The 113,579-nt window shown below is 65.8% G+C and carries 104 protein-coding genes and 1 tRNA gene (2 of these 105 running past the window's edge); 42 read left to right on the top strand and 63 right to left on the bottom strand.

From position 1 onward, the window contains the following. Window positions 1–808 carry the 5' portion of a hypothetical protein gene (locus ACIOU8_RS09240; protein ID WP_400788387.1) on the bottom strand. 314 nt of this gene lie to the left of the window's left edge, so the window shows 808 of its 1,122 coding nt (coding positions 1–808); its start codon is at window positions 806–808; the stop codon falls past the left edge of the window. 157 nt (window positions 809–965) lie between these two features. Next, a complete protein-coding gene (locus tag ACIOU8_RS09235) occupies window positions 966–2,060 on the bottom strand; it encodes a DUF4238 domain-containing protein (protein WP_400788385.1) in 1,095 nt (364 codons plus the stop codon). A gap of 191 nt (window positions 2,061–2,251) precedes the next feature. Here ACIOU8_RS09235 and ACIOU8_RS09230 point away from each other — a divergent pair, with 191 nt between their 5' ends. The 7 genes from ACIOU8_RS09230 to ACIOU8_RS09200 all read left to right on the top strand — a co-directional run bounded on the left by ACIOU8_RS09230 (window position 2,252) and on the right by ACIOU8_RS09200 (window position 11,472). After that, entirely contained in the window at window positions 2,252–2,578 is a 327-nt protein-coding gene (locus tag ACIOU8_RS09230) for a hypothetical protein (protein WP_400788383.1), read from the top strand. 178 nt (window positions 2,579–2,756) lie between these two features. Further along, complete coding sequence (locus ACIOU8_RS09225; protein WP_400788381.1) at window positions 2,757–3,113, top strand: hypothetical protein; 357 nt, start codon at window positions 2,757–2,759, stop codon at window positions 3,111–3,113. Window positions 3,114–3,176: 63 nt separating this feature from the next. Next, window positions 3,177–5,339 carry a P-loop NTPase fold protein gene (locus ACIOU8_RS09220; protein WP_400788379.1) on the top strand — a complete coding sequence of 721 codons (2,163 nt, stop codon included), beginning with the start codon at window positions 3,177–3,179 and terminating at the stop codon, window positions 5,337–5,339. A 265-nt stretch (window positions 5,340–5,604) separates the two neighbouring features. Then, a complete protein-coding gene (locus ACIOU8_RS09215) occupies window positions 5,605–5,892 on the top strand; it encodes a type II toxin-antitoxin system Phd/YefM family antitoxin (protein ID WP_400788377.1) in 288 nt (95 codons plus the stop codon). 308 nt (window positions 5,893–6,200) lie between these two features. Beyond that, window positions 6,201–6,401 (top strand): hypothetical protein, encoded by a 201-nt coding sequence (locus ACIOU8_RS09210; protein ID WP_400788375.1) that lies wholly within the window; start codon window positions 6,201–6,203, stop codon window positions 6,399–6,401. Between the two features lie 722 nt (window positions 6,402–7,123). Next, window positions 7,124–7,651 carry a hypothetical protein gene (locus ACIOU8_RS09205; protein WP_400788372.1) on the top strand — a complete coding sequence of 176 codons (528 nt, stop codon included), beginning with the start codon at window positions 7,124–7,126 and terminating at the stop codon, window positions 7,649–7,651. Between the two features lie 113 nt (window positions 7,652–7,764). Next, window positions 7,765–11,472: a DUF4365 domain-containing protein gene (locus ACIOU8_RS09200; RefSeq protein WP_400788370.1), complete on the top strand. Its 3,708-nt coding sequence runs from the start codon at window positions 7,765–7,767 to the stop codon at window positions 11,470–11,472. A 242-nt stretch (window positions 11,473–11,714) separates the two neighbouring features. On the opposite strand, the gene ACIOU8_RS09195 is transcribed toward ACIOU8_RS09200, so the two are convergent. The 4 genes from ACIOU8_RS09195 to ACIOU8_RS09180 all read right to left on the bottom strand — a co-directional run bounded on the left by ACIOU8_RS09195 (window position 11,715) and on the right by ACIOU8_RS09180 (window position 16,691). Next, on the bottom strand, window positions 11,715–12,230 hold the full coding sequence (locus tag ACIOU8_RS09195; protein ID WP_400788369.1) for a hypothetical protein: 516 nt from the start codon (window positions 12,228–12,230) through the stop codon (window positions 11,715–11,717). Window positions 12,231–12,347: 117 nt separating this feature from the next. Beyond that, the gene (locus ACIOU8_RS09190) at window positions 12,348–13,523 is read right to left on the bottom strand and encodes a hypothetical protein (RefSeq protein ID WP_400788367.1); all 1,176 of its coding nucleotides are present in this window, start codon (window positions 13,521–13,523) and stop codon (window positions 12,348–12,350) included. A gap of 79 nt (window positions 13,524–13,602) precedes the next feature. Next, a complete protein-coding gene (locus ACIOU8_RS09185; protein WP_400788366.1) occupies window positions 13,603–14,697 on the bottom strand; it encodes a hypothetical protein in 1,095 nt (364 codons plus the stop codon). An 806-nt stretch (window positions 14,698–15,503) separates the two neighbouring features. Next, window positions 15,504–16,691 (bottom strand): ATP-binding protein, encoded by a 1,188-nt coding sequence (locus ACIOU8_RS09180; protein ID WP_400788364.1) that lies wholly within the window; start codon window positions 16,689–16,691, stop codon window positions 15,504–15,506. 646 nt (window positions 16,692–17,337) lie between these two features. Between ACIOU8_RS09180 and ACIOU8_RS09175 the strand changes: the two genes are divergently transcribed. Further along, window positions 17,338–18,210 (top strand): hypothetical protein, encoded by an 873-nt coding sequence (locus tag ACIOU8_RS09175; RefSeq protein WP_400788362.1) that lies wholly within the window; start codon window positions 17,338–17,340, stop codon window positions 18,208–18,210. A gap of 4 nt (window positions 18,211–18,214) precedes the next feature. After that, window positions 18,215–19,348, top strand: coding sequence for a hypothetical protein (locus ACIOU8_RS09170; protein ID WP_400788360.1), 1,134 nt, complete (start codon window positions 18,215–18,217; stop codon window positions 19,346–19,348). Window positions 19,349–19,768: 420 nt separating this feature from the next. Here ACIOU8_RS09170 and ACIOU8_RS09165 read toward each other — a convergent pair whose 3' ends face one another. Continuing rightward, the gene (locus ACIOU8_RS09165) at window positions 19,769–21,949 is read right to left on the bottom strand and encodes an RHS repeat-associated core domain-containing protein (protein WP_400788357.1); all 2,181 of its coding nucleotides are present in this window, start codon (window positions 21,947–21,949) and stop codon (window positions 19,769–19,771) included. Here ACIOU8_RS09165 and ACIOU8_RS09160 point away from each other — a divergent pair. After that, entirely contained in the window at window positions 21,918–22,442 is a 525-nt protein-coding gene (locus tag ACIOU8_RS09160; protein ID WP_400788355.1) for a hypothetical protein, read from the top strand. The two genes, ACIOU8_RS09165 and ACIOU8_RS09160, sit on opposite strands and share 32 nt — an antisense overlap. A gap of 1,598 nt (window positions 22,443–24,040) precedes the next feature. Here the strand turns inward: ACIOU8_RS09160 and ACIOU8_RS09155 are convergent. Next, window positions 24,041–24,520: a helix-turn-helix domain-containing protein gene (locus tag ACIOU8_RS09155; RefSeq protein ID WP_400788354.1), complete on the bottom strand. Its 480-nt coding sequence runs from the start codon at window positions 24,518–24,520 to the stop codon at window positions 24,041–24,043. A gap of 90 nt (window positions 24,521–24,610) precedes the next feature. Between ACIOU8_RS09155 and ACIOU8_RS09150 the strand changes: the two genes are divergently transcribed. Further along, complete coding sequence (locus ACIOU8_RS09150) at window positions 24,611–25,510, top strand: hypothetical protein (protein ID WP_400788352.1); 900 nt, start codon at window positions 24,611–24,613, stop codon at window positions 25,508–25,510. Continuing rightward, a complete protein-coding gene (locus ACIOU8_RS09145) occupies window positions 25,507–27,351 on the top strand; it encodes a hypothetical protein (RefSeq protein WP_400788349.1) in 1,845 nt (614 codons plus the stop codon). Before ACIOU8_RS09150 ends, ACIOU8_RS09145 begins: the two co-directional genes overlap by 4 nt. Window positions 27,352–27,444: 93 nt before the next feature. Here ACIOU8_RS09145 and ACIOU8_RS09140 read toward each other — a convergent pair whose 3' ends face one another. The 8 genes from ACIOU8_RS09140 to ACIOU8_RS09105 form a co-directional block, all read right to left on the bottom strand. Continuing rightward, complete coding sequence (locus tag ACIOU8_RS09140; protein WP_400788347.1) at window positions 27,445–27,816, bottom strand: hypothetical protein; 372 nt, start codon at window positions 27,814–27,816, stop codon at window positions 27,445–27,447. Between the two features lie 79 nt (window positions 27,817–27,895). Beyond that, window positions 27,896–28,453, bottom strand: coding sequence for a hypothetical protein (locus ACIOU8_RS09135; protein ID WP_400788344.1), 558 nt, complete (start codon window positions 28,451–28,453; stop codon window positions 27,896–27,898). 20 nt (window positions 28,454–28,473) lie between these two features. Beyond that, a complete protein-coding gene (locus ACIOU8_RS09130) occupies window positions 28,474–29,127 on the bottom strand; it encodes a DUF2599 domain-containing protein (protein WP_400788342.1) in 654 nt (217 codons plus the stop codon). Between the two features lie 799 nt (window positions 29,128–29,926). Next, window positions 29,927–30,970, bottom strand: a complete 1,044-nt coding sequence (locus ACIOU8_RS09125; protein WP_400788339.1) for an ImmA/IrrE family metallo-endopeptidase — start codon at window positions 30,968–30,970, stop codon at window positions 29,927–29,929. Beyond that, complete coding sequence (locus tag ACIOU8_RS09120) at window positions 30,960–31,778, bottom strand: hypothetical protein (protein ID WP_400788337.1); 819 nt, start codon at window positions 31,776–31,778, stop codon at window positions 30,960–30,962. Before ACIOU8_RS09120 ends, ACIOU8_RS09125 begins: the two co-directional genes overlap by 11 nt. Window positions 31,779–31,844: 66 nt before the next feature. Further along, a complete protein-coding gene (locus ACIOU8_RS09115) occupies window positions 31,845–32,195 on the bottom strand; it encodes a hypothetical protein (protein ID WP_400788335.1) in 351 nt (116 codons plus the stop codon). Between the two features lie 109 nt (window positions 32,196–32,304). Beyond that, complete coding sequence (locus tag ACIOU8_RS09110; RefSeq protein ID WP_400788332.1) at window positions 32,305–33,030, bottom strand: hypothetical protein; 726 nt, start codon at window positions 33,028–33,030, stop codon at window positions 32,305–32,307. 79 nt (window positions 33,031–33,109) lie between these two features. Next, on the bottom strand, window positions 33,110–33,283 hold the full coding sequence (locus tag ACIOU8_RS09105; RefSeq protein ID WP_400788331.1) for a hypothetical protein: 174 nt from the start codon (window positions 33,281–33,283) through the stop codon (window positions 33,110–33,112). Window positions 33,284–33,328: 45 nt separating this feature from the next. On the opposite strand from ACIOU8_RS09105, the gene ACIOU8_RS09100 reads away from it, so the two are divergent. Both ACIOU8_RS09100 and ACIOU8_RS09095 read left to right on the top strand, forming a co-directional pair. Further along, on the top strand, window positions 33,329–34,423 hold the full coding sequence (locus ACIOU8_RS09100; protein ID WP_400788329.1) for a hypothetical protein: 1,095 nt from the start codon (window positions 33,329–33,331) through the stop codon (window positions 34,421–34,423). Window positions 34,424–34,452: 29 nt separating this feature from the next. Beyond that, window positions 34,453–35,337 carry a hypothetical protein gene (locus ACIOU8_RS09095; RefSeq protein WP_400788327.1) on the top strand — a complete coding sequence of 295 codons (885 nt, stop codon included), beginning with the start codon at window positions 34,453–34,455 and terminating at the stop codon, window positions 35,335–35,337. Between the two features lie 19 nt (window positions 35,338–35,356). Here the strand turns inward: ACIOU8_RS09095 and ACIOU8_RS09090 are convergent, their stop codons facing one another. Further along, window positions 35,357–36,295 carry a sce7725 family protein gene (locus ACIOU8_RS09090; RefSeq protein ID WP_400788326.1) on the bottom strand — a complete coding sequence of 313 codons (939 nt, stop codon included), beginning with the start codon at window positions 36,293–36,295 and terminating at the stop codon, window positions 35,357–35,359. Window positions 36,296–36,298: 3 nt separating this feature from the next. After that, window positions 36,299–37,186, bottom strand: a complete 888-nt coding sequence (locus ACIOU8_RS09085) for a sce7726 family protein (protein WP_400788324.1) — start codon at window positions 37,184–37,186, stop codon at window positions 36,299–36,301. 258 nt (window positions 37,187–37,444) lie between these two features. Here ACIOU8_RS09085 and ACIOU8_RS09080 point away from each other — a divergent pair, with 258 nt between their 5' ends. From ACIOU8_RS09080 to ACIOU8_RS09065, 4 genes are all read left to right on the top strand, one after another. Next, a complete protein-coding gene (locus ACIOU8_RS09080; protein WP_400788322.1) occupies window positions 37,445–38,527 on the top strand; it encodes a hypothetical protein in 1,083 nt (360 codons plus the stop codon). A gap of 476 nt (window positions 38,528–39,003) precedes the next feature. Continuing rightward, window positions 39,004–40,188 (top strand): hypothetical protein, encoded by a 1,185-nt coding sequence (locus ACIOU8_RS09075; RefSeq protein WP_400788320.1) that lies wholly within the window; start codon window positions 39,004–39,006, stop codon window positions 40,186–40,188. 34 nt (window positions 40,189–40,222) lie between these two features. Then, window positions 40,223–40,981 (top strand): TIR domain-containing protein, encoded by a 759-nt coding sequence (locus ACIOU8_RS09070; RefSeq protein ID WP_400788319.1) that lies wholly within the window; start codon window positions 40,223–40,225, stop codon window positions 40,979–40,981. A gap of 382 nt (window positions 40,982–41,363) precedes the next feature. After that, window positions 41,364–42,251 (top strand): AbaSI family restriction endonuclease, encoded by an 888-nt coding sequence (locus ACIOU8_RS09065; RefSeq protein ID WP_400788317.1) that lies wholly within the window; start codon window positions 41,364–41,366, stop codon window positions 42,249–42,251. On the opposite strand, the gene ACIOU8_RS09060 is transcribed toward ACIOU8_RS09065, so the two are convergent. Both ACIOU8_RS09060 and ACIOU8_RS09055 read right to left on the bottom strand, forming a co-directional pair. After that, window positions 42,242–42,928 carry a hypothetical protein gene (locus tag ACIOU8_RS09060; protein WP_400788315.1) on the bottom strand — a complete coding sequence of 229 codons (687 nt, stop codon included), beginning with the start codon at window positions 42,926–42,928 and terminating at the stop codon, window positions 42,242–42,244. The two genes, ACIOU8_RS09065 and ACIOU8_RS09060, sit on opposite strands and share 10 nt — an antisense overlap. Window positions 42,929–43,105: 177 nt before the next feature. After that, on the bottom strand, window positions 43,106–44,365 hold the full coding sequence (locus ACIOU8_RS09055) for a helix-turn-helix domain-containing protein (RefSeq protein ID WP_400788314.1): 1,260 nt from the start codon (window positions 44,363–44,365) through the stop codon (window positions 43,106–43,108). 411 nt (window positions 44,366–44,776) lie between these two features. Between ACIOU8_RS09055 and ACIOU8_RS09050 the strand changes: the two genes are divergently transcribed. Beyond that, on the top strand, window positions 44,777–45,115 hold the full coding sequence (locus ACIOU8_RS09050; protein ID WP_400788311.1) for an Lsr2 family protein: 339 nt from the start codon (window positions 44,777–44,779) through the stop codon (window positions 45,113–45,115). 311 nt (window positions 45,116–45,426) lie between these two features. On the opposite strand, the gene ACIOU8_RS09045 is transcribed toward ACIOU8_RS09050, so the two are convergent. Next, window positions 45,427–45,975, bottom strand: coding sequence for a hypothetical protein (locus ACIOU8_RS09045; protein WP_400788309.1), 549 nt, complete (start codon window positions 45,973–45,975; stop codon window positions 45,427–45,429). Window position 45,976: 1 nt separating this feature from the next. Beyond that, window positions 45,977–46,231, bottom strand: a complete 255-nt coding sequence (locus ACIOU8_RS09040) for a DUF3892 domain-containing protein (protein ID WP_400788307.1) — start codon at window positions 46,229–46,231, stop codon at window positions 45,977–45,979. A 340-nt stretch (window positions 46,232–46,571) separates the two neighbouring features. Here ACIOU8_RS09040 and ACIOU8_RS09035 point away from each other — a divergent pair, with 340 nt between their 5' ends. Next, window positions 46,572–47,105, top strand: a complete 534-nt coding sequence (locus ACIOU8_RS09035) for a hypothetical protein (RefSeq protein WP_400788306.1) — start codon at window positions 46,572–46,574, stop codon at window positions 47,103–47,105. Window positions 47,106–47,116: 11 nt separating this feature from the next. Here the strand turns inward: ACIOU8_RS09035 and ACIOU8_RS09030 are convergent, their stop codons facing one another. The 5 genes from ACIOU8_RS09030 to ACIOU8_RS09010 form a co-directional block, all read right to left on the bottom strand. Further along, window positions 47,117–47,611 carry a hypothetical protein gene (locus tag ACIOU8_RS09030; RefSeq protein WP_400788304.1) on the bottom strand — a complete coding sequence of 165 codons (495 nt, stop codon included), beginning with the start codon at window positions 47,609–47,611 and terminating at the stop codon, window positions 47,117–47,119. Then, entirely contained in the window at window positions 47,608–48,120 is a 513-nt protein-coding gene (locus ACIOU8_RS09025) for an RNA polymerase sigma factor (protein WP_400788301.1), read from the bottom strand. Before ACIOU8_RS09025 ends, ACIOU8_RS09030 begins: the two co-directional genes overlap by 4 nt. 174 nt (window positions 48,121–48,294) lie before the next feature. Continuing rightward, on the bottom strand, window positions 48,295–48,660 hold the full coding sequence (locus ACIOU8_RS09020) for a helix-turn-helix domain-containing protein (protein WP_400788299.1): 366 nt from the start codon (window positions 48,658–48,660) through the stop codon (window positions 48,295–48,297). 126 nt (window positions 48,661–48,786) lie between these two features. Further along, entirely contained in the window at window positions 48,787–49,191 is a 405-nt protein-coding gene (locus ACIOU8_RS09015) for a hypothetical protein (RefSeq protein ID WP_400788297.1), read from the bottom strand. A 23-nt stretch (window positions 49,192–49,214) separates the two neighbouring features. After that, window positions 49,215–49,469 carry a helix-turn-helix domain-containing protein gene (locus tag ACIOU8_RS09010; protein ID WP_400788295.1) on the bottom strand — a complete coding sequence of 85 codons (255 nt, stop codon included), beginning with the start codon at window positions 49,467–49,469 and terminating at the stop codon, window positions 49,215–49,217. A 194-nt stretch (window positions 49,470–49,663) separates the two neighbouring features. Here ACIOU8_RS09010 and ACIOU8_RS09005 point away from each other — a divergent pair, with 194 nt between their 5' ends. Beyond that, window positions 49,664–50,065 (top strand): hypothetical protein, encoded by a 402-nt coding sequence (locus tag ACIOU8_RS09005; RefSeq protein WP_400788293.1) that lies wholly within the window; start codon window positions 49,664–49,666, stop codon window positions 50,063–50,065. 3 nt (window positions 50,066–50,068) lie between these two features. On the opposite strand, the gene ACIOU8_RS09000 is transcribed toward ACIOU8_RS09005, so the two are convergent. Further along, the gene (locus ACIOU8_RS09000) at window positions 50,069–50,458 is read right to left on the bottom strand and encodes a hypothetical protein (RefSeq protein ID WP_400788291.1); all 390 of its coding nucleotides are present in this window, start codon (window positions 50,456–50,458) and stop codon (window positions 50,069–50,071) included. A 225-nt stretch (window positions 50,459–50,683) separates the two neighbouring features. Between ACIOU8_RS09000 and ACIOU8_RS08995 the strand changes: the two genes are divergently transcribed. Continuing rightward, a complete protein-coding gene (locus ACIOU8_RS08995; RefSeq protein ID WP_400788289.1) occupies window positions 50,684–51,514 on the top strand; it encodes a metallophosphoesterase in 831 nt (276 codons plus the stop codon). Further along, window positions 51,511–51,894, top strand: coding sequence for a hypothetical protein (locus tag ACIOU8_RS08990; protein ID WP_400788287.1), 384 nt, complete (start codon window positions 51,511–51,513; stop codon window positions 51,892–51,894). Before ACIOU8_RS08995 ends, ACIOU8_RS08990 begins: the two co-directional genes overlap by 4 nt. Window positions 51,895–52,178: 284 nt before the next feature. On the opposite strand, the gene ACIOU8_RS08985 is transcribed toward ACIOU8_RS08990, so the two are convergent. The 3 genes from ACIOU8_RS08985 to ACIOU8_RS08975 form a co-directional block, all read right to left on the bottom strand. Beyond that, entirely contained in the window at window positions 52,179–52,439 is a 261-nt protein-coding gene (locus ACIOU8_RS08985; RefSeq protein ID WP_400788285.1) for a hypothetical protein, read from the bottom strand. Window positions 52,440–53,035: 596 nt separating this feature from the next. Beyond that, a tRNA-Tyr gene (locus tag ACIOU8_RS08980) sits at window positions 53,036–53,120 on the bottom strand. Window positions 53,121–53,206: 86 nt separating this feature from the next. After that, the gene (locus ACIOU8_RS08975) at window positions 53,207–54,136 is read right to left on the bottom strand and encodes a PfkB family carbohydrate kinase (protein WP_400788283.1); all 930 of its coding nucleotides are present in this window, start codon (window positions 54,134–54,136) and stop codon (window positions 53,207–53,209) included. 85 nt (window positions 54,137–54,221) lie between these two features. Between ACIOU8_RS08975 and ACIOU8_RS08970 the strand changes: the two genes are divergently transcribed. Next, a complete protein-coding gene (locus ACIOU8_RS08970; RefSeq protein WP_400788281.1) occupies window positions 54,222–54,815 on the top strand; it encodes a hypothetical protein in 594 nt (197 codons plus the stop codon). Window positions 54,816–54,878: 63 nt separating this feature from the next. On the opposite strand, the gene rpoC is transcribed toward ACIOU8_RS08970, so the two are convergent. The 6 genes from rpoC to ACIOU8_RS08940 form a co-directional block, all read right to left on the bottom strand. Next, window positions 54,879–58,754 carry a DNA-directed RNA polymerase subunit beta' gene (rpoC, locus tag ACIOU8_RS08965; RefSeq protein ID WP_400788279.1) on the bottom strand — a complete coding sequence of 1,292 codons (3,876 nt, stop codon included), beginning with the start codon at window positions 58,752–58,754 and terminating at the stop codon, window positions 54,879–54,881. An 87-nt stretch (window positions 58,755–58,841) separates the two neighbouring features. Next, window positions 58,842–62,345: a DNA-directed RNA polymerase subunit beta gene (locus tag ACIOU8_RS08960; RefSeq protein WP_400788277.1), complete on the bottom strand. Its 3,504-nt coding sequence runs from the start codon at window positions 62,343–62,345 to the stop codon at window positions 58,842–58,844. A 230-nt stretch (window positions 62,346–62,575) separates the two neighbouring features. After that, window positions 62,576–64,282, bottom strand: a complete 1,707-nt coding sequence (locus ACIOU8_RS08955; RefSeq protein ID WP_400788275.1) for an ABC transporter ATP-binding protein — start codon at window positions 64,280–64,282, stop codon at window positions 62,576–62,578. Beyond that, window positions 64,279–65,244 (bottom strand): ABC transporter permease, encoded by a 966-nt coding sequence (locus tag ACIOU8_RS08950; RefSeq protein ID WP_400788272.1) that lies wholly within the window; start codon window positions 65,242–65,244, stop codon window positions 64,279–64,281. The genes ACIOU8_RS08955 and ACIOU8_RS08950 overlap by 4 nt, the downstream gene beginning before the upstream one ends. 34 nt (window positions 65,245–65,278) lie before the next feature. After that, window positions 65,279–66,283, bottom strand: a complete 1,005-nt coding sequence (locus tag ACIOU8_RS08945) for an ABC transporter permease (RefSeq protein WP_400788270.1) — start codon at window positions 66,281–66,283, stop codon at window positions 65,279–65,281. Window positions 66,284–66,369: 86 nt separating this feature from the next. Beyond that, window positions 66,370–68,043 carry an ABC transporter substrate-binding protein gene (locus ACIOU8_RS08940; protein ID WP_400788268.1) on the bottom strand — a complete coding sequence of 558 codons (1,674 nt, stop codon included), beginning with the start codon at window positions 68,041–68,043 and terminating at the stop codon, window positions 66,370–66,372. Window positions 68,044–68,210: 167 nt separating this feature from the next. On the opposite strand from ACIOU8_RS08940, the gene ACIOU8_RS08935 reads away from it, so the two are divergent. Next, on the top strand, window positions 68,211–69,131 hold the full coding sequence (locus ACIOU8_RS08935) for a sugar kinase (RefSeq protein WP_400788266.1): 921 nt from the start codon (window positions 68,211–68,213) through the stop codon (window positions 69,129–69,131). A 74-nt stretch (window positions 69,132–69,205) separates the two neighbouring features. Here the strand turns inward: ACIOU8_RS08935 and ACIOU8_RS08930 are convergent, their stop codons facing one another. Genes ACIOU8_RS08930 through ACIOU8_RS08910 form a run of 5 tightly spaced genes read right to left on the bottom strand, consistent with a single transcriptional unit; the run spans window position 69,206 to window position 74,709 of the window. Then, window positions 69,206–70,072 (bottom strand): MurR/RpiR family transcriptional regulator, encoded by an 867-nt coding sequence (locus ACIOU8_RS08930; protein WP_400788264.1) that lies wholly within the window; start codon window positions 70,070–70,072, stop codon window positions 69,206–69,208. Between the two features lie 14 nt (window positions 70,073–70,086). After that, complete coding sequence (locus tag ACIOU8_RS08925; protein ID WP_400788262.1) at window positions 70,087–71,598, bottom strand: glycoside hydrolase family 3 N-terminal domain-containing protein; 1,512 nt, start codon at window positions 71,596–71,598, stop codon at window positions 70,087–70,089. Then, window positions 71,595–72,428, bottom strand: a complete 834-nt coding sequence (locus ACIOU8_RS08920) for a carbohydrate ABC transporter permease (protein WP_400788260.1) — start codon at window positions 72,426–72,428, stop codon at window positions 71,595–71,597. The genes ACIOU8_RS08925 and ACIOU8_RS08920 overlap by 4 nt, the downstream gene beginning before the upstream one ends. Next, a complete protein-coding gene (locus ACIOU8_RS08915) occupies window positions 72,425–73,402 on the bottom strand; it encodes a carbohydrate ABC transporter permease (RefSeq protein ID WP_400788258.1) in 978 nt (325 codons plus the stop codon). The genes ACIOU8_RS08920 and ACIOU8_RS08915 overlap by 4 nt, the downstream gene beginning before the upstream one ends. A 14-nt stretch (window positions 73,403–73,416) precedes the next feature. Continuing rightward, window positions 73,417–74,709: a sugar ABC transporter substrate-binding protein gene (locus ACIOU8_RS08910; protein ID WP_400788256.1), complete on the bottom strand. Its 1,293-nt coding sequence runs from the start codon at window positions 74,707–74,709 to the stop codon at window positions 73,417–73,419. A 200-nt stretch (window positions 74,710–74,909) separates the two neighbouring features. On the opposite strand from ACIOU8_RS08910, the gene ACIOU8_RS08905 reads away from it, so the two are divergent. The 3 genes from ACIOU8_RS08905 to ACIOU8_RS08895 all read left to right on the top strand — a co-directional run bounded on the left by ACIOU8_RS08905 (window position 74,910) and on the right by ACIOU8_RS08895 (window position 76,945). Next, window positions 74,910–75,770, top strand: a complete 861-nt coding sequence (locus ACIOU8_RS08905; RefSeq protein WP_400788254.1) for a spermidine synthase — start codon at window positions 74,910–74,912, stop codon at window positions 75,768–75,770. A gap of 112 nt (window positions 75,771–75,882) precedes the next feature. Further along, a complete protein-coding gene (locus ACIOU8_RS08900) occupies window positions 75,883–76,410 on the top strand; it encodes a hypothetical protein (RefSeq protein WP_400788252.1) in 528 nt (175 codons plus the stop codon). A gap of 46 nt (window positions 76,411–76,456) precedes the next feature. Next, window positions 76,457–76,945, top strand: a complete 489-nt coding sequence (locus tag ACIOU8_RS08895; protein WP_140036311.1) for a SprT-like domain-containing protein — start codon at window positions 76,457–76,459, stop codon at window positions 76,943–76,945. A gap of 23 nt (window positions 76,946–76,968) precedes the next feature. On the opposite strand, the gene ACIOU8_RS08890 is transcribed toward ACIOU8_RS08895, so the two are convergent. The 9 genes from ACIOU8_RS08890 to ACIOU8_RS08850 form a co-directional block, all read right to left on the bottom strand. After that, complete coding sequence (locus ACIOU8_RS08890) at window positions 76,969–77,475, bottom strand: DUF3054 domain-containing protein (protein WP_400788249.1); 507 nt, start codon at window positions 77,473–77,475, stop codon at window positions 76,969–76,971. Between the two features lie 116 nt (window positions 77,476–77,591). After that, on the bottom strand, window positions 77,592–78,248 hold the full coding sequence (locus ACIOU8_RS08885; RefSeq protein WP_400788247.1) for a 2-phosphosulfolactate phosphatase: 657 nt from the start codon (window positions 78,246–78,248) through the stop codon (window positions 77,592–77,594). An 83-nt stretch (window positions 78,249–78,331) separates the two neighbouring features. Then, window positions 78,332–79,804 carry an FtsX-like permease family protein gene (locus tag ACIOU8_RS08880; RefSeq protein ID WP_400788245.1) on the bottom strand — a complete coding sequence of 491 codons (1,473 nt, stop codon included), beginning with the start codon at window positions 79,802–79,804 and terminating at the stop codon, window positions 78,332–78,334. Beyond that, the gene (locus ACIOU8_RS08875; protein WP_140036307.1) at window positions 79,801–80,562 is read right to left on the bottom strand and encodes an ABC transporter ATP-binding protein; all 762 of its coding nucleotides are present in this window, start codon (window positions 80,560–80,562) and stop codon (window positions 79,801–79,803) included. Before ACIOU8_RS08875 ends, ACIOU8_RS08880 begins: the two co-directional genes overlap by 4 nt. Before the next feature lie 94 nt (window positions 80,563–80,656). After that, on the bottom strand, window positions 80,657–81,292 hold the full coding sequence (locus ACIOU8_RS08870) for a response regulator (RefSeq protein WP_400788242.1): 636 nt from the start codon (window positions 81,290–81,292) through the stop codon (window positions 80,657–80,659). Beyond that, window positions 81,289–82,464, bottom strand: coding sequence for a sensor histidine kinase (locus tag ACIOU8_RS08865; RefSeq protein ID WP_400788240.1), 1,176 nt, complete (start codon window positions 82,462–82,464; stop codon window positions 81,289–81,291). The genes ACIOU8_RS08870 and ACIOU8_RS08865 overlap by 4 nt, the downstream gene beginning before the upstream one ends. A 64-nt stretch (window positions 82,465–82,528) precedes the next feature. Further along, entirely contained in the window at window positions 82,529–83,320 is a 792-nt protein-coding gene (locus tag ACIOU8_RS08860; protein WP_400788238.1) for a class I SAM-dependent methyltransferase, read from the bottom strand. A gap of 43 nt (window positions 83,321–83,363) precedes the next feature. Then, window positions 83,364–84,524 carry an AMP-binding protein gene (locus tag ACIOU8_RS08855; RefSeq protein WP_400788236.1) on the bottom strand — a complete coding sequence of 387 codons (1,161 nt, stop codon included), beginning with the start codon at window positions 84,522–84,524 and terminating at the stop codon, window positions 83,364–83,366. Between the two features lie 16 nt (window positions 84,525–84,540). Continuing rightward, a complete protein-coding gene (locus ACIOU8_RS08850) occupies window positions 84,541–85,482 on the bottom strand; it encodes a 1,4-dihydroxy-2-naphthoyl-CoA synthase (RefSeq protein ID WP_400788234.1) in 942 nt (313 codons plus the stop codon). A 112-nt stretch (window positions 85,483–85,594) separates the two neighbouring features. On the opposite strand from ACIOU8_RS08850, the gene ACIOU8_RS08845 reads away from it, so the two are divergent. Both ACIOU8_RS08845 and ACIOU8_RS08840 read left to right on the top strand, forming a co-directional pair. Beyond that, a complete protein-coding gene (locus ACIOU8_RS08845; RefSeq protein ID WP_400788232.1) occupies window positions 85,595–86,614 on the top strand; it encodes a GNAT family N-acetyltransferase in 1,020 nt (339 codons plus the stop codon). A gap of 58 nt (window positions 86,615–86,672) precedes the next feature. Continuing rightward, entirely contained in the window at window positions 86,673–87,650 is a 978-nt protein-coding gene (locus tag ACIOU8_RS08840) for an o-succinylbenzoate synthase (protein ID WP_400788230.1), read from the top strand. Between the two features lie 31 nt (window positions 87,651–87,681). Here the strand turns inward: ACIOU8_RS08840 and ACIOU8_RS08835 are convergent, their stop codons facing one another. Beyond that, window positions 87,682–88,305, bottom strand: coding sequence for a TetR/AcrR family transcriptional regulator (locus tag ACIOU8_RS08835; protein ID WP_400788228.1), 624 nt, complete (start codon window positions 88,303–88,305; stop codon window positions 87,682–87,684). A gap of 141 nt (window positions 88,306–88,446) precedes the next feature. Between ACIOU8_RS08835 and ACIOU8_RS08830 the strand changes: the two genes are divergently transcribed. From ACIOU8_RS08830 to ACIOU8_RS08820, 3 genes are all read left to right on the top strand, one after another. After that, window positions 88,447–91,266, top strand: a complete 2,820-nt coding sequence (locus tag ACIOU8_RS08830; RefSeq protein ID WP_400788226.1) for an MMPL family transporter — start codon at window positions 88,447–88,449, stop codon at window positions 91,264–91,266. Further along, a complete protein-coding gene (locus tag ACIOU8_RS08825; RefSeq protein WP_400788224.1) occupies window positions 91,263–93,227 on the top strand; it encodes a YhgE/Pip domain-containing protein in 1,965 nt (654 codons plus the stop codon). Before ACIOU8_RS08830 ends, ACIOU8_RS08825 begins: the two co-directional genes overlap by 4 nt. Before the next feature lie 162 nt (window positions 93,228–93,389). Continuing rightward, window positions 93,390–93,986 (top strand): 2'-5' RNA ligase family protein, encoded by a 597-nt coding sequence (locus ACIOU8_RS08820; RefSeq protein ID WP_400788221.1) that lies wholly within the window; start codon window positions 93,390–93,392, stop codon window positions 93,984–93,986. 15 nt (window positions 93,987–94,001) lie between these two features. Here ACIOU8_RS08820 and ccsB read toward each other — a convergent pair whose 3' ends face one another. The 5 genes from ccsB to ACIOU8_RS08795 form a co-directional block, all read right to left on the bottom strand. After that, complete coding sequence (ccsB, locus tag ACIOU8_RS08815; RefSeq protein ID WP_400788219.1) at window positions 94,002–94,988, bottom strand: c-type cytochrome biogenesis protein CcsB; 987 nt, start codon at window positions 94,986–94,988, stop codon at window positions 94,002–94,004. A gap of 4 nt (window positions 94,989–94,992) precedes the next feature. After that, a complete protein-coding gene (locus ACIOU8_RS08810; RefSeq protein WP_400788217.1) occupies window positions 94,993–96,765 on the bottom strand; it encodes a cytochrome c biogenesis protein ResB in 1,773 nt (590 codons plus the stop codon). Window positions 96,766–96,793: 28 nt separating this feature from the next. Further along, window positions 96,794–97,573: a cytochrome c biogenesis CcdA family protein gene (locus ACIOU8_RS08805; protein WP_400788215.1), complete on the bottom strand. Its 780-nt coding sequence runs from the start codon at window positions 97,571–97,573 to the stop codon at window positions 96,794–96,796. 16 nt (window positions 97,574–97,589) lie between these two features. Next, window positions 97,590–98,243 (bottom strand): TlpA family protein disulfide reductase, encoded by a 654-nt coding sequence (locus tag ACIOU8_RS08800; RefSeq protein ID WP_400788213.1) that lies wholly within the window; start codon window positions 98,241–98,243, stop codon window positions 97,590–97,592. A gap of 114 nt (window positions 98,244–98,357) precedes the next feature. After that, window positions 98,358–98,942 carry a helix-turn-helix domain-containing protein gene (locus ACIOU8_RS08795; protein ID WP_400788211.1) on the bottom strand — a complete coding sequence of 195 codons (585 nt, stop codon included), beginning with the start codon at window positions 98,940–98,942 and terminating at the stop codon, window positions 98,358–98,360. 68 nt (window positions 98,943–99,010) lie between these two features. On the opposite strand from ACIOU8_RS08795, the gene ACIOU8_RS08790 reads away from it, so the two are divergent. Together ACIOU8_RS08790 and ACIOU8_RS08785 are read left to right on the top strand one after the other, a co-directional pair. Continuing rightward, the gene (locus tag ACIOU8_RS08790; RefSeq protein ID WP_400788210.1) at window positions 99,011–100,024 is read left to right on the top strand and encodes an NAD(P)/FAD-dependent oxidoreductase; all 1,014 of its coding nucleotides are present in this window, start codon (window positions 99,011–99,013) and stop codon (window positions 100,022–100,024) included. Next, on the top strand, window positions 100,021–100,689 hold the full coding sequence (locus tag ACIOU8_RS08785) for an SAM-dependent methyltransferase (RefSeq protein WP_400788208.1): 669 nt from the start codon (window positions 100,021–100,023) through the stop codon (window positions 100,687–100,689). The genes ACIOU8_RS08790 and ACIOU8_RS08785 overlap by 4 nt, the downstream gene beginning before the upstream one ends. A 22-nt stretch (window positions 100,690–100,711) precedes the next feature. Here the strand turns inward: ACIOU8_RS08785 and ACIOU8_RS08780 are convergent, their stop codons facing one another. Together ACIOU8_RS08780 and ACIOU8_RS08775 are read right to left on the bottom strand one after the other, a co-directional pair. Continuing rightward, the gene (locus ACIOU8_RS08780; protein ID WP_400788206.1) at window positions 100,712–101,341 is read right to left on the bottom strand and encodes a histidine phosphatase family protein; all 630 of its coding nucleotides are present in this window, start codon (window positions 101,339–101,341) and stop codon (window positions 100,712–100,714) included. A 1-nt stretch (window position 101,342) separates the two neighbouring features. Continuing rightward, a complete protein-coding gene (locus ACIOU8_RS08775) occupies window positions 101,343–101,717 on the bottom strand; it encodes a DUF5684 domain-containing protein (protein WP_400788203.1) in 375 nt (124 codons plus the stop codon). Window positions 101,718–101,846: 129 nt separating this feature from the next. Between ACIOU8_RS08775 and aspS the strand changes: the two genes are divergently transcribed. Further along, window positions 101,847–103,628: an aspartate--tRNA ligase gene (aspS, locus tag ACIOU8_RS08770; RefSeq protein ID WP_400788201.1), complete on the top strand. Its 1,782-nt coding sequence runs from the start codon at window positions 101,847–101,849 to the stop codon at window positions 103,626–103,628. A gap of 174 nt (window positions 103,629–103,802) precedes the next feature. Here the strand turns inward: aspS and ACIOU8_RS08765 are convergent, their stop codons facing one another. Beyond that, complete coding sequence (locus ACIOU8_RS08765) at window positions 103,803–104,630, bottom strand: sulfite exporter TauE/SafE family protein (protein ID WP_400788199.1); 828 nt, start codon at window positions 104,628–104,630, stop codon at window positions 103,803–103,805. A 169-nt stretch (window positions 104,631–104,799) separates the two neighbouring features. Here ACIOU8_RS08765 and ACIOU8_RS08760 point away from each other — a divergent pair, with 169 nt between their 5' ends. Genes ACIOU8_RS08760 through ACIOU8_RS08745 form a run of 4 tightly spaced genes read left to right on the top strand, consistent with a single transcriptional unit; the run spans window position 104,800 to window position 108,750 of the window. Further along, a complete protein-coding gene (locus ACIOU8_RS08760; protein ID WP_400788197.1) occupies window positions 104,800–105,939 on the top strand; it encodes an ABC transporter substrate-binding protein in 1,140 nt (379 codons plus the stop codon). Continuing rightward, window positions 105,936–106,883 carry an ABC transporter permease gene (locus ACIOU8_RS08755; RefSeq protein ID WP_400788195.1) on the top strand — a complete coding sequence of 316 codons (948 nt, stop codon included), beginning with the start codon at window positions 105,936–105,938 and terminating at the stop codon, window positions 106,881–106,883. The genes ACIOU8_RS08760 and ACIOU8_RS08755 overlap by 4 nt, the downstream gene beginning before the upstream one ends. After that, on the top strand, window positions 106,880–107,674 hold the full coding sequence (locus tag ACIOU8_RS08750; RefSeq protein ID WP_400788192.1) for an ABC transporter permease: 795 nt from the start codon (window positions 106,880–106,882) through the stop codon (window positions 107,672–107,674). Before ACIOU8_RS08755 ends, ACIOU8_RS08750 begins: the two co-directional genes overlap by 4 nt. Then, window positions 107,671–108,750, top strand: coding sequence for an ABC transporter ATP-binding protein (locus ACIOU8_RS08745; RefSeq protein ID WP_400788190.1), 1,080 nt, complete (start codon window positions 107,671–107,673; stop codon window positions 108,748–108,750). The genes ACIOU8_RS08750 and ACIOU8_RS08745 overlap by 4 nt, the downstream gene beginning before the upstream one ends. A gap of 81 nt (window positions 108,751–108,831) precedes the next feature. Here ACIOU8_RS08745 and ACIOU8_RS08740 read toward each other — a convergent pair whose 3' ends face one another. From ACIOU8_RS08740 to ACIOU8_RS08730, 3 genes are read right to left on the bottom strand one after another with little or no spacing between them, the layout of a single operon-like run. After that, window positions 108,832–109,587: an amino acid ABC transporter ATP-binding protein gene (locus ACIOU8_RS08740; RefSeq protein ID WP_400788188.1), complete on the bottom strand. Its 756-nt coding sequence runs from the start codon at window positions 109,585–109,587 to the stop codon at window positions 108,832–108,834. Continuing rightward, complete coding sequence (locus tag ACIOU8_RS08735; RefSeq protein WP_400788185.1) at window positions 109,584–110,381, bottom strand: amino acid ABC transporter permease; 798 nt, start codon at window positions 110,379–110,381, stop codon at window positions 109,584–109,586. The genes ACIOU8_RS08740 and ACIOU8_RS08735 overlap by 4 nt, the downstream gene beginning before the upstream one ends. A 34-nt stretch (window positions 110,382–110,415) precedes the next feature. Then, window positions 110,416–111,231: a transporter substrate-binding domain-containing protein gene (locus tag ACIOU8_RS08730; RefSeq protein WP_400788183.1), complete on the bottom strand. Its 816-nt coding sequence runs from the start codon at window positions 111,229–111,231 to the stop codon at window positions 110,416–110,418. Between the two features lie 232 nt (window positions 111,232–111,463). On the opposite strand from ACIOU8_RS08730, the gene ACIOU8_RS08725 reads away from it, so the two are divergent. After that, entirely contained in the window at window positions 111,464–111,949 is a 486-nt protein-coding gene (locus tag ACIOU8_RS08725; protein WP_400788181.1) for a hypothetical protein, read from the top strand. 1 nt (window position 111,950) lies between these two features. Beyond that, window positions 111,951–113,579, top strand: partial view of a Pls/PosA family non-ribosomal peptide synthetase gene (locus ACIOU8_RS08720; protein ID WP_400788179.1) — the 5' portion only. It continues 2,289 nt past the right edge of the window; 1,629 of the gene's 3,918 nt are visible here — the first part of the coding sequence; the start codon lies at window positions 111,951–111,953; its stop codon lies off the right edge, out of view.

The raw sequence follows: 113,579 nt of genomic DNA, 5'->3' as shown, positions 1-113,579 counted from the left end.
GGGGCGCGAAACTGTACGAGGGCGTGAAGTCTCTCACCGCATACCGCCAGAAACCCGGCGTGAGCATGCGGAGAGTGTACGTCGCGAATCGTTGCCGAAGTCTGACGTGCTTATCGATGAGGAGCTCTTCCCGTATCGCCTGGGATTGTGAAGCGTCAAGGCCGAGTCGGTCGAACACCGCGTCCCAGTGCGCTGCATCGTTATACGTTTCCCATGTGGGAGGTTGCGCCTCGAAATGCCCAGCGAGAGTCTCCAGGCCAGCTACAACCAGTGTGAATGCAGTGTGCAGGTCGACATCGAAGAGCTGCGTGGCTGCGTAGTGCAGCTCACTGGCGGCGAGGATCGGAGTAGCGTCATCGTCGCTGAGTCCAGCGATACGGGTGAGCATTGTTTCAACGAGTCGTTTCGGATTGCCGCTAATCGGGCCGTAGAGGTCACGGCCGTTCACGCCCGATGGGATGAAGTTCACGTGGTCCGCACCATCCAGGCGGGCCACAATCTCATCCGAGGCGACGCGGACGCGTCGCCCGAGGGCGAGAGTAATCACGGCGCCGATCTGTGTTGCAAGAGCTTGGCTACGGCGTACGTTCGTGGCATCTCCCCCATCGAGGAAATGCATCACGCTCATCCGCGCGGGCATCGAACCGAACGACTCCGCCAGGCGATCTGTGGGATCGACTCGAATGATGGATCCATTGATGTCGAGCGCCGAGGTAGCGAGAACACGGAACGTAAACTCGTGGACTGCGTCCTCACGGCTCTCTTCTAGCTCGTTGAGACGTCGGAACCATTCCTGAGTATGCGTCATGGCTGCCCTGATGACTTATGCATGCTGCATTTCTATCGTGAGAGTCACACGTGGACCTCCACGGACGGCCAACCAACGTATGTCGAGCTCGGCGACCAAGTTCCAGTAAGACCTAGAGCACAGACTGAGAGCGGAACTGCCCGCCGCAGCCATACGCTCACATCCAACCGTCGATGATTGCCTGCTCTTGAGCGGTCGGGGGCGACGCTGGCGGAACGTGAGACGGCCACCATCTGGAGACGACACGGCGGGGCGCATCGTCTCGCCCCTCCCATCGGCTCGGCGCCCAGAAGCGGAACAGCACGTTCCCGGACTTTGGGTCTGTGAAGTGCTCCGACCCGTAACCCGGAGGCTCTTCCGGCAGTAGCAGCTTTTCCGCGAGCTTGTCACCCGGCTTCGACACGGCGAAAGCATGCGCGTTCGCAAGAATCGCGGCGTTGAGGTCAATTGTCTCTTGCGTGTCCAGCGTCGAGCCGACGTCGCGCGGTTCGATGTCCCACCTATACAAGGCCAAGACGTTGTGAGGATCAATGGGGAAGGCAAAGATTGGTGCGCCCCACACGCCCCCATACAACGCTGGCCTCGCCATGCTTTCGTGCAGCTCCACGACAGGCTCGTCCGACGTGATGAGGGCCCGACGCGTTCGGTACAGCGCGAGGTGACGAGTCGTCAAAAGGCCGGCTGCGTGAGTAGCCAACGTCGCCAACGCTTCGAGATCGTTCTCGCGGGTGATGGGGAGTAGCTCTGGGTCGGCGAGCACTCGGTCGACCTCAGCCATGATGGTTGGGACATCGTCTGCGTCTGTGAAGTTGAAAATGCTGCCCTTGCGCAGTTCTTCCGCGAGGCTTTCATCGCCGTTCGCGGCCCGCACCTGAGCGAGCTCCGCGGCGAGCAGGGCGCGGTGTCCGCGACGTGCCTTCCGCCCCCGCATCATCTGTGTCGCAAGGAAGAGGCACAACCACTCCTGTGACTCTTCGCTGAGCTTCCTCTCGGCATCGATCTCTCTGAACGCAGTCGCGGCATGGCCCTCAACCTCTGACAGCCACGCTTCCCAGTACACCGGTGAGATTCCGTTTGCTTCTTGAAGTCGGTAGAAGTCGGTCTCGAGTGCCGCATTTCTCGGCGCCGTCTCGTATGCGTTCCGGTTGCGCAGGAGGTCGGTCACCCGGACTCGGTCGCCGTCTGCCCATCGATCCAGATAGAACGCCGGCAGGAGATGGTGTCTCCTGGGTTCTATTCCGGCAGCCGTCATGGCATCCGCCTTGCGGCGCGCTTCATCCCACAGGTTGTAAGACGAGTCCCCGGTCATCCCTTGAGCGTATCGGCTGCCCTCTGGCGTCTGCGGGCCGCGTGAAACGCGGCAGAGCAGGCAAAGTTCTCCGAGCTCATTTCCGATTCGTCCAGGACCACCGCTTTCCGTGGCTGGGCGGGCGCGGGGCGCGATTGGGCAGCAAGCCACACCTCGGCCACGCTGGAACGTCGCGCCCGGTCGGCCGCCCACCAGATTGCAACGATGGTGAGGAAGACAAGGGTCAGGAGCGCGAACGGCATCGCTTCGGCGAGACCAAAGCTGAGGTCAAGCGACTCGACCGCGAGTTAGCGCGCTTCGAGCGCCAGCTCGCTCTGCCCACGCTCATCGGCGAGATCGGCAAGTTCCACGGCGGAGCTCCGCTGCATCGCAACGCTCTGGGCTTGCCCCAGCGCAGTTGCATACGCACCAACGAGGCCGACTCCTGCCACAATCAGGAGCGCCGCGATTGTCGCTGCTGAAGTACCGGAGTGCTGCGCCTGACGCCTAGTGAGCTCTGCGATGGCACCAAGTTTCTCTGACTCAGAGGCTCTACGGAAGACAACGGTCGTGGACCGTTCAAGATCGGAGGCCACGACTTCCATCACCTCGGATGCCTCCGCCCCGAACATGCGACGCGTTTCGCGCCAGCGAGTCTACGTGGACCCCCTCAGACCCATCGCCAGCTGCACGGTCGGGACAAGCGGCGGCACGTGCACCATCTCATCCGGCAAAACCGTCACCCGAATTGTGGGGGCAACGTTCGGGGTCGACGTCTGTTTCGTGAAGGCACAGCTGTCCATCAGCCGCGCCGATTCCGAAGTGACGTCCGTGAGTCGCACGTCCCCTGTGCTGTCAGCCGGTCAGACCTGGGCCGCGTGGGGCATGGGAAACAAGTTCGAATACAAATCAAAGCGGTGGTACGCAACGCCCATCGGCGAAACCATCCCCAAGATCAGCACCGAACAGCGCGCGTTCGATCCCGACGGCACCCAGATCCAGTGCGGCCTGCTCTAGTCCGACCCGGGCGCGAGTGAGACATTGCCGCTCGCGCCCCTCTGATGCACCATGCTGAGACACATGACCCAGGAGACGGCCGCGGACAAGACCCCTACACCTGACCCCAAGGCCCAGTCTGGGCGGCCATCGTGGATGACGGACGAGTCGAACGCCACCGTCGCGCCCCGGTTCGGTCGAGCCGACTTCCTCCTCCGCGCCTGGGAGATCATCGACGAAGCACGGACCGAGGAAGACTCCTCGGTCTTCGGCCTCGTTGGCCCCTGGGGATCCGGCAAGACCTCCATGCTCGACTGGTTGCGAGCCAAGGCTGACACAGAACCCGCCCGGGCGGGCGTCTCTCCGTGGACCGTCCTGACGTTCAACCCGTGGGACTACCCGGATGCCAGCACTCTGCAACTTGGATTCTTCGCCTCGCTTAACACGAGTTTCGGTTCCTCCAAGGTCACGAACGTGCGCGACTTCATCAGCGATCTCGGCGTCGCCGTCGCTCCGCTCACTGCTGTCGCCTCCGCATGGGGGATCTTTGATGCCAGCAAAGTCGTGGAGGGTGCCGCGAAGCTCCTCGGCAGCAATCGCAGCGCCGACGCTGCGCGTCGCAAACTCGTGAAAATACTCCAGGAAGCAAAGACGCCCGTCCTCATCGTCATCGACGACCTCGACCGAATCTCCGCCGATGAGCTTCTCCTCACTCTGAAGCTCGTCCGCCAGTTGGGCCGGCTCCCCTACGTTCACTACCTCCTGTCATACGACGAGTCCACAATCCTCGATGTCCTCACCCGCACCAACCTCATCGGCGACGGCCACATCGCTCGTGCGCGGGACTACATGGAGAAGGTCGTACAGATCCGGTTCGACGTGCCTCAGCTTCGCCCGAGCGACGTCTTCGAACTCACGAACGAAGCCCTGCGGGACTTGGAGGAGGACACCGGTCACGTCATCGACGATCTCGCCCGCCCACGGTTCCAGGAAGCATACGAGCGCTTCATCTCCAAGCGATTAGTCACCCCTCGAGCTCTCCGGCGCTACTTCGCTCAGGCACGCATCCTCAGTCCCCGCTTCGTAGGCGAAGTCGACCTTGTCGACTTCCTCATCGTCACGTGGATTCGGACCTTCGAGCCAGGGGTGTACGCGCTGCTGCAGACTCGGCGGGATCATCTCATCGGTAGCGTGCCGGGGAACGCCGACCCGCAAGACACTCGAAGCCCCGAAACGATCCGAAACGACTGGGCGAAAGCATTCGTAGACGCCGGTACAAGACCGTCCGAAACCCCGAGCTTGGTCTTTGCCGTCGCATCGTTGTTCCCCCGCTTCGCCCACGCAACCGGCATGCCAAGCGGCGGCAGCTCTCACCTTGGCCCGCACATCGCGTCGGAGGACTACTTCGACCGCTACTTCACTGCCGGAGTGCCCGACGGCGACCTCCGCGACTCCGTTGTTCGTCATGCGATTCAAGACCTTGAGAGCGGCGTCGGGGCCACGTCTGATGCCGCTGAGCGTTGCCTCAAGATCCTCCAGGAGAACCCGGGTCGGACTGCACCGAAGGTCGCCATGGCGGCCGGAGACGCGAAGATCACGGCACCTGACACCTTCGCGTGGCTGGCAGACATCGTCATCCAAGACTTCGACCGTGTCCACACTCTGGATTGGACCCTTCAAATTCAGCGCGAGATCGCCCGGCGACTGCGAGAGCTCCCGCGAGACAGCATCGAAACCGTCCTTCGCAGGATGTCTGGTGGACGTCGGGGCGCTGTTGTCGCAACCAGCGCGTGGTGGGCCACGGAATCAGGAGCCGACGGCACCCTACCTCTCGAACTCACCCTCGGAGCGAAACAGGCAGTCACTGAGGCGCTTCGCGACTTGCTGGCCATAGAAGGTGCGACGGTCGTGAACATGCGTTGGCGCATTCGGGAGGCTCTGAACGGATGGGACGAGATCCACCCGAAGGGGTTCGCGGCCTGGATCGACGAGGAGAAGAAACTTCGCGGCGAACTGGAGACCTTGTCCTGGTTTGTACGGCTATCGGCGTCATTCGAGCATGGCGTGGAGCACACACGCATCGAGGGATTTCAGACCGAAAAGGCGCGCAAGTTCTTCGACCTTGAGGACATCGCAAACAAGTACGCCGACGAACTGCCAGACAGCTACATGCGCATGACTGACACACCTGAGAACCGGCGTACCGCGGCGCTCGGCGCGGTTGCGGAAGCCACGTCGACGAACTAACTCCGCTAGTTATCGCTGCATCGCTCGCCTGCCGACAGCAGTTTGAGTGGCGGTGTCCGGGACGCTCCGTTCCTACACTCAGGACAGGGACGCTGACACAGTGCAGCATCCTGCGCACTGATATGCGAGCGAGGCCTGATTCGCGTTCGTATCCTCAATGAGTGGCGACGGCTGGTCGGTTGCGTCGTACACCTGGTCGTACGTCACAGACGCTGCCAGCACAGCTCGCGAGCCGTCGTCCTTCCCCTCGCTACACAGGAGCATCGTGGACCCCAACACACTCGATTGGCCTGACCTCCCAGAGATCAGCCTGCGTGACGCCGCCGGTCGGCTGTCATCTATCGCGGAGCAATCCCAGGCACGCGCGACCTACCTCACCCGTCGCGGTCGCCCTGTCGCTGCTTTGGTCAGCCCACAGGTTCTCGCGCGACAGGTCGCAGACGCCGAGGAACTTGCCGACATGCGTGCCGCGGACACTGCGACGGAGGACGCCCTCTGGACCACTCTCGTCAGCTGGGAGGACGCGAGAGCGACCCTCGGCCTGCCCGCATGAAGCCCGTCAAGCTGGCCCCGACGCCGGCCGCGGCGCTCACACGGTCCCCCGCCGACATCGTCAGTGGACTCGACGACCTTGCTGCCGGCCGTCAGCCGATCCCAGCCGAGAAGGTACCTGGACGCCCGATCCATCGCGCCTACGTGAATGGCCATCGGATCCTCTACCGGGAGACCAAGCGAGAGATCACAGTCCTCTGCGTGAGACCGACTGTGAGACGGCGGTGGGAAGCACTGTTGTAGTGACGGTCCGGCGTATGTGCGCTGGTACATGACCGCGTGACCTACACTCCGCGAATCATGGGTTGAATGACACGACGCACTTGGCCCCTCGCTCTTGCACTCGCCGGGCTCCTCGCAGTCGGATCCATCAGCGGGTGTGCAGCACCGGAAGCCGACCAGCGAGCCGTGGGCCCCACGCTCAGTGGCGTCGCCGAAAGCTCCGACGCAGTGAACTTCGACGACGGCTATATCGCCTTTGGATCCGGGGAGCACACGGCCGATCTGTAGATCGACCCCCTATGCCCGTACACAGCAGCCGTAACACCAGCAGCAGTGTATTGATCCCCGAAAGCACGAAACGCCCGCGGCGAGGAGTTCTGAGGCATCTTGGGTGTCTCGGTCATGGGTCGTCTATGCGCGGTCGCGATGACCTCATCGTTCAGCCTTACGAAACAAGCCGGATCCTTGCGCGGCGACGCGGTGGATGCGACGCTGAACGCGGCGAACGCGGAAGGGCCTCGTGGCGGTCGCTGGGGCTGGCGCCACCTTCAGCGTCCGACTGGTTGCCCTCGCGTTCTCCCCCGCCGAGGGCAACCAGCAGGGTCCATCAGATGGCGGCTTCAATGTCTGCGACATGCGCCAGGATGAGGCCATGTCGGAGGACGATGACGCACGGTTTCAACAGGCCGGATACGCGATGCGGCGGCTCGTATCGCAGTGCACTGCTCACGTGCGCACGGCCGGGGCGAAGGTTCCCGAGCGCATAACCAAGGCGCCGCCTGCAACCGACTACGCGACCGACTACGCCGCTGCCCTCTCCGGAACCCACGACATCGCGTACGGGCATCGTCTGAAGCAGGTCGAGTCGTCGTGCAACGCGCTTCTCTCACACCCTGGAAGGCCTTCGCGGGCTCGTTCACCTCGAGACGCTTCATACGCTGCCTGCTATCACCATCGCTCGGTCCATCGCCGAGCTTTCTGCGTCGAGCTGCTGGCTAATTCGATCCGGGTTGAGCGCCGACGAACGCGCGGCACGTGCTTATGCGGCGCTGTTCCGGTCATTCGACTCCAACAGGGCCTCCTTTGACGATTCCAGTCGACAGTTTCGGAGCCGGCTGATTGCGCAGCTCGAGGAGTCGCACGTTCGAGTCACGATGGCTCTCGACAAGAAGAATCGGCCGACCGATGATGTGGCTCAGGTGTTCGTGGGCCGCTCACACGCCAAGACTCGGTTCAATTACTCGCAGAGAATCGCGGAAGAGATTCCGTCGATGGGCACCTTGTACAGCGGCCTGTCCGGCGTTGCCCACGGAGAGCATCTTCACGTGTCCACGTCGTGGGCAACTCCCGACACCTACGTGCGGCTCATCGGGATTGTGGCCTACCGATCCATCGAAGCGTGGTCCCGGAGCCTCCATGCGTGGGTGGACGTGACAGCCGCACCTTTCCTCAATCCGAACGACGTCGAGGACCTCATCCAATCGATCCCCGCGGACCTCATCGCGGAGTTTGATGCGGAGGCGGCCAGCGCTCCATAGCTCCTCGTCCGCGCAGCCGCACAACGATCCTCCCCACCAGTCGCTCAGAGCTGTACGCTGTCCACTCTGGCGACACGAGCTCGCGCGATGTCCCGTCATGGTGGAATGTCTTCGTGACAGTCAAGAACTCTGAGCGCGAGCGAGTTGGACGGCTCGCTGTCTCCTTCGTCGAGCAACAGGTCATCGGGTCGCTGAAGTGGCTGTTTCGCGCTCAGGAAGTGAGCGACCACGGGATTGACGCGCACATCGAAACGATGGATGCCGACGACAAGCCCACTGGCAAACTCGTCGCCGCTCAGATCAAGGGCGGAGACTCTGCGTTCAAATCCCCGACTTCCGGTGGATGGCATTTCCCTGTGAAGCCTCGTCACGCCAAGTACTGGTTGGCGAGCTCCCTTCCCGTCGTCCTCATCCTCGTGGACGTGAGAACAGGGTCGTGCTACTGGCAGATCGTCAACAAAACGACGCTGACCAGCACCGGCAAGGGCTTCAAAGTACTGGTGCCTGAGGCACACGACCTTCGCGAGGCTGGACATGCCTGGGAGTCATTCACAATCGAGTACTCCAAGGTTGTCGAGCAGCAGTTCGAGTATCACGGGGCCCGGCTGTCACCCGAGGTGCGAAAGCATCTGCAGGCGCTTCGAGAGCAGCACTATTACGCGGCTGGCGCCCTCGCGTCGGATCTCGTCGCTGGCAGGGAGGACCCGACCGCCGCGGTTCGTGAGCTTCTGCGATCCCGTTCCGAGTGGCTCGACGCGCACGGACGAAACGCTTGGCTCGCGGTCCTCACTTTCTGTCTTGAGCATGAGAACCATGACGCCGCCTCGACCGTGCTCCAGCGCCTCGCCGACGTCGACCCCGATTCACGGGGCGCGTATCTCGCGAACGCCGCCGTACAGGTCATGGATTCCGACCCGGACCTGGCACACCGACTGGGTCATCAGGCCCGCGAAATCAGCCCCGATGACACCGCGGTTCACGTGGCGAATGCTCTGCTCGGTTACGACGTCGAGCACGCAGAGCAACGACTCACAGGTCGCAGCGACGTGCTGTCGCATAGCTACTTCGCGACCAAGGCGCTACACAACGGTGACGACACCGAAGCGATTCGCCGCCTCGAGCTCGTCGTCGGTGAGCGACCTGAGTCTGTCAACGGCTACGTTCGTCTCGCTCAAGCGCTCCTCAGACGATCCCACACCCCACACGCAGAGACGTCCGACCAAACCCTCGCAGAAAGTCACCTGCGAACAGCTCTGAGCTTGCACCGTTCGTGGAGCGACCACACCGCCGACACCCTTGAGGTGCTGCTCGTCGCCCTCGCCTCCCAGAGCAAGTACGCGGACCTAATCAAGGAAGCGTCGCTTCCGCCGATGGGGACGGCGACACCACCCGAGGCAACAGACCCAACGATTCGATATCTCGCACGTCAAGCCGCGCTACGAGTCGGCCGCCCAGATATCGTGCCCGCCGACGACCAAGACCGTCCCCGCGAGTCGCGTGAAGACCAGATCGCTGCATACCGTCATCAGGTCACTCAGGGGCGAGAATCGGGAGACAACCAGCGCGTCTTCGCGGCGGTCCTGCAACTCGCGGTTCTCGGGGTCGATGCAGTCGCTGACGTCCAGGAAGTCCCAACGATCTCCGACGAGCAGCGCAACCTACTCTCCGTAGTCGCGCAGGCTGGCGACCGTGATGACAAGTCGCTTCCGGCACTGCGGGGCCTTGCTCGTACGCACATGCTGGCCGCCGAAATCGTTCTCGATATTCTCCGCCGGCGGGACACCAGCACTGCCGCGATTGCTGCCGCTGACCAGTACTTTGGAATCTACAAGTCGGCGTCGTTCCTCATGACGAAGGCGTGGATCCATCTCAACTTCAACGAGCGTGAGGACGCGATAGCGGTCCTCACCAGCGCCCTCATTGAAGGTCGACTCGCAGGGGAAGACAAGCGATCCGCGCACCTTCTTCTCGGCGAATACCACGCTGAAAAGTCGCGCTGGAAGCAAGCTATCGAGCACTTTCGTGCGGCCGTCGACGAGAATCCATTCACCACTGAACGGCCGGTATGGTCGCTTGCCCAGTGCTACACCGCGACCGGGGAGACGACGCTCGCGCGCAGGCTCCTCGACACGCACCAACACGTGCCCGACAACGAGAACGACATGGAGCTCTGGGCACTGATCCATTCCCAGACCGGGTGGGACGAGGTAACAGCTACGCAGGCGATTACCTTCGCTGAGGCCGAGGAGCGCACACCGGCGCTCGCCTTCCGACTCGCCGGCAACGTCTTCGGTGCCACGAGCTCACCTCGTGCCCAATCCGAGGAAGACGAATCCGATCCAGAGATGGATGAGCTTCTGAGCCCTGCAGATGACCTCAGGCCGCTCGTTTCCGGCGATCTACATTCCAGGGCGCTACGTCTGATGACGTCGCTGCAAGAGAAGTACGGGGAGATGTTCGGGCGAACGATCTCCGGCACGACCGAGGAGGCAGTTGAGCAAATCGTGTCAGTTCTCGCCGAGAGCCGCGATCCCGAACGCGACCGCATTGCACGAGAGGTCGTCACCGGCAACGCGCCCCAGGGATTGCTCTGCGAACTGAAATCTGATCCCTACGGGCTGATACTCGCGTCGCGCTACGAAAACCTTCGCATAGCCTCATACGCGGACGGCGAACGTCACGCGCTGGAAACTGCGGCCGCGCAGCGGAGCATCGGCGGGGACATCATCATCGATCTCTCGGCCATCGACCTCGCCCTCGAGCTCGGCGTGTGGGACAGCATCTACGCCGATTTCAATGTCATCACCATCCCGTCACGGATCAAGCGAGACGCAATCGCCTCCGCCGCCCAAGCACGTCGGGAGACGGCGCCGGGCGGCTCAATACACATGGACGCGGACGGCAAGATGTGGGGCGTTAGCTCGGATGTTGCGCGCGCGAGAGCCATCTTCGAACGATGCGAAGAGATGGTGCAGGTTGTCGACACCCTGCAGACCTCTCGATCCTCACCCTCTCACCTGCCGGAAGAGATCCAGAGCCTCGGGGACAGCGCCTGGACAACCGCCCTAGCGCTCTCGATTGAAACGGGCCGCCCATTGTGGGCTGACGACCTCGCACTCCGCCAGGTTGCGGCGGAGGCGGGCGTAGAGACGTTCGGGACCGTGAACATCCTGGAGGCACGCAACCTTGCACAACTCGAGAACGCGTCCTCGCCCGAACAAGTCAATGAGGCGATAGCCACGCAAGCCCAGCTCATCGCAACCCTGGTCGAGCATCGAGTCGCAGACCAACCAGTTACCGTCGAGGAAGTCATCGCGAGCATCCGACGCCACCCGAACGTGCTCGCGCCTGCAGCGGATATTCTCCGGCGCGGCCCCTGGTGGCAGGACGCGGGCAGCATCGAGCCATGGGAGCAGATCATCGAGGAGGTGCGCGCGCACTCACCTTCGATGGTCAGGGAATGGCAAGCACGCGCAATCATCGGCATCTGTGAAGCGATGCCCGGAGAAACAGCCGTCCCTGTCGTGACAACACTCGTTGCTCTCGGCACCGCAGAGTCGCCTTCGGTTGACGATGTCATCGAAGGGATTCAACTCGCCGATGCAATCGCCCGAAGTCGAAAACTCCCTCTCCGCCCTTCCACTGCGCTCCCCGTCGTCGCGAAACACCTCGAACTCTGCGAAGAGGGCGGCACCACAGAACAGTTCGTTCACGCAATTATCGAGCGTCTAGAGAAGGACCGCTCCGACGCCGAGGACCAGCCACCCACGGCAACGCAGAGCGAGGACGACGCACCCGTCGAGCCCTCGGAGCGCGACTAGAGCAGACAGGCCTCACCTGCTCGCAAATCAGCACCTCTGCCTCTCCGCCCCTGAAGACGCTGGGACGGTGAACTCTATCGACGTCAGGATGGTCGATAGCGTCGTCGTCCGGGGTAGCGCCGGCAACGCGGACCTGTGGGCAATCACTGTCACTGAGTTCCCCGGATCCGGACGTTAGACGACGAGCGCGGTCAGCTGCGCAGGGTGAACGCCGTTGTGGTGCTCGCCCTGCGCAGCGGTCCTCAGCCGTGCCACCCGCTCACCGTGACGTTCGGCATGCCCGCCTTCGGGAACCATGGGGGCGGGACGACGCTCAGCGGGAAGTTGGACGCCGCGTGGAACGACTCCTGGTCGACACCATCGTGCTTCGGGAGGGCCTCGAGCGTCTTCACGGGGGTCTTGTCCGAGTCGAGGACGGTGAGGTCGGGAAGCACCTGATGGGCGATGAACGCAGCGGCGTCCCAGGCGCGGATGCCGTGCCCTGCCGCGAGGTCGAGGATGATGCGCAGGTGCTCAGCGGTGTACTCGAACCGCAGCTCGCCGTCGGTCGTGCGCACAGCGTCCGCGTTGATGCGGTCAGTGAGTGCGCAGTGCAGGTGGACCTGTTGCGGTTCGACGCTCGGGGCGAGGGTGGAGGCGCCCACGACGAGATGACCGGCGATGTCGAGCGAATCACTCGACGCGATGTCGTGCCCGTAGTTCGGAGCCTTCTCAAGCGTGAGGAAGAGGGGGAAGGGGATGGGGTTCAAGGTGACCACGACGTCTCTATGCGCGGCGCTGTTTCGCGCACATGCTCGGCGTCGTCGCCGCAACGCGAGCCGACTTCGGACCGCGGTAGCGAAGAGGGGCATTCAGACGCCGCGCACTTGACGAGCTCAGGGACGGCTACGCGACACCGTGGCGAGAACTGTGTTCGCTTTGCGAACCTTCTTGAAAGTGCGCAGTCGCGTCTTCTGGAAGCGAAGGTGGGCGACGACTGCAGCTGTGCCAAGAAGCCACGTCCAGCGTGGCCCGCGAAAGACTGGCAGGTAGGTAGCGAGCCAGAACACGACCGGCATGAGACTCAAGACGAGGAGTGCGATCCCGACCCCTCCGAAATTCTCTTCTCCATTGATGGCCAGCACGGAAACTACGACCGCGACTCCTGCGAAGAGAACTAAGTAGACAGCTGAAAAGGCGAAGATCAACCATCGCGAGACGTAGACAGCCCCGTCCGGGTCAGGCCACACCAATTCTGCGGGTCGCAGGCGCACGAGCTGAAGAGCGTTGATGTGAAAGAACACGAGCATCACAAGGGGCAGCAGCGGGTAGAGGAGCAACAGCCTCAACAAGTCCTCCTCCACAGGCCCGGCTGCCGCGATGGTCACGCCCACGACTCCAGCTGCAATGAGGAGGGTCGTCGCGTACCAACCCACGACGATGAGAACTTCGCGGTTGGGACGACTTCGGGAGAGGTCGGGAGGTGCGCCTGTACGTTTCTCCCACCCTGCCCGGAGCGCGTTAAACGACGCGCGTACACGCTGCTGCCTGTAGTCGGACTCGTTGGCGCGCACTTCGGCGCCCAAAGGGAGTACCTCGACGATGACGGCGGCGACCAGGACGCAGACGAGCGCTAGTACCGCCGCGGCCAGCGTTTCGGCCGCACCCAGTTCTCCGACGATAAACGCGAACCCTGCGACCCACCCCCATACTGCGGCCAGCCAGCCGATGAACACGACGATCTGCGTGATGGTGGCGGCGCCGAACTGCGTCGCCTCGAGCACCGCTAACGCGAGTAGCGCCGCAACAAACGTCGGCAACACAACTCCCGCACTTTTCGCGAACGGGATCACGAGCGCGTAGGAAAAGCTGCGGATAGCCCTCTCGGCTTCGCTGCTCGAAGGTTCTGGAGCTCCAGCAAGCAAGTACTGCAGCAGCCCGACGGCGATAAGCACCGCAGCCACGAGAAGTCCGACGCCGACCAGCGTCCATGCGCGCCGCCGGACGTCGGCAGCAACGCTGCGAGCAAGGGTCCTCTTCGCGGACAGGATCCTCTTACTCGCTTTCGGCATAGCCGCATGGTATCGGCGGTCAGATGGATGCTTCTAACCCACGCCTCGCACGTGTCGCGTGCTGAGTCTTGAGCGAGCGTCACTCGTAGTAGTGCGGGTCCTCCCAGTTCACGGTCTGAGGGGTTCCGAAAGGCGTAACGGTCCACCCAACCGCGTCGTCCCATGGCGGTGCCGTCGGCGGATTGGGAGCATCCCAGGTGTGCTCGTGCACTTCCACGGGCGGCGTCGTTTTCGTCATGTCGTGCGCTGACCCGAGGTGGTGACCGCTGGGAAGACGGAACCACCACGCGAACCTGTGCGGGCCGGCATGCAGCAATGTGAAGCTGCCTCGGTGGAGGTTACGCTCCCGCAGCCTCAGGTCGGCTCGAGTCGACACCAAGTCGACGTCCGTGTCCCCGAACATCATCGCCATGTGAACGTCGGTGCTGAGCTCGGCTCGAAACATGTAAACGTCGGTGAGACAGCGAGTGTCTAGGAGCCGTCCGCTGTCATCGAATCCCGTGAGTTTCATCGCCTTCTGGTCGCTTTGGCGGCGTTCACGTCGCGCCTTGTCATCGGCAGGTCGAGCGAGGCGTTCAACGAGTGCCTCGAGAAGCACGAGCGTCTTCGTCGACGTTGTCGCGGTCGCGTACGTGAGGTCGCGGCCATGAAGGATTCCATGACGCGAGATAAGCCCGTGACGCCCCGTCGTGTCGACAGGTGCGCTGAATGCCTTCCTTACGACAGGGAGGTTGCCGTCAATGCCAGCCAGAGTGATGTCGTCGGTGTACCCGGGTCGCGTCGGGTCCGGCTCGTGATGGAAGAACGTGGATCCCATGACGTCAGTGGTAAGGCCGTCAATCTGGGCAAGCGCAAGGGCGGTCGCCGCGGCGTAGTGTCCGGCGAGGTGGGTGGCCGCGGCTTCCAAGACGAGCAGGGATCTCAGTTGGAAACGCCGCTGGAAGTCAGTGCTACGGAGGCGCCCATACCCGCCCAGTTTGAGGCCGACGTTGCGAAGTCTGGTCTGGTCGGGGTCGTTCCATAGCTCGGTGACGGCATCGTCAAGCTTCTCCGTCGGAACGCCGAGCAGGCGCAAGGCCTCTTCACGTGGCCAGCCGTCGTGGAACGCCCACCCGAGTGGCGCAACCGTGTCGACCACCCTCGAGATTCTCGGGTCGTTGGCGCGCACGTTCATGTCACTGAGGCTAGACGGTGCCCCACCGCAGTGTGCGGCGCGCGGCCGCGAGTATTGGTCGCGTCACCGGCGCGTGCTGCCACTAGGCGGGTGAACACAGAAAGACCGCCGGTGAGCCCGGCGGTCTTTCTGTGTTGGAGTCTTAGATCCGAGAACATGTGAGCTCTAGAACCGAGAACACCCCCTGGTGGGGGATTCCCGTATCTCGTTTTGCCTTGAGTTTCTGCGGCTCCAACCAGCACCCGTTCCATCACTTTCCTTCCGTTTCCCTTCGCTATTCCTTTCGATGTACGCGGCACCCGCGGAAACTCAAGACAGATGGGCGGTGCTCCGGTGGAATCGGCGCACGCAGTGGAGAGGCACCACAGCCGTCGACGACGACATCCGACCGGGCTATCGAGACTGAAGGATGACCGTGTCTCCGTGGAGATCTGACTCGCCGTCCGCGAGCAACTCGCGCAGCTCTATCCGGGAGAGACCCACGAGCGCCTGTGCGACAGCCCGCTCGCCCGTTCACACCATCTTCGTGCCGTCCCCGGACGCGTTCGTTGGCACGGCGACCACCGCTGCCGCGGACGCGGCCGCAGAGATGATCCCTATTCTGGTCACGGACTTGCTGAGCCAGCTCGATGAGGCGGAGGGCGCCGGGGGCTCAGACGCTGAAGCCTCCCATAAAGTTGGGACGGTCACGGGCCGTTCGACGACGGGTGTTTCGTCTGCGACGGGTTCCGGTTCGACGCTTACGTGGCGGTGTTCGCGGCCTGGCGACCCCCGTGTGGTCCACCCCGGTCAGGTGCGTCGTCTCATCAGGACGGAAGGTCGGGGGCTGGGAATGCGGCCCACCCGCCGTCGCTGCCTGCCCCGGCACCTTCCGCCGCGATCTGCCGGCGGATGTATGCGCCGAGGTATGGCATCGAGAACTGAACATAACCATGCCCAGCCACGTGCACGTAGCCCGACTCCACGAGGCGCTTCTTGTACACCTGCACGTACGCGTCAGAGACATCCATCCGTTTGACGATGTCAGCGACCTTGGTGCGGTCCTCGTCCGCAGCCATTGCGTTCAGGAACTTCTGGTCGACGTCAGACAGATCCCCATAGACGCGACTGATGACGCGGCTCTCTACTGCTCTGATGGCCTTGTCGTGAGCGACGGTTGCATCGGTGAGGGAGATGGTTTCCGCGGAGGAGTTGTTCCGCCAGGCGTAGTCGCCGGCGAGTTGCACGAGGTATGGGTACCCCTGGGACAGCGAGACGAGCTTTGCGAGGGCGTCGTCGTCGATGGTTCGGCCACCGATCCCCGCGGTCTCGACGAACACGCGCTGAGTTTCTTGGGCGGATAGGCGGACGAACTCAACCTCGCGTGAGCGTCGGAGGAATGTGGTGTGCTCTTCGGCGAGAAGAGCGTCCAGGCTGACTTTGACGCCTGCGAACACAATCATGATCTGGGCGCCGTCTTCAAGGGCGTGAGAAACCTGGAGCGCGAACTTGCTCAGCTCGCGCAGACGCACCTTCCCGGAGGACACCTCGTCGATGGTGATGAGGATCCCGCCGCTTCCTTCGAGGGCGGCGGACAGCGCGACCAGGTCCGTACGCAGCTGAGGCTTGACTGTGCGGTGGCGGTCGACGTACTCGATGTCCGCGTTGAACTGCCAGATACCGAGCGAGGTCAGCCGCGCCCTGCTACCCGGCGTCATCTCGTTGATGAGAGTGGGAATGGTGGAGTCCATCACTCGACTCATCAAGCCCGCGCTCGCATCATCGCTGATGACGAGCCACCCCGCGTCCCGCGCAGCGTCTTGAAGCGTGGTCAGGAACGATGTCTTGCCAGCACCGCGGAGGCCGGATACGAGCACGGAATGATTCTCGCCGAAGTCGAGCGTGTCGAAGACTTCCCTCAGCTCCGACAGCTCTTGTCCGTGGCCACCGAAGATGGCAGGCTTCTTCCCGTACCCAGGTGTGAACGGGCTTGGCGCGGTTTCCATGGTCTGCATCCCTCGAATCGTATTCATTTTATTCTAATTTGAGAAACGAGGATAGAGGGTTTCGCTCACAGGGGGAGGGCGAGCACACAGCCGCGAGTAGGGGCATCTTGTCGGCTCCCTGTCCACACTGTCGGCACGCTCAGAGCCTTAGACAGCGTCTCCGCCCAGCCGGACCAGTGCTCATCGAGTCGAGCAATCTCTGCGTTACGACCCGGCGACTCGAGCGACGATGTCCGCGGGGTTATCCTCCGCTCCGAGCCCGGCTGACATCGGACAGAACTCCGTTGCATACGTGGCACACGCCTCAGCGAAACACCTGCCGCATAGGGGACGCGTCAACTTGACGGGCGCGACGCGTGCCGGTTACGATAACCACAAGCGGACACAAGCAGTCTCCGCAAAACAAAACACTGGTCGTCGGCCCGCAGGGGACTGACATACCTCAGATTAGCCGGCCTGGTTGGAGACGAAACCAGCCTCAGCCCGCTCTTCTGGTTCTCGAAGATTCAAAGTACAAGGATCGGACAGGACCGCCAGCTCCACGGAGTACCCCCAGAGGGGTGAGGTCACTGACGTGATTCGTAGACGATTTCAAGACTTTCGGAATAGCTCTCGCCCTCGGTGAGGGCTATTTCCATGTCGCCTTGGAGTTCTCATGTCAGATTCAGTCGTCCCCATCAACGCCGTCTTCGACGCCCTTGCGCGTACGGCACGAACCCGCGCCAGCGAGGAGCGCCCGTTCTTCGGCGCCCAGGCGAAGCTCGAACTCATCCGTGAACTCGGACACTTCACGGAAAGCAGCTACGGCTACAAGAAGTTCATCGACCTGCTGAAGGCTGGCCGAGATTCCGGCCGGTTCGAGCTCGAGCTCGTCGACGGGCACACTCGCATCCTCCCGGCCGGAGCCGCTCCGACCGCTATCCCCGTCTCTGCCCCCAGTCGAATCCAGCACGATCTGTGGACGACCATCGTGTCTTGGGACGTGGGCTCGCGTTTCTGGGACCGCAAGCGGAACCGCGCGATTTTCGTTCCCACTGACGCCGCTGGCAACCCGCTCTGGGAGACCGAGCCGGACAGCTTCGTCCCTATCGAGCCTATTCCGATGGAGACGCAGCTGGAATGGATGGACGAGTTCGCTCGAGAACAGAACGATGAGGCCCGCGACCGCTTGCTGGAGGCGTTGGCGGGCAGCCTCGCGGGCGCCTTCAAGCGTGCGCTCGGAGAGCTGGGCCTGGCGCCGGCATGGCGAAGCAGGCTCCGCCACCGGGTGATCGAGCATGCGACGTCCTGGGCGTCGTTGCATTCGCTCACTCCCTCCTCGATCCTCGAGCAGCCGGCCAAGCGCAAGACCGTCACCGATACCCAGGCCACGGCCCCCGCCGCTCCTCCGGTTCCCTCGGCCGGTGGCAATTCGGTCGCCACCGGAGCGGAGGCGCTCCGAGCCCGTTTGCACAAGGTCATCGACCAGATGAGTCCCGCGGAATTGATGGCGCTGTCCATTCCTGCCGCATACCTGCTGGAAAGCTAAGCGGGTGGCACGACCCGAAGCGCGCTCTGTTCGCGGCGCGCTGAGCTTCCTCGACCTCCGTGGCGTCCCCGACGCCCCGGAGGATTTCGTGGATGCGTGGGTTGCGAACAAAAGGCCCACCGACCTGATCCGTTCTCATCTGGAAGTTAAGTCGAGCTTCGGGTTCGTCGATGACATCAGAGCAGCGCTAGAGGAGGCTTTAACCGAGGCGGGGCCCGGAAAAGATCTGGCTGACCTACTTCTCCCGCAGCTGCTCACTGCCCCGGGCTTCTCCTCGCAGAAGGCGGACGGCGAACACACGCTCGTCCGCCAGGCCGTTCTCTTCGAACGCCCCACGGAGAACGACTTCGAGATCCTGGTGACCGTCGATGTCCGCCTCACCCCATGGCAACGGATCCCCGATTCTCGCGACCGTCTGCCAGCAGCTGCTGCCTGCGTCGCGGTTGCATGTGACCTGTTTGACATGACCGACGACATCGATCTCGGGCGGGTGATGACGGAGCACATGCGCATGCTGCGCGACTTCCCCGAGACCCGGCAGAACCCGCGAAGCGCGGCCACATCGGTGACTGTGCTCGGTGATCTCACGGCCATCGGTGCGGACAGCGCCCCCGACACCTGGCGCAGTGACATCGAACTTCTCGCCCATGCCTTCGACGTGAAGCCCAGCTTCCGTCGGGAGCCGACGTTCACCGGCACAGTCTCCGACAGCACCGCGCACGTCATCCGGTTCGAGCCGTATGAAGGAATCGCCCCGCTCACTCATGACGGCAAAGAGATCTCGTCCACCGAGATTCAGGCTCGCACTCTCACGTATGACGAGATCTTCCATGCTGTCGCCGTCGCCTTTGCTGACCTGGAAGAGGCGGCCGCGACCGACCCGTACGCCCCTCGAGCGCTCACTGCCGGCCAGAAAGTTTTCCACCGCAAGGTCGGCAACTCTCGCAAGTTCGACCAGTTCGACAAGGGTTCGGATTCGCCCTGCAAGCACAACTCGTTCGTCGTGTGGAACAAGTCGCCGAAAGCGGCGAAAGGCTTCCACCGTCGGTACACGAACTTCCAGGATGGATGGTTGCGTCACTGCGCCCGCGGCATGAACTGCGGGATGTACGCGGTGTTCGCTCCCGACAACATCTGACGGTGAGCTGGATCGCCCGCGCGCCGTCCGTTTGAGATCGGCCCACCACGCTGATGACGACGCCGGTGTAGCTTGTCGCCAATCGCAGTCAGGAGGCGGGGATGGATGCACCGTGTGTTGAGAAGCCGTCCCGAAAACCCCTACGACTGTCGACCGGCATCACGCCACTCGCCCTCTCTAGAGTGCGGCGGCGCCGAAGAGGACACCTTAACAGCGTCAACGGCGGTTTCGGGCACGCAACAGCTGCACAATCGCAATCAGCAGGAAGAAGACTGCGCAGACGATAATGACGATTCGCACAGTGGGCTCCGGTTGAAGAGCCAAGAGCGCCAATGTGACGGCCGCCAGGACAAGCGGAAGCACCCAGCTAAAGATGGGTCGCGTTCGAGGTGTCATTCGTTTTCAACTCCAAAGACAGTCTTATGCTGCGTCACAAGTCAGGGTGCCGTCGGCATTAGCTTCACTGGACCCGACAGTGACAAACAAGATGCCTCCTCCGACGGCTGCGACCGGGTTCGCGAGACTAGCAAAGAACACGAGACCGGATCCAACTATCATCCCGGCCTGTCTCCAGCAGTCGCCCGAGACAGCTTTCCCTGTCAGGTCGACGTGGTTGACAGGGTCCGCCCCAGCGTATGCATACCGATTGGCGTTGTAAGCATCGAGGGGCGCGTCCAACGTATCCTGTTGCGTCCAGCGGCCAAGCGTGGTGTTGTACCAGCGGTTGCCGTAGTGCACCCAGCCGGTGGCCCGGTCTTGGATTCCGCCCTTGAACAAGAATGGGTTTTGCTTCTGACCGTTGCCTCCGGTGCCTTCGTCGGAAAGGACGGCCGTCCCGAACGGATCGAACGTGTACGCGTAGGCGACAGCGGAGTAGTCGGTGAGCATCGCCACCGGAGAGCCCAGCCCGTCATACACATACAGGGTCTCCACCCCCGACGAGCTTCGCAGCATCAGCGGCTCGCCGGTAACCGGATCGTTCTCGATGTAGGCGGTGAGATCGCCAGCCTGAACCTGTTCGACGATGGGAAGTCCGACCTTGTTGGTGCGGCCGTAGACGAGCTTGTAGTCGCGTTCGTTGCTCTCCTGCTGCAGCACCTCAACCTGGTTCGTGCCCGCGTACTTGTAGTCGAAGTTACCCTTGCTGTTGCTGACCTTCGTCATCTGTTGGGCACCGTTGTACGAGTACGTCGCCTGCGGCTCTTTGGTCAGGTTGCCGGTCCCGTCATAGACGAATCCGGTGTTCGTGACCTGGTTGGCGGAGTTGAAGGTGAGCGTCTGCGACGACGGCGAACCACCCGTGACCGTCGCGGTCAGGCGGTTGCCTCGCGCGTCGTAGGTGTATGCGTAGGTGGACGGGGCGGTACCGCCGGTCTGCGTCGCTGAGACAAGGCGTCCGGCGGTGTCATATCCGTACGCGGTCACCTGACCGGTGAGGTTGTCTCGTGACCATTGCAGCTTCGACCGGTCATTCGCTGTCGCGGTGCCACAGGTCGGCGCAGCGGACGCGGTGTTGTAGCAGTATGACGTGTCGAACACCGTGGTGATGGGGCCAGTCGTGCCATCACGGATCTCCGCAACGGAGCGCGAGACGCGTCCGGTGGTGTCGTAGTCGATGTGCGTGTGAGCCCGCCAGGTGGTGTGGGTGGCGTTCGACTGGAGCCAGGAGTCGGTTCGGCGACCCTGGTCATCGACGGCGAACAGGAGCACCTGAACGCCGGAGGACTTGTTGTAGGTGATCTTTGTGGGAACGCCGGCGTCGTCGAAGGAGTTCACGGTGGTGCCTCGGCCGTCGGTCACTCCAATGAGGTTGGAGGACTTGTCGTAGCCGTAGGTAATGGTGCCACCGTGGAAGGTGTTTCCGCGGCTGATGAGCCGTCCGAGCTGGTCGTACGCGTAGGTGGTCGTGCCGTGTCCGTCGACGCGCGTGGCCGGCAATCCTCGGTCGGTATAGGTGTTCGTGACTGTAGGCGTGGAGTCGGAGAAGGAGGTACTCAGCAAGCGGTCCTGCTTGTCGTAGCTGTAGGTAGTCGTCGTGCCGCGGCCATCGGTCGCCGTTCGCAGGCGTCCGAAGTCGTCATAGGTGAAGGCACGAGCGCCCAGGGACGAGCCGGTGACCGGCGTCATCGAGGTGAGCTGCTTGTTCGTGTTGTACCCGTACAGCGTCTTGTTCGTTCCGCTGCCCGGCGCCAAGGCAGTCGCAATCGTGCCATCGGCGTTGTAGGTCAACGTTGCGGTTGCGGCCAGCGCGTTGGTGCTGGTCAGCGCGTTGCCTACTCCGTTGTACGTGTAGGTCGACATGTTTCCGGCGGAGTCAGTGCTCGACGACGCGAGGTAGGCGGTAGCCGCCGCGGTGTTCGCGTACGCGGTGGTGGTTGTGGCACCGCCCGGTGCCTGCAGCGACGTCATCGAGTCGCCGTTGTTCGCCCCGTAGGTCGCGGTACTGGTCCCGGCGGTCGCGCCCGTCCCCGATGTCGCGGTCGCCACGTCGCCATTGGGCGTATAGGTCGCCGCCCGTTGACGCCCCATCTCGTCGGCTGCGGCAATGACGAGGTTGGTGGAGGAGTTGATGGTGAACGTGATGTGCGGGACCGAGGCCACGGACGAGGACTGGTTGGTATTCCCTCGTGCGAGGAACCGCGTGGTCGTCGTCGGGTACGCGAACCGCGTCACGCTCGAGCCTGGAGACCCGGCAGTCGTGTTCGCCTGCGACACCGAGGTGACACGGCTCGAGGTCGCGGATTCGTACCCGATAGTAACTACCGCGCCCGTCGGGCCGGTGATGGTCGTCAGCTGCTGGCCGGTGTATCCGAACGCCGTGGTCTTGCCTTCCGCGTCGACGATAGACGTGAGGTTCGAGGACGGGTCCTTCACCCACTTCAGCGTCCGCGACGAAGAGCCGGACGTCTGCGTTGCGGTCAAGGTCCGCGTCGATGACGAGTACGCGAGCGTCGCAGTACGCGCGGCGACGGGGCCGGCGCTGCTCACGACGCTGTTTGGGCTACCTGGGCTTGCGTACCCGATGGTCGTGGCGTTGCCGTTGCGATCCGCGATGGTCGTGGGCTGGCCGTCCGCGTTGAACGTCGCTACCTGACGCGACTCCCGCTCCGTCAACATGAACCCACCACCCGCGACCGGCGCGAGGTCCGCCTTCGCACCTGCCGGGGCGGTGTACCCGCCACCGGTCGCTGCTGCGTACAGCCAGGTCGTGCCGTCGCCCGCGGTGTAGATGATCCCCGAGCTACCGTACGCCGCAGACAGGTACCCGACGCCCTGGATACCGGTCGTCCACCGATTCGCGGCCGGAACGCTCCCCGACCCCGGGACTGCACTGAGGGAGTTGTACGACTGGGCGATGTCCACGGAGCCAGTGACGCCGACGAGCGACAGGCTCTGGTTCGTCACCCGCAAGTTCCCGGTGGCCACATCCACGTACGCCGATACCTGGTCAGAGACAGCGAACGGGATCTCTGTCGCTCCCGGACGAGACCCCGTCTGCCCCACCGTTGTCGGCCCGATTGGCAGCGCCGCGTTCGCCGGCGCCGCGACCGCCATCACCAACCCGGCGCTCAACACCGCTACAGAAACCGCAGACATCCACCGCTTGACCCCAGCGCGCACGTTGGCTCCACTCATCAATGAGAGATCGTTCCGACCAGAGCGGCACGGAAGCTGCTCGAACCATAGCGTTCGCTGTGAGCATCTCGGAAGAGTAAATCTGGTGAACAGATAAGAGATGCAAGGTTCACTGGTCCGCAGCCTCGTATCTTGTCTCAGATCCTGTAGTGCGCCCAGAACCTCAGTGCCATATGTGGCAGCCCTCAAGACGGTGCAGCCTCGTCGGCGCGCCTCCACGCAAGGAGCACTGACGTGGTATACAAGGCCGTATCTAAAGTGCTACGTTTCATCGCTATGAAGCACGAACAGATCGTTCAGAGTTGTCAGTCCAGGGTGTAGACCCCGAGGCCTACGTACCAGACCTACCCGACGATGACTGGGACGTCATCCGGGCCTTCGTGCTGGATGTGACCGCGGATCTCTCTACGGCCATCACGTACTCCCCCGCCTCGACGATGAGCACGGTCGCTCGCCATGTGGACTGGTGCGTCAACGTCGCCGGGCTCCCGATGACTCGCGAGGCTCTGTTCCGTCGAGATGTCATCGCCGCGGCCGTTGCGGTGATGGACACCACGAACACTGCGAGCAAGGGTCGGCGACGCTCCTTGCTGCTACGTGCCGGCGAGGCGCTCGACGTCATCGCCGTCCCGCCGCCGCTTCCCCCGCTCGCAGCCGCCTCCCCTGCGACCCCGTACACCGATGAGGAGATTGACGCCGCGATCCGCTGGTCGGAAGTGCAGGACGGGGTGAACGGGAGGTCGGCCCGCGCGCTCATCGCCCTCGGTTTCGGAGCTGGTCTCCCGACGCGCGACCTCGTCGCTGTGCGGGCCACTGATGTGCACGAGGACGCAGCGGCGGTCACTGTCGTAGACCGCGTCGTGCCGGTCGCAGACGAGTGGCGGTCAGAGCTTCTGGAGCTCGCGTCGACTGCGCCGGACCCGGCTCAATCGCTGTTCCGCCCTGGAGTCTCCTGGCACAAGAACATCGTCAAGACGTTCATCGACCGCTCCACAAGCCTGACCGTGAGCTTGAATACGCAGCGAATGCGTGCGACGTGGCTTGTGGACCACCTATCTAACGGGACACCGATGCAGGATCTGCTGGCTGCGGCAGGTCTGAAGTCGATGGATGCTCTGGTTCGGTACGAGCGATTTCTCCCTCCACCTTCGCCAACGCCTCCTGCAGGTACGACGCGATGATCTTCTTCACCCGCGGTGACTGATGAGAGCCGTCGCCGACGGCCAGCGCCACGGAGGTGAGGGTCGCTCCGCACTCGCCGAGCATCAACTCGAGGTCGGTGAGACTTGCCCACATGGCGCCGGTGAGAAGGCGGCTGACTTTCGGACGGTCGATGCCGATGGTCGCGGCGAACTCCTTCTGCGTGATGCCGTGCAGCTTCAGGTGTCGGCGCACGAACCTGGCCACCTGGTCCTGAACCCGCGCCGCCCGCGCCTCCGCGTTCGGGTCATCGGGCCCCGACCACGGGTCGAATCGGTTGTCACCGAACTCCACGTAGTCCGGCGTGAAGTGCGACGGCGGGTAGCGAAAGTCCATCTCCGAGCCCTTCCGGTGTTCGCGCGCGCACAGAAGCGCTGTTCGGTAGCGGCGTTCACACCGCGACCCGCGGCTGGGCATGAGAAGGGAGTGAACAACGCAGAAGAAGTCCTTGAGACCTACACCCCGCACATCCCGACCAACATCTGGAACGAACTGAAGCCGTTCGTCGTGGAAACCGTGCGCTCCCACTATACCGAGGGACGCACCCGCGACGACATCCACCACGGGCTGATGACCCTCACCGGGTTCGCCGACTGGGTACTCACCCTCGGTCTGGGCAGCCTCGACGAAACCATCCTCCGTGCGGATGTCATCGATGCATACACGACGTATCGCAGCACCGAGGTCGCCGGCTTCCTCGCGGAGCGCGAGAGGAAGCGCCTGCGGGTCATCGCGGGCCTCCCGGCCGGCCCTGAGGACCGCGCGGTGTCGACCTCGTCGACGCCGCAGACCCCCTACACGGTCGAGGAGCAGGGGGAGATTCGCCGGTGGAGTCAGTGGCAGTCCCGCGAGGGCAGCCGCCGCAACGCATCGTCTATCGCAACCCTCGGCCTCGGCTGCGGGCTCACCGCCGCAGAGATGATGACGGCGCGACGCGACGACATCATCGTCCTCGACGACAACCTGCTCGGAGTGCGCACCCCCGACCGGACCATCCCCGTCCTGCACTCGTGGCACGACGAGCTGGAGGTCTTGTCCCAGGGACCTGACGACGGGTACCTCATCGGTCGCACGTGGTCGACGCGCAACAGCATGACGCTGAAGAGCATCATCGATGGACTGCCGGGGTTGCGGCCCTCCCCGCAGCGCATGCGAGCCAGCTGGATGCTCGCGCACGTGGATGCCGGCACTCCCCTGCCGGACTTCCTGGACGCCGCAGGATTGAAGAGCCCCGACGTGCTCCGCCGACTCCTCCCCTTCCTCGCCCGCACTCCGGAGTCCGCACGCACGAGCGCCCTCCGCCTGGCGACGGAGGTGGCACGATGACCGCGCACCTCATTCCCCTGAGCGTCGTCCGGTGGGCCGCCAACATCGTCGACTCCTCCGGCGTGATGGATAAGGTCAAGGCCTGGGACAAGGAGGACCAGACGTACCAGGGCGGCCGGCCGCCTTCCCTCGGCCCGCGTGCCGTGTTCATTGCCTGGCTCGTCGTCGGCATGGAACAGCAGCCGCTGTTCGCCACCCGCGTCGCCGAGGTCCTCAGCGAGCGCCTGAGCCCCGAGGCCGCCGAAATCATGGGCGTCCCGGCTTCGTTCATGACCGTCCCCTACGAAGACATGCAGAACCGCGTCGAGCGGGCAACGAACCGACTCCTCGAGGTGTTCGACTACAAGCCGATGCTGGAACGCAAGGGAGCCCGGTCGAAGCCGAAGGAGGAGCGTCTGACCCGCCAGCGCGCACTCCTCAAGGGCGAGCTGGCGGCCATCGTCGAGCATCGTGCGGAACGAGCCGTCGCGCTCGAAGCGAAGCGGCAGCGGTTCTTCCGCTTCACGAACGACCTGCTCCACGCCCAGTACGACACCCTCCCCGACAACGCCAAGACGCACAAGCTCAGCTTGTCCATCGACGCCACCTTCCTCGCCGCGCCCAGCCGAGGCATGTCCAACGAGAAGCAGGAGAAGCGCCTGGACACCCAGACGATTCCGCTCGACTTCGACGCGGGCATGTACGTCCGCACCTACGACCAGCGCGACAACTGGGACGGCACCGCCGACAAGGCCATCGGGAAGAAGGGGTACGGGTACGAGTGCGAGCTCGCCGTCCTCGTCTCCAACGACCCGGACCACCGCGAAGCAGTACCGCACATCGTCGTCGGCTTCAACTTCCACGTCCCCTCCGTCGACTACAACCAGTGCGCACGGGAAATCTTCGACGACATCCTCGACTGGGGCCACGGGTTCGGACACGTCACCGCAGACCAGGCGTACCTGCCTGGCGCGAACCCGGAGGTGCTGCAGAAGCCGCTGCGCGCTGCCGGCGCGATGCTCACGATGCGCTATCCGAAGCCGGAAAGCCGGGCCGTGAAAGGCGAAGGCACCATCCAGGCGGAGGCGCATGGCGCACACATGCTGGAAGGACGCCTGATGTGCCCGATGACCCCGAACCCGCAGCGCAACGTGATGCTGAACTACAACCGCAAGGTCGCCGCGGACAAGGAGGACAGGACGCTGTCAAAGGCAGACCGCGAAGCGCGCGAACTCGTCTACCGCGCCGAGCGCGATGCGCTCATCATCGAGCGCGCCAAGTGGGAGCTGCGGGTCAAAGAGACCAAGGCCGACAAGGGCGTCGTCGTCATGACTTGCCCCGCCGTCGGCAAGGGGCGGAGCCTGGACTGCCCGCTGAAGCCGAACCAGCCCACGGACCTGCCGAAGGGCGCCGTCCCCCTCCCGGTCTTGAACACCCCGAAGGCCCCGGGTGCCATCTGCACGAACGCGAGCTCGGTGAATGTCAGCCTCGAAGTCGGCGCGAAGTACCTGCAGCACTACCGGTACGGGTCTCCCGAATGGGAGGACGTGCACACCTATGGTCGCCAGACGGTCGAGTCGTACAACAACAGCCTCAAGCACGCCGACAACAGCCTGCACGACGCCACGAACCGGCGTCTGCGTGGCACCGCCGGACAGGGGCTCCTCGCCATCATCGGCGTGCTCGCGCAGAACGCTCGGGTCATCTACGAGTGGTTGGACCAGCAGTACGACGAGGAGCGCCCGGCCATCGAGCCGCGCACGCGCCACAAGCGCACCGACCGACGCGTGCCGGTGAAGCGCACAAAGAAGGGCCGTGGCATGCCTGCCGGCCGCCGCGCCCGCTACGGCCTTCTCACCTGAACGCCTGTCTGCCCCGGTCGCCTGACCGGGGCAGACGTGGCTCTCGCCTTCGCGGCTCGACCAGAACAGCGCGTTGATCCGGGGCCGAATTCTCTAGTTGGTTGTAGGAATCACAAAGTACCGAAGGCCCACCATCCACGCTGCGATGAAAACAGCGGCTCCGACGAGGATGACGAGCAAGATCGTGGTGGCAGCGCGCCGCATACGCGAGTCGCGTGGCCACCTGAAGGAATCGACCACCGACAGGACCAGGGCGAGCGCGAAGACACCGAAGGCAATCGTCTGAGCCGCGGTCGCGAAGTTCCACCGTTCGATCTCGACCTCTGACGCTGCGGGACGGAGGTCACCTTGCATGGTGCCCATGGCGAACGCACTGACGCCCAGGAGGGTCGCCGGAACAATGACGAGAAGCACCCGAGTGAGGTTCGTCAGCCGCGGCTTGATAGCGGTAGTGGAAGTTGTCATATGAGTTCCCCTCGCCTGTGTGAATGGATGCACAGGAGCGGGCGCGGCTGAGGATCGCACGCGCCCACTCCGCTATGCGTTAGCGGGTCGACGACACGTTAACTGACTTTCCGACGACCGTGTACCCGATCTCGATCCACGCCTTGTTCCCATTCCGCTCCGGCATGCACACCGTCGACGGGTTGAAGGGATTGGCGGAGAACGGATCCAGCCAGCAGAGCTTCGCATAGTAGTTGCCGGTCCAGAAGTTCGCCCGACCGCTCCACGTTCCGGTAGTCGTTCCGGTCGAGAACCCGATGTCGATGTTCGGCACCGCCCCTCTCCAGCACGGACGAGAGATCGGCGAGCACGCCGACGGGTACGCAGTTCGCGCCTGCGGGCCGGCACCTGCAACGAGCTCGCTCTCGAGCTGCTCCTCGGTGAGAGGTTCCACGGCGGTGATGTCGCCCGACACCGGGTCAACAATCACCCGCTTGAATTCATCGGAGCCCAGCAGGTCAAGCTCTTCCTGACTCAGCTGGTCGACATCGCCGACCGTCTCCCGCTCCTCAAGCGCTGTCGCGCCTGCATCCGCAGCACCCGTCAGCAGAAGCGGCGAGAGGATTGCGGCGACCGCCGCGACGTACGTGAGTTTCATCTTGGCTGCCGTCCTGTTCGTCACGGGTTGCACTTCGTAAGCGGGTTGCTCTGAATCGTCCAGTGAACGTTCGGTCGCCACGACTCCATGTTGTACGTAGGACCTCCGCCGTAGCCGTTGTTGACGACGTGGCAGATGAACTGGTTGTCGATGGTCGCGGTGACCTTGGACGCGAGGCTGCCGAGCTTCTGTTTGAGCTCAGCGACGTGCGACGTGTGGGTCATGATGTCGATGTACTGCCGCCCCCAGGACGTGGGAACTGCATTGACGACGTACTTCACACCGCCCTGATTGCTTACCCACGCGGAGCTGATGAGCTGCTGACCGAGCCACGGGTCCGCCACCACCGGGAACTCGTCAGACTCCACCTCGCTGAGATCGACATGCTGAACGACAGCGTCACCCTCGACGGTGAACCACGTGGGCACGTCCCCCTCGTTGTTGTCGAGAGCCCACGGCGCAGCCACCCCAGCGACGAAGGCGCCGTCGGCAGCGAGGAACGCGACCGAACCGTCCTCCTGAACTGTCGCGCTTGCGCCGTCGGGGACGTCGAAGTCGAATCGGTACTGGCTCGGGGCGTGCTTGTCGTCGATGACAATCGCGAACAGCGCGCTTCCCTCCTCCATCAACACCGGCACGACGTCGGCAGAAGGAGCCGCGTCCGGAGCAGTCATGGTGATGACACCATGATCCGACTCGAGGGTCGCAGAAGAGTCTGAGACAGATGCAACGACATCCTCCGAAACGGAGATCGTGCTCGATTCGTCTGCCACGCTCTCCGCGACGTCCGCAGGTGCCAACTGCTCGAAAACACTTCGAGCGTCGTCGGGTTCTGCGGCAGTAGAGGCCATGGTCGGTGCCGAGACGAGGATCGAGGCTGCCAAGCCTGCAACCCCAGCCAACGCAATTGATGTTCTTCGCATGATTCTCCGGTCAGCTTTCCTGATGATGAGAGCCTGTCTCTCGTCATCAGGAAAGCTACCGTCGTTTAAAGAACGGCCAACGCTGCACGGCTGTCCCCCATGTGGAGGACAACGCACGCGAATAGGGCGTCAGTTCAAGGGGAACGCCGAGCCTCGGTCGAAGACACTCCCTATCAGGCTGTCCGAATCTCTGCAGTCTCGCCTGAGCGGATACGCGCGATACATTCGCGGAACGCTCGACGTCGAAGGTTGAGGGTTTCGGATCAGCGAAGTCTTCTGGCGCAGAGATAGCACCTGTCGGCTCTTCGACACTCGCGCGCACCACGCGGACGATGTTCGGCACGACCCTCGACCCCACCCGCTGAGTCGCCTCGGCGATGGACCGAGTCGGGCGATCTTGGACGTCGAGGGGCTCGTGCTCAGCGGTCAAGTTGGCTCAGATTCTGCACTCGAGGTCGTTGCAGTTGCGCCGAGGGGACGGTCAACTGATGCCACTCCTGCGAGCCTCCGCGGAGTGGTGTCGGCGAAATCAATAGGCGTTCGATCTGCGCTAGAACGGGCATTCCTCGTGAGCGCTGCCGAGCTGCGACTCACGCACCGACATCTCGAATCCGCAGTTCTCGCAGGTTGCGCCTCGACGCTTCTCGCATCCACACGAGCCGCAGTCGGGGCATCGATGCAGCATGCAGGTCCGGCAGAGGACCGCGCCCTCACGGGCAAACGTGCTTTCGCACGAGGCCGACGCGCACTCGAGCTCATCTCTGGACCACAGGGCGTCGCCGAATCGGTAGGTGGGCCGGGCGACGACGAAGATGTGGGTGCCGTCCGCGTCCCACCCCCAGTCATAGGCGATGTCTGATCTGGACGTGTTCGTGGAGTACACGAAGCCGTCGGTCGCTGCTCGAGTCCCTTGGGCGCCTGCAGTCAGCGCACGGAAGTCGGACTGCACGCTACCTTTCGGCGGGCGCGCGAGCGTGGACGCATCGGCCGATTCTGACGAGAGCACGAGTCCCGTGGTCGGATCGGCGACGACAAGCACGGCGTTCGGGTCGTCTGCGCGTGCCCACCGCGAGGCGCGCATGCTCGCCGCCTGCCGCGAGACCAGGCCGTCTCGGGTGAGCGCCCTGACGAACGCAGGGGTCAGCGTTCCCGTCCACGCAGTCTCGACCACGTGGTCCGGCATGAGAAGGAGGACCGCGACGTGATTGCTCACAGCTTCCTCGACGTGCCGCATCAGCGAACCGTGGGCGCGACGAAGGTCAGCAAGCTCCATCGCCCAGTCTTCATCCTGCTGCTGCAGGTGATGACCGAACTCATGTGCCGCGGTGAAGTTGGCGCGAGCCGTCCTCTGCCTCCGGGCGACCCGAATGCGTGCCGGCCGGCGCGTGTACGTCCCCAGCAGCTCGCATACCGTATCGACCTCGGTGCTCCACTCAAACTCAATGAGATCGGAATCCTGGAGCGCACGAGTGATGTCGGATTCCAGCGCTGAGCGTGGCTGGTCGAACTGCATGTTGGCCAGGAGATGCTCGGCGACCGCGGCGACGACCTTGGGGTGAAGCCACTCCCCTGGGCTGGCGACGTCAGGAAGCATGAGCGTCCTGGATGAGCAGGCGCAAAGTGTCGGCGGCACGGCTTGATGCTCGCTCCGACACACTGTCAGTGCGGGCGGCGAGGGCGTATGCACGTCGCGCGTTGTTGCGGGCTTCGCGTTCAGAGATCCCGGCGGCGTCGCAGAGCTCGACGACGAGCGATTTCACCTCGGGTGATGCGAACTCCCGGGTGACCGCGTCGTGCGTAGCGGAAGTCCACTTTTCAGCGTTCTCGCCGAGCGCCGCGATCTCGTCGTTGGAGAGTAGGTCGCCGCCCCACAGCTCCAGCACCCGCGGAGTGTCGAACCCGGTGACTGCGCGGAACTGACGGGCACTCATGCCGGTCGCCTCAACGTCGACGGTGAGTTCCGTCTCCGACGGCCACTCGATGAAGCACCGCCGTCGATAGTCATCAAGAAGCTGAGTCAGGGCATCCGCGTCCGCGGGTCCGGACCCTGCGGCGAGAGTTGTCAGGACGCCACGATCCGCCGCCCAGCGCCGGATCTCCTGAAGCTGCTCGTCATCGAGGACGTTCGCCAGCTTTTCGTGGAGAAGGAACCGTCCAAGTCCCGTCTCCGCCTGCGGCCACAGGACCACCGACGCCTGTCCGAGCGTCACCCCCACTTCGGTCGCGCCCGCTCGGCCGGCTGTCACCGGGATCCCGAGGATGAAATCGTCGTGCACCTGGGCGATGACTACGACGCCCTCGTGGATCCCGTCCCAGGACAGCGTCCAGGCATCGCCAGGCGCCGGGGCAGCGGGCGCGCTGCTGATCCCGGTGACCCAGTCTGGTGTTCCTGTCGCGTGCACAGTCGCGTCCCCCTCTGATTGCAAAGTCTGTCAGCTTATCTGATGTTTGATCTATGCGCGGTCCGCTCAGAACCCGTTGACGCGATCCCAGAACTCCTGGAGGCTCCGGGCCTCACCAGAACCGAGCGCACCGTAGAACTCGCAGTCGTTCGCGTTGGAAAAGTGCGCACGGAAGATGCTGTGCTTGAAACGCAGCTCGAACATCCCCTCCTTGTCCAGCCGACATGAGTCGTCGATCTCGCTGAGCAAGCACGTGTCCTCATCGAAGCCAGCCCGATTGGAGGTGCGGCCGAGCAGCGTGACGATGTCGGCGCGCGGCTGCACGACGACGTTTCGTCGCGGAGCATTGTGGGCGTCTGGCACCACATGCGGGAAGACGCCGTAGATGTCGGCGAACTCTGGATTCTGCTCAGGCATGTGTGGATCGTATCGAAGCGGGATGTCCGGCAAGAACGGACGGACAACCATCCCCGCACCGAAGCACTGAACTCGTTCTGGCTATGTCTCAGATCCTGCAGTTCCGGTCCTACGCTGAGTCCGCCTTGTCGAGGTTCGCGCGCAGCACACGGACGATGTCCGGCACGAACCTCGGCTGAACTCGGTGCTTGACGCCCCTGTTCATCTCCCGAAGGAACTTCGCGACGCTCTCCGCGGATCGATATGTCGCGCCGGCCATGAACACCGCATGTATCCACCGCTCATCGAGCAGGTATCCCTCATTGCTCATCGCACGAAGCAGCTGAATCACCGCGTCCTTGCCGTAACCCGATTCCAGGCCGTTGTACTGCTCGCTGACCATGGCCTTCGCCGCTTCAAGCTGGAGCGGACCCACGCGCGGCGCGGGGCGCTCCGTCAACAGATTCATCCCGCCGAGCCCGTCCAGCATCTCGATGACGAGATGGGTTGGAGACCACACCATGACGAAGATGCGCCGCACACGTGCGCTGACGATGAGCTCGCGGAGCGACTCGCATTCCCGCTCCTCGAAAGGGAACATCACCGTGACGCCATGGTCGAGCGTTTGCTGACCAGCTGCGTCGAACTCCGCGAAGCTCGTGACGACCTGTCGAGCGTCCGGCGGAACGATGGAGGCGAACACGGCGGCGTCAGCTGACCGTCGTTTGCCCGGCGCCGGGTCAAGAAAAATGAATGGTTCTCCGCCGAGCCACTCACGAATGCGTGAGCCACGCTGCGCCATCCCGGTCCCTCCGGCGGCCCAGTCGGTATATGTCATGTACGCAAGCTCGGTCATGGGCACAGTATGTCGTTCACCTCCGACATCATCGGTCCAGAATGTTGGACGAACTAGAGCCTCGCGGCAGAACCTTCACCTACGACGATCCGACGCATGCCGCGACGACGAGTCCGATTGTCCACATGACCGCGTGCGCGAACATCAAGGCCAGGAACGGATTCTCCGTCGGAGCACCGCCCATCGCGACGCCGAGAACGATGGCGAAGACGGCTGCGAGCACAGCGCCCGCAGAGACGGCGATCTTTTGCACTGGGATAGGCTCCCGCGGGTGATTGTTCAAGCTCATGCACCCTCTATGCGCCTCCTGAATCAGGACGACGAACAGCCCGGTCGACCGAATTCTCCCGGTGCCGCGCTGACGACGATGGTTCTGATGGGCCTTGTTCTCGTCTCGGTGCTGGTCGTAGCCGCACCGGTTGCTCGCGCGATGCTCGAATACCCGACCGCCCCGGGGGACCACATCAACGCGCTCTTCGTTGAATGGGTCACAGTGCTCCACTCGCCAGCCAAGGCTGTAGCGAATGTCGTCTCCGCTTTCGCCGTACTCATGCTCACTCTGTTCATCGAAGAAGGACTGAAAGCCTCGGACAAGGTTCCCGTGCGCACGCGCCGAAACATCGCGACCTTCGCTTTCGTCGGGGGTGTCGCGACTGTCGGGTGCTCAGCGCTGGCGGTGCTCGGGGCGACGTTCGGTGGCAACGTCGCGGCAACGATTCAGACTGTGGGAAGCGCTGCGGTCGTGCTGTTCTTTGCGTCACACATCGCGACCCACTCCGTAATCTCATTGACGAAGCAGCGGCGTGGGCTTCTCAGCACCCGCGACCTCGTCGCCGACGCACTTCGGACACTTCACCTCCAGGGCCCACTCTCCTTTGCGGCCATCGCATGGGTTCTCGCGGGAGCAGGCACGCTGTGTTTCATCGCCCTGCCCGCCGTCGCTTTCGTCATCGCAGAGGCACTCGACCCGGCGAACAGCGGTCGATGGGTGTCGGGGCTGCTCGGTGTCGCTTATCTCGCCTTCGCCATGTTCTTCCTTACCTGCGGCACCACTCCGGGAAATTCTGCGGGCATCCGAGTGGCCTCTCGCGTTGGTTGGGGTCTTCTCGCCATCATCATGGCCTTCGCGACGGCGGTCGCATTCGCGCTGAACATGTCCGAATCCGCCCTCCTGCCCTCGTTGTTCTTCATCACGGATGCGGTCGCACTCCTGTCCATTCCTGCCGCATGGATGCCTCGATGGACGCTGACCGGTGCGGCACGGACGCTGCAGCTGCGGGCACTGAAGAAAACCAAGGACGCCAACGACCGAGCAATCCAAAATCTTGATGCGTGGGAAGCGACGTTGCCCCAGCCTCCGCAAAGCGTCGCTGCGTCGGCCAGCCAGCCCTGACAGCGCCAGCGACCGCTATCTTCTCTTCCATGAGCGAACCGCCTCCCACTCTTGCCGCATTGGTGCTGCCAAGCCTGGTGCCCGTCGCACCGTCCCCTTTCAGCCCTCGGGAGAAGCTCATCGCGGATACCGCGTTGAGCTTGCAGATGACTGCCGCTTCTCCCGACTCAGCCGGTGTTCGCGCACTCGTTTATCTCGGCGTGGAGTGGGTGGACCGCTTCACGGAGATGTTGGGCCGCATCGGCTCCGCCGGGGAGCAACTCGCTCTCGCACTCGCGACGAATAAAGACGCTCGTCGGTGGACGGCGGCTGACGCGTCGGAGCGGGATCCGCAGTACGCGACCATGGGTGTTCGCGCTCAGGCAGAGATGACGGCGTTGTGGACGCTCGGTTCCGCGCACGGCCTGGCGAACGCGCTGGTGCGCGCACTGCGCCTAAATACCGATGCCCGCCAGATCGTCGACAGCGCTTTCCCCGGGGCCGCAGGGTTCCCGCCGTTCAGTGAGACGCAGCAGGCGTGGGTGTCGTTCGAACCGGGAGTGATGCGCGTTGCTCGCGCTGCAGCAGGCGCGTCGGCGTCCCCGGCGACTGTCACCATCGCCGCATCGCTATCCAACCTCTTCGGTGACAAGCGTTGGAAAGACTTCCTCGACCTGCGAAACGTCGGTTTCCACCGCCACCGACCGCAGAGCGTCGACGGCGGCACCCCGAAGACGTCATCCGTAACCCACTCGCCCACTAGCTACTCGATCTCCGTCGGAGTGGGACCATCCAACGTCGCTCCTCAGATCGACGAGGTGCTGGCGGTTGCCGAGGCGGGACTCGATCTCTACAGCGCCGCGGCCCGAGTCTTCGACGAGCACCTGTTCCGCGCCATCAACGAACTCAGCGGGCGTCAGATGTACACGCCGTGACGAAGCCCGGCGCCCAAAATCAGGAGGAGTGGTAGTCCGCCAGCGTCTCGATGTGGTGCTTCATCGACAGCTTCTTGACGTACCCGAGGCCAGGGTAGTGCCGCCGCGCATGCAGGCTACGGAACTCGCCGGCGGCGGACGTCTCCAGGAGCTTCGAGTCATCGTCGTCGAACGCCGCGACCACCTTCGCCAGCGCCTCCTCGAACTTCCCGGCCGCGTCCGACGGTGTGTCATTGCTATCGGAGACGAAATGGTAGATGTACATCGCGTCGTCGTTGTCGGGGTCGATGTAGCTCAGATGGATGGCGACGGCATACGCCGGTCCCCCACCCTCGGTGAAGCGGTCACCGACGGTGAGGAAGTCTCCATGCCCGTCCATCCCGGACTCGGCGAAGGTGACGTGCAACTCTGAGAAGGGGTCGACGGGCCGGTAGTCGGCGTTCTTCATCTGCTCAAAGCCATCACGAAGGAGCACGCGAGTACCACCGTCGAAGTGCCGTCGGTAGAGAGAACTCGCCTGGTCGTCGATAAAGAGGTGGGTCAGAGTAGATGATCCTTCCGCCAGCGATTCAGCAAGCTGGCGCGGCGCCGTGAAGCCGGCGTGGATGAGTGCCGGCCCGTGCGCCGTATGCGCATCGACGAGCTGAGTAGCGCGCTCGGCGGTGACGCCGCTGTGCAGCAGTACGCCCGCAGAAATCGCGTCATTGTCGCCGTAGTTGTCATCCAAGAAGGTCGTGATGTCAGCGCCGTTTGCACTCAGCTGTCCATGCCGCGGGTTGACGATGACGATTGCCTGTCCGCCCGCGTCGCTAACGGCGTCGAGCGCTCGGCCGAGACCGTCGAGGGATCGGCGAACCGGTTCAATGACAGGCACGAATGATGCGTCGGCCATCAGCCCCGCACTTTCCCGGACGGCGAGCAGTTCATATTGCTTTCCTCGGAAGTACGGGTAGTACATCAGTCAACTCCAGGCGAGTGCGGCTCCTACAGGGAGGAGCGTTGCGTCGTGGACTCTTGTCCTGGACGCGTTGTCCATTTTCAGAGTCAGCATGGCAGCACGCAATGACATCGGGATGGAGGGAAGGGAGTCGGCGAGGGCACTCTGGGAGCGGGTTTTCCTCAGAACGCTCACCATTCCTTGATGCACTTGCGCTGCATCCAGCGTTGCGAAGATGTCTCGAAGTCTGGAGCGGAGCTGCGTGTTCGGCACCCGCGGAGCATCGATTCCGCATGCGTGAAGAATGGCTGCAGCCTCATTGGCGCGAACGAAATCAAGGACCGCCAAAGGGTCGGTCCTGCCCGGGTCTGCAACCGCGGCGCGCTCCGTGCGCAGCGTGAAGCGTTCGGAGAGGACAAGCACACCGACATCGCCCGGGACCCGCTCGAGGACCTGAGGAAGGTGCTTGGGGCTCGTCACCACGTTCACCGCGGCGAAGACGCGCCCGTAGCTCGTCACCTGATTGTGCAGCCGCGACAGGGAGTCCCGTTCGGACTTGATCTCGTACGCGGTCGACGTCCCGTTGAACACGACGACATCCGCCTTGCACATGCCCACGCGTGCTTCGCCGACCATCGAAGCGGTCCGCAGGCTGTGCTGCCCGAGGAGGATCTTCTGTGTGATGGCTGAACGGTAGACGTACTCATCGCGATTACCTAGCGAGCGCAGTGTCGCGAAAGCGCGCTCGAAGGCGTCACCGATTGTTGCTCGGGCACCGACGCGCTCGGGAATGCTCGACTGGTGGAGGAGTCGCGCGAGCAGCTGGGATTGTCCGTGACGGCCTAGCTCCCGGAGCACCGCCGCCGAGAACATGCGGCTGAGGGAGGCAAGTTCTGCCTGTCCGACGTTCATCGCTGCTCCCCTCGACGTCCGGGCACCACGGTGCGAGACCTGACGGCCGATTCTACCGAATGACCCACTGTGCCTATGCGGCAGCCGCCGCTCCCGCCGTGGGTGAGAGAAGGGGTGCACGTCATAGGAAAGATGTACGCGGCTGGTCAGAAAGTGCAGATGAGACACGACGCGAGCGCGTCTAACGTGAACGCCTGCCGCCCTATCCGTCCACACCCATCCAGCCGCTACCGTGTGCAGAGAGAGAGGAGACCCATCATGGACGGTCTTGTTGCGGCGACAGTTGATGAGTCAGAAGTGCTGCGTTCGGAGATGCGCGATCTGCAGCGGGCCGCGTCACAGTACTACGCGGCCACGGGTCACTTCGGATCCCAGGAGGAGATGGGCGTTCAGTCGCGCTCCTTCCTCGGCCACGCACAGCGTCTCAATGACCTGCTCACGAACAAGCTCGCGGACCGCGCGACCTACGTCGCCCTGACCGGCAGCACCAGCCCGCACCCGCACCCGCAGCGCGACCTCATCGAGGGCATGAAGTACGCCCGTAACGTCGTCGAGCATGTCATGTATATCCTGAAGCCCGCGGAGCCGAACGCGATGTTCGGCAGCAGCGACATCGGATTTCGCCTGGTCGCCGAATGGGACGAGATTCCACCGCACGTTCACGCCGAACTGCGCCCCAGCACACAGAAGCTGAAGCCTCACTACGACAAGCACTTTCGTGACCGCAACGTCATGACCGTCATGTTCGAGATCCTGCGATTCTTCGCCGAGGTCGTCCCTGACGCGGTTCATCGCGACCAGAGTGGCGAGTGGACCGGGTTCCCCCTCCAAGCGCAGCTCGCCGTGCCCGCTCCCCTGCACCCCGAAGAGCCACTCGACTCGGGCCATGCACGCGCGTGGCTCGATGCACGCCTGCCGAACGGGAACATCCGCGTCGTCGGCGGGCAGATCACCGTAGGAGGTACGCAGTACGTCGTGGGGCTCACGTTTACAAGCGACCTGACGTTCGGTCACTTCGTGGAAACTGCGAGCCAGGTCGATGCCGACATCGCCGCGGGCTACTCGTACGTCCAGTGGACCGGCACACCGGACTTCGAAGACCTCACCGCGCAGTTCCCCCAGTTCTTGACGGGCAAGGTCTATCGCGCGCTGACAGCCTTCCCAGAGTGGACGACACCGTTCGACCCGGCGATCCCGACCAGCGACTGGCATCTCGGCCATCAACTCGAGGAATGGGAGCAGATCGTGAGAGCGGAAGCTCTCACACATGTTTCCGACCACGTCGCGTACGTCACGAGGCGGGCGCGACGGTTGTACGCGTTCTACCCGCTCTACCCTTAGCGGTTCAGTGCGCCGCAAGGTAACGGAAGGTGAGCGGAACAACCGCATCGCGCTGGCGTGTCGAGCGGCAAGCATGTCGGACTCGCGTGGGACCATCAGCACAAACAGAGAAGCCCGACGTCCGGGCGAATCCGTCTCGGGGCCTTCTCGAATGCACGCGTTCAGGACGAAGGTAGTCAAACGGGGTGTCGGCTGGGGACGCCACGCCGGGCGGCACCGGTGCGGATCTGATGTCTTGGGGAGACAACATGTCCAAGGACAAGAGAGAAGAACGGCGAAACCGGAAGGTGAGGAGCCGCGCGCACGCGAGCGGACCGTATCGGCCATCGCCACCTCGAGCTGCACCGGAGGTGGTGTGGGAGAAAGTCGAAACCCTGGTCGCACCCGAGCCGACGACCTCACAGCCGACGCCGGCGGAGCCGAAGAAACGTAAGCGCGGCGAGCATCGTCGGCGGCGGCGCTGGCGTCGGAAGCTGATGACGCTGGACATCCTCGGCGTCATCGTGTGGGCGTTCGTAGTGACCAAGCTGTTCGTCGCGGACTTCGACAGGATGATTCTCGCGTCTATCGCGCCGCAAGCACTGTGGGTGCTCGACCTACGGTGGCTGCTCGTCCTCGCACTCCTCGCCCTCGTGCTGCTTCTTCTGAGAGCACGCACGTTGGGCTTTGCTGTCGCATACGTCGTCGGGTTCCCCCTCGTGCTGCTGCTGTGGAAGCTGCCGAAGTTTCTCGTCGTTCGCCGCAGCGCCGTGCTGACGTCGACGTTCGCCGCGCTCGTTACAGGTGTCGCGTCGCGAGCCAGGCTGTTCATCGTCGCACTCGCCATTGCGTGCTTGTCGGGCGCGGCGATCCTGTCCGGCGACACGACTCTCATCGCCGTGGGTATCGTCGGCATGCTCGTGGCGCTCGTATGGTGGATCGTCATCACCGGAATCGACCTCCTCAACTCCAGCGCGTTCATCCGAGCACAAGCCGCGGCCATCAACTTCGTGCTCGGCAATCACCACCTCGAACGCTTCGTGACGCCCGAGCAGCCCGACCAGGTCATTCTGAAGACGTGGACCACCCAGGATGCAACCAAGTTCCGTGACACCGCCGGATACGCGGTTCTCGCGAGACGGGCGCTCCTTCTCTGGGCGAGCGCGGTCTCACAGTTCCGCCGCGCTCCTACAGCGCTACTCCTCAACGCCTGCATTTTCGTCGTGCTCTTCATCCAGCTGGTCGTCGTGTCCGCCTTCGTCAACTACGGCTTGTTCAGCATCGATCCCACTCAGTTCACGTACGCCACAAGCCCGGACTGGCTGACGTTCACCAATTACGCCGTCAGCGCCGTCGCGTTCGGTGAGATCTCCGCGCTTACCCCGGCCTTCGGATGGGCCGTCGCGGTGAAAGTGTTCATGGGCGTGCTCGGCTCCGTCGGAGTCGTCACCATCATCGGCTCGAGCTTCTTGGCGTATCGACAAGGACGCTCGGATCATGAGAGTGACGAGGCTATCGTCGCTCTACGCACGAAGGCTGACGCCCTCCGGGACCTCTCCGAGGAACAGTTCCAGATGTCCATCGAGGACCTGCAACAGAAGCTCCTGGTCACCGGGTGGGGCATGCTGAAGATCGTCGACTGGATGAGGGAGAAGACGCGGCTCGCGGACGTCGACCAGTAGGACGTCGGCGCGTTGCGAGCGGTAATCTGCGTGGGTGGGAGACTCACCCGTACGCGTATTCATCGGCTCGTCATCCGAACACCTGCAGACGGCTCGTTACCTTCAGAGCGAGATCGAGAGATTCACAGGCTGCGAAGCGACCTGCTGGGACCAGGACGTCTTCCGCCTGTCGACCTACGCGCTGGAGTCGCTCAGCAAGGCTGCGCATCAAGCCGACTTCGCTGTCCTTCTCGCCACACCAGACGACATGACTCACAAGCGCGGGCGACAGGCCCCCTCGCCACGAGACAACGTCATCTTCGAGCTCGGCCTCCTCATGGGAGTCCTCGGTCGTGAGCGCACGTTCCTCGTCGCAGACAAGGAAGACGAGAACCTCCAGCTGCCATCAGATTTCACTGGTCTGACATACGCGTGGTTCAAGTCGCGGTCCGATGGCAACATGCGTGCGACACTCAACAACTCGATGCTCGAGATCGCCAAAGAGATCACCGCTCTCGGGCCCCGGGATCGGCATCCCGGTCGTGCCGCTTCCAGCTCAGGCCATGCGCACGCATTGGAGCTCGAGCTGGACACGCTGTGCCACAACGCTGAATCCCAGGGGTGGAGGGTGAAGACCCGGTCGGTCACGACGCTACGCCTACAGGACCGCAAGGGAGTCAGGCACACTCTGTCCCTCTCGACCCCCGAACGGACTCGGGAGTCGCTCCGCGTGTTCGCCCGCGAACTCCGCGCCCACGGTCTCCGGGTGAACAGAAGCATCCGCCAGCCCATCGCGGAGTCCACGTATCAGTGAGCCCCTCGCGGGAGAGTAACTCGCCCGCGAGGGCTGCACTACCAACCCAGCCTCCACCGGGAGCCCCATGACGGGACGCCGTGCATCGGCCTCGGAAGACCCGCAGTGCTTGTACCCTGCCCACGTGCCGGACCCGCCGGCACGCAGTCTAGCCATCGCGGCGCAGGGCCCTGAGCGTGCGCGCTCCTTCGACCCATCCACACTATCGCTTCGCATCGTTATCGACGTTGCCCTATGGCGCACGCCGAAGTACAGGATCTGAGACGAGTGCATAGGCCCTCTCTCGCTGGCTCAGGCCTCGTTCCCCACCCGCGCGAAAGCAGTGCATGCACGAGCGATAACGTCGAACGGACATAGGCACCAACACGGAGGAATGACGAGCATGGCCCGCAACCGATGGACCCCACCCTCCGATGTCGATTTCTACTCCCGGATGCTGCGTTCGATCTCGGGCAAGCGATACGAGGTGTACGCCATCAGCCGCATCCTGCATCTTCTCGACGACCCGGACATCGAGATCATCACGCAGCAACCTGTGCGTCTCGACGATGGAGCCTTGGCGCTGCTCGACCTCTATCTGCCACAGTTCAGAGTCGGCATCGAGGTCGATGAACTGCACCACTTCTCCGAGGGGTCGATGGAAGCAGACAAGATCCGCGAGCAGGCCATCATGAACGTATCCCGCGGGGACATTCGACGTGTCCGCGTCGAAGATGCGGAATCTCTCACGACCCTGAAGCAGCAGGTGGATGAGCTCATCGCGGACATCCGCAAGATGAAGTCCGAAGCGCTGTCCGCGGGCACTTTCACCCCGTTTGTCTACGGCAACCGCCACAACCCGGAACACTGGCGCTCTGTCGGCACCATCACGACCGACGACGACATCCAGATGCACTCGATGGTCGACGTCTGCGCCCTGTTCGGCAAGGACGTCGCCCACTGGCAGCGGGGAGTGCTTCCTCTCTCCGTTGCGCTTCAGGTGTGGATGCCGACACTCGCCCAAGAGGGGATGTCCGCACGGAGCGACTGGAAGAACACGCTCAGCAGAGATGAGCTCACCATCGTCGAGGAACAGGTCGTGGATGGGCAATACGTGTACGACCCAAACCGGCGCAGCGTTGTCTTCGCGAAGTTCAAGGACCCGGTCTTCCTCACGCAGTATTACCGTTTCCTGGGGGTCTTCGAAATCTCCGACATCGAGTCAGCGGGAAAGAAGCGGGTGACGTACACCCGCGTTGCCGCCGAGGTGAATCTCGCCGCTCACGGCTGACCATCCTTGTGCGGGATGCGACCCATGAGTATCGGGGTGATGGCGCTCGAGTACATCTGCAATCCTCGCTCCGAGGGCTGGTGAAGAACCTCCGTCGTGACGGGAAGACCCCGGGGCGTCAGGAACCCTAGGTCGTGAGCCTCACGGTCATCCTCGTATAGCAGCCAATCGGTCACATCCAACCAGCCTGCATCGCCGAGGGCGTCGTTGTTCTCGATGCCTGCCAGTGCCCACGACAGGGGCGCGAACGTCACGGACGCCAACGTGTTGATGGCCGAGCGGGGGTCCAGAGGGAACGCCGTGAGCATCGGTCCCGTCAGTTGCGCATCGCGCCCGAGATAGACGGCCAGTTTCAGTGCTAGTCGACCGGGCAACCTCACTGGTCCCCCCGTGCGAACCTGCTCAGCAAGGTCGTGGTGCATCGTCCTGATGTTCGGGCTGATCCCCAGCATGCCAGACAGCATCGCGCGAGCGACACGGCCGGGGGCGATGGCGATAGCAGGCGCCTGCGACACGGGAACCGCCGGGATGAGGCGTCTGCTCAGTTCCGCGGTGAACGAAGCATAGGCGCGGTCGTATCGGTCGCCGGCGAAGGCGTTGCACCCTCGGCAGAGACCGCGGACCCACATCCCGCCGCGCTGCCATCGGCCGCGGACGATGCCATCGGCGTCCCTCATGAGATGCGCGCGCTCGACAGCATCGGTGTTGCCGGCGGCCTGCGGCGGAACATGAGTCTTCGATGGCGGAAGAACCTCGCCGCACACCCCGCACGACACGGGATGACGACCGGGGTTGATGAGCCCAGCGGGTCCGCCGATGTGCGACACTTGCTTGCTCTCGCCGGCCTGCGCCGGTTACATGTTCCCCCGCTGGTGGATGCCGCGCACGATGTCCAAGGTCACGCCATTCCATCCGAAGCGGAGCAGCAGTTCACGCGCGACCTCCGCGGCGATCTCTTTCGCCTCTTCCTCGCCGGTACCGGCAGCGAACGTTGCGGTGTGAGACCAGGACTCAGACGTGAACGCGTATCGCTGGTGGAACCCGCTCCTCGTCGGATCCGCGGCGACAAGTTCCCATCCGCGAGCACCGTGGAGGGAGACCACGAACTCGAACTCCTCGCTGAGGCCGATGCTCGTCTGCAACCGGCTGGCGAAGATCGCGGCTTCCGCGATGGTCAGGACGGGCATCCAGATCGGCAGGTAGGGGCCGTCACCGCCAAACCCGTCCCGGTCAGCCTCGACGTCCATGGGCAGCGCATGCAGTTCCACGAACTGCCCGGAGCGGTGCATGGACCACGTCTCCGGATGAAGCTGCAGCTGCGTCTCAGCCACCCACTCGGCACCCGGCTGAGGATTCTGGAACCATGGGAACGGCCAGCCGCGTTTGCGCACGACGTTATCGCCGACGACAGCGGCGAGCGACTCGTAGGGCACACGTTCGGCGTCGTACTGCTTCGGGCGGATACTGAACTGGAGACGGGGAACGGCGGGGAGCCCGGCTGTGATGGTGTCGGCGAGGAACGCGGTGATTTCCGCCTGGTACAGATCCTGGTCCTGCACCTCCGGTTCGACTCTCAGACCGGCCTGGCGCGCGGTGCGCAGGAACGACTGGAGCTGCTTCTCTGTGGCCAGCTGCAGCACCTCCCTGAGTTCATTCTGCGAGTGGTACGGGGTGCTCTCCGGCTTCGCCATCGACCGCGTGTAGAGCTGGCCTTTCGTGATCTTGCTCCCGTAGTCACGTGCAGCGAGCACCGGGACCTGGTCGAACTCCGCCACTTCGATGACGACGACGGGAGCACCTGATGGGAGCTCGCGCCTCTCGATACGCAGCACGAGCGGCGGGTCCGCGTACGTGTTGATCTTCGACAGCACGGTGTCCGCGTTCAGCCATTCCGCGAGCTGTTCGGCATCGAGTCCGCCGCTCCCGCCACCCGGGTCGTTGTCGACGACGCCGATGACGACGTGTCCACCATCACGCTGATTCGCCAAGGCGATGCACGCTCGAGCGACTGTTGCGACGAAGTCTTTCGCGCCGGTCGAGCCCGCCCCCTTGAACTCCACCGCACGCGTTTCCACCCCGAGTTCGACACTCGCCGCCAACTGCTCGTTGCTCAACACACGGCCACCGTATGGCACCGAGCTACGCCTTCGCCAGTTCCGCGTCGGTCCGCTCACGACACTCCAGAGATCTGGACAGAGTCCCTGCCGTCGGCTGTAGCTCTCTGGGACCATTCATACACTCGGCACATGGAATGCCCCGACGAGATCGTGCACAGAGCGCGCCAGAATATCGCGGCAGCAGACGCCCAGTCCCGAGCACCGCGCGAAGGGACCGACCCGGACGTCATCATCCGTGACTTTGTGTTCTGCGGACCCCTGGTAGACCTCGCCGGGGAGCAGTTGCGCGCCTACGCGGAGGCCGTGTCCGCCGGGCGACCGTTCCCTCTGTCCATCGCACGAAGCGCAAGATGAACGCAGATCCTGCTCACTTGTAGGATCCAGGGAACACCCCTGGATTGGATTCTCATGGCACAGCGACGCATCGTCGAGTTCATCGATGACTTGGATCAGACGACCATCGAAGACGGGGGCACCCTCACCTTCGCTCTCAATGAGACCGTGTACGAGATCGACCTGAGTTCCGCCAACGAGGACAAGCTCAGGGAGGCTCTCGCCCCCTTCATCAAGGCGGGCCGGCGCGTGCGCCCTATCAGGTCACGGCGAACGTCATCGGTGAAGAGTTCGGCTCCGCCCTCCGCAGACGAACGACGCGCGATCCGTGTCTGGGCCCGCGACAACGGCTACTCCGTAAGTGACCGAGGCCGCATAGCCGCGGACATCGTCGCCGCCTATCGGGAGGCGTGACCGCGCGGTTTCGATGATCCGCTACCGTCCCGAGTGTCTTTCTGCCTCGCGGGCTGCGTGTCATCGCTGTGCTGCATCCAGCCACTCACCGGACGGTCCGAGGAGTCTGCATCGTCGGAGGCGCCGGCCAGATAATCGTCCGGATCATTCCGCCCCATCGGACTCCTCCTTCCTCCGCGCGGGCTGCTGCGATTCCGTCAGACGCATCGTCTGCGTCTCACCGGTCAGCTGCAAGTAGCCGAGTAGGGACGAATCAGCTGGCTCGTCCTCGCTCGCCCCGGCCAGATAGTCGTCGAGTTCACGTCCCACTGTCACCACCCCATCAGTTGTGCGCTGACGACTGCCGTCAGCGCTGCCGCTGAGACCACAAGGACCGTGAAGCCCGCGGTGATCCACGTCGCCCGGTTGCTGAGGTCCCCCTCGCGAAACTCCAGCGCATCGGCCTTCTGCCGGACGATGGCGCTCAACAGCTGACCGCCGCTGACGTCCGCGTCAGCGTAGGTATCGACGAGGCGCTGCGCTCGAAGGCCGAGCCGCTTACCCGGTCGCGAAGCCGCCGTCGCGCAGAGCAACGCGATGCACCCGAGCCCCAAGGCGACGACGCCGAAGATCGCGCGCGCTGACCACAGCTGAGCAGTCGACGCAGCAATCAGAACGCCCGCTGAGACGGCGAGAAACGATGCCCTGTTCGCGATGCTGGCGGTACGCTCCGCGGCGTCGACCGTGAGTTTGTCGAGCTCGTCGTTCAGCAGCTCGATACGCAGCGCTCGGGCCCGCTGCCGCTCCCGCTTGTCCTGAGCAAGGGGATCGACGGCCTGCGGTCTTACCGCGTCGGATTTCTTCGTCATCGAGTGCAGCAACTCACAGAGGCGGAAGCTTATCCAGATTGTTCTTCGTGGTTGTGTCGGCGGTCGTCTTGAGGAACTTCTTGCCGTGCGCGGTCTTCTCGACGAACACATCCGCGCGCTGAGGGCACTTCACGAAGAACGTGTTCGTCTTGCCTTCGATGGACGCGATGACGTTGGCAACAGGCCAATCCCACTGGCCCTTCACGCCGACATCGGTGATATCGCCGTCGTCATCCTTGCGAACGTTCCTGATCTCCGAATCGGCCATCGCCATCCCCTTTGGTTCATATGCGGCGTTCCCAGTCTTGTGGGGTGGGTGCCGCTGACGGGTCCACGGCCGAGATGTTGTCTCTAACTCTGTAGTGAAGCCGTGCTCGGAGCCGTCGACCTGACGCCGGCATGCACGGTCGGCGCATCGTGCCACGGGCCGCCGCAGTACAGACATCGCGCCAACCTCCGCGCCCGAGTTTCGCGGAATCCCGCGGTTTCGGCCGCCGGGCGCTCTCCCCGTCCGGAACCCGGGAACAGGGCTTGGACATACCGAAGCGAATCCACACCCCTACCCGGAGGAGCTTCCCTTGTCCCGACGATTCCTTTCACTCACCGCGGTGCTCGCTGTCACCTTCGCCCTCGCAACCCCCGCCCCCGCTCTCGCTTCGACGACGCCCGTCGCGTGCACCGTGGGCGGGGTGGCGATACCGGACGGTGAACCCGCGCCCGAACATGTACCCACAGTCATCTCCTGCTTCGACTCGGTCAAGGAAGCGGAGCAGTTCATCGAAGACGGCGCCCCAGGTGACTACGAACAGTTGCAGCCAGAAGGCGTGACGCTGCGAGCCGCCGCGGCTACGGTCACCGTCGGCAAGATCTGGACCGGTACCTCACGTAGCGGTTCCGTACTGATCCACTGGGGCTCCGGAAGCGGTTGCTACGGCGTGACCTTTGGCTTCCCCAGCCTGGGCTCTGGGTGGAACAACAATGTCCGCTCCGCCGAAGGGTTCAACAACTGCTGGTCGTCGCAGTACGACGGCACGAGCTACTCGGGCGCGGTGCTGACATGCGCCCCGTACTGTTCGTCATTGGGGGCGCTGGCCGCGAAGACCTCGTCCATCGTCTACCGGCCGGTCGGGACCTTCGGGTGAGGCCGGGATCCTCAGCGCTCGTACGGGTGCAGACGGAGTGTTGAACACTCCATCCTTCCCGGCACGACAGCGGCTTCGCCGGTGTCGGTCACGCAGGTCGTGAACTCCGAGGGCGCGACCGCAGTGCCCGGTGTCGCGGAAAGCGGGTCTGTCTCTTCGAACGCACCCGATTCCCACATCTGAGTGCACACCGCCTCAGCGTCCTCGATGGGCACGACGCCGTCTGGCGTGGCGATACTCACCGCCGCGCCAGACAGCGTGCCATCGGGGTTGCGATATGGACCTTCCAGGCAGTGCACGATGCTCGTGTCGTCGACGGGACGCTCTTCCAGAAGAACGACACCTGCGACACCGGCACCGGCAATCACGAGCACGCTGCCGGCGATGGACAGCCGACCCCAGAGGGTCTTCCACCACACGGGACGCGATAGGTCCCGGCGCATCTGCTCGATGAGGAGATCCTGCACCTGGCTGCGGTGCGGCATTCCTTCGGAAGGTTCAGTCACGCGTTCGCCTCCTCTGCAGTGGGAGCATACTCATGAAGGGCACCACGCAGGCGAGACTTCACACGCGACAGTCGCGACTTGACCGTCCCTTCAGGGATCCCGAGGACCACGGCAGCTTCTGCCGCCGAAAGCTCCCGCATGACGCACAGAATCACGACGCTGGCGTCTCGGGTGTTCAGTTCCAGCAGTGTCTCCCGGACGCTCTCGGAGATTCGCAGCACGTCCATCGCGCGGGCGACCTCGTCGGCGTGATCCGGGACGTCCCCGTCGTGCGGGATCCGGTTCAGCAACCGCTGGTAGCGACGCCGAGAACGCAGGCTGTTCTTCGCGGCGAAGGACGTTGTCGCCAACAGCCAGGGCAGAACGGATCCGTCGACAACACGTACCTTGTCGCGCTTGCGCCACAGCTCGAAAAAGGCTGTCGCAGCGACCTCTTCGGCATCCCAGGTGGTCCGCATCAACACCAGGGACATTCGGTAGACCGGGGCCTGATGCCGGTCGTGCAGCATCCGGTATGCGGGTTCGTCGCCACGGGACAGTCGGAACAGGAGCTCGCCATCACCAGGCGTCCTGAACTCTGTAGTTTCCGGCACAGCCTCACCTCGCGCGTCACCTTCCCGTCAAGTCTATGCGGCTCGAGAAGGCTTCATCACCGCGCCAGGGGCTTCGCAGAAAGATGAGCCTCAGGCAGCGTCTGCGCCCGTGCGGTCCGCACCCAGCGCGGCCGTTCGCGCTGCGCGGGGGCTGCACTGCAGGTAGCGGTGGCATTGGGCGCGGAACGTCTCGTACGTGCCATAGCCGCAGCGAGCGGCGATCTCCGACATCGGGATGGAGGGGTTGAACGCTGCGATGGCGACCACCTGCCTCAGCCGCCGCCGGGCCAGGATCTCCGCGACACTCGGGCACCCGATGAACGCCCTATCGAGCTGCCGGCGCGAGATGAACAGTTCCCGCGCGAGCCAGGTCGGACCCACGCGCGGGTCCCGGTAGTGGTTGTCAATCAGAGCGAGGCAGCGCTCACGCAACGCGACGAAGTCAGTGGCCCTCATATGGCGTAATGTCCGGACGCCGCCTTTTGGTTCCACGAACGGCATGTGCCTCGGACGTGCACTGTGGAGTTGTTATGCGGCGCTGTCCCGCGTCACCGACGAGAGGACCTGATGGCGGCGGTGGCGTTACTCGCGAATCATCTCGTGTTCGCTCAGCTGCGAGACGAAGAGGCGTCCCAGCTCTTCCCAGTCTTCGGCCGACACCTCCGGAGAAGCGTGATGCTCCAAAGCATCCTCGACCGACCACCCGTCATATCGGATATACGGGACCGCCCAACGCTCTTCGCTCCACGCAGCACACGCGACCTGGCGGCCCTCGGACTTTCCCATGCCGATCCAGAACATGTTCCCGGGGTCGTGACCGCCGATGCTCGGGAAACGATATGCCTGCGGCCACGAACGCCACGCGTGGTTGAAAGCGAACTCGAGCGTCAACTTGCTACTCGTCACTGCGGTGACACCTTGAGCGAGGACACCGATGGCGACACCGACCACGACGTCCTTGATCTGCTGGTCTTTGGTCTGCCGCATGGTTCGACCCTACGCGGACAGCCTTAGAGATCCGCCTCGACGAAAAGCTGCGCGACGGTGACGTTCAGCACGCTGGCGAGACCGGTCAGCGTAGCCATTCGAGGATTCGACGGACCGACATCTTCTTTGCGACCAGATGCACGACCCGACTCGATGAGCTGAAGCTGATTCTTCGTGATTCCGGCCTGATAAGCGAGCGTCTCCTGTGAGAGTCCGCGGGCATTTCTCAGGCGTCGCAGAGTGACGCCCAGTCTGGCTGCCCGCTCTTCATTCCACACCTCTTCATCGTGTGCTTCAGGTCTCGAAAAACACACCCTTTATGAATGGCCTTATATTTCGGTTCCTACTGATTGGGTATCATCGTCCCGGTTCCGCGACCGCTATAGGGCGCGCTCGGGCTGGTGACGCTCTTTCGACGAGGGACCGCGCATGAACATAGCGCCCCACCCCACCCCTTAAAGGAGAGAGATCCATGAGTGCTCAGCCCGTTCACCCTGATGACTTCGTGTCCGACATCACCGTCGAGATCGGACTCGCCGTGCGCGACCGACTCGCGCAGCGCTTCCCCGGAAGGCTCCGGAAGCGCGTGCGGGACAGTCCGCTGACCACCATCCCCGGTCACACCATCTTCGTGCCGTCCTCGGAGTCGTTCACCGCGGCGTGCACTATCGAGAGCGCGTGCGACCAGATGCTCCCCATCCTCCTGCGAGATCTTCGTCACCAGCTGGACGATGCCCGCATCTCCGAAGCGTCCGCGACGTGGAGCCTCGCCTTCACATGGGACGGTCACGGTCTGTTCGACGACGGACAGTTCGTGCGCGACGGGTACCGCTTCGACGCTTATCTCCAGGTGGTTCGGGAGGCTGCCTCCTGACCGTCAGGCAAGTCCCCCGTCAGTGCGGAGGAGGTTGGTCAGGATGAGTCCGCGACGCTTCAACGCCATCTCGTCCACTCTCTCGCGTCCGCCATCCGGTGTGCGCTCTCGATAGCGCGGGTCGTCGCGACCCCAGTCTTCGATGATGAGCGCATCCGCGCCCCACCGACGGTGAACCCACGTTTCGATTGCGTCGGCGGAGTCCGCCAGGCTCGCTTGCTGGTCCGCTGCACGGACGATGACGTAGACCTGACCATCCGTGACCTTCCACGGCTCGAACCGGAAACTGCGCCCCTCGAGGGGAAAGGTTGTCGGCATGTCGACCATCACGGGGACCAGCCCATCCGGTGCGATCTCGGTGAGGACGGTGCTGGAGAAATCGAGAGGAATCACCAGTACACCGTATCGACCTCCTCACGCCCGTCAGTCGCAGATGCGGGCGGGATGTCCGAGCGGTCTACGGCATGACCCTCGAGCGGAGCCGACAGGACTGAAGTCGGTCGCGTCCGCGCCGCGTGAACTGCTCGACCCCTGGAACGCCGGCACGCGACGCGCATCGACCTGTGGTCGTCGATCTCGGGGTGGCGCTCGGACACTCTGCCCGGTATACAGGGCCTTATGAAGTGGACACCGCCACCGCTGACCGCCCGTGAGACCGCCACCGAGATTACGCTGCCGGATCAGCGCGTCGCTGTCGTCGGTGACGTCCACGGCAACTTCCGGTGGATGGACATCATCGCCCGAGCCACCCAAGTGCTTGCGCCGGACGTGACGACCATCCTGCAGCTTGGTGATTGGTGGATGGATCCGGACACCACCGACGAAGCTCTCGACGGAACGGGCATCGAGCGCATCTACGTCACCCTCGGCAACCATGAACCATGGGGTCAACTCTCCCTGTTGTTCGACGCGCACCCCGGCCGCGCCATCCGAGTCTCCGATATCACCTGGCTTCTGCCACGGCCTGCACGCATCACCATCGGCGGCCGGAGCGTGCTGTCGCTGGGCGGCGCAGTGTCCGTCGACAGAGCATGGCGTCAGGAAGGAGTCAGCTGGTGGAAGGACGAAGAGCTCACCAGTGAGCACGTGAAGGCCGCTATCGCGGGCGGTTCTGCGGACCTCATGCTCACACACGAGTCGCCGGCGCGCACGCCGGTGCGCGCGGTGCAGGAAATCCTGAGAACCAACCCCATGGGCTTTCCTGACGACGCTCTCCGGGACTCAGCCACCTCCCGCGCCAGGGTCGCAAAGGTATGGAACATCGTGTACCCGGAGCTCCTGATCCACGGCCACATGCATGCACCCGGGGGCGGTCAGACCGAGCACGGGCTGCGTGTGGCAAGCCTCGGTCAGGACGGACAACAGGGCAACCTGGGCTTCCTCGACATGCAGACACTCCGCATCGACACGCCATCACTTCGCCAGATCCGGGAAGCTGCCGGGCGATGACCTACAAGAACCCGTGGGCCGAGATCATCGGACCGTGCTACACCCCCGCCTCGTTGGCGCGGGCCCTCAGGTGGACGGAGTCCGAGGTCGCGGGCGCCGCGGCCTCACTGACAGTGCTCGAACTCCTGACCGACGAGGGGACCCTCCTCTACCCCGCCTTCCAGGTGTGGGACGGCAGGGTCGTGGCGGGCCTCCAGGCGGTCCTGCGGGTTCTGCAGACGGGCACGACCTCGAGGTGGACCTGGGCGCAATGGCTGAACACACGACCCGACGATGGCGACGGCAACGAGCTGCCGAGCAGCATTGAGAGGCTACGTGCCGGGGATCTCACCGGCGTCCTGCTCGAAGCACGCAACGACGCGTGGGCCTGGAGCAGCTGAGCCCGGAGAGCGGTCGGCTCCACCGCTGCGGGCACGAACAGCGCGTCGCCGCTGACTTCGTCAACGCCGCGAACTTCACACGAAGGCCGACATAGGAACGGACATCCTTTGACAGCCCTTTGATAGAGGTGCAACACGTTCGCAGACCGGTACATGCTCCAAGACTGGGTTGGGCGAGAGCTCCTCGTCAGAAGTTCCACGCAGAGCCGCGGCACAGCAGTCCCGTACGACCCAAGTTCCCCGAACACAGAACCCGTGTAGCCGAGTCGAGTTCTATGAGTGCGTCACTCGTAGGTGCGATGCACGTGCCAGCCGTCCACGCTCTTGAAGACATCGAAAATGAACGTCGTGCCGTCTTCGTCCGTGCCCTGGAAGCGCCAGTCGTACAGGCCGCGGTGACCGCCGCTAGGCGCGCTCCAGATCGAGTCCCGCAGCCGAGTGGGAGTGTCGGTGACCGCCCACCGGCGCCCTGCGAACACCATCCTCGCGGGAACGTCGTCGACCATCCATATGGTCGCAGGAAGGTGCGTGGTAGCAGGGCCCATGATTCGAGGATAGAACATATGTTCGAAGGTTGCTAGTCTGTCCTTGGGCCGGAGGAGGGAGCCGGCATGGGGTCGAGCAAGCGGTTGGCAGCGCACTACGACATGCGCTCCCAACATCAGGAGATCCTGCGTGCAGCTCACGCAGGCCCTCTGCAAACACTCACCGACGCGAACTCGCGCTGCGCACGCACCCCCTGACGATCTACCCGCAGCCGTACCGCCCGGTTAGAGCCTGGGTGCGATTCGGCCCGCAATCCATTCGCGTCGATGCGAAGCTAGCCCGCTCCACCCCGTTGGCGGCCGGCATCTTGTTCCGCGCCGGCGATAAGACGTTCCGATGCTGGGTATGGGGCAACGCCGTTCAGCCCCCAGAGGAAGATTGACCGGACCCGAGGGGGCATCACTACTTGACGCGACGGACGGCCCTGGAGCTGATCCCACGAAGATCCACGCCGACGCAGCTCGGCATCACGCTGCCCAAGGGCACGGAATTCAGTCGAAAACGAAGAAAGCCGCCGGGATTCCGGCGGCTTTCTTCGTTTGACCTGGGATTCCCAGTTACGGGAATGATTTTCCCGAGTTACGGGAATCCCCCCTGGTGGCGAGTGAGGGATTCGAACCCCCGAATGCTGAGCAGTCTGATTTACAGTCAGATCCCTTTGGCCGCTTGGGTAACTCGCCAGAGCGCACCCGTCCGACTTCGACAGCCAACCGGGGGCACGATAGATAATCATACCTGCCGAGGGCAGGCGTGAGAAATCGAGCGCTCAGCTCCCGAAGACGCCCCGGTCGGGGTCGGCCAGGGACTCCGGAGTCCGAAGCAGGCCGCCCTCGGCGCGGCAGGTCGCGGCCGCCACATCCATCGCTCGACCGAGCAGCTCCTGCCACCCGTCGACGTCAGACGGCGTGCCGCTCGCCAGTCCCGCCGCCACAGCCGCGAGGGTCGCATCGCCGGCGCCGACGGTGTCGACGACGCGTCCTGGCAGCGTCGAGATGGGCGCCGTCACGATTCCGGCATCCGACTCGAGGGCCGCACCGTCGGCCCCCGCGGTCGCGAGGACGGCGCTGACCCCGAGCGAGCGCAACCGGGCCCTGAGGGCGTCGAGATCGCCGTCGTAGAGAAGCGAGGCGTCGTCGGCACCGACCTTGACGATCGACGCGCCCGCAGCCGCGCGCTCAAAGCCGCGCACGAACTCGGCACGATCACTCAGCATCCCCGAACGCGGGTTCGGGTCGACAGCGAGACGAGCATCGCCGACGGCCTCGAGCAGCGCATCGACCTCAGCAGGCACATCGAACGGGAAGCAGCTGACGGCCACGAGTCCCGAATCGGCGATCGCGTCGACTGCCTCATCGGAATAGCGGATGCTGCGCTTCTGCGCCGCCTCGTTGAAGACGTAGACGGGCTCGCCGTCTGCGCCGCGCTGCACGATCGCCCGGGACGAGCCCATCGGCGCCTCACTCGCGATCAGCCGCACGTCGTGATCGTCGAGGTACTCGCGGATGTGTGCACCCGCTTCGTCTTCTCCGACCATCGCGATCAGTGTCGTCGGCACACCCAAACGGCGAAGCCCGACAGCGACGTTCAGCGCTGCGCCGCCGACCAGCTCTCGCACACCGCCGACATCGTGGATCTCGTCGATCAGCGCGTCTCCGACGACGACTGCACCGTGCACACGGGGGGAAGCATCACTCATTCTGCCGACACTACCGCGCGAGCGGCTTCTGTGACGGTACGGTCAGCCTCCCGGCGTGGACAGCGCGCAGCGCTACCGTGAGCGCATGAACGCTCGAATCGCCGCCGGAGCTGCGGCTCTCCTGCTCGTCGCAGTGCTCGCCGGCTGCGGTTCCGGGCCCACGGAATCCGGATCCGGCTCGTCGCCCGATCCGTCTGCGAGTGCCGGCCCTGAGGGTTCCGAGAGCCCCTCACCCTCGGCCTCCCCCACGCCGACGGCCACGCCGATCGTGCTGCCGACGGACTGCCGCGCGATCCTGTCGGAAGACGTGCTCGCGCAGCTCGACGGCGTTCCCCTGAACGATGCTGCCTTCGGCGCCTCCGGAGTAGACGACGAGGGCACGCTGACGTGCATCTGGGCGGACCCGAAGGCCGACACCACCCGTCTCGTCACGACGCTCTCTCTCATGAACCGGGGGCCGGCGCTCGACATGCTCAACGCTCTCGTCGCCGAGGAGGGCTTCACGTGCTTCACCCCCGACGGCGGAACCCGGTGCGAGAAGACCTGGCCGAACGAGCAGTACCCCGTGACGGACGGCCGCACCCTGTTCTGGCGCGACGACATCCTCATCGATACCCAGTACTCGAACCTGGCCCCCGAGGGTTACACCTCGAGCATCGTCGCGCACCTCTTCGACTGATGGCATCCGGATACGAAGAAGGCCCCGGGCGATCGCCCGGGGCCTTCTCACTCACTCAGTACGTCAGTTGTACGTACCCGGCGTGATGTCGTCCGTCGAGAACGCGTCGAAGTCGACGTAGCCGAAGTCGCCGTCAGCGTACGCGCCGTCGGATGCGAAGATCCGGTTCGGGTAGCGCTCGCTCTTGGCTTCCTCGGTGGCCTCGACCGTGACGTCGCGGTACTTCGAGAGACCGGTTCCGGCGGGGATGAGCTTACCGATGATGACGTTCTCCTTGAGACCGACCAGCGGGTCGCGCTTGCCCTGCATCGCAGCCTCGGTGAGCACGCGGGTCGTCTCCTGGAAGGAGGCGGCCGACAGCCACGACTCGGTCGCGAGCGACGCCTTCGTGATACCCATCAGCTCCGAACGGCCCGACGCGGGGCGCTTGCCCTCTGCCACAGCCTCGCGGTTGATCGCCTGGTAGCGCTTGAGGTCGACCATCTCACCCGGAAGCAGGGTCGTGTCGGCGTGATCGACGACGGTGACCTTGCGGAGCATCTGACGGACGATGACCTCGATGTGCTTGTCGTGGATCGGCACACCCTGCGAGCGGTACACGCCCTGGACGCCACCGACGAGGTAACGCTGCACCTCGCGGGCACCCATGACACGCATGACCTCCTTGGGGTCGAGCGTTCCGACCAGGAGCGGCTGACCGACGCTGACGTGCTGACCGTCCTCGACCAGAAGCGTCGCACGCTTCAGGACCGGGTAGATCACTTCCTCGTCACCGTTGTCGGGCGTCAGGATGAGCCTCTTGGCCCTGTCCGTCTCGTCGATCGTGATGCGACCGTCGGCCTCTGCGATCGGCGACGCAGCCTTGGGGGTACGCGCCTCGAAGAGCTCCTGCACGCGGGGCAGACCCTGCGTGATGTCATCGGCCGAAGCCGAACCACCGGTGTGGAAGGTACGCATCGTCAGCTGGGTACCGGGCTCACCGATCGACTGGGCCGCGATGATGCCGACGGCCTCTCCGATGTCGACGGTCTTACCCGTCGCGAGCGAACGGCCGTAGCACTGTGCGCAGACACCGACAGCGGAGTCACAGGTCAGGACCGAGCGCACCTTGATGCTCTCGACCCCCAGTGCGACCAGCTTGTCGATGAGCACGTCACCCACGTCGTCACCGGCAGAAGCGAGAACCTCGCCCTTGCTGTCGACCACGTCGGAGGCCAGCGTACGTGCGAACACCGAGTTCTCGACGTTCGCATCGCGCACCAGCTCGCCCTGCGAGTTCGGAGCGGCGATCGGGAGCTCGAGGCCCTTCGACGTGCCGCAGTCCTCTTCGCGGATGATGACGTCCTGCGAGACATCCACCAGACGACGGGTCAGGTAACCCGAGTCGGCGGTACGCAGAGCGGTGTCGGCCAGACCCTTACGGGTACCGTGCGTCGCGATGAAGTACTCCGCCACCGACAGTCCCTCGCGGTACGAGGAGATGATCGGACGCGGGATGATCTCACCCTTGGGGTTGTTGACGAGACCACGCATACCGGCGATGTTCCGGATCTGCAGCCAGTTACCACGAGCACCGGACGACACCATGCGGTTGATGGTGTTGTCCTCGGGGAAGTTCGCCCGCATCGCGGCCTGAACCTCGTCGGTCGCCTCGGTCCAGATCTTGATGAGCTCCTGGCGACGCTCGGTGTCGGTCGTCAGGCCCTTCTCGTACTGGGACTGGACCTTCGCGGCCTGCTTCTCGTAGCCGGCGACGATCTCCGCCTTGTTCGGCGGCGTCAGGATGTCGCTCAGAGCGACGGTCACACCCGAGCGCGTGGCCCAGTAGAAACCGGCGTCCTTGATGCGGTCCAGCGACGCAGCCGTCTCGACCTTGGGGTATTCCTCGGCCAGCTTGTTGACGATCTGCGACAGCTTGTTCTTGTCAGCCTGCTCGCGGACGAACGGGTATCCCTTGGGCAGCGTGTCGTTGAAGATCGCCTGACCGAGCGATGCGTCGACGAGACCGTGACGCTCGTAGCCCTCGGGAGCTTCGCCCTCGAGGAACGTCAGACCCGGGATGCGGATGCGGACCTTGGCCTGCAGGTCGAGGGTTCCCTCGTCCTTCGCCAGGATCGCCTCGCCCACCGAACCGAATGCACGACCCTCACCGGCTGCGCCCGCCTTGACCGTGGTCAGGTGGTGCAGACCGATGATCATGTCCTGCGAAGGCAGGGTGACCGGGCGGCCGTCGGACGGCTTCAGGATGTTGTTCGACGCGAGCATCAGCACGCGGGCCTCGGCCTGAGCCTCGACCGACAGCGGCAGGTGGACAGCCATCTGGTCGCCGTCGAAGTCGGCGTTGAACGCCGCGCAGACGAGCGGGTGCAGCTGGATGGCCTTGCCCTCGACGAGCTGAGGCTCGAAGGCCTGGATGCCCAGCCGGTGCAGGGTGGGTGCACGGTTGAGCAGCACGGGACGCTCGCGGATGATCTCCTCGAGCACGTCCCAGACCTCGGGACGCGTGCGCTCGACAGCGCGCTTGGCTGCCTTGATGTTCTGCGAGTGACCGAGGTCGATCAGGCGCTTGATGACGAACGGCTTGAAGAGCTCCAGAGCCATCTGCTTGGGCAGACCGCACTGGTGCAGCTTCAGCTGCGGACCGACGATGATGACCGAACGTCCGGAGTAGTCGACACGCTTTCCGAGCAGGTTCTGACGGAAGCGACCCTGCTTACCCTTCAGCATGTCGCTGAGGGACTTCAGGGCGCGGTTGCCGGTACCGGTGACGGGACGACCACGGCGACCGTTGTCGAACAGTGCGTCGACGGCCTCCTGCAGCATCCGCTTCTCGTTGTTGACGATGATCTCGGGGGCACCGAGGTCGATCAGACGACGAAGACGGTTGTTGCGGTTGATCACACGACGGTAGAGGTCGTTGAGGTCGGAGGTCGCGAAGCGGCCACCGTCGAGCTGCACCATCGGGCGCAGCTCCGGCGGGATCACCGGGACGACGTCCAGAACCATGGCGGCCGGGCTCATGCCGGTCTCCAGGAACGAGTTGACGACCTTCAGACGCTTGATCGCGCGGATCTTGCGCTGGCCCTTGCCCTCGGAGATCTGCAGGTGCAGGCTCTCGGCCTCGGCGGCCAGGTCGAACGCCGCGAGACGACGCTGGATCGACTCGGCGCCCATGTAGGCCTCGAAGTACTGACCGAAGCGGTCCTGGAGCTCGTGGAAGACGTCGTCTTCCGGACGCAGTGCGCCGACCTCGAGGGTGCGGAAGTCTTCCCACACGCGCTCGAGCTTGGCGATCGCCTCGTCGGCACCCTTGCGGATGAGCGACATCTCCTTCTCGGCGGCGTCCTTGACCTTCTTCTTCGCGTCGGCCTTGGCGCCCTCGGCCTCGAGGGAAGCGAGCTCCTCCTCCAGGCGAGCCAGGCGCTCGGCGATCTTCGCGTCGCGACGGTCTCCGAGCGTCTTCAGCTCGAGACGGATGTTGTTCTCCTGCGTGCCCAGGTCGCGGTGACGAGCATCCTCGTCGACCGAGATGACCATGTAGGCGGCGAAGTAGATGACCTTCTCGAGGTCCTTCGGCGCCATGTCGAGCAGGTAGCCCAGACGCGAGGGAACACCCTTGAAGTACCAGATGTGGGTGACGGGAGCGGCGAGCTCGATGTGACCCATGCGCTCACGACGGACCGAGGACTTGGTGACCTCGACGCCGCAGCGCTCGCAGACGATGCCCTTGAAGCGGACACGCTTGTACTTTCCGCAGGCGCACTCCCAGTCGCGGGACGGGCCGAAGATCTGCTCTCCGAAGAGACCGTCCTTCTCCGGCTTCAGGGTGCGGTAGTTGATGGTTTCAGGCTTCTTGACCTCGCCGTAGGACCAGGCGCGGATGTGGTCCGCGGTGGCCAGGCCGATGCGAAGCTCATCGAAAGTGTTTGACTCGAGCACAAATTCTCCTGTGTAGGAATTCTTTTTGAAGAAATCGGGGGCTTCGACAGGCTCAGCGACGCAGGGGTCCCTGAGCCTGTCGAAGGGTTAGATCTCGTCGATCGAGGCGGCCTCGAAGCGGCTGGAGATGTTGATGCCGAGCTCTTCCGCAGCGCGGAAGGCCTCGTCGTCCGTGTCACGCAGGTTGACGAGCGTGCCGTCAGCCGAGAGGACCTCGACGTTCAGGCAGAGCGACTGCATCTCCTTCATGAGCACCTTGAAGGACTCGGGGATGCCGGGCTCCTGGATGTTCTCGCCCTTGACGATGGCCTCGTACACCTTGACGCGGCCGAGGATGTCGTCGGACTTGATCGTGAGGAGCTCCTGGAGCGCGTATGCGGCACCGTAGGCCTCGAGGGCCCACACCTCCATCTCACCGAATCGCTGGCCACCGAACTGCGCCTTACCACCGAGCGGCTGCTGGGTGATCATCGAGTACGGACCGGTCGAACGCGCGTGGATCTTGTCGTCGACCAGGTGGTGCAGCTTCAGGATGTACATGTAGCCCACCGAGATCGGCGCCGGGAACGGCTCGCCGGAGCGGCCGTCGAACATCTGGGCCTTTCCGCTGGAGTCGATCAGGCGGACACCGTCGCGGGTCGGGATGGTCGCGTCGAGGAGACCTGCGATCTCCTCCTCGCTCGCACCGTCGAACACCGGGGTGGCGACCTTGGTGCCGGGCGCGGCCTCGAACGCATCCTTCGGGAGCTTCGTAGCCCACTCGGGGGTGCCCTCGACCTTCCAGCCCTGCTTCGCGATCCACCCGAGGTGGGTCTCGAGCACCTGGCCGAAGTTCATTCGACCCGGGATACCGAGCGGGTTCAGCACGATGTCGACCGGAGTTCCGTCCGCGAGGAACGGCATGTCCTCGATCGGGAGGATCTTCGCGATGACACCCTTGTTGCCGTGACGACCGGCGAGCTTGTCACCCTCGGTGATCTTGCGCTTCTGGGCGATGTAGACCACGACGCGGCGGTTGACGCCCGAGCCGAGCTCGTCGTCGCCGTCCTCGGCGTTGAACTCCTTGACGGCGATGATCGTGCCCTGCTCACCGTGGGGCACCTTCAGGGAGGTGTCACGGACCTCGCGGCTCTTCTCGTTGAAGATCGCGCGGAGCAGACGCTCCTCAGCCGACAGCTCGGTCTCGCCCTTCGGCGTGACCTTGCCGACGAGGATGTCGCCGGGGCGGACCTCGGCACCGATGCGGATGATGCCGCGCTCGTCGAGATCCTTCAGCAGCTCAGGGCTGACGTTGGGGAGGTCACGGGTGATCTCCTCCTTGCCGAGCTTCGTGTCGCGGGCGTCGACCTCGTATTCCTCGATGTGGATCGAGGAGAGGGTGTCGTCCTTCACGAGGTCCTGGCTGAGGATGATCGCGTCCTCGAAGTTGTAGCCTTCCCACGTCATGAACGCGACGAGGAGGTTCTTTCCGAGTGCCAGCTCGCCGTTCTCGGTGGCGGGGCCATCGGCGATGACCTCTCCGACCTCGACGCGGTCGCCCTCGTTGACGACGACCTTCTGGTTGTACGACGTGCCCTGGTTGGAGCGGTCGAACTTACGCAGGTGGTAGTCCTGCGTGCCGCCCTCGTCGAGCATGACGGTGACGCGGTCTGCCGAGACCTCGGTGACGACACCCGGCTTCTCAGCCGTGAGCACGTCGCCGGCGTCGATAGCCGTGTAGCCCTCCATACCGGTTCCGACGAGCGGCGAGTCGCTGCGCAGCAGCGGCACAGCCTGACGCTGCATGTTGGCGCCCATGAGCGCGCGCTGTGCGTCGTCGTGCTCGAGGAACGGCACGAGCGAGGTCGCGACCGACACCATCTGGCGCGGCGAGACATCGATGTAGCCGATCTCCTCGGGGAGGAAGAGATCCACCTCACCGTTACCGCCCTTGGGGCGTGCGAGGACGTGGCTCTCGCGGAAGCGACCGTTCTTGTCGAGCGGGGCGTTCGCCTGCGCGATGTTGAAGTCGACCTCTTCGGACGCGGTCAGGTAATCGATGTGCTCGGTGACGATGCCACCCTCGACCTTGCGGTACGGGGTCTCGATGAAACCGAACGAGTTGATGCGCGCGAAGGTCGCGAGAGCACCGATCAGACCGATGTTCGGGCCTTCAGGGGTCTCGATGGGGCACATGCGGCCGTAGTGCGACGGGTGGACGTCACGGACCTCGACACCTGCGCGGTCACGGCTCAGACCACCGGGGCCGAGAGCCGAGAGACGGCGCTTGTTGGTCAGACCCGCGAGCGGGTTGTTCTGATCCATGAACTGCGAGAGCTGCGAGGTTCCGAAGAACTCCTTGATCGCTGCGACGACGGGGCGCACGTTGATCAGGGTCTGCGGCGTGATCGCCTCGATGTCCTGCGTGGTCATGCGCTCGCGGACGACGCGCTCCATGCGGGAGAGACCGGTGCGGACCTGGTTCTGGATCAGCTCGCCGACCGCACGGATGCGACGGTTGCCGAAGTTGTCGATGTCATCGGTCGCGATGCGGATGTCGGCCTTCTTGCCCGAGCGGATGCCGGGGAAGGTCTCTTCCGTGCCTGCGTGCAGACGCACGAGGTACTTGATCGTGGCGACGATGTCCTGAACCGTGAGGACCGAGTCGGTCAGCGGTGCGTCGAGACCGAGCTTGTGGTTGATCTTGTAGCGACCCACCTTCGCCAGGTCGTAGCGCTTCGGGTTGAAGTAGAAGTTGTCGAGCAGCGCACGCGCGGCCTCGGCGGCGACCTGCTCGCCCGGACGCAGCTTGCGGTAGATGTCGCGAAGCGCATCTTCCTTCGTGACGATGGTGTCCTTCGCGAGCGTCTCCTCGATCGAGGTGTAGCCGGCGAACTCCGTGAGGATCTCCTCGCTGGTCATGCCCAGCGCCTTGAGGAACACGGTGACGGACTGCTTGCGCTTGCGGTCGACGCGGACGCCGACCTGGTCGCGCTTGTCGATCTCGAACTCGAGCCATGCACCACGGCTCGGGATGACGCGCGCCGACACGATGTCCTTGTCGGACGTCTTGTCGGGGGTCTTGTCGAAGTAGACACCGGGCGAACGCACGAGCTGCGAGACGACGACGCGCTCGGAGCCGTTGATGATGAACGTTCCCTTGTCGGTCTGCAGCGGGAAGTCGCCCATGAAGACCGTCTGGGTCTTGATCTCACCCGTGAGGTGGTTCATGAACTCGGCCTCGACGTACAGCGGAGCGGCGTAGGTCTTGCCACGCTCCTTGCACTCCTCGATCGAGTACTTCTCCGGCTCGAGGTACGGGTTCGTGAACGACAGCTGCATCGTCTCGCCGAGGTCCTCGATCGGGGAGATCTCCTCGAAGATCTCGCCGAGGCCGCTGTTCTCGTTCACGTCTGTGCGGCCGGCCTTCTTGGCCTCTGCGACACGAGCCTTCCAGGCGTCGTTGCCGACGAGCCAGCCGAAGGATTCGGTCTGCAGAGCGAGAAGGTCAGGGACCGTCAGCGTGTCGGAGATCTTGGCGAACGAAAGACGGGATGCTCCGCGTCCGTTCTTAGTGGTGGTGGTGGTGGATGCGTTGCGAGCAGCAGCCAAGGGAATAACCTCCGTGAGCCCCGCAGGGCTTCTCGATTCCTTTGTCGTCAGGTGAGTGTGCGCCCGGATGCTCAACGAAATGCCGACCACCATATGAGGGCAGGGAGAAGCGAGCGCAACTACCAACTATACGCGCGAACTTGCGACATGGCAAGCTCAATCCTTGACCTTCTTCGGATGCTGCGGTATTGGCACCCGAAGAAGGCCGAGAGGATCCTCCCGAGATCGCCTCAGGAGGCGATGTTGAGTTCGTTCCCCGGGATCGACGCCAGCAGACGCCGTGTGTACGGATCACGAGGGTTCGTGAAGATCTCCTCCGACGACGCCGCCTCGACGAGGGCTCCGTCCTTCATCACGCACACGTAGTCGCTGATCAGACGCACCACAGCGAGGTCGTGCGAGATGAACAGATAGCTGAGCCCGTACTCGGTCTGCAGATCGCCGAGCAGTGTCAGGATCTGATCCTGCACGAGCACGTCCAGCGCCGACACCGGCTCGTCGCACACGATCAGATCGGGAGAGAGTGCGAGCGCGCGGGCGATCGCGACGCGTTGCCGCTGTCCACCCGACAGCTCCGACGGATACCGCCGCAGCATGGACTGCGGGAGCGCCACGTCGTCGAGCAGCTGGCGGACGCGCTTGCGCCTGTCGGCACTGCTCCCCCGCTTGTAGAAGTCGAGCGGCTCGGAGATCAGGCGCTCGATCGTGAACATCGGATTCAGGCTCGAGTACGGATCCTGGAAGATCGGCTGCACCCGCTGACGGAAGTCCTTCGTCTCCGCTCGATCGAGCGATGCGATGTCCTTGCCCCCGTAGCGGATGAGTCCGCTCGTCGGCTCGATGATCTTCAGCAGCATCCGGGCCGTGGTGGTCTTGCCCGAGCCGGATTCGCCCACGATCGCGACCGTCTCGCCCCGGGGGATCGCGAGGGAGACATCGTTCACGGCGACGAAGTCCTCTTTCTGACCTCGGACCGGATACACCTTGGTGAGGTGCTCGAACTCGACGATGTTGTCGGCCGCCGGAGCGTCGGGGGTGACAGCATCCGCCGTCGCCGGAGCATCCGCCTCTTCGCCGGGGCGTTCGTCGACGCGGAACGCCTCCGGCCGCAGGCGCGCCGCCGCCACCGAGGGCGCCGCCGCCACGAGCGACTGGGTGTACGGATGCTGCGGAGCCTCGAGGATCTGCCGCGCCGGCCCCTGCTCGACGACCTTGCCTCGGTGCATCACGACGACGCGCTCGGCACGCTCGGCAGCGAGGCCCAGGTCATGTGTGATGAGCAGCACGGCGGTGCCGAGCTCGCGCGTCATCTGACCGATCTGGTCGAGGATCGTGTGCTGCACGGTGACGTCGAGCGCGCTGGTCGGCTCGTCCGCGATCAGCAGACGAGGCTTGCATGCCAGACCGATCGCGATCAGCGCCCGCTGACGCATGCCACCCGAGAACTCGTGCGGATACTGCTTCGCGCGGCGCTCAGGGTCGGGCAGGCCCGCGGCAGTGAGCGCCTCGACGACCTTCTCCTTCACGTTCTGCCGAGTGGCGAGACCGTGCGCGAGGAGAGTCTCGGCGACCTGGGTGCCGATCTTGGCGACCGGATTCAGGTTGGACATCGGGTCCTGCGGCACGAGGCCGATGTCACGCCCCCTGATGGTGCGCAGTTCGTTCTCGGAGGCACGCGTGATGTCACGGCCGTCGAGGCGGATGCTGCCCGCGGCGACGCGACCGCCCCCGGCGAGCAGCCCGATGATGGCCATCGCGGTCGTCGACTTGCCCGACCCCGACTCCCCCACGATCGCGACGGTCTCGCCAGGGGCGATCTCGAGGTCTACGCCCTCGACGGCGTGCACGACGCCGTCCATGGTGGCGAAGTCGACGGCGAGGCCCTCGACCGACAGCAGGGGCGCGTCCGTCGCCCGGTTCTCTTTCGCAGCGTTCATCGTGCTCTCGTCCTCGGGTCCATGGCCTCGCGCAGAGCCTCACCGAACAGGGTGAAGCCGAGTGCGGTGACCGCGATGCAGATGCCTGGCAGGAATGCCAGCCACGGCGCGATGGCGAGCTCGGCCTGCGCGTAGGTGAGCATGCGCCCCCACTCGGCCGTCTCGGGGCGACCGCCGCCGAGACCGAGGAACGACAGTGCCGCCGCATCGATGACAGCCGTCGCGAGCGTCAGCGTCCCCTGCACGATCACAGGCCCGATCGCGTTGGGCAGCACGTGCGACATCGTGATCTGACCGCGTCCGAGACCCAGGGTCTGGGCCGAGAGCACGTAGTCGCTGGATCGCTGCTGCAGCATCGACGCGCGCAGGAGGCGCGCGAAGATCGGCACCTGTGATGCACCGATCGCGATCATCACCGCGAAGGGCGTCTGACCCAGGATCGCGGCGATCGAGACGGCCAGCAGCAGGTTCGGCACCGAGAGGATGATGTCGACGATGCGCATGATGAGCGTGTCGACCCATCCGCCGAAGGTGCCGGCGAGAAGGCCGAGGATCATTCCGCCGACCAGACCCAGCGCGGTCGAGATGACACCGATCAGCAGCGACGCCTGCGCACCCCAGATGAGCTTGGAGAGCACGTCGCCGCCGAAGCGGTCGAGGCCGAGAGGGAACTCGGGCAGCTCGCCTGGCCCTGGGATGTTGGTCGGAGTGATGTACTTCGCTCCGGGGAGCGCGGTCTCGGGGTACGGCGCGAGAATCGGAGCGAGTACGGACACCAGGATGAACACCAGGACGATGCCGGCGCCGATCCAGGCGGTGGGGTTGCGGCGGAGGCGGCGGAAGACATCGCGCCAGAATCCGCCTGGCCCCTCCTTGAGGCCGGCCTGATTGACGGAGACGGTGTCGACGACCGAACCGCTCGCCGCCGAGGGACCTTGTGCAGGTGGGAGCGAGATGGTCATGACGCCATCCCCTTTCGGAGAACGAGACGGGGCATCACTGCACCCGCACTCTCGGATCGATGAAGCTGTAGGACACGTCGACCGCCAGGTTGATCAGCGCATACGCGATCGCGATGAAGATGATGAACCCCTGGAGCACCGGGAAGTCCCGAGTGAAGATCGCCCTCGCGAGGAAGGATCCGATGCCGGGGAATGCGAACACCGTCTCGGTGAGCACCGCCCCCGAGATCAGGAGTCCGGTCTGCAGGCCGATGGTCGTGATCACCGGCAGCATCGCGTTGCGCAGGATGAAGCGACTGCGCAGCGTCGACGAGCCGACGCCCTTCGCGCGGCCCGTGCGCACATAGTCGGCGTTCTGCACCTCCAGAACGCTCGCCCTGGTGATGCGGACGATGATCGCGAGCGGGATCGTGCCGAGCGCGAGTGCTGGGAGGACCAGATGCATGAGCGCATCCCAGGAGGCGTCGAACTCGCCGGTGATGATGCCGTCCCAGACGTAGAACCCCGTCGGGTGCGTGGCATCTATTCGTGGGTTCTGACGACCGTCCGAGGGAAGCCAGCCGAGCTGCACCGCGAACACGTACTTCAGGATGAAGGCGAGGAAGAACACCGGGATGGTGATGCCGACGAGGCTCAGCACCACCGACGCATGGTCCGTGAACTTGCCGTGGCGGCGAGCCGCCCAGTAGCCGAGCGGGATTCCGATGCCGACGGCGAAGATGAGCGCGAGAACGCTCAGCTCGAGCGTCGCGGGGAAGCGCCGGAAGAACTCCTCCGTCACGGGCCGGTTCGTCTGGATCGATGTTCCGAAGTCGCCCTGCAGGAGGCGGCCGACCCAGATGAAGTACTGCTCCAGGATCGGCCTGTTGAAACCGTAGAGTTCGTTGACCCTGGCGACGGCCTCAGGGGTCGCCTTCTCGCCGAGAAGAGCGACGGCCGGGCCGCCTGGCAGGGCCCTGACCCAGGCGAACAGCAGGATGCTGAGGCCGATCAGGGTGGGAATGAGGAAAAGCAGTCGCCTGCCGATGGTGCGCAGCAAGAGGTCTCCGTTGATCAGAAGGTACGCCGGTCCCGGGCCTCCGCGGCGAGCGCGGAGACCCGGGTGGGCATCTCAGTCGGTCAGACCTACTCGGTGAGGACGATGTCTGTGAAGACCTCGTCGTTCACCGGGCTGGCGGGGTAGCTCTCGACGCGAGGATCGAACGCCAGTGTCGGCGCCGGGTGCGCGATCGGAACGCCCGGGATGAACTGCGCGACCATCTCGTTGATCTCTTCGTACAGCGCCGTCTGGTCCTCGATGTTGGAGACGCCGCGTGCCTCGTTCAGCTTCTGGAACAGCTCGGGGTTGTCGAAGCCCCACTCAGAGCTCTGCTGGCCGAAGAAGACGCCGACGAAGTTGTCGGTGTCGTTGTAGTCGCCGGTCCAGCCGAGCAGGTGGATGCCGTGGTCGGCCGTTCCCGTGGTGCGGTCGAGGTACTCGACCCACTCCTCCGAGACCGGGGTGGTCTCGACGCCGACCTCGGAGAGCTGCGACGAGAGCACCGTGAAGATCTGCTCGGGGTCCGGCATGTACGGACGCGAGACGTTGACCGGGTAGTTGAAGGTCAGCTTCAGCGGGTTGGCTTCGTCGTAGCCTGCCTCTGCGAGCAGCGACATGGCCTTCTCGGGGTCGTAGTCGTACGTGGTGACGTCGGGGTTGTAGCCGTTGACGGTGTCGGGCACGAACTCGATCGCCTTCTCGGTGCCCTCCGGCAGCACCTGGCTGATCAGTGCGTCCTTGTCGACCGCGTACGAGAGAGCCTCACGGACCTTCGGGTCCTGCAGCTCGGGGATCGCCTGGTTGAACGCGAGGTAGAGGATCGTGAAGGGAGGGCGCGACACCATGGTGAAGCCGTCGTCCTGCAGCGCCTTGGTGTCGGCGGGGCCGACGAGGTCGTAGCCGTCGATCGAGCCGGACTCGAGCGCCTGACGACGAGCGGTCGGGTCGTCGATCGTGCGGAAGATGATCTCGTCGATCTGGCCGGGCTCGCCCCAGTAGTCGTCATAGGCCTTGAGCGTGACCTGCTCGCCCGGTGCCCACTCGTCGAACTGGTAGGGGCCGGTGCCGACCGGGTGGCCCATCGCGTACTCGGAGAGCACGGGAGCCTCTGCGGAGCCGCCCACGTCGTCGGCGCCGAAATCCTGCAGTGCCGAAGGGCTCTGCATCGAGAACGACGGCAGCGACAGCGACGCGACGAAGCCGGCGAACGGCTTGTTCAGGTCGATCGTGACGGAGGTGTCGCCGTCAGGGGTACAGGACTTGTAGACGGCGTCCGCCGGGCTGTCGGCGTAGCCCTTGAAGAGCTTGTTGTAGTAGTAGCCGAACGCCTCCGATGCCGCGAGGCCGGTCCAGTTGTACCAGCGGTCGAAGTTCGCACACACGGCCTCGGCGTTGAACGGGGTGCCGTCGTGGAAGGTGACGCCCTCCTTCAGTGCGAAGGTGTGGCTCATGCCGTCGTCGGATGACTCCCACGACTCGGCGAGCAGCGGTGCCGGGTCGGCCGTGCCTGGTTCGGTGCCCACGAGCCCCTCGAACATCTGCCGCGAGACACGGAAGCTCTCGCCGTCCTGGGCGAATGCGGGGTCGAGGCTGGCCGGGTCGGAGGATGCGGCGAACACGAATGTGCCGTCGACGTCTCCGGCAGCCTCTCCGCCGTCGTCGCTGCGCTCGCTGGCGACGCAACCGGAGAGGACCAGACCCGCGAGTGCGGCTCCGGTGACGGCGAGGAGTCCTCGCCGACGCATGACTGAGTGGTGCATTGTGTGACCTTCCTGTCGAGCGCTGCTGTGCGCATCCCGGAGACATCGTCGACTCCGGAACGGTGATGCCTCGACGCTACCCAGTGCGCATACCGATGCAAACACCTCCAGGTTGCATTCCTGTTACGGATGTCCGACGCCGGGGTCGATCCGGTAGCCTCCAGAACGTGCCCGACACATCTCCCCTCGCCGTCTGCGTCGGCGAGGGCCTCGTCTCTTTCGTCCCCGCCACCGCCGCTCCCCTCGAGGACGTGCGCACTTTCCATCGATCCCTCGCCGGGGCGGAGTGGAACACCGCGATCGCGCTGGCATCCGCAGGAATCCGCACGGCTGTCGTGTCTCGCGTGGGTGACGACGGCTTCGGGCGGTTCCTCACGTCCGAGCTGCGCAGGCACGAGGTCGACGATTCGGCTGTGGACGTCGACGCGGAGGCCCCCACCGGTCTCTACGTCAAGGAGCTATCGCCTCGCCCGGACGGTTCCATCGACGGGACGATGCACTACTACCGCTCGGGTTCGGCGGCCGCGGCGCTGTCGCCCGCGACCCTCGAGTCCCCCGTGGCATCCGCTCTCCTGGCTCAGGCAGCACTGGTGCACACCTCGGGGATCACGCCCGCCCTCTCGGACTCCGCTCGCGCAGCGCAGGATGCCCTGTTCGATGCGCCCCGCGACGGCCGGCTGCTCAGCTTCGACGTGAACTGGCGCCCCGCACTCTGGCGCGGACGCCAGGACGAAGGGCGCGCAGTGATCTCTGCCTACGTCCGCCGCGCCGACATCGCGTTCTGCACTCGCCCCGACGCGGAGGCGGTGTTCGGCACCGCCGAGCCGGATCGGCTGCGCGAGCTGTTCCCCGAGCCGAGATATCTGATCGCCACGAGCCCCGACGGCGCCGTGGCGTTCGACGGAGCGGAGCGCACCGACAGCAGGTCGCTCGACGTCCCCGTCGTGGAATCCATCGGCGCGGGAGACGCTTTCGCCGCCGGATTCCTCGCCGGCGTGCTGTCCGGGCTCTCCCTCACCGGCAGCCTCGCCCGCGCGCACAGGATCGCGACGAGAGCGCTGGTCAGCACCCGCGATCACATCGACTGATCGCCCCTCTGCATCGCTGTCGATGACATCGCAGTCACCCGCCGACGATCGCGCGCGAGACTCGGCGGCTGCTGTCAACGATGGCGACGGGACGCCGCAGCGTCGTGCGTGAGCTGCAGTGGGATGACCACGGGTTCACCCCGGTGCTGCACGACCCGCACGAAGAGGATGTCCACCAGGGCCAGCTGCGCGATGCGGCTCGACATCGCCGCCATGCGGAACGGCGACTCCTGCGCATACGTGATCAGCGCGATGTCGGCAGCGAGCGCGAGCGTCGAGTCGGGCGCGCTCGTGATCGCCACGGACAGCGCGCCCGCGTCTCGGGCGATCTCTACCGCGCGGACGACCTCCTGGGTCTCGCCTCCATGCGAGAAGGCGATGACGACGTCGGCCGAGGTCCGCAGCGACGCCGTCGTGAGGGCGAGATGCGGATCAGCGGAGTGCGCGACCGAGCACCCGATGCGAGAGAGCTTCTGCTGAAGATCCTGGGCGGTCAACGACGAGGCCGCCTGGCCGAACAGATCGACGTGGCGGGCCGCCACGACGGCTCTCGCGACCCTGTCGAGTGCGTCCGCATCGAGCCCGAGCGCCGTCTTCTCGATCGCGTCGATCTCCTGAGCCGCGAGCTTCGCGGCGATCGCCGACGGCTCGTCGTCAGGATCGATCGCCGTGGTGTCGAGACCGAAACGTGCCCGCTGCGCCTGAGCGAGCGTGACCGTGCGGGCGACCGCGACCCGCAGCTCCCGGTATCCGCTGAAACCGAGCGACTGCGCGAATCGCGCCACGGTCGACAGAGATGTGTGGCAGAGCTGCGCGAGATCGTTGATGGCGAGATCGACGACGAGCGTGGGGTCGCCGAGGATCGTCTCCGCGACCCGTGCTTCTGCAGCACTCAGTCGAGGAACGGATCGGCGCACCAGCGCGAGAACATCGTCGTCCACGGTGTCATCCTGCCTCAGTCGGGCGGACCTGCGCTGCCGGGCGACGGATCGGCGCGGCGCGAGGGCACGCCGGTCAGCCGATCTCTGGCAGCCTGCGCACCGATCCTGCTCGCGGATGCGACCTCCACGACGGGAAGCGGCAGAGGCCGCCGGGCCGCGAGTCCGACGTTGACCACGACCGCCTCGGGGTCGCGCACAGCGGCGCGCTCGACCAGTGAGCGCTGCGCGTCATCGGCGTCAGGCCGGTCGAGAAGGATGACCGTCAGCCCCGCAGCGAGAACCGCTTGCTCGAGGGCGGCGTCCTGCTCCTTGACCGACGTACGGGCGACGTCGACACGAACACGGTAGCCGTCGGCGGCGAGCGTCTCAGCCACATACGCGGAGGCGCTGTCGACGGCGAGAGTCGAACGGCGGCGGGCGTCGACGACCGCGAGCGCATCGGCATCCGCTGCCGTTCCCGTGATCGCTCGTCGGACGATCTCCGATCCGTCGTAGCCGACAGGAGGCACGGTGACGGCACGGGCGTGGAGGGTCTCCGCCAGACGGGCGACCCGCCGAGCCGCAGCGGCGAGTCGTTCGCGCGGCAGCGAGCCGTCGCTCACTGCCGCGAGGATCCCGTCGCGCGCGGCGAGGAAGTCTCGTCTGTCCTGGTCGGGGAGCGTGGATTCACCCCGGTTGGTCGGGTTGCCGATGCACAGCAGATCAGCGCCGGCCGCCAGGGCACGAGCGGCGCCCTGGCCGATGCCGACGGTCTCGCGGATGGCCGCCATGTCGAGCGCGTCCGAAATGATGACACCGTCGAAACCCCAATCGCGCAGCATCCCGAGCACCCGCGGATTGAGCGTCGCCGGCTCCTGCCCCCACGCGGGAACCACGATGTGCGCGGTCATGATGGCATCGACTCCCGCGGCGATCGCGGCACGGAACGGCGCGAGGTGCACGCGTTCGAACTCTTCGAAGCCGAGCGAGATCTCGGGCAGCGCATGATGCGAATCCAGATGCGTGTCGCCGTGTCCGGGGAAGTGCTTGACGCACGCGGCGACCGCGTTGCTCTGCAGGCCGTCGACCGCCGCCTGCACGTGTCGGGCCACGAGTTCTTCGTCGCTGCCGAACGAGCGGACGCCGATCACAGGGTTTCGCGGATCCGTGTTCACATCGGCGACGGGACCGAGCACGACGTTGGCGCCGATCGCCGCGACTCGTCGAGCAAGCTCCGCACCGGAGTCCCTCGTCGCCTCGACGTCGTCGACGATCCCGAGCTGGGCCGCCCCCGGGAGGGTGGATCCCGCCGTGGACTCGAGGCGCGTGACGTTGCCGCCCTCCTCGTCGATCCCGATCAGGGCGTTCGGGTTGGCGCGAAGGATCTCGTCGCTCAGGGCGGGCAGCCCATCGCCGACGTTCTGGCTGAAGTACACGGCACCCGCCAGGCCGTCGTGCAGTTCGGCGAGAAGCCACGCCGGCGCCTCCGTGCCGAGGAAGCCCGGCCAGAGCACCGCATTCGCGAGGCGCGTGAGCTCGTCGGTCATCCCTTCACAGCTCCGGCGACCATTCCGGCCGAGAGGCGACGCTGCACGATCACGAAGAAGATCATGACCGGGATGGTGATGATCGTGGACGCCGCCATGATGCTTCCCCAGTCGTTGGAGTGCAGGCCGAAGAACGACTTCAGACCGATCGACACCGTGTACTGGTCGGTCGCGCCGCCGAGGATCGTCATCGCGAAGATGAACTCGTTCCAGGCCGTGATGAAGCTGAAGATGCTGGTGGCCACGAGGCCGGGCATGACGAGCGGCAGCAGGATCGAGCGGAACATCCGCCACCAGCTGGCGCCGTCGATGTACGCGGCCTCTTCGAGCTCGACCGGAACCGCGGCGACGAATCCGCGCAGCATCCAGATTCCGAACGCGAGCGAGAGCGCGACGTAGACGACCATCAGACCGAGGATGCTGTTGAGCAGCCCGAGGCTCTTCACCTGCAGGAACAGCGGGATGACGAGGGCCTCGAGCGGCACCATCTGCACGATGAGGATCATCATGAGGATGGTGGTGCGGAACTTGAAGCGGAAGCGCGCGACGGCGACCGCCGCGAGCAGGCACACGAGCGCGCTGACGAGCACCGTGACGAGGGCCACGATCGCGGAGTTGCGCAGATAGGTGCCGAAGCCGCCGTCGGTGAGCACGTACGCGAAGTTGTCGAACGTGAACTCCTGCGGGAGCAGCGACTGACCGCCGCTCGAGGCCTTGGCGTCGAAGGCGCTGGACACCATCCAGTACACCGGGAACAGCGTGAAGATCAGGACGGCGGCGATCGCGATGCCGGTGCCGAGGCGCGACATGGCGGACGGGCGGGGGTTCACAGCTCGTCCTCCTTCATGAGGGAGCGGATGTACACGATCGTGATTCCGATCAGCACGAGGGTGAGCAGCACGGCGAGGGCGGCGCCGAACCCGTAGCGGTTCTGGCCGAAGGATTCGACATACGACCAGACGCCGAGGTTGAGCACCGACCGGTTGCCTCCCCCACCGCCCGGCATCAGATAGACCTGCGCGAAGACCTTGAAGTCCCAGATCGTCGACAGGATGATGACGACCGAGAAGACGGGCTTGAGCGTCGGGAAGATGATCTTCCAGAAGCGCTTCCAGGCGTTCGCCCCGTCGAGTGCTGCGGCCTCGAGCATCTCCTTCGAGACGCCGAGGAGGCCGGCGAGCACCGTGATCGCCACGAACGGGAAGCCGTGGTGCACGACGTTGAGCAGCACGATCGCGTAGAACGACCACTGGTTGGTGAACCAGTTGACCGGCTCGTCCATCAGGCCGAGGTTCTGCAGCGTGGTGTTGAAGATGCCTCGGTCGGCATCGAAGATGAACGTCCAGACATAGGTGCCGGTCACGGCGGGCATCGCCCACGCGACCATGATGCAGCTCGAGACGATGGTGCGCCATACCGTGCCCAGCTTCGCGAGCAGTAGCGCGACCAGCGTGCCGACCGCGACCGTGACGAACACCGCGACAGCAGCGAAGCCGACGGTGTTCGGCAGGACGACGGTCCAGAGTGTCGGGTTGGTGAGCGCCTCGACGTAGTTGTCGACGCCGATCCAGTTGTTCTCGCCGGTGTTGATCTCGCGCAGACCGTAATCCTGCAGCGAGAAGATGAACACCTGGATGAGCGGCCAGAGCATGAGCACCGCGAGGATGACCAGCCCGGGCGCGAGAAGAAGCCAGGGGCGGGCCGTGAGCAGCGAGAGTCCTCGCTTCCGTGGCCGGCCGCCGGCCACGGAAGCGGAGGTGGACTCCGCCTTCGTGGCCGGCAGTGGCGCTTGCACCATCGACATGAAGGGATACAGCCTTACTTGTTGAGCAGCTCGGTCATCTCAGCTGCGGCATCCTTCGTCGCCGTGGCGACGTCCTTCTGCCCGCCGAGGATCGCCTGGATCATCGAGTTGGTGGTCTTCTTCGCCTGCACGGCTCCGAAGTTCGGGGTGACGGGCACGGATGCGCCGCCCTCGACCATCTGCTGCGCGAACGGAGCCACGAGCGGGTCGGTCGAGGCGAGAGCCGCTTCCATCGCCGACTGGACGCCGGGGAAGTAGCCGGTCTCGTCAGCCCACTGCTCGGCGAACTCGCCGGTGGTCATCAGCTTGACGAACTCCCACGCGAGGTCGGCGTTCTCCGTCGTGTTGAAGACGGACAGGTGCGAGCCTCCGAGCACCGACGGAGCGATTCCGCCGTCCTCACCGGGGATCACGGCTGCGCCGATCTTGCCCTCGAGCTCGGGGTTCGCCTCGATCAGAGCCTTCGGGGTCCACGAGCCCGAGAGCATCATGGCGACGTTCCCCTGAGTGAAGGAGTCACGGAGGTCGGTCTCCTTCCACGTCGTGGCACCGGCGGAGGAGAAGCCGTGCTCGGTGGCGAGTCCGGTGTAGAACTCGATGCCGGCCTGCGACTCGTCGCTGTCGAGCTCGCTCGTCCAGGTGTCGCCGCCGAGGGTGGCGACCTCGCCGCCCGCGCCCCAGACCCAGGGGTACACCTGGAACTCGGCGTCGCCCGCGACGGGGAACGGCAGCATGTCGGGCTTGGCGGCCTTGATCGCCTCACCGGCGGTCACGATGTCATCCCACGTCTTCGGAGCCTCGAGACCGAGCTCCTCGAAGACATCGGTGCGGTAGACGATCGAGCGGACACCGGCGTACCACGGCATGCCGTACAGCTCTTCGTCGTAGGTGCCGGCGACCGCGAGTCCTTCGACGAGGTCGTCACGCAGGCCGTCTTCCGCGTCGACGTACTCGTCGAGCGGCTCGAGGGCGCCTGCGTCCGCGAACTCCGCGGTCCAGGTGGTGCCCGTCTCGGCGATGTCGGGCGTCGTGCCGCCGGCGATCGACGTGACGAAACGGTCGTGGGCGTCGGCCCACTGGATCTCTTCGATCTTGACCGTGGCCCCGGTCTCGTCTTCGAAGGCGCTCGAAACCTCGTCGTAGAACGCGGTCGCGTCGGGGTTCGTGCCCTTCATGATCCAGACGGTGAGCTCCTGGCCCTCTCCGTCGACGGCTCCGCCGGTGGCTGCTCCGTCACCGGCACAGGCCGCCAGGCCCAGTGTGGCCACGGCGCCCAGCGCCACGACCGGAAGAATGCGCTTGTGCATCAGGGATCTCCTCTTTGAACGTCCTGGCGGCATCGGGTGCCTACCACGTAGGAAAAAGTATTCATCACTAACTAATTCCCTGCAAGTTATTCTCGGAAACGTCATCCGGCCGTAACATCGGCCCCGGCGGGCAGACTCGCGGCGTGCCAGGACCCTCGCCCCGGAGGTCTCAGGGCGCAGTGAGCGCGTAGTCTCGGAGCATGGGCAGGACGCGAGCGAAGGACACCGAGCACCCGCAGGCCCGTCTCGACCACGGAGGCACAGCCCGCATCGTGCCGTCGGAGTTCACCACCGGCTTCGAACTCATCGTCGACGACACCCCGCAGTCGCACGTCGACCTCGATGACCCCACGCACCTGCACTTCGAGTACATCGTGCGCATGGGCGCCGTGATCGACCAGCTCGCGGCTGGCCCCCTCACCGCCGTGCACCTGGGAGCGGGAGCACTGACGATCCCCCGCTACATCGAGGCCACGCGACCGGGTTCGCGACAGCAGGTGATCGAGCTCGAGGCCCCGCTGGCCGCACTCGTGCGCGAGCAGCTACCGCTGCCGAGAGGCGCGTCGATCAGGGTGCGGATCGGTGACGCCCGCGAGGGTGCCCGCCGTCTTCCGCCTGCCCTCGTCGGCAGCTGCGATCTGGTGGTCTCCGACGTGTACTCGGGCGCCCAGACACCCGCCCACCTCACCAGCATCGAGTTCTACCGCGAACTCGCCGAGCTTCTCGCGCCTCGAGGTGTGCTGCTCGTCAACGTCGCCGACGGCCCCGGGCTCGCCTTCGCGCGGCGCCAGGTCGCGACGATCGCGGAGGTGCTGCCCGAGATCGGCGTCCTCGCCGATACGCAGGTGCTGAAGGGCCGCAGGTTCGGCAACCTCGTGATCGCGGCGTCGGCCGCTCCGCTGCCGAGCGAATGGCTGCCCCGAATGCTGGCCGCCGGACCGCATCCTGCGAAGATCGCCCAGGGGGCCGAGGTGACCGCCTTCGTGCAGGGCGCGCGCGTGGTCACGGACGCGGATGCCGTCGCCTCCCCTCGCCCGGATGCCTCACTGTTCCTCCGCTGAACGTTGCGATGTCACGGATCGCGATCCGGATGCGGGCTCCGTGGGGCGTGCCGCCCCGAAGACCGCGCCGTCGCGAGGCACACTGGACGGGGGACGCTGCGGAAGGAGAGCAATGAGTTTCATCCAGGGATACGACCAGGAGAGCCTTCGCGAGCTGGTCGACCTCGGTGAATGTGCCGCGCGGCTGGAGGAGATCGAGAGTCAGCGGAGCCTTCCGGCCCTGCTGGAGCGGGTCTGGCTGTTGAAGGTCCTCGGCCGTCTCGACGAAGCGCTCCCCCTCGCCGACGAGGCCGTGCGCCAGTCGCGCATGGCCGGTACGCGCAAGGACGTCCTCCGTGCGCGGGTGCTCCACGCCACGATCCTGCAATACCGCGGCGCACACGCCGCGGCCGCACAGGAACTCGCCACGTGCGCCGCCGAGGCTGAGGGACAGCGCTGGGTCTCGATCGCGGCGTTCGCCCACCACCATCACGGCAAGAACGCGTACGAAGCCGGCGACTATGAGACGGCCCGCGAGAGCTTCAAGCAGTCTCTGTTCCTGCGCCGTGAAGCGGGAGCCCAGGACCGAGAGCTCGAGACGGTGCTGCTCGCGATCGAAGCCGCCGAACGGCGGCGTACGACACAGCTCGTCGCCGGCTGACGTTCCGTTGAGCGGTGATGTCGGCGGTATGGCCTAGCCTGATCGCATGGCGGAACTTGACCGGGTGCGCGTCTGGGGCGAGGCACTGATCACGATGCACCTCGATGACAGCTGGTCGTTCGGCTTCGACCACGCCAAGCGTCGTGCCGGGCAGTGCGACTACACGAAGAAGCGCATCACCGTGTCCCGATATCTCGCGGCTCGATTCGAGGACGACGAGATCCATCAGGTGCTGCTGCACGAGGTGGCGCATGCGCTCGCCGGTCACGAGGCAGCCCATGGCGCGACCTGGAAGCGCGTGGCCCGCGACCTGGGCTATGTCGGTGGAACGACGCATCATGGCGAGACCGCGGTCGAACTCGCGCCATGGGTCGGTCGATGCCCCGCCGGTCACGTCACCTACCGTCACCGGCGCCCGTCGCGCGCGACGTCGTGCGCGCGATGCTCGCGGTCTTACGACGCCCGTTATCTCTTCGACTGGACACGTCGCGAGATCACGGCCGACACGAGGCTCGCCGCCCAGATGTCGCGCTGACAGCACACCAGCGCGGTCGAATGTCAGCGCGGTTGCGGGCCCGTTTCGGGATCGGCTTCGGGCGCCGAATCCGACTGCGGCTGCGCCTCATCGGCGAGCTCATCGGCGGCGGCCCCGTCATCCGCGACCGTGTCATCAGACCGCTCATGCTCCGCACCGGTGTCGCTCGCGCGTGCGGCTCGTCGACGCAGGAATGCTGCCACGGCTCGCCAGCCGACGAGGAAGAGTCCGAGCACGAGTGTCGTGACGATGACGAACGCGATCTGAGCGGTGTCCCCCGCTGAGACCCGCAACAGGAGCCCGCAGACGACCGTGACCACCCAGACGACGGCGCCCCAGCCCAACGACCACGGACGACGCGGCCTCGCCGGCAGCAGAGCGGCCACGACGTGACCCACCAGCAGCGCGACGAGGAAGGGCCAGGCGGTGATCAGGAACCCGGCGGGGCTCTCACCGTGCGAGGCACGGCCGATCACGGCGAAGACGAGCACCAGGACGGCATCGACGATGAAAGCGGGGACGAACCTCATGCCACGACCCTACGTCGGGAGTGGCGAAACCCGCGCCGAGTGCACGGCCTGTTGCCGACCGCACTGCGAGTCCAGGAAGGAGAGATGCTCCGTCGCCGCGATTCCGGACGAACGAGTCAGTCGAACGCGACGAAGACCCCGTCGCGCAGCACGGGTACGACATCGAGGGCATCGAGCTCGGCGGCGCTCGTCGTCGTCGTCGGGACCACCCCGGATGCCTGCATCCGATCGGTCGCTGCCACCCCGTCTGCGAGCTCGCGTGCCGATCCGCTCGCACTCACCATATGGCGCAGCGCTCTCTTCAGCGCCCGGAATCCCTCGGCCGCCACGGCCGCATCGGGCCCGGTGTGGTCGATGCCGAGATCGGTCAGCGCGGCGACGATCGCTCCGGCCCCCAGGTGGTCCTCGACCGCGAACCGCACGGCTCCGTCAGCGTCGGCTTCGCCCGCCGCGATCACGTTCACCGACGTGCGCGCCTGATTGCGATCCTGCAGCGTCGCGATCGCTCGCGCCACCGCCGAGGCATTGCGGAGACTTCCGATCAGCACCACCGCCCCACCACCATGGGCGGCGATCGCTGCGCCGTTGCGAGACCACACGCGTGCGTCGTCGAGCGAGACGGTGGACCCGGATGCGACGGCGTCCGCCACCGTCGACGAGAAGCGGAGCACATCGACGACCACGACGACATCGGCGGCCGCGAGGCGGTCGATGCCGTCGACGCCCCATTCGAGGCGCACCTGATATGTGGACTGGTCGAACGGAGACGGCATCCGTCCAGCCTAGAACGACCGCACGCGCCAGCACGCCCCGATGACCGATTGGGTCACGGGGCGTGCTGGGCGCGCGGATGCCGTCAGTCTGCGGCGAGCGCATCGACCGGCGCCACGCGGGTAGCGAGACGGGTCGGCGTCGCAGCGGCGACCAGGGTCAGCACAGCGGTCGCCACGACGATGATGACGACGGGCAGCCACGGCACGTGCGGCGCGACGAGCCCGGCGGGCTCGAAGTCGGGCAGGGTCGGCACGGACCCGAGCAGAGACTGCGCCGCGATCCATCCGTACGCGATGCCCAGGATCAACCCGGTCAGCGTCGCGGCCACCGTGATGTGCGCGGCCTCGAGCAGCACCATGCGGCGCACCTGCCCATTGGACAGGCCGATCGAGCGAAGGAGTCCGAGTTCGCGGCGACGCTGCACGACGCCGATCGTCAGAAGATTGACCAGTCCGACCGCGGCGATCACCGCGGACACGGCGACGAGCACCATCATCACCGACGCGAAGGCGTCGAACGGAGTGAAGAACTCTGCGGGCGTCTCGCCCTCGACCTGGCCGATCAGCATCTGCTTGACCGATTCGAGCGCGACCGCGAACATCGTGACGAGCGTGACTCCCATCACGACGCCGATCGCCATGCGCGACGAGCGCTCGGGATAGCGCAGGGCATTCTCGGCCGCGAGCCGCGCGGTGGCGCTCGATCCGAACATCCTCCCCACCAGACGCAGCACGGGTGGCATGAACAGCACCGATCCGAGCGCGAGTCCCGTGAACGACAGCAGTCCGCCGAAGAAGGCCACGACCACCCCGAGCGGATGCGCGAGACCGACGACGACGCCTGCCGCGAGCAGGACGGTGCCTGCGACCAGCAGCACCCACGCGCCGAGGTGACGCCCGGGGCGGGACATCTCTTCGTGGCTGCGCTCGACCGAGCCGCCGATCGCCTGCAGCGGTGTGACGGTGAGCACGCGTCGAGAGCCCGCCCAGGCCGCAGCCCAGGTGGTGAGGGCGACGCCGATCACGGGCAGGGCGATGAACGGCTGGGCGAGAGTGAACCCCGTCGGCAGGTTCTCGATCAGCCCGGAGCCGATCTGCACACCGACGGCTGCGATCCCGAGGCCCGAGAGCAGCCCGAGTGCCGCGCCGATGACGCCGACCACGAGCCCCTGACTGCCGACCTCGGCGCGCTGCGACCGAGCGGTCGCGCCGATGAGGCGCATCAGCGCGATCTGACGAGTGCGCCCGGCGATGATCGTCGAGAAGGTGTTGGCGGTGACGATCGCCGCGACGTACATCGCGACGCCTGTGAGGAGCACCGAGAGCAGGCCGACGACGAACGCGAGGGTCTCGCTGTCACCGATGAACGGGTCTGCCTGGAGCACCGCTCCGAGGTATGCCGTGGTCTCGACCAGCACCACTCCGAAGGCGGCCGAGAGCGTCGCGACCAGGACGCTGGCTCCCATCCCCCGGTCGCGCAGCCATGCCAGGCGCGGACCGGTCGCGGACGTCTGCGCGACGACAGTGCGGGCCGGAGACTCGATGACGGCGCTCATGCCGCGACCTCGGCGGCGAGCATGTAGGCCGAGATCTGCTCAGCGCTCTGACGCGGATGATCGGCGACGATCCGTCCGTCGCCGAGGAACAGCACCCGGTCGGCGTAGCTCGCCGCGATCGCGTCGTGCGTGACCATCGCGATCGACTGCCCGTGCTCGCGACTCGCGGTCGCGAGCAGCTGCAGCACCTCGCGTCCGGTCTTCGAGTCGAGGTTGCCGGTCGGCTCATCGGCGAAGACCAGGTCGGGTGCCGTGGCGAGCGCACGGGCGATCGCCACGCGCTGCTGCTGGCCGCCCGACAGCTGATGCGGTCGGTGCTGCAGCCGTGATCCGAGCCCGAGCGTCTCGATCAGTCCATCGATGCGCGCCTTCTCGATCGCACTGGGTCGGCGTCCGTCGAGCTCGAACGGCAGCATGATGTTGCCGAGGGCAGTGAGCGTCGGCACGAGGTTGAACGCCTGGAAGATGAAGCCGACTCGGCGACGACGAAGGATCGTCAGGTCGAGATCGCCGAGTTCCGTGATCTCGGTGTCGCCGATCCAGCTCCTCCCCTGCGTCGGGGTGTCGAGGCCGGCCATGATGTGCATGAGCGTGGACTTTCCCGAACCGGACGGCCCCATGATGGCGGTGAACTGCCCGCGGCGGATGCCGACGCTGACGTCGTCCAGCGCGTGGACGGTGCCCTCGCCGGCGCCGTAGGTCTTCGTGAGGTGCTGGACGCGGGCTGCGAGCCCGAGGTCGGTGGTCGTGATCTCCATGCCTTCGACGCTACGGACGGCGGGGGTGCCACCGCGTCGCCCTGACGGCGCATCCGTCTACATCGCAAGGATGATCCCGCGGGCGCCCGTGCGGTCAGGCGAGCCCGTGCTCGAAGGCGAAGACCACGAGCTGCACGCGGTCACGCAGGGTGAGTTTCGTCAGGATGCGACTGATATGAGTCTTCACGGTGGCCTCGCTGAGGTACTCACGTGCGGCGATCTCGGAGTTCGACAGGCCCCTGGCAGCGAGCGCGAAGATCTCACGCTCACGGTCTGTCAGCGCGGAGAACTGCACGGGCACCGGTTTCGGCGCCTCGGCGAAGTGCTCGAACAGCTCACGTGTGGCGGAGGCGGCGATCACGCTCGAACCGGAGTGCACGGTGCGGATCGCCGCGAGGAGGAACTCGGGGTCGGCGTCCTTGAGCAGGAATCCGCTGGCCCCCTGACGGATGGCACGAGCGGCCGCCTCGTCGAGATCGAAGGTGGTGAGCATCACGATGCGGGGAGGGTCGGGCTGAGCGAGGATCTCGGCGGTCGCGGCCAGACCGTCCATGACCGGCATCCTGATGTCCATCAGCACCACATCCGGTCGCGTCGCACGCACGAGAGCGACGCCCTCGCGGCCGTCGCCCGCTTCGCCGACGACGTCGAGGTCGGGCTGCGAGGCGAGCAGCATGCGAACGCCGGCGCGGAACAGCGCCTGATCATCGACGAGGACGACCCTGATCATGCGACTTCTCCGATCGGGAGCGAGGCGGCGACGACGAACTGTGCGCCCTGACGCTCCGCCTGAAGGCTACCCCCGACGAGCTGCGCCCGTTCGCGCATGCCGATCACTCCGTGGCCGGCGCCGATCTGCGGCTGCTCGCGCCCCACGGTGTTGCGCACCTGGATGTCGACGCGATCAGGAAGCCAGGCGAGGTGCACATCGACCGATCCGTCGCCGTGTCGGATGGCATTGGTGAGCGCTTCTTGCAGGATCCGATACACCGCGAGCTGGATCGCCCCCGGTGGCTCCCCCGGTGGCATCGGATCGACGGTGATGCGGGGCTCGACGCCGGCCTGCCGCACCTGCGCGAACAGAGCTTCGAGGTCTGCGAGCGTCGGCTGGGGTCCGTCGCCCTGGCGGTGGCGCAGCTGGGTGAGCAACAGTCGCACGTCGCTCAGGGCGCCGCGAGCGGTCTGAGCGATGGTGCCCAGAGCTTCGGTGGCCATCTCGGGCTTCGCAGCGGCCGCATACCTGGCGCCGTCGGCCTGGGCGATCACCACGGCCAGGGAGTGAGCGACGATGTCGTGCATATCGCGGGCGATTCGCACGCGCTCCTGCTCCTCAGCCGCGAGCGACTCCGCCTCCAGCTGGGCGGACCGTGTGCGTCGGGCGCGGAGGATGACGCGCCACAGCAGGCCGCAGACCCACGCGAAGCCGAGAGCGAGCACCGAGACGACGAGGAGCAGCGTGCCGGTGGTCAGCTGATCCCAGCCGCTGGTTCCGGAGGTCACACCGTTCACGACCACCAGGTAGACGGCCGATACGAAAGCGCCGAACAGCGCCGAGCCGAATCCCCACCACAGCACGACCCGGGATCCCCAGGCGGCGGTCGCATAGAGCACGAGGAGGATGGCGACATCGATGGGCAGCGGTCCGAATCCGGAGAGCATCTGCACGATCGCCCCCGCCCAGGCCGCGGCGAGCGCGAGCCCGGGAGCGAGCCTGCCGATCGCGACGCCGCCGAACATCAGGATGCCCGCGATCACGATCGCCGCGACCGCAGCGCCGTCGATTCCCTGGCCGAGCGTCCCCGGACCGTAGAACACCACCGAGAACGGAGTGAGGATGACGAAGAGCAGCGCCGCCCCGACGATGTCGAGCACGAGCGCCGTGCGGGAGAGGGGGCGGATCACTCCCCCACGCTACGCGGCACGGCATCCGCCTCGCATCCGCCTGCAGATGTATCCGCGGCGCGTGTCAGGCGCGGGCGATGATCTCGCCGTGCGGCACGAGGTACCACCCGTCGCCGTCGTCGGCCCAGCGCTTCCACGCATCACTGATCGCCTGTAGGTCGTTCGGCGTCGCCATGTCGCTGTCGACCAGTTGCCGCGCGAGTGCGGACTCGAGGATGCGATCTGCCCACATGCCGCCCCACCAGGCGCGCTCCTCGGGAGTCGCGTACGTCCAGTTGGAGGTCGTCGCCGTCACGTCGTCGAACCCGGCCGCCCGCGCCCAGGCGAGCAGACGTCGTCCGGCGTCGGGTTCTCCGCCGTTGGCTCGTGCCGCGCGCCGGTAGAGGTCGAGCCATCGGTCGAGCTCGGGCAGCATGGGGAACCAGATGAAGCCCGCATAGTCGGCGTCGCGTGCCGCCACCACTCCCCCCGGCGCCGTCACGCGGCGCATCTCACGAAGCGCCTGCACCGGATCACCGACGTGCTGCAGCACCTGGTGTGCATGCACGACGTCGAAGGTGTCGTCGGCGAAGCTCAGCGCATGCACGTCTTCGACCGCGAAATCGAGGTTCTGCAGGCCTCTGCTCGACGCGAGATCGCGCGACAGCGAGAGCGCGTTCTCATCGATCTCGGTCGCCGTCACGTGGGCGACGATGCCGGCGAAGTCGACCGTGATGCTGCCGGGTCCCGCTCCGACGTCGAGAAGTCTGGTGGTCTCGGCCAGGTGCGGGCGGAGGTACTCGGCGGAGTTGGAGATGTCGCGGCTGCTGTGCGAGCGGAGAACGGTCTCGTGATGTCCGTGCGTATAGGTGGCCATGACTCAGTCTGGCAAGAAACCTCTCGCAGAACGGAATCGACCGTCAGTGCAGCTCGAGGACGGCCAGCCGGATCGACTCGCGATCCGGCTTGCCGGAGGCCAGCACGGCGAGCTCGTCGACCATGATCAGCCGCACGGGGCGCGCATGCTTGCCGAGCTCCTCCGCCACGAGATCCCGTGCGTGCGAGAGTTGCTCGGCCTCGCTGCGCCGCAGCACCTCGCCGCGCGGCGCGACGATCACCGAGGCCTCGCCCCATCGTTCATCCGGCACGCCGACGACCACGGCGCCCGTGAGTCCTGGAACGCTGCGGACCAGCCGTTCGACGCGGTCGAGGGAGATGTTGATGCCGCCCGAGACGATCACGTTGTCGGCACGACCGTGCACGCGCACCACACCGTCGTCGAAGAGGCCGAGATCGCCGGTGTGATACCAGCGGATGCCGTGCTCGTCGCGCGTGAAGTTCTTCGCGGTCAGCTCCCCGTCGCCGAGGTACCCGTCAGCGAGCATCGGACCTGCGATGCGCAGCTCGCCGTCGACGGTGCGCACGGCGACTGTGTCGAGGGGAACGCCGTCGTACACGCATCCTCCGCTGGTCTCGGTGGAACCGTACGTGCGGACGAGACGGATGCCGAGATCGGCGGCCCGCTCCCGCAACGGCACCGGCAGCGCCTGCCCTCCGACGAGGATCGCGCGGTAAGCCCGCAGCGCGGCGCGGACGGGCGCGTCATCCGCGGCATCGAGCAGCGTCGACAGCTGTGCGGGAACGAGGGATGTGTACAGCTCGGGGATCGAGAGGGATGCCCCGGACGACGGTCGGAGCATCGACAGCGTCGCATCGGCGAAGGACTCCGGAGAGAAGCGACCCCTCAACGCGACCGGATGCGTGCCCGCGATCAGAGACCTCACGACCACCTGGAGTCCGGCCACGTATCCGGCCGGGAGGGCGAGCAGCCAGCGTCCGCCGCCGACCCTCGCGGCCGTGGCTTCGACACTCGCTCGCAGCGCCTCGCTGCTCAGGGCGACGCGTTTGGGAACGCCGCTCGAGCCCGAGGTGGCGATCACCACGGCCGTGCCGTCCGGCACCGATCTCGGCGCGTCACCCAGCATCCCGAAGCCGAGCGCCGGCCCGCCGTCGAGCGCTCGCGCCAGGGCGTCACGCAGTTCGGCCGGATCCTCGGCATCCGTCGGCGTCAGCGCGACCATGTCCGTCTCGATCCGCTCAGTAGTGCCAGGGGAACGACGACCAGTCGGCGTCGCGCTTCTCGAGGAACGAGTCGCGGCCCTCGACCGCCTCGTCGGTGCCGTAGGCGAGGCGCGTGGCCTCGCCCGCGAACACCTGCTGCCCGACGAGCCCGTCGTCCACGGCGTTGAACGCGAACTTCAGCATGCGGATCGCCGTGGGCGACTTGGTGAGCACGGTGCGCGCCATCTTCAACGCTTCGCGCTCGAGCTCGGCGTGGGGGACGACACGGTTCACGGCCCCCGCCTCGTAGGCCCGCTGCGCCGAGTACTCCTCCGCGAGGAAGAACACCTCGCGTGCGAACTTCTGACCGGTCTGCCTCGCCATGTAGGCCGAACCGTAGCCGGCGTCGAAGCTGCCGACGTCGGCGTCGGTCTGCTTGAACCGCGCCTCCTCGGCAGAGGCGATCGTGAGGTCGCAGACCACGTGCAGAGAATGACCGCCGCCGGCCGCCCACCCGGGAACGACGGCGATGACGACCTTGGGCATGAAACGGATAAGGCGCTGGACCTCGAGGATGTGCAGGCGACCCACGGCCGGCTGCGCCGACGCGTCCTGGGTTGCTGAGCCTGCATCCTGGGTTGCTGAGCCTGTCGAAGCATACTTGTAGCCGTCGCGGCCGCGGATGCGCTGGTCTCCGCCCGAGCAGAACGCCCAGCCCCCGTCCTTCGGGCTCGGCCCGTTGCCTGTGAGCAGCACGGCACCGATGCGAGGGTTCTGCCGTGCGTCGTCGAGCGCGCGATAGAGCTCATCGACCGTGTGCGGACGGAAGGCGTTGCGCACCTCTGGGCGGTTGAACGCGATGCGAGCGACTCCGCCGTCCTTGCTCACGTGGGCGGTGATGTCGGTGTAGTCCTCGGCACCGGGCGCGAGCACCCATTCGTCCGGGTCGAACAGGTCTGAGACGAATGCGCTGGTCACAGCATCCAGCCTATTCCCGCGGGGGTTGCACACGCAGACGGCGTCGCCCCGAAGCCGGATTCCGCAGGGCCATCGCCCACGCCGTCTTCGCACCTGCAAGTACCGTGGGGGAATGATGATCGAGATCTCCCGCATCGATCCCTTCGACGACGCCGAGGTGGCTGCGTGGTGGGAGTGCTACGCCGCCGCCGAACGAGCGGACCGAGGCGCGGATGCCGTCGTCTGGTCTCGGGCGGAGAGCCGCAGCGAGCTGCAGCAGGAATCGGCCGTCGTCGACCGGCGCGCCTATCTGCTCCGTGACGGCGCAGACATCGTCGGATCCGCAAGCCTCGGGCTGCCTCTCAAGGACAACACGCACGTCGCGCACCTCGCGATCAGCGTGCCTCCTCGCCACAGACGACGGGGCATCGGCACCGAGGCGCTCGCCTTCCTCGAACGCGAAGCCGTGGCATCCGACCGCACGACCGCGCATAGTTCGGCGTCCTGGCCGTATGCGCTCGGGGCGGAGGGAGCGGGATCCCCCGGCCGCGAGTTCGCGAGGCGACACGGATACAGCCTCGCTCTCGGCGACGTGCAGAGCAGACTGCGGCTGCCGGTCGACCCCGCACTGCTCGACACGATCGAGCGCGACACCGCATCTGCGATCGCGCAGTACGAGATCCGAAGCTGGGTGGGCCGCATCCCCGACGACGTGGTCGAAGGCTGGACAATCCTCGATGCGACGCTCGAGACCGAGGCGCCCACCGGCGAGCTCGACATCGAACCGCAGAAGCCCGATGTCGACGGTATCCGCGAGAGCGAGGAGCTGCTCGATGCGCAGGGCCGAATCTCGTTCGGGACGATCGCACTCGCGCCGGACGGCGACGCCGCCGCCTATTCGCAGCTCGTGGTGTCGACCGACGACGGCAACGCCTATCAGTGGGGAACCCTCGTCCGCGCGGCCGACCGAGGTCACCGGCTCGGCATCGCGGTCAAGGTCGCCAACCTGCGGATGCTGCACCGCGAGGCACCTCAGGCACGCGCCGCCTACACCTACAACGCCGAATCGAATGCGCACATGCTCGCTGTGAACACGGTGCTCGGCTTCAGCCCGAGCGAACGACTGGGCGAACTGCAGAAGCGTCTGCTCTGAGGAACCTCCGTCGGCACGGCGGATCCCCGCAGCGGCTCGGACAGAGCAGAATGAGCACATGCTCCCACCGCTCGCAGATCTGCTCGCCTCGGCCAGGGTCGTCTCGCTTCCGATGCATACCCGCTTCCGCGGAGTGGACACCCGAGAGGCCCTGCTCTTCGAAGGCCCCGAGGGGTGGGCAGAGTTCTCTCCGTTCCTGGAGTATTCGGATGCCGAAGCAGCGACGTGGCTCGCTGCAGCGATCGACTTCGCGTGGCGGCCGCAGCCCGCAGCCCTGCGCGAGCGCATCGGTGTGAACGCCACGATCCCCGCCATCGAGGCGGCGCGGGTCGCCGAGGTGCTGGCCCGCTTCGCCGGGTGCCGCACCGCGAAGGTCAAGGTCGCAGAGCCCGGACAGACGCTGGCGGACGACGTCGCCCGCGTACGAGCCGTGCGAGAGGCGATGGGTCCGGAAGGGCGCATCCGTGTGGATGCCAACGGGGCCTGGAACGTCGACGAGGCCGAGCATGCGGTGCACGCTCTCAACGAGTTCGATCTCGAGTATGTCGAGCAGCCCTGCGCCACGGTGCCCGAGCTCGCCGAGCTGCGCACCCGCGTGAAGTACATGGGCATCCCGGTCGCGGCAGACGAGAGCATCCGCAAGTCGTCCGACCCGCTCGCAGTCGCTCGGGAGAAGGCCGCCGACCTGCTCGTGATCAAGGCGCAGCCGCTGGGGGGAATCACCCATGCGCTGCAGATCATCACCGCAGCCGGCCTGCCCGTAGTCGTCTCGAGCGCGCTCGACACCGCGATCGGGATCTCGCAGGGGGCGGCACTGGCCGCTGCACTCCCCACACTCGACTACGACTGTGGGCTCGGCACCGCATCCCTGTTCCTCGACGACGTCGCCGACCTGCGGCCGGTCGACGGCTCGATCTCGGCAGAGCGGGTCGTTCCGGGTGCTGCGGCGCTCACCCGACTCGCCGCCTCAGCCGATCGTCGCGACTGGTGGCTCGATCGCCTCAGCCGCTGCTACGAAACGCTCACCGCGCGCTGAGCCGCGCTCATCTGCAGGCCGAGCATCTCCCTCACTCGGCGAGCAGCAGCTGCACGAGCCTGCCCAGCTCCTCGCTGCTCGCGTGCCGCAGCTGATCGGAGTCCTGGCCGGCCATCGCACCGCGAACGGTCATGCCCTCCCAGAGGATCATGAGCATGCGCGCGGCCTCCTCGGCCGGAACCTTCAGCTCGAGTGAGCTGACCGAGACGATGTCCGTGATGATCACGGCGATGCTCGAGACCATCTCGCGCTCCTGCACGAGGTAGGCCGCGCCGAACTGATGATCGCGCAGCGCGCGGATGCGGATCTCGCTCATCAGCATCACGCCGAGTCGGTCGTCACCGCCCGCGTCCATGATGCGCTGGACGAGCTCGACAGGGTCGCACCCCTCTGAGAGGCCGCCCTCTGCGGCGATCTCCTCGACGCGCGCGCGCACCCCGTTGACGCGCTGCTCGCCGACACTGCCGGCGAGCATCAGGAAGAGCTCGTCCTTGGACTCGAAGTTCGAGTAGAACGCTCCACGCGTGAATCCGGCGCGGTCGCAGACCGCTTCGACCGAGGCGCCGTCGAGGCCGACCTCTGCGAAGACCTGCGCAGCGGCATCGAGAAGCCTGGCTCGCGTGTTCTCCCGGCTGCGGGTGGCGGGTGTCGTCATCGATCCATCTTTCCACTGGGTTCCTGAGCCTGTCGAAGGATCTCACACCCCGCACACAGACTCCGGGGCACGGATCACCTTACGATACAGGTATGTATTGGATACACCTGTGTATCCAACCCGTATTCCCTGAGGAGCCTCGTGTCCACACTCCTGTCCTCGCTCGGCCGCTGGTCTTACCGGCACCCGTGGCGCGTCCTCGTCTCCTGGCTTCTCGCGCTCGGCATCGCCGGCGCCGGCGCGCTCGTGCTCGGGGCAGGAACGGACAACTCGTTCTCCATCCCGGGGACCGAGTCCCAGGCGGGTCTCGAGCAGCTCAACCGCTCCTTCCCCGCGGTCAGCGGAACCAGCGCGCAGATCATCGTGGTCGCCGCGGATGGCGACTCGATCACAGACGATGCCTATCAGAACGACATCGAGGATGCTGTCGACCAGCTCACCGACCTCGATGATTCTGTGCTCTCGGCCACCTCTCCGTTCGACGAGATGGTCAGCGGGATGATCAACGACGACGAGACCGCAGGCATCATCCGTCTGCAGTTCGACGGTCAGGCCAGCGATGTGTCGGAGGAGACGCAGGACGACCTGCGAGCCGTCGTGGCCCAACTCGCCGACGAGCTTCCGGACGGATCGCAGACCTCTCTCGGTGGCGAACTGTTCGCCACCTCCATCCCCGGTGTCACACTGACCGAGGCCGTGGGTCTGCTCATCGCGTTGCTCGTGCTGATCGTGACCTTCCGCTCGTTCGTCGTCGCAGGGCTCCCGCTGCTCACCGCGGTGCTCGGCGTGGGCATCTCGATGGCCGGTATCTTCGCCGCGACCGCCTTCGCCACGGTATCGTCGACCACTCCTCTCCTCGCCCTCATGCTCGGCCTCGCGGTCGGCATCGACTACGCGCTGTTCATCATGGCCAGGCACCAGGATCAGGTCCGCGAGGGGGTCGACCCCGAGGAATCCACCGCCCGCGCCGTCGGCACAGCCGGCTCTGCGGTGGTGTTCGCGGGCGTGACCGTGCTGATCGCCCTGATCGGACTCGGGTTCGCCGGCATCCCGTTCCTGACGACCATGGGCATCGCGGCATCCGCCGCCGTCGCGGTGGCCGTCGCGATCGCGGTGACGCTCACCCCTGCGCTGCTGGGATTCATGAAGGGCCGTGTCGCGGGCCGGCCCCGCAAGACCCGAAAGGCGAAGGAGGGCAAGCCTGCTCCCGCTCCGCGTGTGCGATTCAGCGAGCGCTGGGTGACCGGCGTGACCAGGCGCCCGATACTCGTCTCACTCGCGGTCGTGATCGGCCTCGGCATCATCGCGGTGCCGGCGCTGAGCCTGAACCTCGCGCTGCCCAACGCCGGTGTGCTGCCGAAGGATTCCGAAGCGCGCCAGAGCTACGACCTCGTCGCAGAGGAGTTCGGCCCCGGCTTCAACGGGCCGATGATCCTCACGGGCACGATCGTCACCTCGACCGATCCGCTCACGCTGATGGAGGACCTCGGTGACGAGGTCGCCGAGATCGACGGCGTCAAAGAGGTCGCCCTCGCAACGCCGAACGAGACGGCCGACACCGGCATCGTGCAGATCATCCCCGAGACGGCACCTGACGACCCCGCCACGGCCGAACTCGTGCGCGAGCTGCGATCGCACCACGACGAGTGGCTCGAAGAATTCGGCATCGACCTCAAGGTCACCGGCTTCACAGCGGTCGGCATCGACATCTCCGACCAACTGGGCAACGCACTGCTGCCCTTCGGCATCTTCGTGATCGGCCTGTCGCTGATCCTGCTCACGATCGTCTTCCGCTCGCTCTGGGTGCCGATCACCGCAGCCGCCGGTTATCTGCTGTCGATCGTGGCCGCCTTCGGCATCGTCGGCGCGGTGTTCGAATGGGGCTGGTTCGCCGATGCCCTGCACGTCGCCAAGGTGGGCCCGATCATCAGCTTCATGCCGATCATCCTGATGGGCGTGCTGTTCGGACTCGCGATGGACTATCAGGTCTTCCTGGTGTCGCGGATGCGCGAGGACTTCGTGCACGACCCCGCCCTTCGACACGCTCAGGGACCCCGATCTGCGAACCGGGCCACGCGTCGCGCCGCCGCACTGCGAGCCGTGCGCAGCGGCTTCACGGGATCTGCGAAGGTGGTGACCGCAGCCGGACTCATCATGTTCGCCGTGTTCGTGGCGTTCGTCCCCGAAGGCGACTCCTCGCTCAAGCCCATCGCGCTGGGCCTCGCGGCCGGCATCGCGATCGATGCGTTCCTGGTGCGGATGACGCTGATCCCGGCTCTCATGGCCATTCTCGGCGAGCGCGCATGGGAGATCCCGGCGTGGCTGGAGAAGATCCTCCCGAGCGTCGACATCGAGGGCGAGGCGGTCGAACGCGAGCGTCACCTGGCCGAATGGCCGGGAGACGACTCGGTCGTGGCCGCCGACGATCTCTCGGTGACGGATGCCGGCATCGACCGCCTCCACCTGCGCCTCGCTCCCGGTGGGTCCGCCGTGCTCACCAGCTCGTCTGCCGGCGCGCTCCGCGCCCTGGCGCTGATGATCGCCGGCCGTGCGACCCCCGACGACGGACGCCTCCGGGTCGCCGGCCACCTGCTGCCGGGGCGAGCAGCGTGGGTACGCGCGCACGTCGGAGCAGTCATGACCACGGATGCCGGAAGCCTGTCGGCCGACCTCTCGGAGGCGCTGCGCGGGCGGCCCGCGCTCGTGGTGATCGACGCAGCCGACCGGCTGTCGCGCCCCGAACGCGATCAGCTCGCAGCACGACTGCGTGACTCCCGCAGCACGACCGCGATCCTGCTCACTGCTCTCGACGCCGAGGTCGGCCTCGAGATCCTCGCAGACGCCGGCCGCACCACCGCCGGCGTCATCGACATCGACGCACCCGCAGCACAGACACGACCCGAGTCCACGGTGCCCCGCACCGCAGACGGCACCACCGAATCGACCGAGGTGAACGCATGACCCTCCCCATCGAACGCGCCCGCTCGCGCAAGCCCATCACGTGGCTGACCGTCCTCGGCATCCTGCTGCTGCCTGCAGCCGTAGGCGGCATCCTGGTCGCCGCACTGCAGAACCCGACAGAGCGTCTCGACTCGATGACTGCTGCGATCGTCAACCTCGACGAGCCGGTGGAGATCGAGGGCCAGCTGACTCCGCTGGGGCGGCAGCTCGCGTCGGGACTCGTCGAAGGATCCGACGACCTCGACTCCAACCTCACCTGGGTGATCTCGAACGAGGATGACGCGGCCGACGGGCTCGCTGACGGGTCGTATCAGGCCGTCATCACGATCCCCGAGGACTTCTCCGCTGCCGCGACCTCGGCAGGGCAGGCGGTGTCAGACGGCGGAGGTGACGCCGAGCAGGCGACCATCCAGGTCACCACGCCGGACGACGGGCTCGTCGCCGACGATCTCATCACCAGTCAGATCGCGAATGTGGCCGCTTCGAGCATGGGCACACTGCTGTCGGAGGCCACCACCGAGAACATCCTCGTCGGCTTCACCACGATCGGCGATCAGATCGGAGAGGCCGCCGACGGCGCCGCCCAGCTGGCCACCGGCGCACGGGATGCAGCGACGGGCGCGGCCGCGATCCCCGACGGCGCGACACAGCTCGCCTCTGGCGCCACCGAACTCGGAAACGGCGCCTCGTCGCTCGCCTCCGGACTCGACACGCTCGCGTCGAAGACCCGCGAGGCTGCGGGTGGAGCGGGCCAGATCGGCACCGGGCTGACCGCGGGGGCGACGGAGCTGAGCACCCAGGCAGGGCAGATGCCCGCGCTCGTCGGGGCGATCTCGACCGGAACCGACGCCGCGACCGACGCTGCGACGAAGACCGCGACGCTCGCACAGACGCTCGGAACGATGGCGGCGAGTTGCGACCCCGCCGTCTCCGGAGAACTGTGCGCTCAGCTCGCCACCGAGGCAGCGAACGCGGCGGACGCCGCGAAGGCCGCCGGAACGGCATCGGGCTATCTCACGGCCGTCGAACCGCAGATCGCCACCCTTCCCGGTGCGTTCACGGCCCTCGCGACCCAGCTCGGTGACGCGGGTGCCGGTGCGACGAGTCTCGCGGACGGCCTGAACCAGTTGGCATCCCAGGGTCTCGACGAGTCCGCCGCCGGTGCCCGAGCACTGTCGACCGGAGCCGTTCAGCTGTCCGATGGGACGACCGAGCTCGCGACCGGCGCTGCCGAGCTCGCGACCGGCCTCGACACCCTCGCCACCGGAACCGGTGATCTCGCCGGGGGCCTGCGCACCGCATCCGACTCCCTCCCCTCGTTCAGCGACACCGAGTCGACCTCGCTCGCCTCGGTGATCGCCGACCCTGTGGCGTCGAAGGGCGCCGACGGAGCCACGATCTTCGGCCCGACCGCCATCCCGCTGCTGGCGGCAGTGGTGCTGTGGTTCGGCGCTCTCGCCTCGTTCCTCGTGATGCGGGCGCACACCGCGCGCACTCTCACGTCGCGGCGCTCATCTGCGGGACTCGCGCTGCGCGCCTTCGCCCCGGCCGCCGCCATCGGCGCCGCTCAGGGCCTGCTGGTCTCACTGATCGTGCAGATCGTCGCGAGCTACGATGCCGCGACCTGGTGGGCGTTCGCCGGCATCGCCGTGCTGGCCGGTGTCGTGTTCGCAGCCGTCAACCAGGCGCTCGTCGCCCTCTTCGGCGGCATCGGTCGCTGGATCAGCGCCCTCGTCGGAGTGCTCGCGATCGCGACAGGGCTGATCTCGACCGTGCCAGGCTGGCTGGCGGATCTCGGCGCTGCCCTGCCCACAGCCCCCGCGTTCGCCGGTCTGATCGCCGCGAACGGAGGCGCGGCCGCCGGCCTCATCGTGTGGGGTGTGCTCTCGCTCGTCGCGACCACCGTCGCGGTCGCCCTGCGTCGCACGACGTCAGTGAGAGCGGCTGTCGCGACGGCCTGAGCCCCCGCTCCGGGCCTCCGCCCGGGCACATCCTCGGACCACACCAGCCGACGCGCCGCGCCACGTTCTCGATGCGCGGCGCGTCGTCGTCGATCTCCGAAGTCGTGCCCGTCAGGGCAGAGACGGTATTCGGACACGCACCTGCGCACGTACGATCAGAAGATGCGTCGCCCGTTCATGACCTCTCCCGCCCAGCTCGAGTCACTCGAGGGTCAGCAGTATCTCGTGCTGCGCCCGACGAGAGCGGTCTCGGACGTCTACCGGGCTGAGCAGAGGTCAGCCCTCGGCCGGATGGACGCGCCGCACCCGCATACCGAGCACGTCACGCTTCGCGCATTCCACGAGCCTGAGCGCCGCGAAGAACTGCTCTCCCTGATCCGCGAATGGGCGGTGGCTCAGCGCCCGATCGAGGTCGTCGCCGAGGCCGTCGACGTGTTTCCGGCACCATGGCAGGTCGTCATCCTGCGCCTGAGACGGACACCTTCGCTGGTGTCGGCGTACGCGAATCTCAGTGAGGCTCTCGAGAGCACCGACTTCCAGCGGCTGGACGAGCGCAGCACGGAGGACTGGACGTTCCACCTGTCGGTGATCTACGCGAAGACGCTCGCACCCGCGGCGTGGACCGAGCTGTCGCACAAATCCCGTCGCTCGCTCAGCTCACGCCCCGCCGAGACCATCAGCGAGGCCGAGCTCGTCTGGTACGAAGACGGCGTCGAGCACTCCGAAGTGATCCCGTTCGGGCTGCGCTCGTTCAGATGAGGCCCGCTCGGGCGCTCAGCTGAGGCCCGAATAGGCGTGCAGACCCTTGAAGAAGACGTTGACGATCGTGAAGTTGAACAGCACGGCCGAGAAGCCGACGATCGCCAGCCACGCCGACGGGTTGCCCCGCCAGCCGCGGGTCGCACGCGCATGGATGTATCCGGCGTAGAGCACCCAGATGACGAAGGTCCAGGTCTCCTTGACGTCGAAGCCCCAGAAGCGGCTCCACGCGTAGTAGGCCCAGATCGAACCGGCGATGAGCGTGAACGTCCAGAGGATGAAGCCGATGATCGTGAAACGGTAGGCCATGCTCTCGAGGCGCTCCGAACCCGGGAAGGTGCGCAGGAACCCGGGACCGGTCTTCTCGGCGCCCTCCGAGATCAGCCGTTCGCGGCGGGACTGCATCAGCTGGATCACCGACAGCGCGAAGGCCAGGGCGAAGAACGCGGTGCCGAGGGAAGCCACGAAGACGTGGATCACGAGCCACACGCTCTTGAGCGGGTCCATCAGAGGCGAGACCTCGACGTAGAAGTTCGTGGCCGAGAGCCCCAGCAGCACGACGACGAGACCCGTGATGAACGTGCCGAGGAAGCGAAGATCGATGCGCGTCAGGACCACGAGGAACACCGCGACGATCAGCAACGTGCCCATCATCGCGAACTCGTAGAGGTTGGCCCAGGGCACGCGCCCGGCCGCGAAACCGCGCGTGAGCGTGGCGGCGAGGTGGAAGATGAAGGCGAGGACGGTGAGTGAGGTGCCGATGCGGGCCATCACGAAACGCTGGGGGGCGACCGCGGAGTCGGATGCCGACCCGCCCTTCGCTCCCTTGGCACCACGCGTCCCCGCTCCGGCACCGACCAGTTCGAACTCCCGCACGCTCGCCGCGTCTGCGGAAAGCTGCGACCGGCGGGCGAGGTCGAAGGCGTAGGCCACGAAGGCCGCAGCGTAGATCGCGATCGCCGTCCACAGCAGGATCGGCGAGATCACTTCGAGATCGAACATGGTGTCAGTCTACTTTCGGGGTGTCGGATGCGGGGCGCTCAGGGCCACCCTCGCGGACGTTCTCGGACGCCGTTTCAGCCTGGTCTGGATCGATGACGGTCGGCACCGCCGTCGTCACTCCTGCCGCGTCCATCAGACGCGTGTGACCGGCCACGAGGTCGTCGACAGCCGTGGCGAGCGTCGGGTCCTCGCCACGCGCAAGCCCGGCATACTCGAGGGAGACGACGCCATCGGCTGCCGTCGCCTTGACCCAGACCCGGCGCCGAGGGATGAACAGAGCGAGCATGAGTCCGCCGAGCGCGAGAAGCGCGAAGCCCAGAACCCACGGCCCCGACGCGTCGCGGTGGATCTGCAGCGAGGCGAAGCGTTTGACCGATTGCGACGCGTCGGTGGCCCCCGCCGGCGACTCGTCCTCGAAGGTCACGGTTCCGAGTCCGTTCGGCAGGTCGGCCGTGCCACCGGGGGCCAGCTCGATCGACTCGAGATCGGTCGTGCGTCCGGTCACCTTCGTCATGTCCGAGGTGTCGAGCACATAGACCGAACGCGGCACGCCCTCATTGATGCCGAGATCGCCGGTGTACACGTCGAGCGTGAGGGTCGGGTTGGTCAGATCGCCGAAGCCCGAGAAGAACGCACCGGTGTCGAGCACGCCCGTTGTCGGGTAGAAGAAGCCGACGAGACCGATCTGCTCGCTGAGGCCGTCGGGGATCTTGATGACGCCGAGCGAGGTCATGTTGTTGTCCTGCGGCAGGAACGGCGTGCTGTTCGTGAACACGACCTCCCCGTCGGGGTCGCGGACCGTGATCGTCGGGGCGTAGCCGTTGCCGAGCAGGAAGACGTTGTCGTCGGCGACGCCGAGAGGCTCGTTGACCTTGACCGAGCCGGTGCGCTCCTCGCCGTTCTCCTGCACGGTGACGTTGGCCGAGAAGTCACCGGCCTGACCCGAGCCGGGCTCGCCGAAGGGCTGGTAGGTGACGTCGAAGCTGTCGAGGCGCATCGAGTACGGCGCGAGGGCGCCGTCGCTGACGAAGCGGCCGCGGTTCATCGAGTCGTAGTCGAGCAGCGTGTTGGCGAACGTCTCACCCTCGACCAGCACTCGCTGGCCCGTGTAGGCGAACCCGCCCCCGAGGCCCACCGTGATCAACACGCCGACGAGGGCCAGGTGGAAGAGGAGATTGCCGGTCTCGCGCCAGTAGCCGCGCTCGGCCGAGACCGACGCGGTGCGACCCGCGTCATAGCGCTCCACTCGGTATCCGAGAGCCTTGAGCTGTTTCGTCGCGATGTCGATCGTCGCCGCCGCGTCGGCGGGTGCGTCCGTCGACGCGCGATCGACCGCGCGGAAGTCGGCGAGCCGCTTCAGTCGTGCGGGAGTGCGGGGCGGTCGGGCCTGCAGCGCCTTGGCGTGGTGCCGGATGCGCGGGATCACGCAGCCGACGAGGGAGGCGAACAACAGCAGGTAGATCGCCGAGAACCACGGTGACAGATACACGTCGAACAGCTTCAGCGAGTCGAGCACCGGGAACAGATCGGGGTTGTTGCGCTCCCACTCCGTGACGCCGTTGGGGTCGGCCATCCGCTGCGGGAAGATCGAGCCGGGGATCGCCGCGATCGCGAGCACGAGCAGCAGGATCAGCGCGGTGCGCATCGAGGTCAGCTGACGCCAGCCCCAGCGCAGCCAGCCCACGAAGCCGAGGCGCGGCTGGGTGATCGATTCCTCACCATCGACGTGGTCTGACGGTCGGAGCGGATCGCTGGACCTCTCGGTTGTGCTTCTCACGTCATCCTTCCGATGCGTCGTGTTCTCATCAGAACGGGAGGGGGACACTGCCGATCACCACCGTGAGTCGCGACATGATGTCGGTCCAGAGCCCGGTCACCATCAGCACACCGAGGACGATCAGCAGCACGCCGCCGATGATGTTCACGACGCGGATGTGGCGACGGAGGAATCCGACCGTCTTCGTGGCCCACCCGAAGCCCAGGGCGACGAGCAGGAACGGGATGCCGAGGCCGAGCGAGTAGGCGAGGCCGAGGAATCCGGCGCGCACCGGATCGCCGGCGTTGAACGAGAGAGCGATGATCGCGCCGAGCGTCGGCCCCATGCACGGAGCCCAGCCGATTCCGAGAGCGACTCCCAGCAGCGGTGCGCCGATGATGCCCGCCTTGGAATCGACGTGGAACCGGATCTCGCGCTGCGCGAAGCCGAAAGCGCCCAGGAAGATCAGGCCCATGACGATGATGAAGACTCCGAGGATGCGGGTGATCAGGTCACCCCAGCGGAGGAAGAAGACGCCGAACGTGCCGCTGAGCACCGTGTAGAGGATGAAGACGACGGTGAAACCCAGGATGAAGAGCAGGACGCCGAGCACGAGTCGGCTGCGGGCAGGAGCCTCGACCGTCGAGGCGGCGGTGCCGTCCGTGGTGCTCGCCGCGCGGCGAGGAGTCACCGCTCCTCCGAGGAATCCGAGGTAGCCGGGCACCAACGGCAGCACGCACGGCGAGAGGAAGGAGACGAGCCCGGCGAGCATCGCGACAGGGATCGCGAGCCACAGGGCTCCCGATCCGATGATGGCTTCGGGGTTCACGCCGCTCCCGAGAGACTCACGAGTCCTCCGAGAGCGCGTCCTTGACGAGCGTCGAGAGGATCGAGGTGCCGTCGATCGGCCCGATGATGCGTGCGGCGACTCGGCCCTGCTTGTCGAGCACGAGGGTGGTCGGCGTCGCCTGGATAGGCACCGACGATACGAAGGCGAGCTTCGCCTCGGCGGTGTCGACATCGATGAGACTCGGGTAGGTCACACCGAACTCCGCCGAGAACGCCTTGGCGGTGTCGGCCTGATCACGGGTGTTGATCCCCAGGAAGGCGACGTCGTCTCCGCCGTGCTCCTGCCACACACTCTCGAGGTCTTCTGCCTCGAGCCGACACGGCGCGCAACCCGCGTACCAGAAGTTGACGACCGTCACCTTGCCCGCGAGTTCGGAGCTGCTGAAGTCGTCGCCGTTCTCGGTCACGCCGCCGAAATCGACGACGGGTTCACCGCGCTCGGCGACCGGGATCTCGACGATCGCTCCGTCGGCCGCGACGTAGCCGGGATTGTCACCACTCAGGAACGAATCGTTCACGGGATCGGGAGCGCAGGCGCTCAGACCGATGGCTAGTACCGCGGCGAGCGCGGCACCGACCGCGCGGCGAGAAGGCCGGATGCGGGAGGGGCGGCCGCTGCGGATCGGAAGAACCGTCGAGGCGAGTGGCACGATTCCCATTTTACGCGGGGGTTCCTATGCATGGGCCGGACGCCCTCGGCCGTCGAGCGACGCTCCGCCGGTCTCGTCGTCGAACGGGCGGCGCCTTGCCGATGCGTGATCTCCCTAGATGTTGGATCCGGAGGTGCGGGCACGGAGGTGGATGCGCTTCCCGTCCTTGCTGAAGATCGACAGGAACTCGGTCGGTCCGGTCCCGGCGACTCCCAGCCAGTGGGGGATGCGCGTATCGAAGTCGGCGGCTTCGCCGGGGCCGAGGACGACATCCTGCTCGCCGAGCACGAGGCGCAGACGCCCGGACAGCACGTACAGCCACTCCTGTCCGTCGTGGACCTGCGGCTGAGGCGTCACCACGACCCCCGCGGGATTCGCGGGAAGCGTCACCTTGTAGGTCTGGACCGGGCTCATCTCGGGCGAGAGGGACTCGTACCAGACCTCTCCGGCACGTTTCGTCTTGCGCGCGACACGCGGATCGGGAGCCGTTCGCGGCACCAGGTCGTCGAGCTCCAGGCGCAGGGCGCGGGCGATCGGGATCACCAGCTCGAGGTTCGGAGCGCGTTTGCCTGCCTCCAGGCGCGACAGCGTGCTCGAAGAGATGCCCGTCACACGCGAGAGCTCCACGAGAGTCATGCTGCGCTTCTCCCGCCACCCCTTCAGCCTGGGGCCGATGAGCGCGAGGGTGCCGTCAGGCATGCGATCTCCTTCTTGCCGTTTCAGCATCGATTGTTGCCGATCCGCCAAGGCTAGCGGACTCTGGGACCATGACAAGCGATTCCTCGACCTTCTCACCCACCGACACCGCACGCAGCAGCTCGACCACGATTCCGTCGGGCGATCGATGGGACGTCATCATCATCGGTGGAGGTGCTGCCGGCCTGAGCGCCGCACTCATCCTGGCGCGTGCGCGCCGACGGGTGCTGGTCCTCGACGGCGGCCAGCCTCGCAACCGCTTCGCGCCGCACATGCACGGCGTGCTGAGTCGCGACGGCTACTCCCCTCTTGACCTCGTGAACGACGGCTACCGCGAGGTGCGCTCCGCCAACGGAGTCATCCGCACCGCACGCGTCGTCGAGACCCGTTCGTCTGACGGCGGTTTCGACGTCGTCACCGAATCCGGGGCGGTCGAGAGCGCGCATCGCCTCATCGTGGCGACAGGCGCCCGCGACGTGCTTCCGTCGATCCCTGGCCTCAGTGAGCAGTGGGGACGCGGAGTCGTGGCCTGCCCGTACTGCGACGGCTACGAGGCGAAGGGTCGCGCCGTCGGCGTCCTCCTCGGATCGGCGGCGGGAGTGCACAAGGCGCACATGATCCTCCCCTACTCCCCGGACGTCACCGTCTTCACCGCACTGTCCGGCCCTCTGCCCGTCGACGACCGTCGCCTGCTCGAGCATCGGGGCGTACGACTCGAGGATCGCGCCGTCTCGCGGGTCGTCGTCGACGCGGATCGTCTCACCGGACTCGCGCTCGACGACGGCACCGTCGTGCCGCTCGACGTCGTGTTCGCCGAGCCCGCGTTCGCGCCGCTTGACGACCCCCTGCGCCAGCTGGGCGCCGATCGCGTCGACACGCCCATGGGGCAGTGCGTCGAGGTGGATGCCTTCGGACGCACGAGCGTCGCAGGAGTGTGGGCAGTCGGCAACGCCGTCAATCCGGGAGCCCTGGTGCCGATCGCTATGGGGGCCGGGGCCACCGCGGCGCTGACCGTCAACGGTGAGATCATCGCCGAAGAGGTCGCCACCGCATCCGCAGCACTGGCCGAGGTTCGGAGGGGATGAAGGAGATGCACCACGATCACGCACGGGCGGACGTCGACGCGTTTGACTTCTGGGAGAACCGCTACCGCACCGGCCGCGGCGACGACGGTCGCATGTGGAGCGGTAGGGTCAACGCGACCGTCGCGGCTCAGGTGACCGGACTGACGCCGGGCAGCGCACTCGAGCTCGGGTGCGGCGAGGGCGCAGACGCGCTCTGGCTCGCGGGACACGGGTGGAAGGTCACGGCCGTCGATCTCTCCACCGCAGCTCTCGAGGTCGCCGCGCTGCACGCGACGCGTGAGGGACTCGCCGACCGCGTGACGTGGCAGCGGGCCGACCTCACCACGTGGCATCCGACACAGGAGTACGACCTCGTGACATCGGCGTTCCTGCACTCCCCGTTCGAGTTCCCCCGCGAGGCCATCCTGCGCCGGGCGGTCGCGGCGGTGGCACCCGGCGGCCGACTGCTGGTCGTCGGCCATGCGGCGTCCCCTCCGGGGTCCGGCCATGAGCACGATCCGGACGCTCCGCCGCTTCCCACTCCCGCCGAGGTCCTCGCATCTCTCGACCTCGGCGAGGACTGGATCGTCGAGTCGAACACCACCGTCCAGCGTGACGCCGCACGCGGTGGGCACGACGTCACTCTGCTCGACGCGGTCGTGCGGGTGCGTCGTCCGATGCACTGATGCCGACCGGGGTACCCGAGGGTCAGACAGCTCCTACGTCGACCGCGCCCCCGGTGGCCGCGGGTTCGGCGTAGGCGACCTCTCGCCACACGTCGCCGACGAGTTCGAAGGATGTCACGCTCGACAGCGCGCAGCGACGGGTGCGGGGGTCGTGCTGCAGCGGCAGACCCGCGACGCGCAGGTGGGTGATCCAGATCGGCGCCTGGTGCGACACCATCACGAGATCACCGCCGTCGGCGGACCTCCAGGCCTCACCCATGGCGCTCAGCATCCGCTCGGCGATCGAGGCGTAGGGCTCGCCCCAGCTCGGCAGCGACGGCTGACGCAGGTGCCACCAGTTGAGCGGGTTCATCAGCGAGCGGCGCATCTGCGTGCCCTCGAACACGTTCGTCGGCTCGATGATGCGGATGTCGATCTCAGGCACCAGGTCGAATCGCGCCGCGAACGGCTCGGCCGATTCCTGTGCGCGCTCCAGCGGTGAGGAGTACAGCGCGGCCACCGGCCTGTCGAGCGAGGCGACGTGATCGGCGGCCGCCTGCGCCATCTCCCGCCCGGCACTGCTCAGGTGATAATCGGGCAGCCGACCATAGAGCACGCGCTTCGGATTGTGCACCTCGCCATGACGGACGAGGTGCAGTCGGGACGCCCCCACGTCAGACCGCGCGGTAGCGGGACTCGCCGAAGCCGAGGATCAGATACCCGATGTACTGGAAGACGAAGAGCAGGAAGAACGAGAAGAGTCCCCCCTTGCCGAACCGCTCGCCGAGCTTGATCGCGACGATGATCCCGAAGACGAAACCGACGATCGGGATGAGATAGAGCAGAGCGAGCCAGCCGGACATCCCGGCGATCTTGACGAGGAACACGATGTTGACGATGGGGATGATCGCGAGGATGCCGGGGTACCCGGCCTTCGTGAACACCTTCCACAGGCCGATGACGACGAGGACGTAGAAGACGAGGACGATGAGGCCCGTCGTGCCGGAGAAGATCGAAGCGTACAGATCCGAGATGCCGTTGGAGTCCATGATGACCCTTTCGCTGGTCGAGCGGCTGTCGTGGCGATCCTACTGACCGATATGCCACCGGCGGAGGAGGCGACACCGTCCCCGTAGAATGGGCGGGTTCATCATTTCCCAGATCAGGAGGAATCCTCCGTGCTTCGCACCCACTCGGCAGGCTCACTGCGAGCCGAGCATATCGGTCAGACCGTCACCCTTTCGGGTTGGGTCGATCGCCGTCGTGATCACGGAGGAGTCGCATTCATCGATCTTCGGGACGCATCGGGCATCGCCCAGGTCGTCATCCGCGATGAGGAGATCGCGCACCCGCTGCGCAACGAGTTCGTCCTCAAGGTCACCGGAGAGGTCTCCCGTCGCCCCGAGGGCAACGCGAACCCGAACCTGCCGACCGGCGAGATCGAGCTCATCGCGACCGACGTCGAGGTGCTGAACGAGTCCGCTCCCCTGCCGTTCCAGGTGTCGACGGCTGTCGCCGACACCGAGACGGTCGGCGAGGAGGCGCGCCTCAAGTACCGCTATCTCGACCTTCGTCGCCCCGCGGCGGCATCCGCTCTGCGTCTGCGCTCGAACGTCTACAAGGCCGTCCGAGACGTGCTGCACGGCGAGGACTTCACCGAGGTCGAGACCCCGACGCTCACCCGCTCGACGCCGGAGGGTGCTCGCGACTTCGTCGTGCCCGCCCGCCTGCACCCTGGCAGCTGGTACGCCCTGCCGCAGTCGCCGCAGCTGTTCAAGCAGCTGCTCATGGTCGGCGGTGTCGAGAAGTACTACCAGATCGCGCGCTGCTACCGCGATGAGGACTTCCGCGCCGACCGCCAGCCGGAGTTCACGCAGCTCGACATCGAGATGAGCTTCGTCGACCAGGAAGACGTCATCACGCTGATGGAGACGCTCATCCAGGCGATGTGGAAGACCATCGGCGTCGAGGTGCAGACCCCGCTGCCGCGCCTGACCTACGCCGACGCCATGGCGAAGTATGGTTCGGACAAGCCCGACCTGCGCTTCGGACTCGAGCTCGTCGAGGCCACCGAGTACTTCGCGAACACCCCGTTCCGCGTCTTCCAGGCCGAGTACGTCGGTGCCGTCGTCATGCCGGGCGGCGCGAGCCAGCCGCGCAAGCAGCTCGACGCGTGGCAGGACTGGGCCAAGCAGCGCGGCGCCCGCGGTCTCGCCTACGTGCTCTTCAACGAGGACGGATCGCTCGGCGGCCCCGCTGCCAAGAACCTGTCCGAGGCCGAGCAGGCCGGCCTGGCGGAGTTCGTCGGCGCCTCCGCAGGTGACTGTGTCTTCTTCGCCGCCGGATCGACCAAGGAGAGTCGCGCTCTTCTCGGCGCTGCCCGCGTCGAGATCGGCCGCCGTCTCGGCTACCTGACCCCCGACGAGTTCGCGTTCACCTGGGTCGTCGACGCCCCGATGTTCGAGCCGGCAGCGGATGCCGTGGCATCGGGTGACGTCGCCGTCGGCGCCGGAGCCTGGACCGCCGTGCACCACGCGTTCACCGGACCGAAGCCGGAGTTCCAGGACACGTTCGACACCGACCCCGGTTCCGCCCTCGCCTATGCGTACGACATCGTGTGCAACGGCTCGGAGCTCGGTGGCGGCTCGATCCGCATCCACCGCGAAGACGTGCAGAAGCGCGTGTTCGAGGTCATGGGCATCAGCGACGAGGTCGCGCAGGAGCAGTTCGGGTTCCTGCTCGACGCGTTCAAGTTCGGCGCCCCGCCCCACGGCGGAATCGCGCTCGGCATGGACCGCGTGCTGCAGCATCTGTCGAAGACCGAGTCGATCCGCGACGTCATCGCGTTCCCGAAGTCGGGCAACGGCTTCGACCCGCTGACGGCCGCACCCGCTCCGATCACGCCCGAGCAGCGGGCCGAGGCCGGCGTCGACTTCGAGCCCGAGGACGACGAGGCCTGATCTTCGTGCACTGAGGCCCTCTCCTGCTCCGGCGGGAGGGGGCCTCTTCGTATGGCCCTGCGCCGCCGTGGCCGCACGCTGAACAAGTCAAAGTACGCCTCCGAAGTCCGAATCCCCGCGATTCGGACTTGCGAAGCGCAATCGGACTTACGAGGCGCACGCACGGACGGACGCTCAGGGCAGGGATGCGAGTGCCGGGGCGATGTTCTCGTTCCACACGTCGACTCCGAGTTTTGCGATGAGCGCGACGACGACCACGAGGAACACGACGCGGATGAACGTCGTTCCGCGTGAGATCGCCATCCGCGAGCCGAGATAGCTGCCGGCGACGTTCGCGATCGCGAGGATGCCGCCGAGCAGCCACAGCACCGCGCCGTGCGGGATGAAGAGCAGCAGGGCGCCGGTGTTCGTCGCGAGGTTCACGATCTTCGCCTTCGCGCTCGCCTGCAGGAAGTCGTAGCCGAGCAGCGCGACGAGCGAGATCACCAGGAACGTGCCCGTTCCCGGTCCGATGAGTCCGTCGTAGAAGCCGATCACGAGTCCCGCGAGTCCGGCCATGACGTGGTGCTTGTGACCGCTGAAGCGCAGCCGCGTCGCTGCGCCCATCTGCGGGCGGAACGCCGTGAAGAGCGCCACAGCGAGCAGAGCCACGACGATGATCGGCTTGAAAGCCGCGGCGGGCAGAATGGTCGCGACCGCTGCTCCTCCGAACGACCCGGCGAGCGCGATCGCCGCCATCGGAAGGGCCGTGCGGATGTCGGGCTTCGCTCTTCGGTAATAGGTGACGCTGCTCGTGGCAGTGCCGAACACGGAGGCGAGCTTGTTCGTCGCGAGCGCCTGGATCGGCGTGATGCCCGGGATCAGCAACAGGGCAGGCAGCTGCAGCAGCCCTCCGCCGCCCACGACGGCGTCGATCCACCCTGCGGCGAACGCCGCGATGACGATGAGGATGAGGGTTCCCCAGGTGAGCTGCTCGAGCCCCAGCATCCCACCGATGTCCATCCGTCCAGGATGTCAGACTGCACGGCGTCTCGAACGCCACGGCGGTGCGACCCGCCACGCTTCGGACATCTCGCGTTCACCGGGGCCGCGATGATCGGCAACCCGCGGCTCATAGTGTCCTCTCGCAACCCGAATCCGGCGCGCAACGCCGGGCACCGAGAGGACCCTGATGACCAACTTCCACCGCCGCGCGCGCATCGGCGCCGGCATCGCCCTGTTCACCACCGCAGCGCTCGGCCTCACCGCCTGCGCGACGGGCGCTGAGGCCCCGGCCGCCGGCAGCGACGAGGTCGACGCCGCAGCAGCCACCTCCGTCGAGGACTTCGGCTCCTTCGCCGAGCTCGAAGAGGCTGCCAAGGCCGAGGGCCAGCTCAACGTCATCGCCCTTCCGCGCGACTGGGCCAACTACGGCGACATCATCGACCTCTTCGCCGAGAAGTACCCCGAGATCACGATCAACGAGGCATCGCCCGACGTGTCGAGCGCTGAGGAGATCCAGGCCGCGAAGACGAACGAGGGCCTCGACACCGCACCCGACGTGTTCGACCTCGGCCTCACGGTCGCCCTGCAGAACACCGACGTGTTCGCCCCGTACCAGGTGCAGACGTGGGACGACATCCCCGACGCGCTCAAGGAGCCGGCCGGACTCTTCGTCGGCGACTACGGCGGGTACATGTCGATCGGCTACGACTCGTCGAAGTTCGACGCTCCCGAATCGCTCGACGACCTGAAGGGCGCCGCCTACAAGGGTGCCGTCGCCATCAACGGCGACCCGACCCAGGCCGGTGCGGCGTTCGCCGCTGTGGGCCTCGCCACTGTGCAGTCCGACGGCACGCTCGACGACTTCCAGCCGGGCATCGACTTCTTCTCCGACATGCAGAAGGCCGGCAACCTGCTCAAGGTCGACGTCACCACGGCGACCGTCGCGAGCGGCGAGACCCCTGTCGTCTTCGACTGGGACTACCTGAACGCCTCGCACAAGGCCGACAACGAGAACTGGGAAGTCGTCGTCTTCGACGGCACCGGCTATGCCGGCTACTACAACCAGGCGATCAACAAGGATGCCCCGAACCCGGCAGCCGCACGCCTGTGGCAGGAGTTCCTCTACAGCGACGAGGTGCAGAACCTGTGGCTCAAGGGCGGCGCACGCCCGGCGCGCATGGAGGCCATGACCGAGGCCGGCACGATCGACGCCGACCTGGCCGCGGCTCTTCCCGAGGTCCCGAGCGAGACGGTCGTGCCGACCGAGGAGCAGTCGACGAACGCCGGCACGCTGCTCGGCGAGAAGTGGGCAGCGGCGGTCCAGTGACCACTGCCACCACGACGGGGGCGGATGCCACGGCATCCGCCCCCGTCCCCCTCACTCCGGCCGGCGCCGTGCCCGTCATCTCGGGGCCCCGGCGCTCGGCGTCGTCAGCGGCCTGGCTCGGTCTCGTGCCCTTCGCCGCATACGTGCTGCTCTTCCTCGCCGTGCCGACGATCCTCGCGATCGGCTCGGGCTTCTTCACGAAGGACGGCTCGTTCACGTGGGCGAACGTCTCGGCCCTCGGCGACCCCGTCGTCCTCACCACCTTCGCGAACTCGGCCGGGCTGTCGCTGCTGACCGCCGTCGTCGGCGCGCTCGTCGGAGCGCTCGTCTGCTATGCCCTCCTCGGCATGAACCCCGACGGCCCGGTCCGCTCGACGGTGGATGCCGCGGCCGGCGTGCTCGCGCAATTCGGTGGCGTGATGCTCGCGTTCGCCTTCATCGCCACGATCGGCATCCAGGGCGTCGTGACGCTCTTCCTCAAGAACGACCTCGGGTTCGACATCTTCGCGAACGGCACCTGGCTCTACGAACTGCCCGGACTGATCCTGCCGTACATCTACTTCCAGATCCCTCTCATGGTGATCACGTTCATGCCCGCCCTCGCCGCGTTGAAGCCGCAGTGGGCCGAGGCGAACCTCACGCTCGGCGGCACCAGCTCGAGCTTCTGGCTGCGCATCGGCATCCCGGTGCTCGCCCCCTCCTTTCTCGCGAGCCTGCTGCTGCTGTTCGCGAACGCGTTCTCTTCGTACGCCACGGCCGCGGCCCTCGCGAGCCAGGGCGCGCAGATCGTTCCGCTGCAGATCCGCGCGGCGCTCACCAGCGAGACCGTGCTCGGCCGCGAGAACCTGGCCGGCGCACTCGCGCTGGGCATGATCGTGATCGTGGGAATCGTCATGGCCCTGTACTCGCTCATCCAACGACGAGCCGCGAGGTGGCAGTCATGAATCGTCTCGGCCCCTCTCTCGCGACCCGCTGGATCATCGGCATCGTCGTCGGCGCCTTCTTCGCCATCCCGTTGATCTCCACGTTCCTCTACACGCTGCGCCAGAGCGACGGAACCCTCGGACTCGAGCGTTGGGCAGCGCTGTTCGACCCCGAGAAGTCGGCGGCGATCAGGCCCATCTGGATGGGTCTCGGCAACTCGCTGATCCTCGCCGTCGTGACGGTGGCCATCGTGCTGCTGCTGCTCGCACCCACGATGATCCTGGTGAACCTGCGCTTCGCCAAGCTCCGGCCCGTGTTCGAGTTCGCGGTGCTGCTGCCGATCTCGATCCCCGCGATCGTGCTGGTCGTCGGACTCGCGCCGATCTACCTGCAGATCGGGCGCGCACTCGGCACCGGCACGTGGACGCTGGCTTTCGCCTACGGCATCACGGTGCTGCCGTTCGCGTACCGCTCGATCCAGGCCTCCATCGACGCAGCCGACATGCGCACCCTCGCCGAAGCCGCGCGATCGCTCGGTGCGAGCTGGCCGACCGTCGTGCTCACGGTGCTCGCACCGAACCTGAGGCAGGGGCTGTTGGCGGCGTCGCTGATCTCGATCGCCGTCGTGCTCGGAGAGTTCACGATCGCTTCGCTCCTGAATCGCCAGGTGTTCCAGACGGCCATGGTGGTCGTCCAGAAACAGGATGCCTACGCTCCCGCGATCTTCACCCTGCTGGCGCTGCTGTTCGTCTTCCTTCTGCTCCTGCTCATCGGCCGCCTCGCTCGCGGCAACGGAAAGGCCCGCTCATGACCCTCCCCGACACCGCCGACAACATGCTGCTCGCCGAGGCCGGCGAGGGCACCCGCGTGCAGCTGCAGGGCATCGTGAAGAGCTACTCGGGCAACACCGTGCTGCACGGCGTCGACCTCGACATCGCGCCCGGTGAGTTCGTCTCTCTGCTCGGCCCCTCGGGCTGCGGCAAGACCACTCTGCTGCGTGTGCTCGCCGGTCTCGAGGGTCTCGACGGCGGCGCGGTGCTGCTCGACGGCGGAGACGTCTCGCGGGTGCCGACCAACAAGCGCGACATCGGCATGGTCTTCCAGTCGTATTCGCTGTTCCCTCACCTGCGCGTCGCGGAGAACACCGCGTTCGGGCTACGGCGTCGCGGGGTGGGCAAGGCCGAGGCCGCCAAGCGGGCTCTCGATGCTCTGGCGCTGGTGGGCCTCGCCCACTTCGCCGACCGCTTCCCGCATCAGCTCTCCGGCGGTCAGCAGCAGCGCGTCGCGCTCGCCCGCGCACTGGTGACCGAGCCGAAGGTGCTGCTGCTCGACGAGCCGCTCTCCGCCCTCGACGCCAAGGTGCGCGTGCAGCTGCGAGACGAGATCCGCCGCATCCAGCTTCGGCTCGGCATCACGACCGTCTTCGTCACGCACGACCAGGAGGAGGCCTTGGCTGTCTCCGACCGGATCGCCGTGATGAACGCCGGGACCATCGAGCAGATCGGCACTCCCGAGCAGCTCTACACGACACCCTCGACGGCGGGTGTCGCCGCATTCGTCGGTCTCTCGAGCGTCGTGTCGGGCGTCGCCGAGGGCGATCATGTCGTGGTGTGGGGCCAGAAGCTCCCCCTGCAGTCGCCGGCCGACGGGCCCGTCGACGTCTACCTGCGTCCGGAGAACGTGCACTTCGCGTCTGAGGCGGATGCCGCGACCGACGCCCTCGTGCAGGAGAGCACGTTCCTGGGCAGCATGCGCCGCACGCTCGTGCGCACAGAATCTGGCGAGCTGGTGCGCCTGCAGCATGCTCCCGGTATCCACCCGGCCTTCGGAGATCGGGTGCGCATCGCTGTAGCGCCCGAGCCTGTGGCGGTGCATCCTCGCGGCTGACTCGCCGCCGACGCGCATACAGAGACCCTCTCCTGCTGGATCAGCGGGAGGGGGTCTCCGAATGCGCGGGTGATCCGAGGATCAGAGCACGCGCGCCAGGAAGTCCTGAGTACGCGGATGCTGGGGGTTGCCGAGCACCTCGCGCGGGTCGCCCTCTTCGACGATGTGTCCGCCGTCCATGAAGATCAGGCGCGACCCGACCTCGCGAGCGAAGCCCATCTCGTGCGTGACGACCAGCATGGTCATCCCCTCATCGGCGAGCGAGCGCATCACCTGCAGCACCTCGCCCACGAGCTCGGGATCGAGCGCCGAGGTCGGCTCGTCGAACAGCATCATGTCGGGGTTCATGCACAGCGCACGCGCGATCGCGACGCGCTGCTGCTGACCGCCTGACAGGTGCCCGGGAAAGGCGTCTGCCTTCTCGGAGAGTCCGACGCGACCGAGCATCTCTTTCGCGACTCTCTCGGCCTCGGCCTTCGACCGCTTCTTCACGCGCTGCTGCGCGATCATGAGGTTGCCCATCACATCGAGGTGGGGGAACAGGTTGAAGCTCTGGAACACCATGCCGATGCGCGTGCGCACCCGGTCGATGTCGACATCGACGTCGGTGATGTCGATGCCCTCGATGAGCACCTTGCCGCCGGTGGGCTCTTCGAGCAGATTCACCGAGCGCAGCAGCGTCGACTTGCCGGAGCCCGACGGGCCGATGATGCAGACGACCTCGCCCTTCGCGACGGTGAGGTCGATGCCTTTGAGCACCTCGTTGTCGCCGAAGCTCTTCACGAGCCCCTGCAGGTCGATCGCCGGCGCGTGGACGTCAATCAGATCGGTGATCATCGCTGCCTCGACATCCTTCGTTCCAGGTACGCGCTGAAGCGCGTGAGGGGGATCGTCACGATCAGGTAGAGGGCCGCCGCCATGATCAGCGGCGTTCCGTTCGCGTTCTGCGTGCTCGCATCGCGGGCGAAGTTCGTGAGCTCCTTCGACCAGATGTAGGACCCCGCGACGAAGAGGAGTGAGGTGTCCTTCAGCAGGAGCACGAACTCGTTGGTCAGCGGCGGGATGATGATGCGGAACCCCTGTGGCACGACGATCCAGAACGTCGTCTTCATGGGCGACATGCCGAGCGAGCGTGCCGCTTCGGTCTGCCCCTTCGGCACTGCCTGGATACCCGCGCGGATCGTCTCGGCCATGTACGCCGACGCCACCAGGATCAGACCGATCAGTCCGAGCACGACCGGGCCGCCGAGCTTGGTTCCCGGCACGCCGAGTCCGATCGGCAGGATGAAGGCGATGGCGAAGATCGTGAGGATCGCGGGAAGCCCGCGGAACAGCTCGATCCATGCCGTCGCGAGCCACCGGAAGGGCCCGATGCTCGACAGCTTCATGAGCGCCAGCAGGATGCCGAGCAGCAGACCTCCCGCGAACGCGACCGCCGTGAACCACAGTGTGTTGACGAGCGCCGTCGTGATGATGCCCGGGAGCATCTCGGCTGCGACCTCGGGGTTGAAGTACAGCTGCGCGATGCGCGCCCAGTCGGTGCTGACGATCAGCCAGACGGCAACCGCGATCAGCACCGCATAGACGGTGTACCTGTACAGCTTGCTCTTCGTGGTGCGCCTCAACGCCATTGTCAAGGTCTCCCTGTCCTACGTCGCTCGCCGATTACTTCGCGGTGAAGTAGGTGTCGTAGATCGTCTGGTAGTCGCCGCTGTCGCGCAGGTCCTGCAGCGCACCGTCGATCGCCTCGCGCAGCGCATCCTTCTCGCCCTTCGCGTACGCGAAGCCGTAGGACTCGCCGGTCTCGTACTCCTCGACGATCTTGTAGGCACTGTCGGCCTTCTCGTGCTCGAGGTTCACCGGCTGGTCCTGCAGGATCGCGTCGATCTGGCCGGCCTGCATCGCGGGCCACAGCTCACCGTCCGACGGGTACTGCACGAGCTGGGCGCCCTCGGCGTTCTCGGTCGCGTATGCCTCGCCCGTGGTGCCCTGCTGCACGCCGACGTTCTTGCCTGAGAGGTCGTCGATCGACTCGATGCCCGAGTCGGTGCGCACCAGCAGCGACTGCAGCGACTCGTAGTACGGCTCGGAGAAGTCGATGTTCGCCTTGCGCTCGTCGGTGATGGTCATCGCCGATGCGCCGATGTCGCACTGACCGGCGGCGAGCGTGGTGCCCGACTGCAGTGCGTCGAATCCGACGTCCTGCACTGCGAGCTCGAGGTCGAGCTCCGTGGCGATCGCGTCGAGCAGATCGATGTCGAAGCCGGTGTAGCCGGTGCCGTTGTCGCCGCCCTCGAACTCGAACGGAGCGTAGGGGATGTCGGAGCACACCGTCAGCGTGCCCGCCTCGATGAGGCCGTACTCGTCGCCGGCCGCGGGCTCGCCCGAGCCTGCGTCTCCGCTGCCCGTCGCGCAGCCGGCGAGGGCGAGAGTGGCGGTCGCGGCGAGCGCGATCCCGGCGATGATGTTGCGACGGCGCATGTCAGCTCCTGAACGATGAGGGAGTGGTTGCCCACGGGTAGGAGAACATCTAAACATGCACCACCCGGCCGAACCGGTCGTCGGCCGCCTTCTGCGGATCACATTTGTGTTGCAAGTGTGACGGGATATGACATGGCTCGCGACCGGCGCAGCACCGATTGTTCACCTTGCCTGAGTATCCTCTGTGCCAACACCCGCGCGGACGCGCTCGGGTCGTACAGGAGGACCGACCATGGCCAAGAAGACCCCCGCCCAGCGAAACGCCGAGGCAGCGCTCGATGCCGCCAAGGACGCCGCGAAGGACGCGAAGAAGCTGATCAAGACCCTTCCGAAGAAGGCTGCCAAGAAGCTCAAGCCCCTCGTCGAGGACGCGAAGGATGCCTCGAACGCGTCGAAGAAGAAGATCGCCGACCGGCCGAAGAAGGTCGCGAAGTCGGCCACCGCCGCCACCGAGCGGCTTCAGGAGGCCACGGCGCGTCTGCAGGCTCCGAAGAAGACGGACAAGAAGAAGGTCGCCAAGAAGGACGCGAAGCAGTCGGCACCGAAGAAGGACGCGAAGAAGTCCGACGCGAAGAAGCCCGCCGCACCGGCGTCGGTCCCCGCGTCCGAATTGAGCGATCTCACGGTCGTCGAGCTCCGGGCCCGTGCCCGCGCCGAGGGCCGCACCGGCTACTCGCGACTGTCGAAGGCCGCGTTGCTCGACCTCCTTGCGAACTGACGTGCAGGAGGCGCTCGACCGCGGTGCCGAGGCGCCACTCCCGCGCACACTGATCGACATCCTCCGGGACACCACCGAGCAGCATCCCGATGCATCGGCGGTCGAAGACGCCGACGGCGCCCTGAGCTACGCGGAGCTTCTCGCGCACGTGTGGCGCACGGCTGCCGTGCTGAGAGAGCACGGCGTGAGTCAGGGCGATCGCGTCGGCATCAGGATGACGTCCGGTCGCCGCGATCTCTACATCGCGATCCTCGGTGCGATGGCGGCCGGCGCGGCATACGTCCCGGTCGACGCGGACGACCCCCAGGAGCGCGCCGATCTCGTCTTCCGCGAGGCACGGATCGTCGGCATGATCACCGATGCGGGCTACCTGCCCGCGGATTCTTCAGACGCGAGGTCGCTGTTCGCCAGCGCGACACCGCACCCGAGCACCTCGGCGGTGCCCGTCGTCGCCCCGCCGACGGTCGACGACGACGCCTGGATCATCTTCACGTCCGGCTCGACCGGGGTGCCCAAGGGCGTCGCCGTCTCGCATCGTTCCGCAGCAGCGTTCGTCGACGCCGAGGCGCGCCTGTTCCTGCAGGGTGCCCCGCTCGGCCCTGGTGACCGCGTGCTCGCGGGGCTCTCGGTCGCCTTCGACGCATCGTGCGAGGAGATGTGGCTCGCATGGGGTCACGGCGCGTGTCTCGTGCCGGCACCGAGAGCGCTGGTCCGGTCGGGTGAGGATCTCGGGCCCTGGCTGCTCGGGCACGGCATCACCGTCGTCTCGACGGTGCCCACTCTCGCTGCACTGTGGCCCCAGGATGCGATCGAGAACGTACGCCTACTGATCTTCGGCGGCGAGGCCTGCCCACCGGAGCTGGTCGCGAGACTGGCCTCGGATGGGCGCGAGGTCTGGAACACGTACGGGCCGACCGAGGCCACCGTCGTCGCGTGCGCCTCTCTGATGGACGGCACAGGTCCGGTGCGCATCGGCCTGCCCCTGGACGGCTGGTCGCTGGCCGTGGTCGATGCAGAAGGTCAGCGCGTCGCCGACGGCGAAGCGGGTGAGCTCATCATCGGCGGCGTGGGCCTCGCCCGCTATCTCGACCCGGCCAAGGATGCTGAGAAGTACGCTCCGATGCCGACGCTCGGCTGGGACCGCGCCTATCGCTCCGGCGACGTCGTGCGCGTCGAGCCCGAGGGTCTGATCTTCCAGGGCCGCGCCGACGACCAGGTCAAGATCGGCGGTCGTCGCATCGAGCTCGGCGAGGTCGAGGCGGCGCTGCAGGGGCTGAGCTCCGTCTCGGCGGCGACCGTGGTCGTGCAGAAGACCGAGGCGGGCATGCCGATCCTCGTCGGATACGTGGTCCCCGACGAGGGCTTCGACAGGCAGGTGGCGCGCGGCGAGCTCGCCGACACTCTCCCTGCTCCTCTGATCCCCGTGCTCGCGACCGTCGATGATCTGCCCGTCCGCACGTCGGGCAAGGTCGACAAGGCGGCGCTCCCGTGGCCCCTCGATTCCGGTGATGAGGGCGAATCCTCCCTCTCCGGCACTGCCGCCTGGCTCGCCGAGCAGTGGTTCGCCGTGCTCGGCATCCGCCCGAGCGATGAGGACGCCGACTTCTTCCAGCTCGGCGGCGGCTCCCTC

The sequence above is a fragment of the Microbacterium sp. NPDC087589 genome, assembly GCF_044743635.1.
Lineage (GTDB): Bacteria > Actinomycetota > Actinomycetes > Actinomycetales > Microbacteriaceae > Microbacterium.
This window is presented reverse-complemented; position numbering and strand designations above follow the sequence as displayed.

What these genes read in the sequence shown, in the direction of transcription:
- ACIOU8_RS09235 (WP_400788385.1), bottom strand. Translation starts at nt 2,060, where the DNA reads ATGACGGCTGCCGGAATAGAACCCAGGAGACACCATCTCCTGCCGGCG.
- ACIOU8_RS09220 (WP_400788379.1), top strand. Translation starts at nt 3,177, where the DNA reads ATGACCCAGGAGACGGCCGCGGACAAGACCCCTACACCTGACCCCAAG.
- ACIOU8_RS09210 (WP_400788375.1), top strand. Translation starts at nt 6,201, where the DNA reads ATGACACGACGCACTTGGCCCCTCGCTCTTGCACTCGCCGGGCTCCTC.
- ACIOU8_RS09190 (WP_400788367.1), bottom strand. Translation starts at nt 13,523, where the DNA reads ATGCCGAAAGCGAGTAAGAGGATCCTGTCCGCGAAGAGGACCCTTGCT.
- ACIOU8_RS09185 (WP_400788366.1), bottom strand. Translation starts at nt 14,697, where the DNA reads ATGAACGTGCGCGCCAACGACCCGAGAATCTCGAGGGTGGTCGACACG.
- ACIOU8_RS09180 (WP_400788364.1), bottom strand. Translation starts at nt 16,691, where the DNA reads ATGCAGACCATGGAAACCGCGCCAAGCCCGTTCACACCTGGGTACGGG.
- ACIOU8_RS09175 (WP_400788362.1), top strand. Translation starts at nt 17,338, where the DNA reads ATGTCAGATTCAGTCGTCCCCATCAACGCCGTCTTCGACGCCCTTGCG.
- ACIOU8_RS09160 (WP_400788355.1), top strand. Translation starts at nt 21,918, where the DNA reads ATGGTGAACGTGATGTGCGGGACCGAGGCCACGGACGAGGACTGGTTG.
- ACIOU8_RS09155 (WP_400788354.1), bottom strand. Translation starts at nt 24,520, where the DNA reads ATGGACTTTCGCTACCCGCCGTCGCACTTCACGCCGGACTACGTGGAG.
- ACIOU8_RS09145 (WP_400788349.1), top strand. Translation starts at nt 25,507, where the DNA reads ATGACCGCGCACCTCATTCCCCTGAGCGTCGTCCGGTGGGCCGCCAAC.
- ACIOU8_RS09140 (WP_400788347.1), bottom strand. Translation starts at nt 27,816, where the DNA reads ATGACAACTTCCACTACCGCTATCAAGCCGCGGCTGACGAACCTCACT.
- ACIOU8_RS09135 (WP_400788344.1), bottom strand. Translation starts at nt 28,453, where the DNA reads ATGAAACTCACGTACGTCGCGGCGGTCGCCGCAATCCTCTCGCCGCTT.
- ACIOU8_RS09130 (WP_400788342.1), bottom strand. Translation starts at nt 29,127, where the DNA reads ATGACTGCTCCGGACGCGGCTCCTTCTGCCGACGTCGTGCCGGTGTTG.
- ACIOU8_RS09125 (WP_400788339.1), bottom strand. Translation starts at nt 30,970, where the DNA reads ATGCTTCCTGACGTCGCCAGCCCAGGGGAGTGGCTTCACCCCAAGGTC.
- ACIOU8_RS09115 (WP_400788335.1), bottom strand. Translation starts at nt 32,195, where the DNA reads ATGCCTGAGCAGAATCCAGAGTTCGCCGACATCTACGGCGTCTTCCCG.
- ACIOU8_RS09110 (WP_400788332.1), bottom strand. Translation starts at nt 33,030, where the DNA reads ATGACCGAGCTTGCGTACATGACATATACCGACTGGGCCGCCGGAGGG.
- ACIOU8_RS09100 (WP_400788329.1), top strand. Translation starts at nt 33,329, where the DNA reads ATGCGCCTCCTGAATCAGGACGACGAACAGCCCGGTCGACCGAATTCT.
- ACIOU8_RS09095 (WP_400788327.1), top strand. Translation starts at nt 34,453, where the DNA reads ATGAGCGAACCGCCTCCCACTCTTGCCGCATTGGTGCTGCCAAGCCTG.
- ACIOU8_RS09090 (WP_400788326.1), bottom strand. Translation starts at nt 36,295, where the DNA reads ATGTACTACCCGTACTTCCGAGGAAAGCAATATGAACTGCTCGCCGTC.
- ACIOU8_RS09085 (WP_400788324.1), bottom strand. Translation starts at nt 37,186, where the DNA reads ATGAACGTCGGACAGGCAGAACTTGCCTCCCTCAGCCGCATGTTCTCG.
- ACIOU8_RS09080 (WP_400788322.1), top strand. Translation starts at nt 37,445, where the DNA reads ATGGACGGTCTTGTTGCGGCGACAGTTGATGAGTCAGAAGTGCTGCGT.
- ACIOU8_RS09075 (WP_400788320.1), top strand. Translation starts at nt 39,004, where the DNA reads ATGACGCTGGACATCCTCGGCGTCATCGTGTGGGCGTTCGTAGTGACC.
- ACIOU8_RS09065 (WP_400788317.1), top strand. Translation starts at nt 41,364, where the DNA reads ATGGCCCGCAACCGATGGACCCCACCCTCCGATGTCGATTTCTACTCC.
- ACIOU8_RS09060 (WP_400788315.1), bottom strand. Translation starts at nt 42,928, where the DNA reads ATGAGGGACGCCGATGGCATCGTCCGCGGCCGATGGCAGCGCGGCGGG.
- ACIOU8_RS09050 (WP_400788311.1), top strand. Translation starts at nt 44,777, where the DNA reads ATGGCACAGCGACGCATCGTCGAGTTCATCGATGACTTGGATCAGACG.
- ACIOU8_RS09040 (WP_400788307.1), bottom strand. Translation starts at nt 46,231, where the DNA reads ATGGCCGATTCGGAGATCAGGAACGTTCGCAAGGATGACGACGGCGAT.
- ACIOU8_RS09025 (WP_400788301.1), bottom strand. Translation starts at nt 48,120, where the DNA reads ATGCTGCACGACCGGCATCAGGCCCCGGTCTACCGAATGTCCCTGGTG.
- ACIOU8_RS09020 (WP_400788299.1), bottom strand. Translation starts at nt 48,660, where the DNA reads ATGAGGGCCACTGACTTCGTCGCGTTGCGTGAGCGCTGCCTCGCTCTG.
- ACIOU8_RS09015 (WP_400788297.1), bottom strand. Translation starts at nt 49,191, where the DNA reads ATGCGGCAGACCAAAGACCAGCAGATCAAGGACGTCGTGGTCGGTGTC.
- ACIOU8_RS09005 (WP_400788293.1), top strand. Translation starts at nt 49,664, where the DNA reads ATGAGTGCTCAGCCCGTTCACCCTGATGACTTCGTGTCCGACATCACC.
- ACIOU8_RS08995 (WP_400788289.1), top strand. Translation starts at nt 50,684, where the DNA reads ATGAAGTGGACACCGCCACCGCTGACCGCCCGTGAGACCGCCACCGAG.
- ACIOU8_RS08990 (WP_400788287.1), top strand. Translation starts at nt 51,511, where the DNA reads ATGACCTACAAGAACCCGTGGGCCGAGATCATCGGACCGTGCTACACC.
- ACIOU8_RS08985 (WP_400788285.1), bottom strand. Translation starts at nt 52,439, where the DNA reads ATGGGCCCTGCTACCACGCACCTTCCTGCGACCATATGGATGGTCGAC.
- ACIOU8_RS08975 (WP_400788283.1), bottom strand. Translation starts at nt 54,136, where the DNA reads ATGAGTGATGCTTCCCCCCGTGTGCACGGTGCAGTCGTCGTCGGAGAC.
- ACIOU8_RS08970 (WP_400788281.1), top strand. Translation starts at nt 54,222, where the DNA reads ATGAACGCTCGAATCGCCGCCGGAGCTGCGGCTCTCCTGCTCGTCGCA.
- ACIOU8_RS08955 (WP_400788275.1), bottom strand. Translation starts at nt 64,282, where the DNA reads ATGAACGCTGCGAAAGAGAACCGGGCGACGGACGCGCCCCTGCTGTCG.
- ACIOU8_RS08950 (WP_400788272.1), bottom strand. Translation starts at nt 65,244, where the DNA reads ATGACCATCTCGCTCCCACCTGCACAAGGTCCCTCGGCGGCGAGCGGT.
- ACIOU8_RS08940 (WP_400788268.1), bottom strand. Translation starts at nt 68,043, where the DNA reads ATGCACCACTCAGTCATGCGTCGGCGAGGACTCCTCGCCGTCACCGGA.
- ACIOU8_RS08925 (WP_400788262.1), bottom strand. Translation starts at nt 71,598, where the DNA reads ATGACCGACGAGCTCACGCGCCTCGCGAATGCGGTGCTCTGGCCGGGC.
- ACIOU8_RS08915 (WP_400788258.1), bottom strand. Translation starts at nt 73,402, where the DNA reads ATGTCGATGGTGCAAGCGCCACTGCCGGCCACGAAGGCGGAGTCCACC.
- ACIOU8_RS08910 (WP_400788256.1), bottom strand. Translation starts at nt 74,709, where the DNA reads ATGCACAAGCGCATTCTTCCGGTCGTGGCGCTGGGCGCCGTGGCCACA.
- ACIOU8_RS08905 (WP_400788254.1), top strand. Translation starts at nt 74,910, where the DNA reads ATGGGCAGGACGCGAGCGAAGGACACCGAGCACCCGCAGGCCCGTCTC.
- ACIOU8_RS08900 (WP_400788252.1), top strand. Translation starts at nt 75,883, where the DNA reads ATGAGTTTCATCCAGGGATACGACCAGGAGAGCCTTCGCGAGCTGGTC.
- ACIOU8_RS08895 (WP_140036311.1), top strand. Translation starts at nt 76,457, where the DNA reads ATGGCGGAACTTGACCGGGTGCGCGTCTGGGGCGAGGCACTGATCACG.
- ACIOU8_RS08890 (WP_400788249.1), bottom strand. Translation starts at nt 77,475, where the DNA reads ATGAGGTTCGTCCCCGCTTTCATCGTCGATGCCGTCCTGGTGCTCGTC.
- ACIOU8_RS08885 (WP_400788247.1), bottom strand. Translation starts at nt 78,248, where the DNA reads ATGCCGTCTCCGTTCGACCAGTCCACATATCAGGTGCGCCTCGAATGG.
- ACIOU8_RS08880 (WP_400788245.1), bottom strand. Translation starts at nt 79,804, where the DNA reads ATGAGCGCCGTCATCGAGTCTCCGGCCCGCACTGTCGTCGCGCAGACG.
- ACIOU8_RS08875 (WP_140036307.1), bottom strand. Translation starts at nt 80,562, where the DNA reads ATGGAGATCACGACCACCGACCTCGGGCTCGCAGCCCGCGTCCAGCAC.
- ACIOU8_RS08870 (WP_400788242.1), bottom strand. Translation starts at nt 81,292, where the DNA reads ATGATCAGGGTCGTCCTCGTCGATGATCAGGCGCTGTTCCGCGCCGGC.
- ACIOU8_RS08860 (WP_400788238.1), bottom strand. Translation starts at nt 83,320, where the DNA reads ATGGCCACCTATACGCACGGACATCACGAGACCGTTCTCCGCTCGCAC.
- ACIOU8_RS08855 (WP_400788236.1), bottom strand. Translation starts at nt 84,524, where the DNA reads ATGGTCGCGCTGACGCCGACGGATGCCGAGGATCCGGCCGAACTGCGT.
- ACIOU8_RS08845 (WP_400788232.1), top strand. Translation starts at nt 85,595, where the DNA reads ATGATGATCGAGATCTCCCGCATCGATCCCTTCGACGACGCCGAGGTG.
- ACIOU8_RS08840 (WP_400788230.1), top strand. Translation starts at nt 86,673, where the DNA reads ATGCTCCCACCGCTCGCAGATCTGCTCGCCTCGGCCAGGGTCGTCTCG.
- ACIOU8_RS08835 (WP_400788228.1), bottom strand. Translation starts at nt 88,305, where the DNA reads ATGACGACACCCGCCACCCGCAGCCGGGAGAACACGCGAGCCAGGCTT.
- ACIOU8_RS08825 (WP_400788224.1), top strand. Translation starts at nt 91,263, where the DNA reads ATGACCCTCCCCATCGAACGCGCCCGCTCGCGCAAGCCCATCACGTGG.
- ACIOU8_RS08820 (WP_400788221.1), top strand. Translation starts at nt 93,390, where the DNA reads ATGCGTCGCCCGTTCATGACCTCTCCCGCCCAGCTCGAGTCACTCGAG.
- ccsB (WP_400788219.1), bottom strand. Translation starts at nt 94,988, where the DNA reads ATGTTCGATCTCGAAGTGATCTCGCCGATCCTGCTGTGGACGGCGATC.
- ACIOU8_RS08795 (WP_400788211.1), bottom strand. Translation starts at nt 98,942, where the DNA reads ATGCCTGACGGCACCCTCGCGCTCATCGGCCCCAGGCTGAAGGGGTGG.
- ACIOU8_RS08790 (WP_400788210.1), top strand. Translation starts at nt 99,011, where the DNA reads ATGACAAGCGATTCCTCGACCTTCTCACCCACCGACACCGCACGCAGC.
- ACIOU8_RS08785 (WP_400788208.1), top strand. Translation starts at nt 100,021, where the DNA reads ATGAAGGAGATGCACCACGATCACGCACGGGCGGACGTCGACGCGTTT.
- ACIOU8_RS08775 (WP_400788203.1), bottom strand. Translation starts at nt 101,717, where the DNA reads ATGGACTCCAACGGCATCTCGGATCTGTACGCTTCGATCTTCTCCGGC.
- ACIOU8_RS08765 (WP_400788199.1), bottom strand. Translation starts at nt 104,630, where the DNA reads ATGGACATCGGTGGGATGCTGGGGCTCGAGCAGCTCACCTGGGGAACC.
- ACIOU8_RS08760 (WP_400788197.1), top strand. Translation starts at nt 104,800, where the DNA reads ATGACCAACTTCCACCGCCGCGCGCGCATCGGCGCCGGCATCGCCCTG.
- ACIOU8_RS08750 (WP_400788192.1), top strand. Translation starts at nt 106,880, where the DNA reads ATGAATCGTCTCGGCCCCTCTCTCGCGACCCGCTGGATCATCGGCATC.
- ACIOU8_RS08745 (WP_400788190.1), top strand. Translation starts at nt 107,671, where the DNA reads ATGACCCTCCCCGACACCGCCGACAACATGCTGCTCGCCGAGGCCGGC.
- ACIOU8_RS08740 (WP_400788188.1), bottom strand. Translation starts at nt 109,587, where the DNA reads ATGATCACCGATCTGATTGACGTCCACGCGCCGGCGATCGACCTGCAG.
- ACIOU8_RS08735 (WP_400788185.1), bottom strand. Translation starts at nt 110,381, where the DNA reads ATGGCGTTGAGGCGCACCACGAAGAGCAAGCTGTACAGGTACACCGTC.
- ACIOU8_RS08730 (WP_400788183.1), bottom strand. Translation starts at nt 111,231, where the DNA reads ATGCGCCGTCGCAACATCATCGCCGGGATCGCGCTCGCCGCGACCGCC.
- ACIOU8_RS08725 (WP_400788181.1), top strand. Translation starts at nt 111,464, where the DNA reads ATGGCCAAGAAGACCCCCGCCCAGCGAAACGCCGAGGCAGCGCTCGAT.